Origin of the sequence: Catonella massiliensis, from assembly GCF_016651435.1 — a bacterium.
Classification (GTDB): domain Bacteria; phylum Bacillota; class Clostridia; order Lachnospirales; family Lachnospiraceae; genus Catonella; species Catonella massiliensis.
The window spans coordinates 1-115,343 of the sequence record NZ_JAEPRJ010000001.1 but is presented as its reverse complement, the minus strand read 5'-3'; the positions used below and the strand labels follow the sequence as shown (position 1 = coordinate 115,343).

Here is a 115,343-nt window from a genome sequence, read left to right as displayed (position 1 = left end):
ACTGCCTTTACATCAACTTTTCCCATGATTAAGCCTCCCAACTATTAAGTTATCAACCTAACCCTGATATAATCAGGATATGCAACATACATTTGTATACAAGCACGCTTGTACAACTGCCCCCTAATCATACCATGTTTATAGGTAAAAGTCAAATTAAGCTATTTACTGCTTCTCCCTTATCATATCAGGAAAACTAAACACCGCGTCTTCTCCATCATCTTCGATGTTTATGGTGTAGGTCTGAGTCTCGTAACCGTCCATCTTAAGGGTAATCTCGTGTTCACCCGTCACCTTTGTCATCTCGCAAGGTGCATCTCCTATTACCCTGCCGTCAAAGGAAATGGTTGCCCCTACAGGCTTCCTAAAGAAAATGTTCTTTGTACTGTCAGTTCTTACCTTTATTTCCTTATCCTCATCGTCCTCTGTAGGCGTTTCAGAAATACCGGTCTCCTCAGAGTCATCATCAGTTTTTTCTACATCTGTAGACGGCTCTGCCATTCCGTCATCCTTCTTCTCTTCCTCTGCCTTTTCCTTCTTCATGGCAAGAGCAATACTCATCACAGTTTTAGGCTTTGATATGGTCACTACGCTTTCCCAGCCCACATAGCCATCCGCCTTGACCTTAACCAAATATTCGCCGTAGTTTAGCTCAATCGTCTTACTTACATCCACTTCCTTACCGTCAATGCTTATAGACGCACTGCTCGGCGAGAGGCTAAAAGTCACCTTCGAGGTCTTAGTCATTTCAGCTGTATAGCCCGAGAGCCTCAGTACCTCTGTCCTATCTCTTTTTATATCTACAACCTTATTTACCGTAAGATTGTCTTTCTTTAGAATGACCTTATACTGCCCTTCTTTAAGGACGTACTTCATATTTTCTGCGATATCATCAAATACATCGTAGCCTATTTCAATGCTTCCACCAAGAAAATCGTCATAGTCAGCAAACTCAAGTACTCCATGTCCCCTTGTCACACTTAAAGAGAAGATTTTTTCTCCAAGTCCTCTGACTTCCAGTACATCCTTCGCAGGCTCTATATTCCTAAGACTGACATTATCATTCCCACTTATTACTGTAAGCCCTGCATCATACATAAAGTTGGTTTCTCCAATTGTCATCTTGGAGAGCACCTCATCTATCTGGAGGTTCTTTACTCCCTGATAGTCCCAAGCCTCTTTGTTGACCGCTACCTTACTAAGCATACCTGTGTCTTCATTTACTTCGATATTAATAATACTTCCAAGCGGAAGCTCAGGCATCACAAGCTCCCTGTCATTCTTGCTTTTTACTGAGGTCGCCAAATCATAAGAATAACTGGTCTCTCTCATTTCACCCGCAAGATAGACGCCTATCTTGTTATTTACCCTGTCTATCCCCCTTAGCACAGCTACAGTCCCGCTCTGTGTCTCTTCTTTGACAGCCGCAGGAGATACCTCTACTATCTCATTTGGCTTAGGGCTTATAGGTGGCCTTTTATTCTTGGCATTTATAATGGTGTTTACACCTACAAATATTCCGAGTCCGGTTAAGCATAACATAATGATTATGGGCAATAATCGGCTACTCTTCATTCCTCCTCACCTCCAAAAGCAGACTTTCCCTTGTGTTTAGCTCTGGCTTCTCTATAACAAGCTCCAAAAGTCTCTCAAGCGTACTCCCTATAAGAGCTCCCTTTGGTATGCCTGCATCCATAAGGTCTTTACCGTTGATATTTAGCTCGCTGATACTGGTACAATAGCCGTTGTCAATGACGGTCTGATACAGGTCTTTATTGTCTTTAAGCCCTTTTGCTCTTCTCATTTCCAAAAGGAGAGGCATCATCTTATGCCCTGCCTCCTTAACTGTTCTCCTCATATCGGTTTCGTTATTCTCTACCTCTCTAAGCGAGAGCCCTAGGAGCTTTTTCACTGTATTTATGGTGTCATTGTCTAGCTTTAAGCGTTTAAGAAGGTTTGCAGCCTTATCAGCCCCCAAGCCCTCTAAGAAGATGGCTAGTCTTATCTGATATAACTCTTTCTTTTCAGGAAATGAAGCCTTGCTAAGTGCCTTAATCGAAGCGGATATCTCACCATTTTCAAAAAGCATTGCTACTTCAGGAGCAATGACTGAGAAGATACCCGTCTCATACACAAGAGCTATGTACTCAGGATTACCCGATAGGAGCAGCTTCTCAAGTTCTTTTGCTATCCTTTCTACACTTACCTTGGCAATGTTTGGGGAAAACTCTTTTATAGCGTCAAATGTCTCATCAGCTATCTTAAAGTTTAGCTGACCTGCAAATCTTATGGCACGAAGCATCCTGAGTGCATCCTCAGAGAATCTCTCACAAGCATCACCCACAGCCCTTATGATACCGTCCTCAAGGTCTCTTTCACCGTCAAACTCATCTATAAGTCCTCTTTTTTCACTGTATGCCATAGCATTTATAGTGAAATCCCGCCTCCTTAAGTCTTCCGTCAAAGAAGAGGTAAAGGCAACCCTGTCGGGATGCCTTCCATCTGTATAATCTCCGTCAAGCCTAAAGGTAGTGACCTCAAAGCCCTCTTTTTCTATGACTACAGTCACCGTTCCATGCTGTAAGCCTGTGTCTATGGTAGCACTAAAGAGCCTCTTAACCTCCTCCGGCTTTGCGGAAGTGGTTATATCCCAGTCCTCAGGACTTCTCCCAAGAATAGAGTCCCTCACACAGCCACCGACTGCATAGGCTTCAAAGTCTGCTTTTTCAAGTTTTGATATTATTTGTTTTACCTTTGTAGGTAATGTAATATGCATTAATATGCCTTTCCCCAATAAACGAGCTTCTTAGCAGGCTTACCGCAGCAGATACATTTTCCTTCTGAATTGCCGTCCTCAAAAGGTATACATCTTGCTGTAGCTGAAGTATCTTCCTTAATCTTGTCTTCACATTCTCTGTTCTCACACCAATGTGCCTTTATAAAGCCCGGTTTATTAGCAATAGTCTCCTTAAATTCATCATAGGTATCAGCACTGTAGATATGGCTGTCTCTATGTGCTCTTGCCTTTTCAAGCATGTTCTTCTGAATATCCTCAAGGATAACACTAAGTTTTGCCTCAAGTTCATCAAGAGAAACTTCAAGCTTCTCGTGATTGTCTCTTCTTACCACCACGCATTTATTTGCCTCTATATCCTTAGGCCCAATCTCCACTCTCACAGGGATACCGCGCATTTCCTGGTCAGCGAACTTAAAGCCCGGTGTCTTGTCGCTGTCGTCAAGCTTAACTCTAAAGTCTGCGGACAGCCTTCCCTTAAGCTCATTCGCCTTCTCAAGCACACCTTCCTTGTTCTGCATAATAGGAACTATCATCACCTGTGTAGGCGCAATCCTTGGAGGAAGCACGAGACCGTTGTCATCGCCGTGAACCATGATAAGGGCACCTATCATTCTGGTACTTACTCCCCAGGAGGTCTGGTGGCAGTATTTTATAGTGTTGTCCTTATCTGTAAATGTAACATCATAAGCCCTTGCAAATCCATCACCGAAGTTGTGGCTTGTACCTGACTGAAGAGCCTTACCATCGTGCATCATAGCCTCGATAGTATAGGTAGATACTGCACCGGCAAACTTCTCCTTCTCGGTCTTTTGTCCCTTGATCACAGGGATAGCAAGCTCTTTCTCAAAGAAGTCCACATAGACATTTAGCATCTGGATGGTTCTCTCCTGAGCCTCTTCCTCTGTAGCATGTGCAGTATGTCCTTCCTGCCAGAGGAATTCTCTGGTACGAAGAAATGGCCTGGTCTCCTTTTCCCATCTTACGACTGAGCACCACTGGTTATAAACCTTAGGTAAGTCTCTGTATGAGCGGATATCCTTTGAATAAAAATCACAGAATAAGGTCTCTGAGGTAGGACGCACACAAAGTCGTTCCTGAAGCTCTTCAGAGCCGCCATGTGTTACCCAGGCTGCCTCCGGAGCAAAGCCCTCAACATGGTCTTTTTCTTTATTTATAAGACTTTCGGGAATCAAAAGTGGCATACATACATTTTCTACACCTGTCTCCTTGAACATCTTATCAAGGGTTTTCTGTATATTCTCCCAAATACCAAAGCCATAAGGCTTGAGAACTACAAAGCCCTTCACGCTTGAATAATCTGCAAGCTCAGCCTTTTTAACAACATCGGTGTACCACTGCGCGAAATCTTCGTTCATAGAAGTAATTTCTTCTACCATTTTCTTATCTTTTGCCATTTTCTTCCCTCTTTCTATACATTTTATTTCTCAAATATCTGACTTTTCAGGGTAAATATATCAAAGCCAAATTATTTGCTCCATTTTACAACCCTCTACTCTGCAAATTCACCAGGATAATTTGAAGCAAATTTTACCTGCCTTCTTTGCCTGAAAAGCAAATATTTACAGTTGTTTTCTAACTTTATAATTTTAATACAGCGCCCTCATTTTGTCAAACTCTACCCGAAATATTGACACTTATCTACTTACTCGTTATAATTGAGTGATACATGTGATAATTATATCTTCACATACTCTAATTAAAATTATTATACCTTAAAAGACCTAGTAAAGGGGTTAAGATGAATGAATATGTAATCAGAGGCGGTAGGCCTCTCGTTGGCGAAGTTTCTATAAGTGGAGCTAAAAATGCTGCGCTTGGTATTTTAGCCGCTGCCATTATGTGTAACGAGCCGGTTAAGATAGAGAATCTTCCTTATGTTAGTGATATACAGGTGCTTCTTAGTGCCATTGAAGAAATAGGAGCCATTGTTGAAAGAATAGATAATCATACAGTTAGGATAAATGGTGGAACCATTACTAACTTCTGTGTAGATAATGAGTTTATCAGAAAGATAAGAGCTTCCTACTATCTTCTCGGCGCTCTTCTTGGCAAGAACAAAGATGCCAAGGTGGCATTCCCCGGTGGCTGTAATATTGGCAGCCGTCCTATAGACCAGCATATCAAGGGCTTTGAGGCACTCGGCGCAGAGATTGATATCAAGCACAGCCTTATTGCTGTAAGAGCTGATGAGCTGATTGGAAACCACATTTACTTTGATGTATCAAGCGTAGGTGCTACTATTAATATCATGCTTGCGGCTACCCTTGCGAGGGGCAAGACCATAATGGAAAATGTGGCTAAGGAGCCTCATGTTGTAGATGTAGCCAACTTCCTTAACAGTATGGGTGCCGACATAAAGGGTGCAGGTACTGATGTAATCAGAATAGTTGGAGTTGAGAAGCTTCACGGAAGTGAATATTCTATTATACCTGATATGATAGAGGCAGGAACTTACATGGTGGCCGCTGCTGCAACAAAGGGTGATGTCCTTGTAAAGAATCTGATTCCAAAACACATGGAAGCAATTACTGCAAAACTGCTTGAAATGGGTGCTGAAATACATGAATTTGATGATTCTATCAGAGTCTGTGCCAAAGAGAGACTGACCCATACTCATGTAAAGACTCTGCCTTATCCGGGCTTTCCTACCGATATGCAGCCTCAGATGACTACCCTCCTTTCTATGGCAAGTGGTACCAGTGTTGTCACTGAGAGTATATTTGAGAACCGTTTCAAGTTCACTGATGAGCTTACTAAGATGGGTGCTACCATCAAAGTAGAGGGAAATAATGCCATTATAGACGGTGTTGAGAAGCTCTCAGGCGCAAAGCTTAGTTCTCCTGACCTAAGAGCCGGAGCAGCCCTTGTGATAGCAGGCCTTTGTTCTGAGGAAGTAAGCGAGGTTGACCAGATAGAGTATATCGAGAGAGGATACGAGCATTTTGAAGAAAAGCTAAAAGAACTCGGCGCCGACATTGCTAAAATCCCTGTGGATGATGAAAAAGCCCTGATGAAATTCAAATTAAGGGTTGGATAAAGTATAAAAGTGATGGAAATCTGTAATTGATATTTCCATCACTTTTCTAATTTATCAGTCTATAAATACCTGCTTATTTTCCTTTGAATGATTTTATTCCGATTGCTCCTTGTTTACCACTAAACTCTTTAATATATCCATTATTTCATTCTCGTGTCTGCTTATTATGGATTTGTCATCAAAATAGACATTTGCACCATAGTATCCACCCAACTCATCCACATCGTATAATACCATCCATGAAAAAATATCATTACTTTTATATACTTTTCCCTTTATACCACCCTTAGTAATAAATGTTTCTTTACTATAGCTTTTATCTTCCATGCCATCTTCAGATACTTGACTTACACTTCTAAATATATATATTCTTTGATTCTCATCACTACATTCTTTAGGGTAAATATATAAACCATCACTCACCCAGCTTTCCCCACTTGGGGCATATTCCTCCCTATCTTCTCCATCTGCTTTCCATCCATCCGGAATTGTGACTTTAAAATAAGCATTACCGACTTCTCTCTCTTTTTCAGATCTTATAATATTGAATATAAAAATGCCCATTAGTATTGCCATTATGGTAAAAGCAATAATTATCGCTATGACTATAGCTATTATAGGTTTAATTCTCTTCTTCATAATGCCTCCTCATATATCCCAGGGTACACTTCATTTTTAGGAAAATTCTAAAGCTGGCTTTATATTATCCTAAAATATAGAAAGGTGTCAATTCGATACTACCCTCTAATCGCTATAAATCCAAAGCTAAGAATTAACAAATACATCCTTAGCATATACATTATATCGTGAGAATATTCTTTCATTACTAAAATCAATATTACATGTGGAATGAACAATATTATCATTATTATCCATTCTAGAGTCTGCTTCTTTATGAAAAATCCATATATTATTAACCATACCGACAATCCAAGTGCTCCTACCAACAGCCTTTCTCTTATGCTAAACTCATAATTTCCCATTGCCGTGGATAAGATTCCTGAGTCTACCACTTTTCCTGGCGGGAATAATGCTATCAGTAGCATTATCAAAGAAACTGCAAGCAAAATATAGAATACTGTTCTTTTTGTTATTTTTATGCTTTTCATAATACCCTCACCTCTTTCTCTGTGTAGTTTTTCGCAAAAGAATTCTACAAAATAACTATAGTCACTTTAAATATAACACTTTCAATTATATCGGTCAAGTTATTGTCAGTTTTTTCTATTGCACATATAATATTGTCAGTATATTTATGCTCCTCTTTTCTCCTAATGCTTACATTAATACACAGCTGGTATTTGATTATAAGCGACAAAATGACAGGCTTATTATCCCACTTGACATAAAGTCTTATTTTCACTATACTATTACTACCATGCAGCCGGGGAGATAGCGGTGCCCTGTACCTACAATCCGCTCTAGTAGGGGTGATATTTTGTCTGAGGGACAGTCTTTGCAGAGCCGCCCTAGGCGGAGGATGTTGAAGTCTTGGTCTTACGCAATGAGAGCTTGTGAACCGTGTCAGGTTGGGAACAAAGCAGCACTAAGCAAAATCTTTCATGTGCCGTAAGGGAGCCTGGGCTGAGTTCTTCACTTAGGTACCGTCTGTGAAGCTGTTTCGAAGCAAAATGCATGGCTTTTTTTTCGCCCTAAGCCCTCTAAAGAACTCACTCATCATTTCTGCACACTCATCTTCAAGTATTCCCCTTGTTACCTCTGCCTTATGGTTGAACCTGTCCTCCTCAAGGAGATTATATATAGAGCCTGCGCAGCCTGCCTTCTTATTCATAGCCCCTATGACAACCCTTTTCACTCTAGACTGCACTATGGCTCCTGCACACATCTGGCAGGGCTCAAGAGTTACGTAGAGAGTACATTCCTCAAGCCTCCAGTCACCTATTTTTTTGCAGGCTTTTTTTATTGCCATCATTTCTGCGTGTGCAAGCGAGGTATGGTCAGTATTTCTCCTGTTATATCCCCTTGCAATAATCTTATCATTAAGAACAATAACGCAGCCAATAGGCACCTCTTCCAGTTTTTCCGCCTTTTTAGCCTGCTTTATAGCCTGTCTCATCCATTTCTCATCAGTAGTCATATTTACCTCTTCTATCTTCTGCTTTGTCGCATCCCCATAGCAAACTGGCGGGAATATGATGATATTCATTAAACCACAATTATATCCACTTCGGCATATTGCCAAAAATCACATTATTTCGATTTATATATTGACTATTGTCTAAATATCGGCTAATGTTTAAACATATCATTTTTTGAATGGATTGCGGGAAGTAAGGCTATGCAATCCTGTATCATTTACCATTATAATAAGGATAGGGGATTTTAATGAAAATTGCAATAATATCAGATAGTAATGCAGGAATTTCTATGGAAGAAGCAAAGGAAATGGGTGTATTCATCCAGCCATCTCCTTTTTTTATAAATGACAAAATAGAGTTTGCCGGTGTTACTATGACGCATGAGCAGTTTTATGCTGCCCTTCAGGATGATGCTGTAGATGTAAAGACTTCGATGCCATCACCCGGAGATATGACAGATACTTGGGATGAACTCCTTAAAACTCACGATGAGGTTCTATTTATACCTATATCAAGCGGACTTTCAGGCACAGTTTCAACTGCTGCCATGCTCGCAGAGGACTTTGACGGCAGGGTTCAGGTAGTAGATAACAGAAGAGTGTCTGTCACCCAGTACCGCTCCATGGTTGATGCTCTTGAGCTTGCGAAGATGGGTAAGAATGCAAAAGAAATCAAGGAATACCTTGAAAGAACGGCAGACCGCTCAGCTATCTATGTATCTCTTGATACCCTCAAATACCTCAAAAAAGGCGGGCGAATCACACCTGCTGCCGCAGCTATAGGAACTCTGCTTAACTTAAAGCCCGTGCTTCAGATTCAGGGAGATAAGTTAGATGCTTACGCAAAATGCAGAGGTAAGGCACAGGCTAAGAAAACCATGATAGATGCTATTAGAAAGGATATGGAAGGCCGCTTTAAGGATGCAGCCGCAAAGAAAAATCTTCATCTTTTAATTGCCTACGGGGCTTATCTTGATGATGCTTTAGAATGGAAAAAAGAAGTCGAGGAAGCCTTCCCGGACTATGAGATTGAAATGCAGCCACTTTCACTTTCAGTTGCCTGCCACATAGGTCCCGGAGTGCTTGCCATTGCCTTAGCAGAGGGACTTGATACTTCATTACTATAACAATTTGTAAAATGCCCTTACGAGCCAAAGGTTATACAAGAAAGAATCCTGCTGATATGATGTTTTTAAAGGCTAGTCTTATGCGAAACGAAACTTATAAAAGTCTATAAAGGGGCTGTCACATTTAGAATAAACACATATCCATAGATGTTTTCCACTAAGAATACACTATGTTTTTAAGCGTTTATCAATGTGACAGCCCCGTTTTTATACAGCCATCTCATATATCTTCTTTATATCATCTTCAGTCAGTGTTTTAAGAAGTCCTATATTTCTGCTGTGATTAAAGGTACAAGTCCAAACACCCTTGCTCCATAGTAAACAAATCTCGCTACATCAGTTTCCAATACATATCTCGCCCAGCTTCCCCTACCGTTTTTCTATAGAATATAAAATAATGGTAAGGATGGCCACTTTTTTTCTCTTATAGCTTGATTTTCATCTGAAAATAGCTTAACATTATAAGTTGCAGACATGTACCTTACGGAAAGGAAGTAAAATATATGAAATTTAGTGAAATGCCTTATAAAAGGGCTGATATCGAAGAAGCTAAGGCTGATTTTGCGAGATTGATGGAAGACTTTGATGGCGCCAAGTCAGGAGAAGAACAGTTTGAAGTACATAAACAGTATTATAAAACTGTGAACCGCATATTCACACAGATGACACTTGCCCAGATCCGCCACTCAATAGATGTGACAGATGAGTTCTATAGCAAGGAAAATGATTACTATGACGAGAACGGTCCTGTGCTTCAGTCATTGCTTGTTGAATATGGCAAGAAGCTTTACAACTCAGAGTATAGAAGCTTCTTAGAGAGCAAGATAGGAAAAGTTGCCTTTAAGAACCTGGAGTTAGCTATGAAGTCTGTCGACGACAGGATAGTGCCTCTTATGCAGGAGGAGAATGCCTTAAAGAGCCGCTATGACAAGCTCCTTGCTACTGCCAAGATAGACTGGAACGGTGAGACACTCAATCTTTCACTTATGGCTCCATATCTCAACAACTGTGATAGGAAGATTCGAGTAGAGGCATGGAAAAAATATACCGACTTCTTTACCAACCATAAAGAAGAGCTTGACGACATCTATGACCAGCTTGTGAAGAACAGAACAGCACAGGCTGAAAAGCTTGGCTATGACAACTTCATTCAGCTTGGCTACTATAGGATGAACCGTAACTGCTATGGCAGAGAAGATGTTAAGCGCTTTAGAGAGCAGGTTAAGCGTGACTTCGTACCATTTGCGGAAAAATTACACGACAGACGTAGAATGAGACTCCGCCTTGATAAGCTTCATTTTGAGGATGAGGGCGTGTACTTTAACAACGGAAACCCTGCACCTATCGGCACTCCTGATGATATCCTTGCTGCAGGAAGAAAGATGTATAATGAGCTTTCACCTGAAACAGCTAAGTTCATTAACTTTATGTGTGATAATGAGCTTTTTGATGTGCTTGGAAGAAAGACCAAGCAGACAGGCGGATATATGACCTATCTTCCTGATTATAAGTCTCCTTTTATATTTGCCAACTTTAACGGAACCGCTGATGATGCAGATGTAATGACTCACGAGTGTGGACATGCCTTCCAGGGCTTCTGTATGGTGGATGATCCTATCATTGAGCATAGCGAAATCACCATGGAGACAGCTGAGACACATTCGATGTCTATGGAATTCTTTACCGAGCCTTGGATGGAGCTTTTCTTCGGCAAGAGAAAGCAGGACTATATAGATATGCATCTTGAGTCAGCCGCAGCCTTCATTCCTTATGGAACCATGGTTGATGAATTCCAGGATATTGCTTACACCAATCCGGGACTTTCTCCAAAGCAGCGTAATGAGATGTGGAGAGAGCTTGAGATGCAGTACAAGCCTCATCTTGACTACTCAGGAAACGAGTACTACAGTGCAGGTGGTTTCTGGCAGAAACAGCGCCACATCTATGACAGCCCATTCTACTACATCGACTACGTACTGGCACAGACCAACGCCTTCCAGTACAAGGTAATGATGGATAATGACTATAAGGCTGCCTGGAAGAGCTATCTTAAGCTTTGCAACCTTGGTGCGAAGGACTTCTTTACAGGACTCTTAGCCGAGGTCGGACTTAAGAGCCCATTTGAAGATGGTACTCTTAAAGAGGTAGTGGGCAAATTGCAGAGTGCACTTAAACTATAATGAAACATAAGTACAATTATACTGAGAGGGAGGTGAGCTAATGCATAGCTTCTTAAGAACCGTAGGGTTTTCCAATATCACTTCAAGAAAGGAACTTGACAAGGTGCTTGGGCTGGTCATGACTCACCCAACCCTTGATAAACATGCATTTTCATCAGATGACAGCCACCACAAGATTATAGAAAGAAGTCTTGATTTCTCTGAAAGAATGGGAATTACAATTCGTGGCGAGTATGATGATAAAGGATTCTTCCACCTGGAACATTATTTTCCATACCTCATTGGGAAGAAGTCAGGTGGTTATCAGGAGGTATCCATATTTAAGAGGGTGGATACTGATGCTTATACAGGTATGTGTGATGATTTGCGTTTTGGCTCTTCTATCATATTTTACCTGCAAAACTCAGTAGATTATCTCTCGTCAAAGGAAGAATCGGGTAAGGAAATGCCTCTTACTCTCTCCGGTCTCTCTACGTCAGGAAAGATTCTCCTGCCTATACTAAGGACAGCTGAACATGTGAGAGCACAGGCCGCAGATTCCGAACAGCACGTAAGCCTTTTGCAGGCAGCCAGAGAGGGTGATGAGAATGCAATCAATGCTCTTACGTTACTTGACTTTGACACCTATTCTATGATTACAAGACGAATACAGAATGAGGATGTCTACAGTATAGTTGAGACCAGCTTCATACCTTTTGGTTCTGAGTCCGATAACTATACCATACTTGGAATAATAAAAGAAGTAATTCCACATACCAATACCCTGACAGGGGAGAAGTCAACTGAAATGCTACTGGACTGTAATGGACTTGACTTCTATGTAGCTATCAATGACGAGGATCTGCTTGGCGAACCTCTGGTTGGCAGAAGATTTAGAGGGCAGGTATGGCTGCAAGGAAAAGTGGAATTTGGAAAAAATAAAGTATAGAATTGAGAGGATGTATTACAAATGAATAACGAAAACAATCAGGAAAATAGCCTCGACCCGTTTGGCAGGGATAACGAGAGAAGCTCCTTTTCGGGGAAGCTTGGCTATGTGCTTGCTGTAGCAGGCTCTGCCGTAGGCCTGGGTAATATCTGGCGTTTCCCTTATCTTGCAGCTAAGTACGGTGGAGGCATCTTCCTCCTTGTGTATCTTATCCTTATGCTTACATTTGGATATGTGCTTATTGTATCTGAGACAACCCTTGGAAGGCTTACCAGAAAGAGCCCTGTAGGTGCCTTTAGCGCCTTTGGCAAGTCCCTTCCTTTTAAGATAGGCGGTTGGATAAATGCCGTCATTCCTATGCTCATCATCCCTTACTACAGCGTAATAGGCGGCTGGGTATTTAAGTATTTATTTGAGTATCTTCGTGGAAGCACAGATGCTCTAGCAGAAGACAGCTATTTTACAGGCTTTATTACAGCAGGTGCCAGTGTGGAAGTTTGGTTTCTTATCTTCACGCTTGTAGTACTTCTTATAATTGTTGCAGGTGTTGAACATGGTATAGAGAAAGTTTCAAAAATGATGATGCCTGTCCTTGTTATCCTTGCAGTCGTAGTTTCAATCTACTCAGTAACAAGGCCGGGAGCCCTTGAGGGTGTGAAGTACTTCCTCATACCTAACTTTGACAACTTCTCCTGGATGACCATAGTTGCCGCAATGGGGCAGATGTTCTACTCCCTTTCCATAGCTATGGGTATTCTCTACACCTACGGCTCATACATGAAGAAAGATGTAGACATAGAGCAGTCTACCTCTCAGATAGAGGTTTTTGATACAGCTATAGCCTTCTTGGCAGGTCTTATGATAATACCTGCGGTATTCTCCTTCTTTAACGGAGACCCTGAGAAACTAAAAGCAGGCCCTTCGCTTATGTTTATTACCCTTCCTAAGGTATTTGCAAGCATGGGAATGGGAAGAATCATCGGTGTAGTATTCTTCCTCCTCGTACTTCTTGCAGCCCTTACAAGTGCTATTTCACTTGCTGAGTCCTGTGTATCTACCTTAGAGGATCAGCTTGGCTGGAAGCGTAATATAGCGTGCGTGGTCATAGGAATCATCATAGTGGTACTTGGTTCATTCTCAGCTCTAGGCTTTGGTATGCTTGACTTTGTACAGATACTTGGAATGTCAATCCTTGACTTCTTCGATTTCCTTACAAATTCCCTCATGATGCCTATAGCCGCCCTCTCCACCTGTATTCTCATAGTATATGTAGTTGGAGTGGATAAGATAGTCGAAGAGGTAGAAACATCATCTAAGTTTAAGCGTAAAGGTATTTACAAGTTCTTTATCAAATACCTCGCACTTATCTGTATACTTATCATTCTTGTAAGCTCGATTGCAAGCGTATTTGGACTGATTAAGTTCTAGCTTAACGATGTTACTTCATAGGCATAAGAAACATATGTTAAATGTGTAAAATTAGCAGATTACAAATAAGATTAACTTCCCCGTAGCTTTGGGGATCAAGAAAAAATCCTGCTTCGCAGGATTCACCGCCTGCGGCGGGTCGCGTGAGCGACATCTACATATCCGCCGCAGTGCGATCCCTCGGAGAGTTTTTAATTTGATAGGGAATTTTGGAGAAATTTCCTATCAAATTAAAAAGGCTGTTACCCTAAGAATAAACCGTTCTTATGGTGGCAGCCTCTTTTTATATACTTTTTATAAATTTTTTATATGCTCTACCTATACTCTTCCTACAAGCTATTGTACGTCATAAGTCACTTATCTCTTCATTTTTCTTAATCTTTTCTCCTGATATATCTTATCCCCTTGCTATAGTGTATTTCTTATTCATAAAGAACTTCCATAATACAAGGTTGGCTAGTATCATAACCGCTATCCCGATTAGCTGCAGCCCTAGGGTTTTAAGCCAAAATATATGTACCCAGCCAAATGCAGCAAATACAAAGAGGCTGATAAAAAACATCAATAAATTATTTCCTGCACTCGCAGCATCTGATTCATAAGAAAATGGCAACATCCAGGCACTTATGCGTATTATAAAACCGGTTACGAAGATAAATGACAGATAGGCAAGTATCACATCAGGTATAGCTACAAAGCCATAAACTCCTAATAGAAGGGCTGACAGAGCCACAAATATAGGTGTCAAATAGCGAAACAGCACCACCTTGACTCCGGCTCTTATACATTTGCTTAGATTCTCAATTGGAAGTATTTGGTAAAACATTATGCTTTCTGCATTTTCAGTCTGTCCTATGATCATATAGATAGACGCAGACGTTAACCCTGTAAAATAAAGCAGAGCCAGTCCCCATCTTCCTTCTCTTAAGTTTTCTATAAAGCCTGCAAGCCCCTTTTCCCCTGTAATCTGTGGCAGAACCATTATTATAGGCAGAATAAATACATTGGCGAGCTGTGGGTAGAGCTTAAGCTTCATATCCCTGTTTCTTGATACCTGTATCAGCACCAGCTTCATAAAGGCATTTTCCTGCTCATCCTTTGAAAGGAGCTTACACATAAGCTTTGAAAATGGTGAAAGCGTCTTATTTTCCTTGGCGGTTTCCGTAAGCTTGTCAAGCTCTCCTTCAAACTCAGGCATTACCTTTTTCTTATAAAGCACCTCAAGCAAGATAACTGCAGGCACTGTGATCCCTGCTAGTACATATATGTACCATAGTCCACCTGCACCAAATAAGCTCTCCAGTACAGCGGAGAACCAAGCTGATGGCAGCAAAAAGTAAAATGGCGAGTATGTAATCTGTCCCTTTGAGAAGCCTGCTATACTTATGACTCTTGGCACAATCTGATATGAGAGTACTATCGCTATTGTCATAAATATCTGAAAGCCGCTTAGTATATCCTTTAGCTTCTCTCCTGAAAATATCTTAAGAAGGAGATAGTAAATAACTCCTGCCAGGTGAAGGCAAACGACAACAATCACAATCGAAACTAAGGTAAAAGCCAAGCCATACAGGATTCCCTTAGAAATAAAGCCTACAATCATAGATGGCAGCATCATAGCTGCTGCTATAGTTCCTATATAGTAAGCTATATGTATGTTTTTTGCCGTACTTATCTCATTTTTCCCAATTGGCAGTGCCCCGTAAAATGACTTTTCTGTAGTATCTAGGAGTACCGCTGAATACTCACTGATATAGACAGAAAACAGCATGAATATAAGCATGGCAAAGCTGATTGTATTAGCTCCAAACATATTTGGCATCACCTGCATAGAAGCAATAAAAATTCCTAAACCCATATAAACCAGGCAGGTTAGAAGCATAGATTTTTTAGGCTCTTTCCCTATCTTCTTCCCATTATTTTGCAGAACCAGAGAAACCCTTCTGCTATCCATAATTAGCTTTAGCCTTAGCATTTCCCTAATATGGCTATAGTTTAAGTCCTTGCTTAAAAACGGCTTTACACATTTATCCACCAGCTTTAGCACAAAGGGTTCACTATTTTTCATCTTCAATAGTCTCACCTCCGGTCAGTGTGTCTACAAACTTGGCTGCAAGGTCGTGTCCCTTTGTAAAGCCTGTGAGGTCATTGAAAATATCCTCCATACTGCTGCCCTTACTGTTGTTTTTCAGCTCTTCAACTGTTGAATCTGCGATTACAGCCCCGTCCTTAAGAAGGATAACCCTGCTGCTCATCTGCTCCACCACTTCCATAATATGGGAGGAATAAAATATAGTCTTACCCTGCTTGGTAAGTGTCTTAAGCACCTCCTTAAACACAGCCACGCTATTAGTATCCATACCATTTAGAGGCTCATCTAGGAAGAGGATGTCAGGGTTGTGTATAAGGCTTCCTATTATGGCTATTTTTTGCTTCATACCCTTTGAATAACCTGAGATACGGGTGGTGAGTGCATCATTTATCTGAAATATCTCCGCAAGCTCTTCCATCCTGCCTCTCCAGTTGCTAAGCTCGTAAACAGAGGATAAAAAAGAGATATATTCTTCCCCTGTAAGGCTCTCATAGAGGGATAGAATCTCAGGAACATAGCCTATCTTCCTCTTGTAGCTTACCAGGTCTTCTTCGATATTTTTGCCAAATACCTCAATTGTACCTGTGTAGCCACCAAGAATCCCAAGCATCAGCTTGACAGTTGTGGACTTGCCGCTTCCGTTTGGCCCTATGTAGCCAATAAGCTCTCCCCTTCCTGCTGCAAAGCTCACATCATGGAGAACATGATGCTCTCCAAAGCTCTTATTCACATTCGTAAGTCTAAGTACCTCTTCCATGTAATTACCTCCTATAGCTGTTCTAGTTTGATGATACCATATAATTGTTAATTATTATACAAGAATTTCTAATGTTTTCTTTACATTTTGCTCTTCTTTCTTCTGGTTTGACAAATATTTTAAATTGCTGTATAATCACTGTAGCTAGTTATTTGGAGAATAAGACAAGCTAATTTGAACGACCCCCTAAGTGTCACTACACATCTTAGGGGGTCTTCTCTTTATAGTTGAGTAAACTTAAATATGCTAATTGTCGCCCTTACCTCCGTCTAGCCATTTGCAAATAAGGTAGCTAACCAAATCCGCTGTAACGGAGACAATTATTTGGAGAATAATATCAGACAAGCTATCACCTCCCTTCTGCTGTCAGATTGGGAGTGCGACAACATAAAAATTATATCAGATTACTGTTCCTCTGACAATTATTCTTGCCATCTATTTACTTAATTCCATCTACAATTCTTCTCATACAGCCTTCTACAGAAGTAGTATCAGCGTCAATAACCACATCCGCATATTTTTCGTATAGTGGACAGCGTTCTTCATAGAGGTCTTTAAGTGTCTGACCTTCCTTTAGGGCTACTCCTCTATCCTTCAGATTGCCAAGCCTTTTTTCCACCTTTTCGTAAGGGAGTTTGAGGTAGACTACTGTAGAGATTTCCTTTAAGTGAGCCATTGCATTTTTGCAGTAGACCGCACTTCCACCTGTGGATATAACGGATTTCTCACAGGTTAGGCCTGCATTTATCTCATCTTCCACCTGAAGAAAGCCTTCTGTGCCCTTTTCAGCTATAATCTCAGAAAGCAGCTTCCCTGTTTTTTCCTGTATAACCAGGTCGCTGTCTACAAACCTATATCCCATCACCTTGGCAAGCACAACTCCTACCGTACTCTTACCTGCTCCAGGCATACCTATGAGGGTTATATTGTTTTTCATAATTTCTTCACACCTCCGCTTTCCGTCTACCTTTCACTTTTTTACCTACTGTAGTTTTACTTTTATCTTCTTTCTTTTTAGTATCTCTCCCTCTTCCTTCTGAAGCAGCCTTTGTTCTTAGACCACCCTTTTCTTCAGTGTACGCTTTTTTAGTCTTAGATTTTGTTTTTTTAATTGAGTATCCAAATGAGCCAAGTTCTTTCCCAAGCTCATAGTATCTTCCATGGGAATAGGCAATAAGGTCTGCTGCCTTTAGGTTGAACCTTCCCATCTCGTCCATATATTTCCCATCCACTCTTACATTTACCACATCTGCTATAAAGAGGCTGTGGCTTCCAAGCTCCATTACCTGCCTTAACTTACACTCAATATTCACAGGGCTTTCAGCTATGGCTACAGCCTTTACCTTTTCAGACTCAAGTTTGGTTAGCTTCATTTCCTTGAACTTATCCACATTTCTACCAGATGTTACTCCACAATAGTCTGTTGCTCTTGTAAGTGCTTTGGTTGTGAGATTGACTACAAACTCTCCCGTCTCCTTTATGATGTCATAAGAATATCTCTCAGGCCTTATGGAAACCGATAGCATAGGTGGATTGGTACATATAGTTCCTGCCCAGGCTAAGGTGATGATATTGCTTCTTCCCTCTTTGTCAGTGAGGCTTACCATAACTGCAGGCAGAGGATAGAGCATATTTCCTGCTTTCCAGGATATCTTCTCATTCTCTTCGTTTTTTGCCACCTTATCCGACTTTTTTGTATTTTTATTATAATTTCCTTTTTTTATCATATACTTCCTCTTTATGATGATGCTGTACTTTTTTTCACACAGCTACCGGCTTCTTTATAGCCCCAACATCCATTTGATTGCAGGTTCAAGGTGCTCTGCAAAATAAGTAACTTGTAAATATGCCATTTTATACCTCCATATTGTATATGCTTTAAGCTTTATTTATTAAAAACAGCCTTAAATGATAAGTCCGTTTTCAATGTCTGGTTTTATCATCTAAGGCATTGCTAAATAATATAGATATTAGAACTATGCATCTTATCTCTGCAAATCATTCTTAATCTGAGTTGTAGATATCTCAGGTGTTCTAGGCAGGTAGACTACTTCGCAGTACTCCTTTAGGAAATCAAACTTTCCCTTCCAGTCGTCTCCCATCACAAAGGTGTCCACCTTGTAGAGCTTCACATCCTCTAGCTTCTGCTCCCAGCTCTCCTCAGGAATCACTAGGTCAACATAGCGGATAGACTCAACCAGCTGCTTCCTCTGCTCATAAGAGAAGTAGCATTTTTTCTGCTTTTCATTCCAGTTGAACTCATCTGTAGATATGGCAACTATGAGGTAATCCCCATACTCCTTTGCCCTCCTTAACAGGTTTACGTGGCCGTAGTGCAACAAATCAAAAGTCCCATAAGTAATTACTCTTTTCACTCTTTTACCTCCGTAAGCTTTCTAACTGCTTCATACAGCCTCTTGCCTGAATTTCTGTCGTTTTGAACAAAGAAGCTCTCATATCTGTTTTTGTATTCTTCTTTGATTTTGCAGTCATTTTCAATATATTCACAAAGCACTCCAGCAAGCTCATCTGCCGAGGTGCAGATGTCTCCAAAACCTATCTTTTCATAGTCAAAATTGGTTATTCTCCAGTAAGGAAGCACAGGGTCGTGGTAATATACCACAGGCTTTCTCATATAGGCAAAGTCATACTGAACACTGCTATAATCCGTTACCATAAGGTTGCTTTGCTTCATTATGGTAACATAGTCCATATCTTCTGTAGGGCTAAGCACTTCTACTACATCTGTAGTCTCAAAGTCAACTGTCTGAGCATCAAACTTTGGATGGAAGAAGAGTTTAATCTTGTATCCCCTTCTCCTTGCAGTCTCAAGCAATTTTTCGTCGGTGAGGACTTTGTTGTAGAGCATATAGAAGCTGCTGTCCTTAAACTTAGGGTTATACTCTGTCTTACCATTTGGTGAGGTCTTGCCTACAAGGGCAGGCCTCCAGGTAGGTGCTATCAGTATCTGATTTCTACTGTCGTCTATTAGATCATCATACCTTGGATTACCGGAAGCTATGATTTGATCCTCCCTAAAACAGTTATCTTCATTGGTATATAGCTCTCTCTCGTAGTTAGAAGCTACCAATACCGCAGTAGAATTGCTTCCCATCTGAGCGTAAGATGAACTTCTGGTAATCGGATAACCATGGTACATCCTTATTATCTTAGGCTTTAACAAATCCCTGAAATATACCAGATTTTCCTTTTTGAAGCCAAGCTTGTGGAAAGGAGGTATATGAGTCATAAATATAACCTCAGCAAACAGTGCATAGAGGACACCCTCTTCACTTCCCGGCTCTATTACTTTGTAGCCTTCCTTTATAAGCCTTTCTCCGTCTTTGGATGATTTCTCAATGTAGAATACTTTTTCGATTCCGTCATCTACTGTACTCGCATATCTAAGAGCATATTCTCCGTTGTCCCCCGCCTTATAGCTCTTGTCATAGTATATCCAGATTCGCTTTTTAGAAAACTCATTGTATCTATCAAAATACGCCTTCCTCCACCTAAGGATACCGGTTAACATCTCCCTATCGTCTGATTCAGGCTTCGTTTCCTCAAGCTTATTCTCGATATAGCTTATATATCTCTTCTCTGCTTCTTCCTTAGCCTTTTCATCGGCCTTAGTGACTGTTAGGCTCTTTTTTTCCTTCCTTGCTATATACCCATTAAAATACCAGTATTTAGCCGCATTTCCATTCTCAAGCTTACTCTGCCATACGTCTTCAAAGTGGAGGTTAAGCTCATACTCATCACCTGATATAAGTAAATGAAGGGATATCTCCTGCTTATTAGAATCAATAATTGGCACAAAAGCTTCATAGGCATCCCTTCTAAATATTTCCTTATCAAAGAAGGTAGTAATGGCCGCAAGCTCAGTAGTTCTCTTTACATCCACCTTTACTCTGCCTTCTTCACTGCTTCGTATAAAATAGAAGTCACAATCCTTTGAAGGCATATAGTCAGGGAGGCTGAATTTGATAAACAGCCCTTCTTTGCCCTCTTTATGTCTGTATTCCAAGGTATTAATCAGTGGACGTAACCCGCTTATCTCATTTACTATACCGCCTTCTGAGTCTTTAAGCCTTATTACTCCCTTGTTGTCAAGCTTTTTATACTCAAGCCTGACCTCTTTTTCAGGATATCTAAGCATTGCAAAGTATCTTCTTAGGTTTCTGTCAAGTTTAAGTGCATTTGCCCTCATAAAGAGTATGTCATCACTTACAAGCCTCATTCCGGCACCCACTTCTGCAAGATATTCCTCTCTCTCCTCGTCGCTGTCAAATACAAGCTTAACATACTCGTTTTTATTTGAAAGAAATCTGGTGCAGCTTAGGTATAAAAATCCAAACTGGGCTATTTTAGACAGCTTACCATCCTTTATAAGGTTGTTTAAGTAGCCCTTAGTAGTGGCAAAATACCAGCTTTTGTTGTGGCTTTGCCCCATCTTAGCCGAGCTTTCATCAAGTCCCCTGCCTGTAGTGTAGCTAAGCTTACTTACTATCAGCCCCTTAGATGACTTTTCCATATATTTTGTGGCAAATAGCTCCGCCTTGCAATAAGCCATATCTTCATTGAATCTAATGTTATTATTTTTAATTACATAAGTTCTGCAAAGAGTTCCGATAAGAAGAGGTCCTCCCATCACTTCCTTCTTTACATCATACCTGTATATCTCCTTACTAATACTTCCAAAGTGATTAACAGGCTCGCCGTTTCTAGCAATTAACCTACCTGTGGCATATCCTGTGTCTGGATTCTTCTTCAGTTCATCCCGTAATTCCTTAAAATAATCCTCAGCAAACACAGCATCTGTATCATAAAATGCCACAAACTCTTCCCTTGCCTTACTAAGCTTTCTATTTATCTCATCAGGCTTTAGGTTTAGGTCTATCATTAGAATTTTAGAGTTCTCAAGTAATTTCTTTGTTATTTCCTTCTTCTTTTTTCTATAAATGCTTTTTGAATAGGGTATAAGACCACCTTTTTTAATGGCATCCAGTACTCCATCTATTTTCACTATAGAATCTCCTCCCATCTGCACTCACAAAGCCTCGGGTCATAGCGCTTGCCGCTTTCCGACCTTATAAGTGCAATTATCTCATCATTTGACAGTATTCCTACTATTTCTTTATGAGTTTTTAAGTAGTATATATCATAAATCATCCTAAATACCCTAACCTCAAGAGGAATCTCATCTCCTAACGTATTATACTTCTCCCCGCTTCCGTCCCAGTTTTCATTAAGTAGAAATAGCTCTTCCGTGGTTACAATGTTATTTATAGAGTTGCTGATAATGTTTAAGATAACCGCTGTATTTTCAAGTAACTTCCTAGAGAATCTAAGTGTAGATATATTCTCTCCCTTCATCTCCCACTCAATCCGCGGTGTTATAAGCTTACCAACATTTACATACGTTATCAGATTGTTTATCTTCTTTTCTACAACAGGTTCAAAGCTATACATCTTCCCTATCTTTTCAGCCATGATGCGAAGTTCCTTGTACCTTACTACTTCGTCAGGGCTGATCTCATATAGCTTGTCAAGCATATTATCAAGGAAAATCTTCCTTGTTTGCTCCCTGGACGCAGACTTATTTATATACATCATGGCATCTGCGCTTTTTACTATGCTGTCAAATCCCACACCGTCATCAATACTTTTCTTAACAGCATATCCCATAGACACAGAAGGCTTAACCGAGTCATAATCCTGCCTGTCAAGCTTTTTATTTATTCTGTCAACCAGAGAGGCTGCCATCCCTGCATCAGTATTGGTAAACAATATAGCAAACTCATCCCCGCCTATTCTCGCAACTATATCACTATTTCTACAGCAGCTGCTAAGAACAGAGGCTATCTTTACTATGAGTTCATCTCCCTTAGCGTGTCCAAAGACGTCATTGGTTAGCTTGAGGCCATTGATATCAGCCATAAGATAACAGATAGGATAGCTTTCAGGTATTTGAATCATCTTACTCGTAACTTCATTAAAATACTTCCTGTTTGCTACATTGGTCAGCTCATCATATCTTGACTTCTGAAGTATTTCATTTTCACGTACCTTTCTTATGCTGATATCTCTTGCAGACATATATATAAACTCGTTATTAGGAGTCTTAAGGTCTATCATAAAAGCTTCTATATGTACATTGGTTAGATTCTTCGTCTCAATGCGCATTTCCTTCTTGATAGTTTCTCCCTCGGCAACTCTGGCAAATACCTCATCTATATCATCTTCTGTTCTATCATCCCCGCTGCGCTTTAGTTCCATAACAAAGTCAGAAAACTCCCTGCCTATCACCTCTTCACTGTTATTATATCCAAGCATCTTCAATCCGGACTTGTTGATATCAGCTATTTTGTTGTCTTTAATCAGAAAAATAGCTTCCCCTGAATAATAGAACATGGTCTTAAAATGTGCTTCATTTTCTTTTAGTTCATCTAATCTCTTTTGAAGTTCAGCATTCATGGTCTTAAACTTCTCGTCACTTTTATATAGCTCAAAAACAAGGTTGTTACTTTTTTTGATAGCCTCTATAATCTTGTACACAGATATAGAAAATAAAGGGTATATAAACATAAGCATAAATGCCGAGGTTGCTGCGGTCTTTATATCTTCCCTGATAGTAATGTAAATCCCAATATTACTTATAAGTCCCGTAACAACAGCCATAACAGTAAAATCTACAACACGAAGCTTCTTCCCCTTCTTCTTTAGATAATATAAATAACTTATTTCCATTATGTATGCACACATAATACAGACAACCGGCACCATAGAATTATAAGGATTCCTCATAATTCTTGCAATTATACTTGCAATTGCTGTAATTGTAACTGTTATAGGTCCATAGATAACAGAAAGATTGAGGATGACCTCCCTTGCATCATAAATGATATCCGGCTCTGATAGGCCCTTGAACGATATTGTGCTGTCAATATATATAAGAAACGCAAACAAAGCACCCTGTATAATCTGAGTCAATATCATTACTGAGGTCTTTTTGTACGAAGCTTCATTTCCGTAACCACCGTGAGTTCCCATTCCAAGGGCTGATTTTATATCTTTATTAAAGCTTATATACTCCTCCACGACTACTGAAACAAGTATTAGTACAAGTATTACACAGACCTTCGATATAAGTACAATCATCTGTTCCATAAGGCATCTCCATATTAAAGTATCTTTATAATGACGAGGGTGCCAAAATATTTGGCACCCGCATCATCATGTATTACTGTCTAGTCTGTGTTAAATATTTTCAACTTTTATAAGATTAGTACTTCCTGATACACCATTTGCAATTCCACCTGTGATTACAAGTTTATCGCCCTTGCATAATTGGAGAGTTTCCTCTGCTACCTTCTTTGCAGAATAGAAGAGAACGTCAGTTGACTCAAATCTCTCGCACATCTTAGGTATTACACCCCAGGAAAGAGCAAGCTTACGCCAAGTCTTCTCATCTGTGGTAAGGCCGATTATATCTACAGGTCCTCTAAACCTTGAAACCAGTCTTGCAGTCATACCTGAGATGGTGCAGGCAACGATGGCCTTTGCCTCAATGTCTATAGCCATACCGCAGGTAGCGTGTGAGATTGCATCAGGCTCATTTTTGATGATGAAGTCGCCACTGTAAAATCTCTTTTTGTAGTTGATATTCTGCTCTGTATTCTCAGCAATCTTAGACATAGCTTCAACAGCCTGAATAGGATAATGTCCCGCTGCTGTCTCACCGGATAGCATGATTGCAGAAGTTCCGTCATATACCGCATTGGCCACGTCTGAAGCCTCTGCCCTTGTAGGACGAGGATTATTAATCATAGACTCAAGCATCTCTGTTGCTGTAATAACCCTTCTTCCAAGAAGTCTGCACTTGGTTATAAGGTCTTTCTGGATAGCAGGAAGTCTTTCATAAGGAATCTCTACACCCATATCTCCTCTTGCAACCATGATACCGCTGCAAAGCTCACATATATCCTCAATGTTGTCATAGCCTGACTGATTCTCAATCTTTGCAATAAGGCTGATACCGTTTCCACCGTTTGCATCAAGGAACTCATGAACTGCCTCAAGGTCCTTTTTAACTGAAACAAAGGAGCAGGCAATAAAGTCAAGGTCGTTATCTATGGCAAATAAAAGGTCTTCTTTATCCTTTTCAGATAAGTACTCCTGTTTGATGTGCTTACCGGGGAATGCCATACTTTTTTTATCTGAAAGGATACCTCCTGTAACTACATCACACTCAATTTCTACTGCTGTTGTCTTAACTACTCTAAGCTCAATCAGTCCGTTATTTACAAGGACTGTGTCACCTTTTCTAAGCTCTTTTGCAAGATTTTTATAACTTACGGAAACCTTAGTCTTGTCTCCGATTATGTCATCTGTGGTAAATGTAAACTTGTCACCCTCATGAAGCTCCACCTGATGATCTTCAAATACACCGATTCTGTACTCAGGTCCTTTGGTATCAAGCATAATAGCAATAGGAATGTCTAGCTCTGCCCTTATCTTCTTTATTCTTTCCACTCTTGCCTTGTGCTCTTCGTGACTTCCGTGTGAGAAATTAAGTCTCGCAACGTTCATACCTGCCTTACAAAGTCCTCTTATCATCTCTTCGCTTTCGCTAGCAGGTCCGATAGTGCAAATAATCTTAGTCTTACGCATAAATCTCCTCACTTTCTTATCAAACGTTTATATGAAGTACTGACACTGCAATTGTAAAATATACCGTCAGCGACACTGCATCCACTATGGTTGTAATCAAAGGGCTTGCCATAACTGCAGGGTCAAAGCCGACTTTTTCAGCAACCAGAGGGAGTACACAGCCGATAAATTTTGCAAATATAACAACTACAATAAGGGTTGCACATATTACAAATGCTACCGGAAGGGCTAATTTATCTATAACAAGCAGCTTAATGAAGTTAGCTCCTGCAAGCGTCACCCCACACAGTACTGCAACTCTTATCTCTTTCCAAATGACCTTAAATATTTCACTGAATTCTATCTCTCCTAGTGAAAGACCACGGATAACCGAAACGCTTGCCTGTGAGCCCGCGTTTCCACCCGTATCCATAAGCATAGGGATGTAGGCAGTAAGTATAACATACGAGGCTAGTGCATCTTCATAGCCCGTTATAATAGCTCCGGTAAAGGTAGCAGATATCATAAGGAAGAGCAGCCAAGGCATCCTCTTCTTATAGGTCTCCCAGGTCGTCATCTTGTAATATGGTTTATCTGATGGCAAAATAGCTGCCATCTTCTCAATATCCTCTGTTGCCTCTTCCTGAAGGATGTCTACTACGTCATCCACGGTGATTATACCAACCATTCGGTTTTCATTGTCTACCACAGGCATCGCGGTAAATCCGTACTTCTGTATGGTAAGCGCGGCCTCTTCCTGGTCAGTGTGAGTATTGATACTGATGACCTTGGTATTCATAATGTCGCCAATAAGTTCATCAGGTTCTCTTATGAGAAGGTATCTAAGCGCTACTGTTCCCTTTAGTACACGCTGGTTATCAACTACATAACAGATATTTACTGTTTCAGAGTCAAGTCCTCTTCGCTTTATCTTAAGTATGGCATCTTCAACCGTCATCATTTCTCTTAGGTCTATGAACTCGACAGTCATTATACTTCCCGCGCTATACTCAGGATAGCGAAGAAGGTGGTTTATATCTGCCCTGGTCTCAGGGCTTGCCTTTGCAAGAATCTTCTTAACTACGTTGGCAGGCATTTCCTCAAGAAGGTCAGTCGCATCATCCGCCATGAGGTTATCAATAATATGTGATGCCTCAGTATCAGACATAGAAGCGATTATGTATTGCTGGTCGTCAAGTTCCAGTTCGGCAAATACATCAGCAGCCATATCCTTTGGAAGTATTCTAAAGAGCTTTAATGAGTCCTCATCATCCATCTCATCCATGGCAAAGGCTATATCTACCACGTTCATATCTTCCATCTTTTTTCTGAGTGTTCTATAGTCCTTTGCAAGAAGCAGTTTTTCAAGCTCTTCTCTGTAGTTCTCCTCTAATTTATCTTCCACGCCTGATTCCTCCTTCTTTTATTCATACTTTGTGGATAATACCCGTTACTTCATTCCATATACCACCACAGGATAAGAAATCCGGCATCTGTATACATACTCCGGATTTCACCCCTGTATCTATGATATCATTAGATGATAATTCCTTCAAGGTGGTCACACTCGTGCTCTATAATCTCGGCTATATAACCGCTATAGAGCTTGATATGCTTCTTGAATTCCTCATCATGGTACTCAATTGTGATGTTTCTATGCCTGGTTGTTTTTCTCTCACCATCAAGGCACATACAACCCTCTTCTGTCTCATAAGCTCCGCTTTTCTTGATTATCTTAGGGTTAATCATAACAACCATTTCATCACTGTTTTCAGGCTGAATGGCTATTACAGCTTTATTTACTCCTATCATGTTGGCGGACATACCTACGCACTCATCTGAATAAGCCCTTAAGGTATCCTTCAAATCCTCCACTACAGCCATATCATCCTTAGTCATAGGCTCTGATTTGAGCCTTAAAAAAAACTGATCCTTTACTAACTCTCTTACCATATATTCTCATCCTTTATATCTTAAATTTTGCAACCTCCGCCCTTAGCATATCTGCAATATCTGCCAGCTCTTCCTGGGCTGTTGCGATGTTATTCATAGCCTCAGCCTCTTCGTCTATTGCAGCGTTTACTTCCTCTGTAGAGGCTGCATTTTCCTCTGAAATCGAAGAAAGGCTTTCAACCATTTCTATCAGGTGGCGGTTTTCTTTCTCAAGAACAGCCGCAGAATCTTTAAGTTCATTTGTTACTGTTCTTCCTATTTCTACCTCTTTTGCTATCTCAGCAAACTTACTGTCTGTCTCAGATCTGATAATAGTCTGCTTCTCTATCTCTGAGTTTACCTTCTCCATCATGGCAACTGAGTCTTCAGACTTCTGTCTGAGGCCTTCGATAACCTCTCTGATATCCTTAGTAAAGGATGCAGACTGCTCAGCAAGCTTTCTTATTTCCTCAGCCACAACCGCAAAGCCCTTACCTGACTCACCTGCCCTTGCAGCCTCGATTGCAGCATTAAGCGCAAGAAGGTTGGTCTGATCTGAAATGGACTGAATCATCTCACTTGCCTGTGATATCTTAGCCACACTATCGCTAGTTTCTCCTGTCATCACCTTCATAGCGCCAAAGGCTTCAGAGCTGTTCTTTCCTGCTGCATTTAACTCAGCAAGTAATTTCAAGCCTTCATCTTTCCTGTCATTTATAGAGCTTATTGACTCATCAAGTTTTCCAAGTATCGCGGCAATGGCATTGATAGTATCTCCTGTCTTGCCTGTAGCCTCTGCTGCCTCTGCGGTGTTCTCAGCCTGTTCCGTTGAGCCCTGAGAGATATGCGACATAACAGTAGCTACTTCTTTTGTCATCTTGTTGGTATCATTTACCGTAACAGCCATATTAGCCGCTACATCAGCAACCTTACCTGCATTACCCGATATATTTCTTATCATTTCCTCGAGATTGCCTCTTACAGTACATACCATCTTAAGCAATCCATCAAGCTCATTAGGTCTTCCCCTAAATGACGGAATCTCACACTCTGAGCCTGTAAGGTCAAACTCTGATATCTTCTTTGCAAGCGTCAGCGTCTTATCTACCTTCTTCGATATGATGCTTCTAAATACAAAGCTAAGTGCTACTGTACCAAATAAAAGAATCGCAGAACTTACAAGAATAATGCCCACAACCCCTCCGACTGTCTTAGAAGTTGCTTCCTTTTCTGCTGCCACTACCTTCGCAAATTCATCAACATAATTTCCTGTTCCGATTATCCAGTTAAATGGCTTGTATATCTGAACGTAAGCCCTTTTCTGAGATGGCTCCGTCTCATTAGCCTTTGGAAAATAATAATCTAAAAAGCCTGAACCCTCACCATTTCCTATCTCAAGGAACTTCTCAACAATTTTAAAGCCATTGTGGTCGGTAAGTCCTCTTCTGTCTGTTCCTTCCACAGCACTTCCTAGCAGTACCACGTTTGTTCCCTCTGTGGTGTCTGCCCAAAAATACCCACTCTCAAGGTATTTTGCGCTTCTAATAATGCTTGCAGCTAACTCCTTACCATCTTTTTCGGTAAGTTTGCCTTCCTCTATCTGCTTATTAATCGGATCTAATAAGCTGACTATAGACTGTACCTGGCCTTTAATCATCTCATCATAGTCTTCCCTCATCCTGTCTTCCATAGAGATAATCTGTTTGTCAGATATACTGTAAATATTGGTTACTGAAAGTACTCCAAAAAAAGCTATTAAAACAATTGAAATGCTTAAGCACATAAATAAGACTGTAGTTCCTATCCTCCTATACTTTACCATATGTTAGTCCCCTCCGGTTGTATTTTTATAATATTTTAGGTAAATTTCGCAAGAATGGTTCTCTCAGGGCCTTATAAAGCCATTTTACAATATTTCAATCTACTTAATTACTTCCTTTACAGCCTTTACAACATTGTCAACTGTAAAGCCAAATTCCTTAAAGAGTACATCAGCAGGGGCGGAAGCACCAAATCTGTCAAGGCAGACTGTCTTTCCGTCAAGTCCGACATACTTGCCCCAACCAAACTCTGAGAGGGCTTCAACTGCTACCCTGGCTCTCACGGATTTTGGAAGTACCTTTTCCTTATATTCAAGGGGCTGCTTCTCAAAGATATCCATACAAGGCATGGATACAACTCTTACATCTATGCCTTCCTTTGCTAGGGCTTCCTTAGCTTCGATAGAAAGGCTAACCTCTGAACCGCTTGCAATGATGATTGCATCAGGAGTTTCTTTTGAAGAATCTGCTACTATATAGCCTCCCTTAAGCGCTTCCTTTGAAGAGCCCGCAAGCTGTGGAAGATTCTGTCTTGTAAGTACAAGGGCTGTAGGTGTCTCTTTTGAAGTAACCGCACTATACCAGGCAGCTATTGTCTCAGTTGCATCAGCAGGGCGGAATACATTGAAATTAGGCATGGCTCTAAACTCAGCAAGCTGCTCTATAGGCTCGTGAGTAGGTCCGTCCTCTCCTACACCGATAGAATCGTGTGTAAGTATGAAGGTAAGTGGTATCTCCATAAGTGAGGCAAGTCGTGCCATAGGCTTCACATAGTCACTGAATACAAAGAAGGTGGATACATATGCCTTAAGTCCGTGAAGCACAAGACCATTGCCTATACCTGTCATTGCAAGTTCTCTTACACCAAAATGTACATTTCTTCCGGCATAATTCTCTGCAGAATAGTCTCCTGCGCCGTTAACATAGCTCTTGTTAGACGGAGCGAGGTCTGCTGAACCTCCAAACAGGGTAGGGAGCTTGGCTGAAAGCTTGTTAAGCACCTTTCCCGAAAGGTTTCTGGTTGCATCAGCCTTCTCCTCATAACTCCAGAAGTCTTCATCATCTAAGAGCTTACATGCTTTGGTTTCATCCTTATATTCATCCCAAAGAGTCTTCATCTCTGGGAATTTCTCACAATAATCCTTAAAGAGCTTACTCCACTCTTCTTCCTTCTTCGCTAAGTTCTCTGCCTTTGCCTTATAGTTCTCATATACCTCGTCAGGTACAAAGAAAGGCTCTTCACTTGGCCAGCCGAGAGTTTTTTTCATTGCAATAATATTATCGGCACCAAGTGGCGCTCCGTGAACATCTGCTGAACCTTCTTTTGGAGAACCAAAGCCTATTTTTGTATTTATCTTGATAAATGAAGGGCTTTCCTTATCCTCCTTAGCCTCTTCTATAGCCTTTCCGATTTCAGATATGTCATTGCCATCCTTTACTTCAAGCACCTTAAAGCCCATAGCCTTAAATCTGGCAGGTACATCCTCTGTAAAAGCGATGTCTGTATTCCCCTCAATAGATATCTTGTTTGAATCGTAAAGCACGATAAGCTTGTTTAGCTTAAGTGTGCCTGCAAGCGAAAATGCCTCGTAGTTGATGCCTTCCATCATACAGCCATCGCCACCGAGTACATAGGTGTAGTGGTCAACTACAGGATAGCCTTCCTTGTTGAACTTAGCTGCAAGATGAGTCTCAGCCATAGCCATACCCACAGCCATAGCCATACCTGCACCAAGAGGACCTGTGGATGCTTCTACTCCTGTAGTAACCCCATACTCAGGATGTCCCGGAGTCTTAGAGCCCCACTGACGGAAATTCTTTAAGTCGTCAAGAGTAAGTCCATATCCAAAAAGATGGAGCAATGAGTAAAGAAGAGTCGAGCCATGTCCGCCTGAAAGTACGAATCTGTCTCTATTTTCCCAGCTGGGATTCTTTGGGTTGTGGTTCATGTGATTGGCCCAAAGCTCGTATCCTATCGCAGCCGCACCAAGAGGGAGTCCCGGATGTCCTGAATTCGCCTTCTGTACAGCATCTGCCGACAATACTCTGATTGCATTTACTGATAAGTTATCGATATTACTCATTTTGTCCTCCTAAATATTTTATTGTCTGTTTATTATTAATTCCTCAGCATAAGGCAGTGTCTTGATCCAGTCACAAAGCACGTGCCATTCATCAAGCTTATGAGCCTTTCTCGCATAGTAAATATTCGAAAGGGTCTCATAGTTTAGGGTACAGGTTCTAAGCTGGTTGTAGCTTGAAGGAAGCATCTGGATAAGGTCATACCAGTAGGTCTTATCCTTTGATTCCACGTATTTCTTTCTTACCTCTTCCATATAGTCCACAAAGGAGAAAAAGTGTTTTCTTGATTCCTCTGTCATATGGTCAGTAGAAAAATCCGCTTCTTCAAATGCCTTAGAGTGAATCTTATGCATGGTACTTGTGGAGTTGGCTACTGTACCCACCTTGTAGGTATCATACTCCTTCCACCAGTAAAGCGGTGCAGTTATGTCAACCGACACAAATATCTGTCTGATAAACTTCCTGTGGTCAGGCCCTGCCTTAGCAAGCTTTGTAGCTAGGCCAAGGTCATTTTCGCCTAAAATGTAGTTATTGTTCTCATCATAATAGCTATCCGTTCTATCCCAGGAATTCATAGGGTTTCTAGCGCCCCTCATCGCATTCTCGAGGTTGAGGACAGAAGTTCTCTCAAGTTTTATCATAATCTTTTCACCTTTAATTTAATATTTTGACACTAAAATCCAGTATCAGTTTACCACATTTTCTGCCCACTTATCAATAGTGAAACTAGATATATCAATAATCAGTTTCAGTGATTCTAAAATACCCTTTAAAACATTCAACAATCGAATATTATACTTTTAACCCTTGTATCAGTTTATAATTTTGCAACAAAAAAACTGTTACATCAGAATGAGTATACACCAATAAGTTATCTGGTCCTACAGACCACCTATCAGGTATTTTTCTTTTGTAACAGTCCTTTTTTGTATTGCTATTTTTGTATTACTTTTCTGTATCACCGGCATTTTCAGTAGTGTTTTCGACTACTTTATCTGTACTTTCATCCTTTACGGGATTCTCCGTGACAGCATTATCTGTTTTTATCTCCTCTGTCACAGCCACATCAGCCTTATTGTCATCAGTTTTGTTATCTTCAGCTTTATCCTCCTTTTCATCCTCAGGCTCAGGAAGTCCCTTTATCTCTCTGTACATCTTGATAAATTCCTTACCTGTGATAGTCTCCTTCTCAATGAGGTACTCTGCTATCTTCTCAAGTGCGTCTCTATTTTCCTTGATGATGTTCACAGCCCTGTCATAGTATTCTTTCATACGCCTTGCGACTTCCTTGTCTATCCTGGCCGCCGTCTCATCTGCACAGTTAAGCACTGCCCTTCCGTCAAGATAACGGTTCTCTATGGATTCAAGACCTACCATACCAAATTTGTCTGACATACCATACTGAGTAATCATAGAGCGAAGAATGGCTGTAGCCCGCTCAATATCATTGCTTGCGCCAGTCGTCACCGAGTTAAACACAACATCTTCAGCAGCTCTTCCTCCAAGGAAGGTAACAATATCTGTCTCCAGCTCCTCCTTACTCTGAAGGAATTTTTCCTCTTTAGGAAGCTGCATAGTATAGCCAAGTGAACCCATTGTTCTAGGCACTATCGTTATCTTCTGTACCGGATCAGCGTTCTTCATAGATGCAGTTATAAGAGCATGTCCTACCTCATGGAAGGCAACTATACGCTTTTCTTCCTTGCCAAGTATCCTATCCTTCTTTTCTTTACCGGCTATAACAACTTCAACAGCTTCAAAAAGGTCAGCCTGCCCAACGCTCTTTCTTCCTGCCTTTACCGCCATAATGGCAGCTTCATTTATCATATTTGCAAGGTCTGAACCAACAGCCCCTGCTGTAGCCATCGCAATTGCATCCAAATCTACCGTGTCATCCATAAGTACATCTTTGCTGTGTACCTTAAGTATAGCAATTCTTCCCTTAAGGTCAGGGCGGTCAACTATAACCCTTCTATCAAATCGTCCCGGGCGAAGAAGAGCCTTATCAAGCACGTCAGGACGGTTTGTCGCAGCAAGTATAACTACTCCCTTTGATTTGGCATCGAATCCGTCCATCTCTGCAAGAAGCTGGTTCAATGTCTGCTCACGCTCGTCATTGCCGCCACCATACTTAGAATCCCTGCTCTTACCTATGGCATCTATCTCGTCTATGAATATGATACAAGGCGCCATACTGTGTGCCTGCTTAAATAAATCTCTTACTCTTGAAGCACCTACACCTACGAACATTTCCACAAAGTCAGAGCCTGAAAGTGAGAAGAAAGGTACATTGGCCTCTCCCGCAACTGCTTTTGCAAGCAGGGTCTTACCGGTTCCCGGAGGTCCTACAAGAAGGGCTCCCTTAGGAAGCTTAGCTCCTATCTCAGCGTATTTTCTAGGATTGTGAAGGAAGTCAACCATTTCTCTAAGCGAGTCCTTGGCCTCGTCCTCACCTGCCACATCCGCAAAGGTTATGCCTGTACGCTTCTCAACATATACCTTGGCATTGCTTTTTCCTACTCCCATCATACCGCCTGCATTCTTTGAGAATGAACGGTAAAGGAGATACATAACTACCCAAATCCCCACAAGAGGAAGGATATAGATAGCAAAGAACTCAAGTATGCCCTGAGAAGCATCCGCTACCGGCGAGCTTACCTTCACATTTGCCTTAAGGAGCCTCTCTGCAAGGTCATTATCACCTATATAACCTGTATAATAAGTTGGCGCATATATATCATTGGCTGAACCCTTAGGCGTGATTTCAATCTTGCCCTGCTTAAGCACAACCGACTCCACCTTGCCGTCATCTATCATCTTAACAAACTCATTGTAGGTTATCTCCTTATTGATTCCCTGTTTTATAAGCTGCATTCCATAGATGAAGGTCAAAAATATAATAATTGTCGCTATAATGGTGATTATCCCGGCTTTTTTATTCATTCCTCCGCCCGAGTTGTTATCACCAGGTTTTTTATTCTTATTCTCGTCCATTCAACTTCCTTTCCCTAACTCATTAACACAATTTCATTGTATACAATTATATCTAAGTCGAGCTTTAATTGCAAGCAATACACAATTATTTCACTAATTCTTACCCCTGTTCTTCTCGTAGATAAGTCCAAGCCCCTTTATAAGCAGTGAATCATCCACTACTATCTTCTTCTTACAATACGGCACGACCAGTTTTGCAAGCCCTCCCGTTGCTATAGTCAGGAGTTCTCTCCCCATCTCTTCTTCTATTCGCTCTATCATACCGTCTATCATAGCTGCATTTCCATATATGGTACCGCTCTTCATGCTGTCTATGGTGTTGCTTCCTATCACCTTCTTTGGTGCTTCAAGGCTGATTCTTATAAGCTGTGAAGTGCCGCTTACAAGGGAATTAAGAGCTGTCACAACTCCCGGCATAATGGCACCGCCCATAAACTGCTTCTTTTCATTTATGTAGCTAAATGTTGTAGCAGTACCCATATCAATAATAATAAAAGGAGGCTTATACTCGTAAATGGCAGCAACTGCGCCTGCTATGAGGTCAGCGCCAAGCTGTGCAGGGTTGTCTATCACTATGTTGATTCCGCTTTTTACCCCGGGACCTACTATGAGGGGAAACTTCCCACATACTTTGTTTACAGCCTCCGCTATGGTATCTGTAAGCTGTGGAACTACAGAAGATATGATACTTCCTTCTACATCAGTGGGAGTTTTCCCATAGAGTTCAAAGAGGTTCTTAAACATAATAGCATATTCAAGACTGGTTTTACCCAGGTTGGTGGCAAGCCTCTCTTCAAATATCAGCTCTTTCCCGCCAAGGCAGCCAAGAACAATGTTGCTGTTTCCCATGTCTACTGCAAATATCATAAGTCTCTCCAATACATAATAATGAGGACAGGAACGCTCCTTCCGGCACGAACCTGCCCCATAGATTTTGGGTTTAGTTTTCTTCTATAATGCTTTTTGCCTTGTCAGGGTCTCCTGATACTGAAAGGTAAACATAGTTTCCTTTGCGGATAACAAGAGCATTCTCAAGGCGTTTAAGCTCCTCAGGCACATAGTTCTTAAAGCTTGTCTTCTGAGCCTCAACTCTTTCCTTAAGCTTTGTCTCGATTTCCTTAGCTGTTTCTTCGTCACCCGCTTCAAATGCAGCTATCTCTTCTGAAGTACCTCCTGAGCTTGATACATATATTTTCATAGCTTTTATCTTATCCTTTGGAAGCCCCGGATAAATGACATCAAGACTTTCTTTTTCTGCCTCAGCAAGCTTATCATCATACTTTATTTCATTTAGAAGTCTGTCAGCTACTTTTGTTACATCAACCGCAGCAGCCTGACTGCTCTTTGCTGAAGCCGCAGCAGAACTTGTAGTAGTGCTGGTCTTCTTTGTATCACCACTTCCTCCACAGCCGTAGAGTACAGTACTCGCTGTAAGAGTAAGTACTGAAAGTGCCGCTAACATTTTGATTTTGCCTGTTGTTTTTTTCATCTTCTTAACCTCATTCTTAATAATTCATATTTACGATATAAGCAAGTATTCTCTTGCAATATTCCCTATTCATATGTATTCCGTCAGGAGTTACATCACCCGGAAGGTATCCTTTGTCGTTGGCTACGGCAGGAGAATTGTCCACATAGGTTTCTCCGTTATCTTCAGCCATCTTTTTGATTACCTTATTAAACTTCTTCACATTCTTCATATTGAATATCTTATCTGACTTAGACTTCTTCTCAGTTACAGGTAAGATACCCTGAACCACAACCTCAGCATTTGGCTGGATTTTCTTAATGGCATCTATAGTCTTTTGATACTCATCAGCAAAGATATTGGTGTATGGCCATCCCAGTTCATTTATACCAAAACAAATGTATACCTTTTTGTACTGCTTATCCTTTAAGGCATCAACCACTGTCACTGCCTTACCTGCTGCATTCTTTACAACCTTTTCCGTACGTGCATTCTTAACATTTAAGCCTCTTCCTGCAAAGAAGTCAGGGCTTGTAAGGCCTGCATTTATCTGAAGCCCCTGTGTCCTTGAGTCGCCGATGAAAACTGTATCCTTGTAGTAAGCTTCCTCTGCTTCCTTAGACGCAGTAACAAGCTTTTTGATGTCATCCTTTTCTTTTTCTTTGGCATCCTTCTTTTTATCGGTCTTAGAGGCTACAGTCTTGGTATCTTCTTTGCTTACATCACCGCTTGAAGCCTCCTCAGTCTCGCTCGAAGCTGTCTTACTATCAGAAGCAGTACTTGAGGAGGAAGTCACATTTGTGGCTGTATTTACCGCAGAACCTGTAGAAGCTACACTTTTTGTATTGCTTCCATTATCACCCATAAAAAGACTTATAAATCCGTACGCTCCCATTATACCTGCGGCCATAATCGTAACAACAACTACGGCAACCAGGCCTCTGTTCTCGTTTCTTCTTTTTCTTCTATATGCATTTCTGTTGTTTCTGTATGAATTACCGCTCATTCCTACCTCATTTCAAATCACATTTTATCTGCAACAGCTAAGCACTTTTATCACTCAGCAAAATGAGTATAAGTTTGTCAATATCAATTGTCAAGCGTATTTCACTTAATTTTTGTTTTTTAAGATTTTTGTAAAATATAATTAACCATTTTTGATATATATTCGTAATCTTCTTTGTCTGCATTGGCTACAATACCTATAATCATTTCTTCTTTGGTGCTAGCGGCCTCGCTTAAAAGCTTACTTTTCTTAAAGCTTATTCCATAGCCGTTTGATGTAAGCCTATCCTTATATGAAGTGTCATCCTTTATCACCTCAGATATCTTGAGGAAGGTCCCATTTGAGGCAAAGTCATCAAATTTGGCCTTGTCTGCTATGATTACATTTATGTCGCCTGCGGCAATCTTTGCTACAAGTTTCTGGGTATTGGCAACTGCATTGCCCATGCCTGACTCATCAAGGTAGTAGCTGTCATCGATAAGAATCTCCTGCTTACCCTCTCTAAGCCCCAGTATATCCGTAAGTTGCTTTTGAAGCTCATTAACCTTATTCTCATCCCAGTAATCGTTTACTACAGCAACAGAAACGACAACATCTGCCTTTGGCGAAAGAACGGTGTACAAAAATGACGCAATAAAGCCGATTACAATTATGCCTATAATTACCTTATTTCTGTAATAGTCATTAAAATAAGCTAGCTTTTCCTTTCTGCTCATTTTCTTCCACTTTTCGCCTTCACTTTCTTCAGGATGGCGCCTGTAGATGTAGGCTTCTTCATCCAAAACACTGTTTTTCTTCATATCTACTCTTCTATAAGCTTGAACTTCTTAAGCATAGCCTCAAGCTTATCCTGGTTAATAGGCTTCCCGGCGTAAGCAGTACAGCCATTTTCAAATGCCTTGGTCACATGTCTCGTCTCGCTAAGGGCAGTAGTCATAACTATCTTAACTCTCTCATCCTCAGCAATACCGCTCTCTTCTTCTATCTTTCTGATAGTTTTAAGCGCCTGATGTCCGTCCATCTCGGGCATCATTATGTCCAAACAAATAAGATCATAAGGCTCACCGCACTCAATGGCCATCTTATACGCTTCAACAGCCTCTTTGCCGTCTACTGTTACATCACATTCCCCATATTTCTCAAAAAATCTAAGCATGAACTTCCTACTCGCAAAATCATCCTCCGCTATAAGTACCTTCATTTTTACCTCCAAGAATAAATATTTGTATGTTAAGAAATAATGTGTACCTTTTGAAATTTTATGTTATCATAATGATAGATTAGTGTCAAATGTGAAAGTGTGGTTTTTTAGTGAAATCCTATGTAAATGTTGTAAAATTTTATGAAAGTGAGGTACTTATGGTTTCAGATAAGATGAAAGGTTTACTCGCAGGAAGCTCTGTTATCAGGGCTATGTTTGAAGATGGCAAAAGACTGGCTAAGGAGTATGGAAGTGAAAATGTATATGACTTCAGCCTTGGCAACCCCTTCTCCTACCCTCCTGAAAAACTAAAGACCGTAATCAAGTCCTTAGTGGATGATCTGAATCCTACCTTTCTTCACGGATATATGAATAATTCAGGATATGAGGCTGTCCGTGAAAAGATAGCCTCCTCACTTAATAAGAGGTTTGGAACGGACTTTTCATTTATGAATATAATAATGACTGTAGGCGCCGCGGGAGGTCTCAACGTGGCTTTTAAGACCTTATTAAACCCTGGCGATGAGGTCATTACCTTTTCGCCCTATTTTAGTGAATACAGGCATTACGCTGATAACTTTGGCGGAAAGCTTGTAGCCCTTAAGCCAAATACAGGAGGTGGCTTTAGGCCCGATGCAGAGGAACTAAAAAAGGCTATCACCACCAATACCAAGGCTGTAATAATAAATTCTCCTAACAATCCTACAGGTGTAGTATATTCTGAGGAGGATATTAGAAACATAGTGAATGTACTTAGAGAAAAGAGCGCAGAAATAGGACATGCTATCTTTCTTATCTCCGATGAGCCTTACAGGGAGCTGGTCTACGGCGGTGTAACTGTGCCTTATCTTACTAAATACTATGAAAACACCATGGTCTGCTACTCTTACAGCAAGTCCCTCTCCCTCCCCGGCGAGCGTATAGGCTACCTCGTCATCCCTACTGAGATTGAAGATTTTTCTGACATGGTCTCTGCCACGAATACTGCCACAAGAATACTCGGCTTTGTAAATGCTCCGTCCCTTATGCAGCTTGCTATAGCAGAGTGTCTGGATGAATGTGCTGATATAAGTGTGTATGAAGAAAACAGGAATAAACTTATGAAGATGTTTGACGAAATCGGCTTTTCCTACATAAAGCCTGAGGGTGCTTTTTATCTTTTTATGAAAACGCCTGAGGATGATAAGGCCTTCGCTGAGCAGGCTAAGAAGGAAAGAATCCTCTTAGTTCCGGGATCTGCCTTTGGCTGCCCGGGATATGCAAGGATAGCTTATTGTGTGGATACTAAGGTGATAGAGAGGTCTTATGAGGGGTTTAGGAGGCTTGCTGAGAGATATAGGGATTAGTTCAACCAACCTAAGTTGTGCTCCCACCTCTTTATATTGCTCATAGGCTTAGCTGCTTTGCAATGCGATAGCTGGTAATTTCTCTCTACTTTCCACAGTCGCCCTCTCCAAAATATCCCTCCACATTTTTGTAGAATATTCTGCATTTTTCTTTTGTAAATGTCTGAATAATACCATCTGTAGCCCATAAAAGAGGGCTTTGATAATTTTTTTCCTCAAATTCAATATCACTGCGATAAAAGGTATTTTGTTCTAATTTTCCCTCATCTTCTACGATCATTCTATATGGGAATGGGTAATGATGGCCAAAACTTCTTTGACAAATTGCGCACTTCCCATTATCTAAGACTCCATATGACACTTTACCTTGATATTCTATTCGTATTGATTTTGATTGTTCAACATCAAATTTCATGATATTAACAAACTTACAGACATAGTATCCTTCAGATCTTTCAAGCGGAATAAATTCAATTCCTTTCATATTGTATTGATGATATATCTCAAAAAAACGCCTGCTTGCTATCGATACTCCATCTAAGCTAGTAAAGAAAAATTTCTTTTTCCGTATTTTAACTATCTTTACTGCCTGCATAATTGCTTCTTTACGATTTAATACCATTTTACAGGTTGGACAGTAGTCTACTTTTATTTTGTCACTTACATCCAAATACAGATTTTTCTCATCACTGTCTCCATATATATAGCAATAGTTTATCATTAACTTTCCCTCCTGGAGTACCTCATTTTGTTTGAGAAAACAAATTATAGCTCTAATGTTTTAATTGTGTTTAAATCCTTTGTAACTATAGCTGTATCAAATCTTACTTCAAATAATATCAAGGATTCCCCTGCATATTCAATAGTATCTTTGTAGGCTGGAATTTTAGCAATAAATCGCTCTGCAACATCAAAAATTGTTTTAGAACTTTTTTTGACCATCCCCTTAGCTTTTACATGTTCATTTCCTGAGTGAGGAATTGTAGTAAATGCCACATAAGGATTTGAATTAATTTCCTTGATTTTATCGTTTCCTTCAAAAGAAGAGAAGTAAAGTATATTTTCAGCTGGCTCAAAATAAAAATTTACTATTCTCACATTAGGAATATTATCTACAGATGTTGCTAAGGCTATTTCTGTTTGTTCTGCCATGATTTTTAAAAATTCTGTTTTTACGTTCATTTAAGAAGTCCTCCTTTTTTGTTATTGTCAATTATAATCATACACTAACTATAACAACCGGTCTTGGCATACCGCCTACCTACATATACCGCTTATTTTTTGATTATGCGCAGTTATCTTATGCTATACCCTTATTACTGAGGCAGATTATGAGCTGATTTCCTCTGACTACCATTAAACCGGATAGTAATGTTCTATTTTATCTTACAAAGTCTCACCCCGATTTTGCATTATAATAATCCACTTACCAGCTTTATTGCCACCCCTACGTTCTATGACATTCTTTTCTTTTAATGATTTAAGCATTTTTCTAATGTATCCATCAGAGTATCCACTTATCGCAACCAATTCTCTTATCGTAATACTGGAATTTTTGCTTATATAATTGATAACACGTTGTTCCGCCTCATTAATACTGATTTCATTATCAACATCTATTCCTATAATACTCTTTTTTTCATAGTTAAAAGGAATAGTGACATTAATATAATTATCCATGATATCAAAAGCCTGTTTTCCATAATTATTGATTATGATAGGTACGCCATGTCCGGTTTGTTCCACATACCCTAATTGCCCAAATATCTTTTGAAGTTTGGAATTCACCGGTTTACTTATCCCTTTGTAAAACTCCTCCTTATTCAAATCTACCGGTAGTCCTCCCGTAGATATTATTTCTATTCTGTCAGAAAAAATATAAACTGCCGGTGGATTCCCTTTGTCCCATTTAGTATGAATACAGGCATTTTGCCAGGCCTCTTTAAAGCTGGGCATGTCAAATAATTTTTCTTCTGTCCGCCTATGATTTCCCATCGTAACCTTAGTTTCATTAATAGATTCCATATAATCCAACACTTTGTCTATTGCTGTAACAAGGGATGTTCCTCCATACTCATTTCTCTTTATAAGATCCATTTTATCTTTTCCCGCAAATGTAACAACTTTTATCGAAATATCATTTTCGTCAGCAAGTAAGAATGCCATCATGTTATATTTTCCGTCTCCATTCTTCAGCCCTGTATTATCTTCAAAGGTTGCCTGTTCAACTGTCAGACCAGCTGTTACATATGCAATTTTAAGTTTATTAAATGTAAGCGCCTGTACCGGTGACGGAATCAACGTCAAAATATCTGATGAGGATTGCCTGTCCATCAACTCTTTCAGTGCAGTTGGGCTTAATTCTCTATCTTCATCTGCAGATCGCATATAGTAACGTCCGTATGCCGAGTATGGTTTTTCTGAACCACGCACTTCGATTTTTATTACGTTTTTGTCATCAACTAATTCATGTTCTATGGTTGGTATAACCTGTGGCTTAATAAAATTTGCTATTGACTGGGATATTTCTCTAAGTGTTCTGTCTCCAATTTGCTGACCAACAACCTCCCCATTGTCCTTAACTCCAAAATACAAAACTCCATAGCCGTTCTTATTGAGCATAGAAGCCAATGAAGTTATTCCTTCTCTGAGTTCACCAGTCGTTTTCTTAAATTCTATTTTTTCTGTCTCTACTCCTATATTCATAGCTTCACATCTCCTAAGCACGTTATTCTCATTGCAAAAGTTTTTCTCATTTGCTATGTTACTCTCTACTACAATTAATTATACTCTATTGTTTTCTTTTTTGCTACTTTATTTGCTACTTTATTTGCTACTTTATTTGCTACTTTGTGATTCATCTTAAAAGGCATAAATGGCGTGGAGATACCATCAGTTTACTTGCCAACTTGTAAACCTGTTTTATCTCTTTACTTTCTAATTTCCAGCTATCAAGCTCAAGTTTAATCAACTCTGGAAATTTCTTACTAATATCCCTTAAAGCATTTCCAACTGATTTCCTAACATATTCGCTTGCATCTTCTTTTAAGTTTGCAATTCTTTCTATAGCTTCATTCGGATTTTCCTTGAAATATGGTCTGCTCGTCCATATTCTTAGTCCTTCTGTAACTGCTCTCCTTGTATTTGGATTATTGTTTTTTAACCATTCATCAATTGTTGGAAGTGCTTTTTCATATCCTATTTTCTTGCAAAATTCATCAAATGCCTTTGCCAATACTTCCTGAACTCTCCAATTGTCATCTTTGGAAACTTCGTCTCTCATATATGCTAAAATATCATCTTGTTCTGATAAATATCCAAAAAGAAATACACCATACATCCTTACTTGATATGTGTCAGACTTATAAGCTAAAAATGCCAACTTCTTGATATATTCATTATCATTAGAATTATAATCGGTTAAGGCTCTTTTCTCTTCTTCTTTGAAGCCATTTTCTATCAAAGAAAATTCTTTTTCTAAACCCACAATATATTCTTCCAAGTACGATTACCTCCTTTTCGTGCATATACTCACAATTACTTCTTATCTAGTTTTGATGTCCTCTAACCCAATCAAGCAGGTCTTCATATTCCTGCTTACCTGCTGCCACATCTAAAATCACCACATATAATTCTTTTTGCGTATACGAAAGCTCAATACCATTTAGAGCAAGAAGCACTAACATAGCATGGGCTCCTATTCTTTTATTTCCATCAACCATGCAATGGTTTTTAATGAGTCCATATCCTAATCTTACCGCCTTCTCCTGAATTGATGGGTACAGCTCTATACCTCCAAAAGACTGAAAAGGAGTCTCTATCGCTGATTCTAGAAGATTATTGTCCCTAACTCCATCACTTCCTCCCGTCTCTTTTATCAGATGAGAGTGTAAGATAAGAATTTGCTCTTTACTTAATCTTATCATTTAGCAAGTACCTCATACGCTTCTTTGTTTTGAGCTATCAGTTTCTTTGAGATACTAAGCACATCATCATCAGATGCGACAATATCCGCATTAGCCTTACTAAAATCGATAACAAGATATCTTGGAACATTATTTTTTAAGATTACAGCCGAACCTTTCTCATCTACCAGTCTTGCTACCTTAGAAAAATTCTGATTTGCTTCAGAAATTGACACCATTGTATTTGTATCTATAGTCATATGAATATCCTGCATAATGATTTCCTAAGAGGTTCATTACGCATTTTCCTTTCTTGTTTGTTTTCAATTAGTATATATAAATTATAGGATATTTTCAACCTATTTTTAAGTTCAAATTATATGGCATTGTCATAAGATTATTCTTCGTGATTCTGAAGCTAATAAATTTACTAAGTCTCAAACATAATGAACTATTATATTTTACAGCTTCCTAATTGCGAAAAAATCAGGTGGAATTCCACCTGATTTTTACTATTCTTCTTTTTCATCATAGCCCTTAGTAGTATGTGATGATTAATTATACCAAATTAAGCAGTTTATTTCATTAGCTATTTTTCTTCTTTAATTAACGGAATGACATAACAAGCGATTTTAGCATGCCACCTACCTACATATACTGCTTAATTTCTTTGATTATGCGCAGTTATCTTCTACTATACCCTTACTACTAAGACCGATTAGGAGCTGATGTCTTCTGACTACCATTAAGCCGGTTAGTAATGTGCTATTTTATCTTACAAAGTCTCATCCCGATTTTGCATTATAATAATCCACTTACCAGCCTTACTGCCACCCCTACGTTCTATGACATTCTTTTCTTATTTGCTACTTTATTTGCTACTTTATTTGCTACTTTATTTACAGAATTTATGATATTAGCTCCGAATTAGAAATTCTAAGTCGTCGAGTTATATAAACTGACTAAGACTTCCCACACCAATACGGTATTTTAAACCTTGAAAATTCAATATTTCAGCCAATAAAGAATGGCATAAACCTGCCCAGTTTGGTATAATGGAATTGACAAGAAACCATTGTACAAATTAGATTTATGCCATGTCCAGTATAACACAAAATCATTTCGATGAGAATATCTTAATTGACTGTGTTCGAAGATTTTTTCCAGAGTATTTTTTCAACTTAAATGCAACATGGTGTTGCATTTACTCTGACAGGTACCTCTGGTGCATTTACATTGAACGATATCGTTGCAAGAAACATTGCTGATTTCCTCGAGAAATACCCTTCTACCATTTCAAGAGAAATACAAAAGCATTCACTTGTCAAAATACCTAATTCCTGTGACTGCAATGACTATAATGGATGCAATGTTAAGCATGTGTGTGGTTCCACCTCTTCTTGCAACGGCTACCGCAGCTCCCGGTTTAAACTGGAATGCTGTATATACTTCATCCTTTCCATTACAGTAAAATACTCTGTCAAGAAATGAAAAAACTTAATTCGGTGTTTTATCTTTTCTCTTTCGAACGACATCCATGATAGTTCCGTCTCTTGATTCGATTACCGCCACTACTCTATCCTCGTATTCCAACGGTTCTGGTTCTCCTGCCATTCCATACGCAATATCTCTCAATTCTTCAATAGTTTTCAGCGAAATGTGTGAATCTTTCACCGCTTCAAGAAGATCGGTACGTTTCGGATTAATTGCAATTCCATAGTCAGTTACAATAACATCAACCGTTTCACCTGGCGTTGTGACAGTAGTTACCTGGTTACGCACAGCTGGAATTCTTCCCTGCAAAAGAGGTGTAATGACAATAGTACACTTTGCCCCAGCAGCTGTATCCGGATGTCCTCCCTGCGCTCCCATCAGCTTTCCTTCTGAGCTCACAACTACATTACAGTTGAAATTTATATCTGCCTCTAAAGTTCCTAAAATTACAAAGTCCAGTTTGTTGACAACAGCCCCTTTACAAAACGGATCTGCATATTCCTTGGTCGTAATGGAAAAATGCTTTGGGTTAGAAATCAAACTATCAATAGAGGGCAAATCAAAATTCTGAGTGTCAAGGAGGCAATTTACCAGACCTTCTTCTAACAAATCGCACATTGGTTTTGACATCCCTCCGGCACCAAAACCCATATGAATGTTGTATTCACGCATTTTATCTGCCAAGTAATGTGCAGTTGCAATGGCAGCACCACCAATTCCCGTTTGAAATGAAAAACCATCTTTAAAATAAGGTGTACAAGCTATAAAATCAGCACAGCTTTGTGCCATCATTAATTTTCTCATATCTGTCACAGGCTTGGCTGCACCTGTTGCTATTTTTTCTGCGTCACCGACTGCATCAACCTTGACCACATAATCTACCTGTGTCATGCTAATATCAGCAGGAAAATTTGGAAATGGTACAATACAATCTGTCAAAGCAACTACATATTCTGCATATTCTGCATCTATGGCAGCATAGGAAAGCACTCCACAATTACTGTTGCCACCTACTCCACGACAATTACCGTATTCATCACAGCTTGGCGCTCCTATAAATGCGATATCAATTTTGGTTTCACCTGTCTCAATGGCTCTCACTCTCCCACCATGAGAATGCAAAATGGCTATACCTTTTAATTTTCCGTCAGTGATTGCTTCTCCAATTTGTCCTCTAACTCCCGAGGTTTCTATACGTGTGACAGTCCCATCTTCAATCATATCCACAAGTTCATCCTGTGCTCCGTCAAGAGAACTGGCACAAATCTTAATATCCTTATATCCCATCTTGTGAATAGTATTCATTACTTGCATAACAACAAGGTCACCTTCACGGAAATGATGGTGGAAGCTAATTGTCATTCCGTCATGGACACCACATTTTTTTAGTATTTCTTCAATACTGCCTTCTATTTTACTTACGTTTCCGCCAATACGTGCCCTTGACTTTACCGCGGTTTTCTTATATTCATATCTATCATACTTATATGTACCCTGAAAGACTTTTTTACCAGTCTCTGATAACACTTCCTGCGGAATCTCTCGTCCTACCGCATTAATCATTTTCCACCTCCTGATAAACTCCTGCCGCTTTCGCAAGTGCTATTGTCCTTTTAGCACCGTCATAGAAAGCAACGTCTATCATTTTCCCATCTACTGTAAACACTCCAATCCCCTGTGCTCTTTTTTCATCGATTTCCTTCACAACTTTATCTGCAAAGATAATATCTTTTCTGCTTGGTGTGTAAACTGAATGAACAATTGGAATTTGTCTGGGGTTGATAATTGACTTTCCATCAAATCCCATATCATGTATTAGCTGTGTTTCTTTTCTTAATCCATCCATGTCATCTAAATCCGTATATACGGTGTCGAAACACTGTACATTCATTGCTCTGGCGGTTATAATCATCTGCTGCCTTGCACCGTTTAACTCTACTCCTGTACCGGTAATCACAGTGTGCAAATCCTTTGTATAATCTCCTGCCGATAAGGCAACTCCAAATAATCTCGGTGAAGCACCACATATTTCCTGTAAGTTTAACACACCCAGCGCTGATTCAATGGCTGCCATAAGTAAGGTACTGCCTAATTCAACCCCAGCTTCCTGTTCAGCCTTTATTATCTCTGCTTCAACCTCCTTTACGCCCTCTGCAGATTCTGTTTTTGGAATACGAATACTGTCACAGCCGGCAAAGACAGCACAACGAATATCTTCTTTCCAATATGGAGTATCAATTCCATTAATACGAACCACTTTTTCACAATTATGGTAATCAACTTTTTTAAGTGCATGAGCAAGAACAAATCGAGCCGCGTCTTTTTCTTCCGGCGCAACAGCATCTTCTAAGTCAAAGATAAGTGAATCCGGTCCATAAATAAAAGGATCTTTTAGCAAAGTTGGCTTCTGTGCATTCAAAAACATCATCGTTCTTCGTAAACGATTTTTTTTATTCATAAAACAATCCTCCCCATGGAATCTGATCTGTTTGCTTTATGCCGCGATAGATTGCAGCTTCAAGGCGAGCTATAATCACATAATCAAATGCTCCCCTATCTTCAACATCAACCGTAATATCATTAATATCTAATCTTTCTAATGTCTTATGAATAATATCTACAATTTGATTTCCATACTCATATAACACATTGGAGATTAAATGAACAGTTACCTTGCCCTCTCCTTTGGAAACTGTAATTAAACAGTCGCTTTTGTCTTCTGTTCCAGCGCAAGCTTTCTCAATAATTTCCACAATTGACTCCTTTTATAAAATAGTTAGATAACATCCTTTCCTTTCACTGTAAACTCAAATTTATAACTCGTTATCATCAAGACACTTACTTATTTATTATCAAAGCTTCCTCCTTTTGCGAAGAATTTAATGTCCCAGTGGGGTTGCATCTTTAGTAATTACCGGTAGGCCACTGCTTGTTATATCATCTAACAAAGACTTCACACACCCATATAGTGTGGGAAGTCTTCGCAAATAAATCAGCTCTAGTCTTTCGCTAAACTAATCATCATCCCCTACTATCTCACCAAGCACCGATATCACAGCACCAAGGATAATCACCAAATCAGAAAGATTAAATACTATCTTAGGTATGCCCTTGATTACAAAATAATCAGTGACACCGCCCTTTGTGATTCTGTCATAGAGATTGGAGGCTGCTGCACCTACCATAAGGGCTAAACCAAGTCTCTTTATCTTTCTATGCTTCTTGCCAAGGGTAAGCAGATATATATAAGCAGTCATACCAAACATTGCAGACACCCAGGAAAGCACCCATCTTGGTTTTTCTTCAAGGTTGTTCATAATGAGTCCCTTATTTACTGACTTCTTGATAGTAATAAGGTCTCCAAAATACTGCTTTCCTGTCTCTATCTTATCCTTTTCAACCTGTCCCTTTAAGAACTGATCTACTAAAAATGCCCCTACTCCCGAAATTATTGAAAACATACCACACCTCCTGTGACTAGATTTACATTATTGCTCTTACTTATACTATAAGCAATTTCAGGCTAATTTTCAAGGTTTATGCTGATTATTTTAATGAAATTCGCTAAGTCTTAGCTATTTGCCTGAATCCACGGTCATAGACCATACTTTTATTAAAACACATACAGTATCTTGGCTTATTAAAGTTCTATATTTTGTTTCCCTCAGATACAGCCCAAGCCTTCATACCGTTTATCATTATTAATTTATCGTTTTTCAATAAATTTCTATTGACATTCAATACCCACCCTGATATAATCCGCTTATAACAATTATCCATAAGGAGGCAGTATGAAAGATTCACTTATAAGCAGTAAGAAGAGCATAATTCTAACCAAGTTTTGCATAATTGTACTTATGTTTATTTCAGTGGTAATGATGTTCTTTGGCAACTATCTTATAACAAGATTTTTAGCTATGACTGGCGGAGCAAGGATAAATATAAGCAAAGAATTGTCATTTTATATCATCACCTTTATAAGCTATGTTTTGGGCATAATTGCTCTATGTACGCTATTTTGTATGTTCAGGCTGGTTAGCAACCTCGAAAAAGACCGGGTATTTACCGCCGAGAACATAAAGTGGCTAAGGTACATTAGCTTTGGCTGTCTTGCAGCAGGTTCACTTCTAATTATTGTAACTGTACTCTACGACAAGTATTTCCTTGTGCTTACTTTAGCAGCCCTCTTTATGATGCTCATTGTGAGGGTGATTAAAAATGCCTTTGAACAGGCTCTCGCAATGAAGGAAGAACTTGACTTAACCATATAAGAAAGGACGATTATGGGAATTCATATTAACTTAAATGTGATGATGGCAAAGCGTAATATAGGCCTTTCTGAGCTTGCTGAAAAGGTAGACATTACCAACGCCAATCTCTCGATACTTAAAAACAACAAGGCAAAGGCAATCCGCTTTTCTACTCTTGAGGCGCTTTGCAAGGCACTTTCCTGCCAACCGGGCGACATAATAGAATACAGGGAGGATGAAGAAAATGAATGAGAAAAAATTTGTATATAGACCATTTTTACTGCTGTTAACCTTTGTTACCTACGTTCTTGCCTATTTTTATCCTGATATCATGGGCGAGCGCTCCATCATTCTTCATGTTGGCGGCTTTGACTTTAACCTAAGGTTTTTTATATTTACACTTGTCTTCATTGGAATTACGGAGTTTACCGCTGTAAAATACAATAAAGCAAGAAATAGAGAGAGCATTTTCTGGCTTATTACCCTTATACTGCTTTCCATCCTATGGTGTATGAGAACATTTGAAAGCGAAAGCTCCTTCTCGCCATTTTTGCTCCTCTTTCTTCACTGCAATGCAGCCTACTATGTAATTATGAGGATGGGTGTGACAGCAGAGGCTAAGACCGGTCCTATGGTATTCTTTGACTTCCTCTCCGCCTTTATCATTATACCTTTTTCTAATTTAGGTTTAAGAGTGATTGTCTTTGTAAATGCCATAAAGAACCGCACCTTTAAGTTTAACAAGAAGAAGCATCTGCCTATAATTCTTACAATAATTGCAACATTGTTGCTTGTATTATTTGCTTCCTCCCTGCTTTCTGATGTAGACAGCGGATTTGCTCATTTAATGAGCGGAATTGCCCGCTTGCTGCCGGGATTTGATACTTTGTTTAACAACTATTTCTTTATGACTATGCTGCCAAGAATCATTATTACCATACCTGTAGGAGCCTTTCTTATGGGGCTTATTGGTGGTTCAGCCATCAAAAATGAGCCTGAATTTAAGAAAGAAAATATAGTTAACGGGCTTACAGACTACAGGCACATACCAAAGTTTGCCGTAATTACTGTGTTTGCTGCCCTAAGTACCATTTACATAATATTTTTTATCTTCCAGATTCGTACAATGATTCCGGTTATAAGCTCTGATTCTTTTACCGCTCCCGAGGCCTCAAGGCTTGCAGTAAAAGGCTTTTATGAACTTATTCAGATACTTATGCTTAATTTCTCGGTTTTCGGTGTATTTTTCTTCTTCGCACCTGATAGCCTCATAGAATTTAAGGACAAGCGGGTGAAGTTTTTTGCCACTCTTTTTGCCGCCACAGGTATCTGCTTTGCCATCCTTGATTATTTCAAGCTTTACTTATATGTGGCAAGCTATGGCTTTACATCTAGGAGACTGGTAGCAGCCTGGTTTCTTCTGGTTATGTTCACCGCCGCCATACTTATGCTTATAAGACTGTATAAGAGGTTTGAGGGAATCAGATATATAGCTGTCTTATTCATAGTAAGCTTCATCCTGTTTGCTTTTTCGGAAGGAACTATAGTAGAGATTACTCCTGTTATGGGGCAGATTTTCCCTTGATAAGGATGAGAAAAGGTTGAAAAGGCTTGACTACCATTGCTACATTTGCAAAAAGAGTGTAGAACCATTAATTCGTAGGCTCTACACTCTTTTTCCGTCTAAATATTGTTATCTTTAAGTTTTACCAAATTCACATTGGAACTAAACATAGTTACGTTGTCTACTTTCTTTTCAAGGAGAAGGCCTTTGCCGGCTAATCTCGATATTACATTTTTTCTAAAAAAGGTTGACGGCTTTACACCTACATAACTTGCTATTTCAGATACCTTTCGATATTTCCCAAAACAAAAAGATAATATTTTAAGGTCATTTTTCCCTTCTAAAACAGTTTCTACATAAACTTCAGGATTATCTCTTGACTCACTTACAACTCCACTCGAGAAAGTTAAATCAGGCAAGGTCAATGTAAATGATTGTGCATCTGCAGAAACATATGGCCTATATTCTTCTCCTCTCCCTTTATAATCGGCTTCTATTTTGTCAAAACCCGACCCTTTTTTTTCCATATATTTACAAAGTTCCAAAACTTCACATATTATTTCATTTCTTCTTCTAGGTATAATACTCGATATGTTTTTTTCTCTATGTAGCTCTCTAACTCCAAGAAGTGCCCCCGGTGATGTTATTTCAAGTCTGTCCTTAAAAATATTTACCTCTATCTGGCTCCCCTGAATATAATAGTTCCTGTGCCCAACAGCATTTACTACCCCTTCAGTAACAGCTCTACCCGGAAACGATATGTATTCTATCCTCGTATCAATTTCCTTTTTATATCCATTTACTGAATGATTTTTTATAAATTCTATTGTCTTTTTTATAACTTCTAAAAGATTGCCTGTATACACTTCACTTGCAATAACAACAGAACTGCCCTTTGTGATTCCCGGCCACTGAGTTGCCACAAGTTTAGTTCTGATATCATTACAATTATCCTTAAATAACAACATTCCTCTAGATAGTTTCTTCTCTGCGGAAATTATGTTCTTTGATATCAACTCCTTATCTTCTACACTATCTCCATTATCTGATATTAGTTTAAACATTTTTGAAAAATCTTTTTTATGATATATTTCATCTGTAAGCATTGTATCAAATGGTGTATTGTCGCTCATAAGAACCATATCTCTTATCTGCTCTTGTGAGGCAATATCAGTTCTCCCGTAATTTCTCACGTATATTCCCAACAACCCGTTATCGTGTAGTGCTACAGGTAAATTTTTGTTAGCATTCACCTGTACACATAGCACAAATCTTATTGGAACAGTATCATTTACCGGTATACTCGTTATTTCATAGTCTATAATGGGATCTATTTTTTCACGTATGAGTCTATGTAACATCAGTACAATATTATCTGCTTTATTCCTATCTAATGCTACAACCTTGTGAGTTTTATTTTCAACGCCAATTATTAGTTTTCCCCCATCTGTATTGGCAAATGCTACTAGAGTCTTTAGCCAGCCTACTTCTAGAGCCTTCCCATTCTTATCCTTACCTTCGGCAATAATTCCCTTATATTCTATTGTTTTATCTTCTAAATAAGCCTTATCTATTAACTCTTCTATATACATAGTTCCACCTTTCCCTTGGTATTATGATTATAGTATATAGTATATTGATGAAGTTGTAAACAAAAACTTCACACCACTTCACACAAAACTTCACTCTACTTCACACGAAACTTTACTCTACTTCGCATAAAACTTCACACCACTTCACACAAAACTTCACACCACTTCACACCAAACTTCATTCACTTCACTCTTTACCTTCCTGCAAAAAAGCACTATAATATCTTAAAACACTTTGGGGAGGGATTATGAAGCCTAAGAAATTTTCGCCTTTTTACATAAAACTGATAGCAGGTGCCATCATCCTTATATTTGCAGGCTATATGTATTATAAGGGTAACAACAATCAGTACGCAGCCTTCATAGGTATAGGCGGCATCTTAATACTAAATGCCTATTCAATGGGGAATAAAAAGAAGAAATAAATGTTAAATTTTCTCTAAAAAGTACACTCCGTAAACCTTATGCTATTATATAAGATTTACGGAGTTTATGTTTTAAAACTTATTAATTATATGATGTAGGTGCCAAGAGATAATAAATTCTCTTGCAAACAAGCACCAATCGAATTTTTATACTTTTGACACTTGTATATTAAATTAAATCAAGAACCTGGCTTATATCCTTTTTACCAAAATTAGGCTTGCCGTCATTTATCACCATACAAGGCACACTCATAATCTGGTATTTGTCACGAAGGTCTGGGAAGTGGTTGAGGTCATATACCTCTGTACTTACCTTAGGATTAAGAGAAGCAATTCTCTGAGCCGCAACAACAAGGTCAGGACACATTGTACAGGTAAGGCTGACCATGAGCCTAATCTTTATCTCCTTGTCAACTGCCTCTATCTTAGACTTGATGTCATCCTCTATCTGCTGTCCCGGTCCCGCCACATTGTAAAGACCTAATATGAAGGAGGTAAACTCATGTCCTCCCGGTATACCGTGGAATGCAAGTCCTGAGTAGCTTCCATCCTCCCTGCATACCTTCACATAAGGGGCTTCTTTTTCATCTACATTTTCCTCAAGCCTTACGCTTAGCTTATCTGTAAGTTTTGCAAGCTCTTCCATATAGTGTTTCAGCTCATTTGATGAATCTCTGTTATCAAGCCCGAGACTAAGCACAAGTTTACTCTCCATTTTGCCAAATACAGCATTTAGCTGAGCCAGCATATCTGATGTAAAGAGTGCATTGCCATTATCCTCTGTGGCCGGCTTTACGCTTGCAGGAGTGATATTGTGGCTGGTTGCACTTCCTTCTCTTACAGGCTGTTCAGGAACAAGTCCTGTCTTCTTGTGCATCTTAACTACATATTTTTCAAGCTCGGTAGCCGCAAGAGCTCCATCGCCAACTGCAGTTACTACCTGTCTAAGAGGCTTGATACACACATCTCCCGCTGCAAAAAGTCCCTCTCTTGTCGTCATCTGAGATTTATCTGTAATTATGTAGCCTCTTTCATCAATCTCTGCAAGTCCCTTTACAAGGCTTGTTTCAGGTTCATAGCCTGCAAATACAAACACACCGAAGGTATCATCTTCTACCTTGTGGGTGGTCTCTTCTCCTGAAACCAAATCCTTCCAGGTAATGCTTCTAAGTACTCCGTCACCCTCAACTCTTACAACCTCTTTGTTGTAAAGTACTGTTATATCCTTATTGGCCTTAGTCTCATCTGCTGTAGCCTTGGCACAGGTAAAGTCCTCTTCTCTTACGAGAATGGTTACATGCTTTGCGTACTTTGTAAGGAATACACTTTCCTCCGCAGCAGCAAATCCACCGCCTATTACAAAGATGTCCTTTCCTGTAAAGAACTCACCATCACAGGTAGCACAATAAGCCACGCCATGGCCCTTGTACTCTGCCTCTCCCTCAAAGCCAATCATTCTAGGGTGTGCACCTGTAGCAAGAAGTACACCAAGGCAGTGAATCTTACCCTTGGTGGTCTCTATCTCCTTTACATCATTATCCATATTTATAGATGTTACCTCGGCAAGCTTAAACTCCGCTCCAAAGTTCTGTGCCTGTACACGCATTTTCTCGGTAAGTGTCTTTCCATCTGTGATTTCAATACCTGGATAGTTTACCACCTCAGAAGTAATAGTAATCTGTCCACCAAATTTCTCCTTTTCAAGCACTATTACCCTGTAGCAGGCTCTTGCAAGGTAAAGAGCCGCAGTAAGTCCTGCAGGACCTCCTCCAATGATAGCAACATCATATAAGTTCTTGTTATCCATGTATCCTCCTCTGTATATATAAATCTGGTTAGTTATCTCTATCTACTCTATTCTAACCTTTTTATCTAAAAATCTCAATATCAAAATCCGGTTTTTGTAATGCAATTAGCAAAAGCACAAAACACGCGTATTCAGCTATTTTTCTCAAATATAAACGGATTACGAATATTTTTGCACAACCCGGATAAACCAAACAAATGTATATTATGCTCTAAAAAGGCTGTCGTATCTCGCCACCACATCTCGCAGTGTACGCTTAATACGACAGCCTGATTATTACCATTTATTACACTCGTATGCGAAAAATAATATGTCACACACTAGAATGGGATTGGAGCTTACTTATCACAATCCTCAGAGTCTATGCTTAGAATTAAAGCTGTCCTACGAGGTCAAGACTTGGCTTCAATGTCTCAGCGCCTGGAGTCCACTTAGCTGGGCAAACTTCATCGCCGTGCTCGTGTACGAACTGAAGAGCCTGAACTTTTCTGAAAAGCTCCTCAGCATTACGTCCTACGTTACCTGCGTTTACTTCGTAAGCAACAATCTTTCCTTCAGGATTAACTACGAAGGTACCTCTCTCAGCGAGACCGTTCTCCTCGATATATACCTCAAAATCCTTTGAAAGTACGTGTGTAGGATCTGCAAGCATTGTATATGTAAGCTTTGAGATTCTCTCTGAGCTGTCGTGCCATGCCTTGTGTACGAAGTGTGTATCTGTAGATACGCTGTAGATATCGCAGCCAACTTCCTTGAACTTTGGATAAAGGTTCTGAAGATCCTCAAGCTCTGTAGGGCAAACAAATGTAAAATCAGCTGGGTAGAAGAAGAATACGCTCCACTTTCCTAAGATGTCCTTCTTGCTTACCTCTTTAAAGTTATTATTCTCAAAAGCCTGTACTGTAAAATCTGATACTTCTTTGTTAATTAATGACATGTTCAAAATCTCCTTTCAAATGTAAGTTAATTATAGTGTACGACTTCTTTCTGTGATTTGATTGCGTACAATATTATGTTATACAATATACCATAAGCTTGAACAATTGTCAAATGGATTTTTAAAACTTTTTAAGGTCTTATTGAGAATTATTCTCTTTATCTTCCAAGGAACTCTACATTTATCTTACCGGTGTCTACATTTGCCGTTACCTGCCTGCTTCCTCTCTTTTCTCTGAAGCTGTTGTTAAATATTCCTCTTCCGTTATTGAAGCCGTCTACAACTATCACACCAAGGTCATTGGTAAGGTCAAGACTGTAATCATCCCTGCTTCCTACAAGCTGTAGGTTTACACTGCCTGTATCACTTCCTGCATCTATATAGTCCGCATCTACCTTTTTTAGCTTAACCAGTCCTGTATCTGTCTTGGCAGTAATTCTTTCTGCACAAACATTTTTAGACTTGACATAGCCTGTCTCGGATTTGAGCCTTAGGTCATTGCTCTTTACATCTTCCAGAGAGATATAGCCTGTCTCTGTCGAAATATCTGTAAACTCAGCTTCTAAGCTATTTACATTGACAGCTCCTGTAGAACTCTCTACAATAAACCTCTTTATTTCACTGTCTCTAACAGCAACATGTCCCATATCTGCTTTTATCTTTGCTTCCGGAGTGCTTACTCCAACCACTTCAACGGAGCCCATGTCTGCCTCTAATTCCAGGTATCCTGCTGATATAGCAAAGAGGGATAGCTTGCCCATATCTGTCTCACCACGCACTTCAAGAAGTTTCTTTCCTCTTGGGATAACAATTTCAACAAACTCCTTGCTCTTATTAAATATATTAAAGTTAAAATTAAAATCAAATATTTTTGACTTACGCTTGTCCCTTATTATCAGTCTGCTTCCCTCTTTTTTGATAACAGGCTCATTTTCTTTGCAGTTAACATATATACCGAACTCGTCTCCCGTCCTTATGATTATATCTAAGGAGGATACGTCTATATCTATGCTGTCAAAGGCATCGGGCGTTATATCCTTATAAAGTTCAAGTGCAGTACATTCAAATATGGCTTTTCTATCGCCTTCTGAGGCTTTGTCTGAGGCTTTGTCTGAGTATTTTTCAGTCTCTACACTATCATTTCCCGTATTAGATGATTTGTTATCTTCACTGTCATTACAAGGAGCGTGTGTATTGCAAACCTCCTCCTTTGTTTCTGTTGAATTATCTTCTGCACGTGTTTCATTCACATATGCAGATGCCCCTATAATCTTCGCTGCCACATCTTCCGGGTTGCCTACACTTTTAGTTACGTCACTTTCCTCTCCAAAGCCTGCCTCTTCAAAATATTCCCAATAGTAATTGATGGCATCCTCCCTATCCTCCGGATTAAGTTCCGAGAGCTTTGCTTTCAGGCTTTCCATAAATTCATTCTTATTCATTACTCTTTATCCCCCTTGCCATTATTGATATTTACTGAAAATGAAAAATCAACATTAAGCTTTCCTCTTAGAAGTCTGTCTATCCCGTCTTTATAGGACTTCCACTCCTTCTTGTAGAACTTAAGCTTTTCCTTCCCCTCCGGTGTTATCCTATAGTATCTGCGGTTTCTTCCCTGTACAGGGCTGTCATAAGTTGCAAGTTCTCCTTCTTTCTGAAGCCTTCTAAGTACCGGGTAAAGAGTGGATTCAGATATATCTATTACTTCCTGTACCTTCTGTGTCAGTGTGTATCCATAAAAGTCTTCCTTTTCCAATATACCCAGCACACAGGCGTCCAGCAGTGGAGCAGTTACCTGAAAAGTCATAGTTATCTCCTTTCTATAAATAATTGTCTTCTTATTTATTGGTTATAATAGTATATTATATAATATATAATATCGTTTGTCAATTAAAATTAACTTTCTATAAGCTACAGTTCGTTACTTAGGAAAGTTTTATTAGAAAAGATTTTAAATATTTTCCGATAGCAGAATTTTTATTTGATAGAGAATTTTGGAGCAATTTCCTATCAAAAAAACTTCCTTCAGAGTTTCATTCTCCAAAGGAAGTTTTAGCATACAAATCTGATATTAAATGATGTGGGTGTCAAAAGTATTTGACACCAATATCTTCTTAACCAATAAAGTTACTCATTCTTCATAGCCTCTATAGCAGATATCTTAGTAGCCCTGCTTGCAGGATAATATCCTGATATGATACCTATTAAAATAGCAAAACCTGAAGCAAGTAATGGCAACCAGAGTGGGATAACAGAGAGTTTTCCACCCGCGCCTTCATCACCGCCACCCATCATGTTAAGTGCACTGCCTAAGGCTCCGCCAAAGGTATTTAACAGGTAAGAAGCTCCGTAGCTAAGCGTTATTCCAATCACGCCTCCGATTAGTCCCATCATGGCAGCCTCAAAAAGGAAAAGCTTTTTGATGTCAACTATTTGGCAGCCAAGTACCTTCATTACACCGATTTCCTTGGTACGCTCATAGATGGACATTATCATGGTATTAGCAATAGATATCGCCGCAACAAGCATAGATATGGCTCCTACACCGCCCAGTACCATCTGAATGGTCTTTGAGAAGTTTTCAATCTGTTGGGTATAGTCTGACATACTGCTTGACTTATAGCCCATTTTCTTAATGGTATCCTGAATATCCTGAACATTCTCTACACTGTCTGCATTTATCTTAATACCGCCATACTCTTTAAGCTTCTTTTCAGCTATCCTTCTCTTATCAGCAGGGAGCTGTTTTACAAAATCCTTATATATCTCTAAGAACTGCCCCATATCCATATATACACCGAAAGAATATTCACTGTAGCCTTCCGTGTCAAATACCGCAAGGTCTGTAGCATAGTCCTTAAGCTGAATCTTTAGGTTTCCTTTGTCATCACGAGGAAGAGACTCCTCCTCATTTATAGTAAGAGTAACCCTGTCCTTTAGAGGATCAACTGTCTTTGGCTGGAATGACGTTGAATTGGGATTGTAAAATCCCTGGAAGCCTTCTGCTCCTACCCAAAGCTTGATTTTAGCTCTATTGGTACTTTTCTTATATGTCTTGTTGTCTTTTAGCTTAGGAAATTCAAGGGCTTCAAAAGAGTCCGAATCCATTACATTAACCTGAACAGTGTTTTCATATACTCCATACTTTAGCTTTGCTGCAAAAGTAATAACAGGCGACACTGTCTTTACATGAGGAATCTCTCTTAGCTTTGCTATCAGCTTATCATCTAACTTCTGCTTCTTTTCAGAGTAGTTTCCTTTATCATCAATGCTTACCTGGTTCTTTTCCATATTTATAACGGTAAAGCTTCCATACTGCATAAGATTCTCTCTAAAGCTCTGGTTCATGCCTATACCGATGGATATCATTACAACTATAGATATGGTTCCTATGACAATGCCGACAACTGTAAGTGCAGTTCTGGCCTTTCTTCTTCCCAGATTCCTAAGGCCCATCTTCATAAGATCACTAATCTTCATATAAATTAATACCCTTTTTTATCTTTAACTTAGCAAGGACTATTCCCGCTAATATAGAAAGTGCAAGCACTCCCGCAGTTATACCTATCATGGCAGGCACACTCCCTGTCACGGAGAAGGAGGCTCCTGTTTCAGTGCCCATGCCCTCCATACCGCCTGCACCGTCCATGGCAGCATCTCCACCACCGGTCATACCGGCTTCTCCAGTCATATTGCCAACGTCTCCGCCCTCCATACCGGCATCGGCTCCTGTTGCCTCATTACCGCTTTCAACCGCTGTATTTCCGGAAGTCTGTGGAGCCGCGGAGCCGGCTGTTTCAGTTTCTGTCCCTGAAGTCATCCCTGTCTGTGAAGTGCTTGCAGAACCTCCTGCTGAAGTTGTTGTATCACCTGCCTTGGTTCCTGCGTCTGTCTGAGTATTGTCAGTTGCAGATGTAGCATTACCTGTTCCCCCAGGCTGCACAACTGTAACCTTGCCGTTTGCATCCACATTTGCTTCAGGAAGTGGCTCAGCTGTAGCTGCGCTACCGGCAGTAGCTGTAAGCACTCCGTTTAATATAAATAAATTCTCGCTCAATGTAATCACCTCAATTTCCTTTATTATAGCTCTTCATCTTCACGCATTGCTTCATCTATCTTTTTCTTCTTGTACTTCTTTATTGCAACATTTCTTGCTACCAATGCACCTACGATGAATATAACCACATTCCCGCATATGAAAGCCCAAAGAGGAATTATATCCTTTGGCCCTTCGTCAACCGGCAACTGATCAGTAGGAGTATCAGGAGTTTCGTCAGGGTTTGTGGCACTTACCATACTTTCAAAATCTGTATCATAGGAGTTTACATTGCCATTACTATCCTCGTAAGATATTGTAAGCACTCCTTTTCCCATTCCATCCACCTGAGGGGTTACATCCATAGACCATGATCTTCCCTCGCCGGCATTTACATTACCGATAATGAGGACCTCGTTAGTAGACTTAAAATCACCCTTAACCTTAGCTGTTACGTTGTAGAGTACAGACTTACCCATGTTGTTGAAATCAAATGAAAGTGAGGTTGCTTCGTTAAGCACAGGCGTATCTCCCGCACCAACTGAGATATTAGCAACCATCGGCCTGTCATCTGAGTATACCTGAAGCTTTAACTTCTCTTCTATCTTGTTCTGCTTCTTTACAAGTGCGTTTTTATTGGCAACATCCTTGGTTAAGTATTCATAATCAAAGGTAATTGTAAGGTCATATCCGTTTGTTGCTATATCTCCCTTTGCTTTAAGAGGTATGCTTAATGTCTCACTCTGTCCAGCCTTAAGGGAATTGATGAACATACTCGCGCTTCCCTCAACTATGGCAAAGCTGTTGTCCGCCGAGGATATGGTAACAACTATGTTGTCTGCTGATGCTGTAGGATGTGGATTCTTCACATCAAAGGTGAAAACAAATTCTTTTCCCGCCTTTATCTTACCCTTACCCGTACTATACTTGGATACGGTAAGTCTAGGCATACTGTTGTCTACTTCACCTGAATCTTCCTTCCCCTTAGTGTCGATGTAGATACTCATTGTATCGGTAATCTGGGTAGCAAGTGTCTTATCCTTAACTGAATAATATGAGTAGTTTACGGTAATAGGCTTCATTCCGTCAGTAATGGTCTCTATAGCGGTAAAGCTTCTTCTTATTCTAAATACTCCACCCGACTTAAGTGAAGCAAGTCTGTATTTATCATAGGCTGTAGCAGGCTTGAATCCTGCCTCTGAATATCCTGTTGTATCCACAACTATATTCTTGGCGTCCACCTTACCGATATTCTTAAACTCATAAACCACATCAAAATGGTCGCCCACCTTTACAGTATAATGAGGATAGTTAACACTTGTTACCTGAAGCACAGGCCTTACCTCAAGTTTCTCAGCCTCAGTCTTCTTAGGGATAGTCTGCATAGAAAGGGTAAAGGTCTGTGGGTCCGCCGCCGTGCCGTCTGAGTTATCGTATTTAACGGTTACGTCTATCTTGGTAACTCCTGCGGCCAGGTTCTCTATTGCATCAAAATCAAAATCAACGCTTCCATCCTCACCACCCTTAATGGTCCCTATATTAGCTGTAGGCTGGTCATTTGGTATAAGAGTGCTCTCATATCCTGAAAGACTTACAGTTACATTGTCAGCATTAAGTTCACCGTCATTGTGGAAGGTAAGCTTGATATTTACATCATCATTGTCCCTAACATTCCTTGGATAGTCTGAGTCAAAAAGGGAAAGCTTAGCATTCTTCTTCTGGCTGTCAACAACGAAGGTAAGCTTACTTGACTGCTCTAGAGCCACCTCCTGATAGTTGTCATAGCTATCTGTAGTAATAAAGGTAACAGGGATATCGTTATATCTACCCTTCTTTGCATTAAGCGGAATCTTTACCGCAAACTTAACATAGGCAGTATTACTTACAAATATGCTTTCAACCTTATTGCCCTTATCATCTGTTATTGTTACATCTGAAGCAAGGGAAAAGCCCGGAGTCTTGCTCAGGTCAACATTTACCACAGGCTTTCTTATATTGTAGTTTGAAGCCTTGACAGGTATTGTAACATTTACCACATCACCGGGCTTTACATTGTAAGGCCTAAGCACATCTGCGAGTACCGCCTTTGGCACTAAAGGCTTTAGGTTGTTAAAATCAATCTCTGATGCCTTTGCAACACTCATACCTCCGGGAAAACCTGTTGCCCCGGTAAATATCATGGCTGCCGCAAGAACAAGTGCTGCACCTTTTTTAATTATCTTTGTTGGCTTCATCTTTTATTTCCTCCGTCTTTTTACCCATTAGTTTAGCAAGCTTTTCTTCCCTTGCCTTCTTTTGCTCCTTTTGAAGCTCTTTAAACTTCTCAATCTCTATCCTGCTCTCTTCTTCAATCTGTTCAGCAGTTTTTATCACTTCAACATTTTGAATGTTTCCATCTAAAATGTGGATTATCTTATCGCCATAGCTCGCAAGCCTCGGATCATGAGTTACCATAACAATGGTCTGCCTGTTTCTTCTTGCCATTGCGTGTATAAGCTCCATAACCTCCATAGTAGTCTTGGTATCAAGGTTTCCTGTGGGCTCGTCCGCAAACACAATCTCGGGCTTTGCAACAAAGGCTCTTGCTATACCTACTCTCTGCTGCTGGCCACCACTCATTTCCTTTGGTTTGTGAGTAAGCCTGCTTCCAAGTCCTACCTGCTTTAGCATCTGCTCTGCAAGCCTCCTCCTGGTCTTTGCATCCACCCTCTTAAATACAAGAGGCAATTCCACATTTTCTACAGCATTCATAGAGCCAATGAGGTTATAAGCCTGAAATACAAACCCCAGATAATGCTGCCTGAAGTCGGCAAGATTCTTCTCGCTCATATGCCTTATATCATAGCCTTTTAAGAGGATTTCACCGGATGAAGCCTTTTCTATGCCCGCCATCAGGTTAAGCAGCGTGGATTTTCCTGAGCCTGAGGTACCAAGGAGACAACAAAATTCTCCTTTATTTATCTCAAAGCTGACTCCATTTACCGCCTTAATCCTCTCATTTCCCATGTGATATATTTTCTTCACATTTTTCAATTCGATGATTTTTCCCATAATTTTACCAGATTTTCTTATTCCTATACTTTTAATACGTGTATCAAACTCGCTTGATACCTATATTTAACTACTTTGCTACATATACCCGTAGTATAACACCCATTTTTTAAGCCATGAGTATCTTTTTTATTAAATTATCCTTACAATTGGTTCTAAAAAAGGGGCTTCTAATGCAACTAGAGAAACCCCTTTTTTAAATCACCTGTAACATTATGTTAGTCAAGGCTGTTGATAAACTGCTTGATAACCTCAACTGTCTTGTCCACACCTCTAAAATCATTCTGAATTGATAAATGATAATTGGTAACTACGCCCCACTTCTCGATGGCGTGGTAGTTGTAGTAGTTTGCCCTGCGCTTATCCATCCTGGTTATTGTCTCTTCTGCCTTATCCGGCTCGACTCCATCTCTTTCGATTGCTCTCTTGATTCTAAACGGCATAGAAGACCAGATGAAAATATTAACTGTATCTTTTCTCTCTCTAAGCACATAGTCGGCACAGCGTCCCACTATGATACAAGGCCCTTCATCAGCCACCTTTCTTATAATATCAGACTGTGCTATGTATATCCTGTCATCAAGGGAGAGGTGGGTGTACCCAAGATCAGGGCTTCCGTAGGCATTCATTCCCATTGCTATGGAATAGAGGAGACTGTTGGTAGCCTTCATCTCTACATTATCAAAGGCAGCCTCTGCAAATCCGCTTTCCTTCGCTGCTTTGGCTATAAGAGCCCTGTCATAAAACGGAACACCGTACTCCTTAGCCAACTTCTCCGCAACCTCGCGTCCTCCGCTTGCATACTGTCTGCTTATAGTTACTACTTTGTTCATAACCTTCCTCCTTTTCCCGCGTTAGTTAACCTGCCTTTATTATTACCTTCAGTATACTTCTTTTAAGCATCTTTTACAATAAGCTTGTACCAAACTTTTCCTTAAGTTTATCCTCAACCACCTTAGGTACCCAGTTAGATACATCTTTCCCAAAGGAAGCGATTTCTTTTACTATAGTAGAGCTTAAAAATGCGTATTCAAGCGAGGTTATAAGAAACAGCGTCTCGATTTCTTCGCAAATCTGCCTGTTTGTCTGTGCTATCTGCATTTCATTCTCATAGTCGGTAACCGCCCTTAACCCCCTTACTATTATCCTTGCATTGTTTGCCTTTGCAAAGTCTACAGTAGTACCCTCAAATGTCTTTACCGTGACATTCGGTATATCCGCTACCGCCTTCCTTAGCATCTCAAATCTTTCTTCCATAGTGAAAAAAGGAGACTTCTTTTTGTTTACAAGCACACCTATAATGACTTCATCTACTATTGCCGCCGCCCTGGTGATTACATCTATATGCCCGTTTGTTACCGGGTCAAAACTGCCGGGATAAACTGCCTTTACCATATTGTCCTCCTATATTAATAAAAAAGTGTGTGCTCGCACACACTTCGCGCGCGAGCGGTGCCGTAAGGCAAATTCCCCTTCCGCGAGCTGTGCATCCCTCGGAGAGATTTTTATGTGACAGGTAATTTCGGAGAAATTTCCTGTCACATAAAAAAACTGTTACAATAAAGATAACCTAAGTTAAGCCTTATTGCAACAGTTTTTGATTAGTGCGGATGATGAGATTTGAACTCACACAAGATTGCTCTCACTAGAACCTGAATCTAGCGCGTCTACCGTTCCGCCACATCCGCAGATAAATCGGTATGGGCAAAAAAATAGTGCGGAAGATGGGACTTGAACCCACACGACTGCAATAGCCACAAGATCCTTAGTCTTGCTTGTCTACCAATTTCAACACTTCCGCATTTCTTTATTCAATTTTCTCAATCGAACGAAAGCAAGTATAACATGTTTTTAAGTATATTGCAAGAGGTTTTTAAAATTTTATTTTCCCTCCTCTCTCACACAAGTCCAAAAATATTGTAAATATTTATAGCTATCATCACAGCCATAAGTCCTATAAAGAGCTTGTCTACGGTCTTATCAGCAATCTTCTTATTCACTATTCTTCCTACAACCCCACCAAGGATGCCTCCAGCCACCATAACAACGAGTACCTTTACAGGAAATTCCGGTACGGTGTTAGTAATGATAGATGTAGCGAGACTTGCTATCTGGGAGATGAAAATGATGTAAAGCGAGGTAATTACAGCCTCTTTCGTGGTCATTGAAAAGAGATAAAATAAAACCACCAGATTGATAGGCCCACCGCCAATGCCAAGGAAGGATGACATGATGCCAAGGAGTAAGCCCACAAGTATGAGGATAGGAAGACCTCTTAGCTTCTTTGTAGTTATTCTATCCTTAAATACAGTGTAAACCAGAGTAAATACAGTTACTATAAGGAGGCAGGCAGCCTGTACCACTCCCACCTTGTTGGGGTTGTCGCTAAGGCTTTTTATAAATGAAAACAGCCATTTCCCGGCTATCCCTCCTATAGCACCTCCTATACCCACAGGTAAGACCGTAGCTATGTCTACCTCTTTCTTACCGCTAAGCTTAGATTTAATCACAGAGTAAGTTGACATAGACAAAACCGTACAGCCTGATAAAAAACTTATCTGACTTACATCCAGGAATTGAAGCGCATCAAGGAGAGGTTTAATAATAACCCCTCCGCCTATACCACAGATTGCCCCAACTATTGATGCCAAAAAACAAACTACAAAAAATAATATTTCCATCACTATTTTGCCCCAATTATTCTACACTTGTATTATAAAACCGATGTCACTTAAAAAGCTGACAAATCCTCAGAAAATAAGCCACAATCAGCCTTTATACTTCAAACACCTATGCCATTAAAACAGATGACCTATCTTAAGCTCCTCGATAAGGCTTACCACTTCCTTGCTTCTGGCACAGCCAAACTTCCTAAGCAGGCTTTTAATCTGTGTCTTTACTGTACTGTTTTCAACCTTTCTTATATCAGCAATCTCAGAGACCTTACACCCCTGAAGCAATAGCTTAACAAGCTCCCTCTCTGCTCCTGTAAGGTTTGATATACAATGGATAAAAAAGAGCAGGCTTCTCTCGCTTTTTTGAAGCCTCTCATATTCCTGCATAACAGTATCCCTGACCCTGCTTTGCATAATAGGATTCCCCTCGTAGGCACTTCTTATATGAGTTAAAAGAACCTCATCATCAAGTCCCTTTACCACATAGTCAACTGCCCCCGCACCCATAGCAGTTAGTATCATTTCCTTGGTTTCGTGCGCTGTAAGGAAGATAATCATCGAGTCAGGATTGTCATCCCTAATGGCTTCGGCCGCAAGTATCCCTGCATTGGTCTGCTCCATTTCAATATCCATAAGTATGATGTCATGGTCTGTTTTCTCAGCAAGTTCAATGATTTCACTTCCACTTTCGGCAGTTCCCACCACTTCCATATCTTCCTGTTTATTTATAAGCTCCGTCAAGTCTTCTCTCAAATACACGAAATCATCCGCAATTAAAACTCTTATTTTTCTTTCCAATTCTTATTCCACCTGTCAATCTATCATAGGCACCAAGCGCTTTTGACACCCACATCATTTATACCTTGGCAGCATTATATAGAAGCTGCTTCCTCTTCCCTCCACACTTTCTATATTTATTTGTCCAAGGTGGCTTTTCACTATTTCCCTTACATAATACAGTCCCATACCCCAGTTATGATTGGAATTCTTACTTGAGAAAAAGGGGTCAAAGACCTTCTTCTTTAGCTTCTTGTTCATCCCCTTACCATAGTCTTTTATCTCAATCACACTGTAGAGCCTCTCATTGTAGCACCTAATCTCAATGTCTCTCTCTTTAGCTGTGCCTGCCTCAAGCATCGATTCATAGCCATTTGCAATTATATTGCAGACAGCCTCTGATAAATGTGACTTGTCAGCCAGTATCTGCATTTCTTCGTTAAACGACTTAACCACCTTTGCGTCCGGATATTTTTCATGAAACCTGTCAACAGCAGATTCCACTATTTCTTCCATGGAAACCGGCACCATATATATTTCATTAGCCTTTACATGCCTGTATAGCTCTTCCACCCTGTTTAACATGTTTGTATTAGCATTTTCAAGGGCAGATATATACTCCTTTAATTTTACCATGTCAGGGGGCTCATTTTCAAACAAATTCGATATTCTTTTGTATATTACCTTGTTTGACAGAATCTGGTTCTTCATACTGTGCACAAACATAGATGCGCCGATTCTTGCGGTGTCAAACTTCCTCCTTATGATGGCATCATCTTTACTCTCAGTGTAGTTGTCGCTGGTGAAGCTAAACAGGCTGTAAAAGCCCATCACACAGCACACCACACTTACCGTAATCAGCGTAATATAGCTAATAAGCGTAGGATTGCCCTGAAGATATCCTATTCCCTTGTTCCAGGCAAAGGGAGAGCTGTAAAACTTATATACCTGCCCGGGATCCTGCCTGCAATAGAGCAGATAAATTCCTGTAAGAGCAAGGAGACTTATAATAATTTTTCTAAACTGTACCTTGCATAGCTTCATCGTTATAGAGGCATACTCTACCAGAAGTAAAACCGTAGCTATGATAAGATAGCCCACTATCCATATCATGCTTCCCTCAGCCATATATATCTGCCAGGATTCCCTTGTATCGACCAGCTTGTGGTAGATACTTGGATAGTATAATACAGTGGTGAGTACCGGCAGAATCAGGGTAATTGTCTTCAGCCTGTTATTCCGCCTTATTGCCTCAATCATGGAGTAGCTTAGGGCAAGGTTTAACAAAAAATAAGGAAAGAAAAGACGCCCCAATGTAATCAAAAATCCAAGCTGCCCGAGGCTGATGTATAAGTATCGAAACTTATCCCTTAAGGCATCTGTAAAATAAAAAAACTGCATTACATTGTAGGATATACCGCCCTTTTTGGCTATGTATATCATAACTCCGGCTATTTCCATCATAAGGCAGATGCAAAGTCCCAAAAGCAATAGCATCTCCCTGTTCTTTTTTAGAAATACCATGATTACGGTTGATATAACCAAAAAAATAGTCAGTATAATAAGCATCTTTCTCTCCTAATCCAAATCCTGTTCTTACTTTCTCTCCTGCTTCTTTCCCATAACAAAGACCTCTGATATCTTAGCATCTTCATCAAGTAAAACCAGGTCAGCATCCTTGCCGTCAGCTATAGAGCCTTTTCTGTCATATATTCCTACAAGCTTTGCAGGATTCTTAGTAAGTATAGGTAAAATCTCTTCAAGAGGCCTTCCTGTAAATTTAAGCAGGTTAAGCAGGGCGACGTTCTGTGTAAGAGTACTTCCTGCCCTTACTCCGTTTTCTGCAAGCTTTGCATCTCCGTCTTCAACAACCACATCATTTACACCAAGCTTGTACTTTCCATCAGGCAGGCCTGCCGCCATAATTGAGTCCGTAACTGCAACCACCTTGTCTAGCCCCTTAACCTTGATAAGAAGCCTTACTACTCCAGGATGAAGATGCCTTCCGTCACAAATGGCCTCACAGTACACATCTGTCTCTAGGACAGCGCCCATGATGCTTGGAAAATGCTGGTGTAAAAGCTTCATTGCATTAAAGGTATGGGTGCAGGCAGTGGCTCCATTTTCAATTGCCTTCATCGTGGTTTCATAGTCTGCGCCTGAATGTCCCAAGGAAACAGCTATGCCAAGCTTAGTTATCTCTTTTACTCCGCCCGCTATTCCGTCAACCTCAGGGGCAACCGTCAGATAGCGGACATTTCCTCCCGACTTTTCCTGATATTCCCTAAGTAAATCTATGTCAAACCTTCTAAGGAGGTACTCGGGCATTGCTCCCTTATACTCTTTTGCAAGAAAAGGTCCCTCAAGGTGTATGCCTACAAGGTCCGCACCCTTTCTCTCTGATTTTTTGTATTCATTAAACTGCTCTATGCACCACTCGGTCTGTTCTTTGGTGTCTGTAAGTATAGAGCAAAGCCAGGAAGTAGTACCGTTTGATGCAAAGAACTCTCCTATTTTTTCAAGTTCATCTGCTGTAGCAGAGTTCACATCAACTCCCACTCCTCCGTGAGTATGGATGTCTATGAAGCCGGGTACAAGCCTTTTACCCTCGGCATCCACCAAAGTGGCATCACTTGGGAGTGGATAGTCCTCCTCATGTATCTTTATTTTAGAACCTTCTATTTCTATAGTTTTCCTTGTAAATGCCTTGTCAATATATACTTCTGCTCCTTTAATAAATGTATTTCCCATATCTTCTCCTATTTTATCTCTGCGACCAACCTCGGAAACTTGATATTTATATCCTTGTGTGACTGCAATAGGCTAACCGGGAACTCTGTCGTCATCTCCCCATAGGCAGCCCTTCTTACCACAGCCCTGTGCCAGTCTCTAAAGCAGCCAAGTCTTATTTTCTTCGCCTCCGATATTTCCTTAAAGCCTATGGTTATACAGTACCTTGGCATATCTTCAATGGCACCGTTTAGCGCGCCTACTGCGTTGATTGCCCTGGTTTCAGGCTTTATCTCAAGCACCCTTGTTTGAAGATTTCTAAATTCATCGACACTTAGTCCTTCCTCAGGCTCGTTAAATGCCACATGACCATTTATCCCAATTCCTCCAAAGCAGATATCCACACCGCCCAGCTCATTTATAAGCTCAGGTATGCGGCCTAGCCTCTTAGGATCAGGAAACACTCTTTGACTTTCAGGCATTACTAAGTCCTTATCTATTTTATCATATACTTCGCTGTACATAAATCCCCTAAAGCTTAAAGGATCATCTTTACTTATCCATTCCTTTTCATCTGTAAGGTACTCATCCATATTTATAAACCATACGTTTTTGAGGCTTATCCTTCCCTTGTTTACAGCCTCTACAAAATACTTATACTGCCCAACAGGGCCTACAGGGCATATAAATACTGTATTTTCTCCCATTTCATTGTTTTTTTCTATCTCAGCCACCATTTCCTCAGCCATTGACTGAAATACCTTCTCACCGTCTTCCATAGAAATAAGCTCTATCTTAGGATTCTTAAGAAGCTCTTCCTTTGAATAATTATAATATCCGTGTCTCATAATTCCTCCTTTAAACCTGATAAAGCTGTCAGAAGCAAGTATCAACCCGCTTCCGACAGCCATATAGTATACAGTTTACTTGCCTGCTTCAATCATTACATCAAACAATACATAGTCCTTAACCGCAGGATCTCCTTCTACAGCACCTGCTGCAATGAAGTCCTTCTTCTGAAGTTCATAGTACTTCTCTACAGTTCCGTCTGCTGCACCTGCTGAAACTTCCTTACCGGTAAGCCAGTCAGCATCGCCTCTCTGTGCATATACTGTATCCTTGTCGCTTGCAATACGCTTTGCTATAAGCTCTGCCGTCTCTTCCTGGTGGTCTTTTGCCGCATAGTCCATAGCCTTAAACAAAGCTTTTGTAAATCTAACAAGCACGTCCTTCTTCTCTTTAGCAAAATTAGGCATTACAATCCAGCTTGCAAGAGAAACTGTGGTATCCTTAAATGTAAGGTTGTCTGTAAGCTTGGTTGCATCCTTCATTTCATCAAGTATCTTAAGTGTATTTGGCGACCAGGTTGCACAAGCGTCTACACCACCTGAAAGCATAGCTGTTACTATTGCTGAAGCATCCATGTCTACTGCTTCTACGTCACTAAGCTTCATTCCTTCTTTAGCAAGTGTCTTAAGTAAGATATCCTCACTTGAAGTACCTGAGGAATAAGCAACCTTCTTTCCCTTAAGGTCTGCTATCTTCTTGATATCCTTTCCTCCGATAACAGCGTCACCATTTGAGATGTGTGAAAGTGCAAATATTGAAGCTTTTCCATTGATACAGAGCTTATGAGCACCCTGTCCGATGTATCCGATATCGATACTTCCAGACTCCATAGCCGCTATGATTGTAGGTCCGTCCTGGAACTCAGTAAGGTTAACTGTAATTCCCTCTTCCTCAAGATATCCCTGTGCTATAGCATTTTCAATTGCCCAAAGGCTTCCGTAGTTAGGCATATATGCCACATTCAGGGTAACTGCCTCCGGCTTTGTACTGGCAGGGGTTTCACTCTTGGCCTCTGACTTGGTTGAGGCTGTGCTTGCAGCCTGTGAGGTGCTTGCTGTGCTTGCCTTTGTGTCTGATGTGGTCTTTGTGGTATTGCCTCCACAACCTACTAAAGCACTCGCAAGAAGTGTAGCACAAAGTGCCAGTCCCATTATTCTTTTCTTCATATCTTTCTCCTCCTTTTATTGTAAATATCCTGCACGCAGGTATTACTTCTTTACTTCCAGATATTCCTTGTATACCTGGCTCCAAATATGGTTCTTAAGCTCCAAAAATCTAGGTGACATCTTGGTTTCCTGATCTCTAGGATAAGGAATGTCTATCTCTACTATCTCCTTGATTCTTCCAGGTCTTGCACTCATTATGATAACCCTTTGAGCAAGGATGATAGCTTCATCCACGTCATGTGTGATGAAAAAGCAGGTCTTTCTCTCCTTCTCCCAGGTCTCCAAAAGCTCCTGCTGAAGCTGGGTTCTGGTCTGTGCATCAAGGGCTCCGAAAGGCTCATCCATAAGCAAAATTGAAGGATTTACCGCATAGGCTCTGGCAATTGCAACCCTCTGCTTCATACCACCCGAAAGCTCCTTAGGATAATGGTCAGCAAACTCTTCAAGCTGAACCATTTTGATGTATTTCATGGCTCTTTCTTCGGCTTCTTTTCCCTTGATTCCCTCAAGTTCAAGTCCGAACATTACATTCTTTTTTACCGTAAGCCAAGGAAATAGGGCATACTGCTGAAATACCACTCCTCTTTCAGTGCCTGTTCCCTTGACAAGCTTGCCATCGCAGTATACCTCTCCTGATGTTGGCTCCGAGAGTCCTGCAATTATATTCAGTAAGGTAGATTTACCACAGCCTGATGGTCCTACAACACAGATGAATTCATTTTCCCTTATATCCAGGTCCACCCCGTTTAGGGCTATCATTTCACCGTTTCTTGTGTTAAATACCTTTCTTAACTTGTTTATCTGAAGCTTTACATTACCGCTTACACTTCTCTCTTCTCCTGCCATGATGTAAACCTCCTCTCTAAGAACTTAACCAGCTTTTCTACCAGCATACCGATGATACCGATAATAATGATGTACATAAGCATAGGCGCCGACTCAAAGCTGTTATTTAGCGAACGGATTCTCATACCCAGTCCTGCAACCGCTCCTGTTGATTCTGCCGCAATCAGCGTGGTTAGAGCTGTCGAGCTTCCAAGCCTTATGGCTGTTATTATAAAAGGCAGAGTCGCAGGAGCAATAACTCTAAAGAATATATCCTTATCAGTTGCACCAAGTACCCTGGCAGCCTTTATAAGGGTTTCATCCACATTTACAACACCCTGATATATAGTAACCGTCATTATAAGAAAGGTCGCAATAGTAATTACTATAATCTGTGGCCTCCTGCCCACACCTGCTGAAATAACTACAAGTGGAACATAAGCAAGAGGTGGAATATTTCTGATAAACTGTATCCAAGGCTCGATAATATTTCTTACCGGGGCATACCAAGCCATAAGTATAGCAGTAGGTAAGGATAATACAAAGCCCAGTAAAAATCCTACACTCACCGATATCAAACTGCTGCTAATGTCTGTAAAGAAAACCCCCCTGTTAATCATCGTTTTCACAGATTCTACTGTTAAGACTACATTTGGAAAACTTCTTGCAGTCTGTGGGTTTATGGATAAGAGGTACCATACCACCATGGCTGCCAAAAAAGAAAACAATAGCCATAACTGCTTAGGGATTGTTTGGAGTTTACTTTTTTTCTTCATGTAACCATCTCCCTTCATCAAGTTAAGGCTATTGTACCACTGTGCCTGTCTGATTATAAGTATGATTTTTTATCATCCTTTTTCTTTCTACATTTTTATCTGTAAACATTTCTCCTTTATCTTCATTTTTCTGAAATATTCATTCTCCTTGGGTATCCATTCATTTATAAATCTTTGAAGCATTACCTCCCCATTTCTCTTTCTAATCCTTTCAATCTGTAGCTCATAATCAGCCTCTACGAAGATTTGAAGCTTGTAGGGAGAGTTAAAATAGGGATGACAGGAATAAGAGCCTTCTATGATGTTAAGCCTCTTAAATTCGAGTGTTTTTCTGTATTCTAAAACGAAATCAGGGTGAATGCAGGCATATACCCCTACTGCTTCACCCTTTTTAAGAGGCTCAATCACCTCTTTTTTAAATCTTTCATAGTCTACGTTACCGCCTGTTTCCCTTAACCTCTCCCTTGTCCTTTGGTAGCTCTGCAGATAATAATCATCCATATGAAACACATTGCCGCCAAGGTCGCTTTGTAGCCTTGCCGCAAGCGTTGTCTTGCCTGCGGCACAGTTTCCGTCAATTGCAATTAAAACAGGGCTTTCATCTTCATCCTGCATATATTTTTCTACAAGTTTTTTTATTTCCTCATAAGAATATTTCATTTCATACCTATATAGTTTCTACTGATGCAGCCCTGTGCTTTGCAAGATAATACATAAGCGCAGGGATGATGATTAGCTGTCCTACTATTCCCGGTACCGCATTTGTAAATGCTCCTGCAATGAACATTTGGAGTGTAAGTGTCTTGCCCATCATTCTAAATAATATAAAGCTTACCACTCCCCAAACTGCCCTGCCTGATAGCATTGATATAATGAGTGCAGGATAAACCGAACCTTTGCTCTTTTGAATAACCACATAAACAAGTCCTGCTACAGCGCCGTATACAGCAAGTTCAAATGCCATAGCTGCCGCAATCGGAAAAAGAGGAGGCATACCAAAGATAAAGCTTCTTAACAGTGGTGTTATCGCACCTGCCAGAGCACCATAACCCGCTCCACATATAAGACCGCAGATAATAACAGGGAAATGCATAGGAAGCAGCATATTGCCTATCATTGGTACGTTGGCGGTTATCATAGGCAAGGTCAGTCCAAGTGCTATAAATAATGCTGTTAAAACTATTTTTTTGTTCTTAATCATCTTTTGACCTCTTTTACTTTTTTTGCAGACTCCCTCTCAATCAACTTGAAAGGAATCATCATTATTACATTTATGTCATTTCCATTAAGTATCCTGTCCACTATGAACTTAGCTGCCTTTTTACCGAGCTGTTCTTTGGGAATGCTTACTGTAGTGAGCATTGGGGTTGAAAAGCCTGCCATTGCAATATCATCAATCCCTATAACCGATATGTCTTTTGGCACCTTAATTCCTTCTTCGGTTAGGGCCTTAAGTGCACCAAGTGCTGCCAGATCATTGCCACAAAACAGCCCTTCGGGAAGCTCCCCCTTCTTTAAGAAGTGCTTCATCTTATCGTAGGCCGCATGAAGTCTAAAAGGTGATTCTATGGTATAGTCAGCAGGCTCCTTTGCCAGTCCATGCTGCCTCATAAAGTCCTTAAATGCCTTATACCTTGCTTCACTTTTTGTCTCACCAAGATAAAATATTTTTCTTATCCCTGCCTTTTGTAAGTGCTTCAATGCAGCCATTCCCGCTTCATAGCCGTCACAGATAACCTGGTCTATGTCTCCCTCAATCTTGTTAAGTCCTACATAGACTACATATTTGTTGTACTTACACACTAACTCGATTATCTTCTTATCAGGTCTTCCAAGTATGATGACTCCATCCACCCTTTCAGTCTTAAGAAAGGTCTCAAGTACCGCCTGTGGCAGTCCCTTATTGTAAATGGAATACTTCATAATGAAGCCCTGTCTTAGAAGCTCAGTCTCAAGCGCCCTGGATATTTCTGAAAAAAACGGATCGCTTTGGTCTGTGTCAGCCCTTGCAAATACACAGGCTATCGTTCTAAGGCTTTCCCTGTCTGTCTCCCTGCTCCTCTTTAGAAGCTGAGCTGCGGTATTGGGAACATAGTTTAGCTCCTTGGCAGTCCTCCAGATATCATCCTGAAGCTTTTTGTTCGCTGCCTTTACCGAATTGCCATTTATTACTCTTGAAACAGTTGATACTGATATTCCAAGCTTGTCAGCTATATCTTTAAGGGTTGTATTCTTTTCCATGCTTTTCCCCTTTGCCTTATAAGGTAAGGATATTGTACCATAAATTTAGGCAAATCAATACACAAATTTAGGCAAACGATTGCATAACAGGAGTAAAAAATCAGGATGTCAAAACTCACTGACACCCTGATTTCTGGTTTTCTTATTTTAAGTATCTGTCTGCTAAAGGCATCACATCGTCCTTCATCATAAGGTGGACTGCAGCTGTGGTAAAGGTTCTTGGGAGGGCAAGGATGTTAGGCTCCTTTGGAAGATATTTAAGCCTTGCATCCTTAAGTGCCTCTTCAAAAGTCTCCCTGGTTTTTAAGCCCATAGCCCTTGCATATCCCGGCTTTTCGGCACCCACAAGGTAGATTGCTGATGTATGTTTTTCAGCCAGATGGCCACAGGATATCATACTAAAGCCATGGAAAGGATGGAAAGCATTAGCGAAACGGTATTTTCTTATATACTCCTCATTTGTTGCAAAGTACTCCCCGTATCTGTTTAGATCAACCAGGGTATTTCCCTCTTCCTTGAACAGCTCAAAGAGTTCAGGGAGATAAGGCCACAGCCTTTCGTTGAAATATCCGTTACAGGTGCTTGAGCAGATGAAGACACAGTTATCACTCATTATTCTCTTGTGGCGGATAACCTGAGCAGATAAGGCCTGCATAAGCATGATAGGGTTGGTACCCATGCCGTCTCCGTAGTGGAAAAACTGAGGCATACCAAAAACTATCACATCGTATTTTTTCTCTGCAAATGGCACGTAGGTTCTCTGATTTCCCATTACCCATGCCTTTTCCTGTACTCCGTCAGCACTGCCTGAGTTTATCTCTATCTGCCTTGACTTGGTATCAAGGACAGCATCACAACAGAAGAATTTCTTGCCCATGCATTTTTCCATATATGAGCCTATTTCATCGAACTTGTGGCGCATAGCGGAGCTGTTATTGACAGGAACAAAGTCTTCTCTGTGCATCACCTTTGGCACATGGTGGCTTGCTATTGAACGCCAGTGGGTAATACCTGTTGCACAGTGTTTGTATCCTCCTGAATATCCACCATAAGGGTTGCCCTGAGTATGTCCGATAAGTACTGCAAAGTCCGCATCATAGACATATTTATTCATGATTACAGGGTCGCCCTGAGGAGTCTTCCCTAGGTCTACAAGATGCTCGTAGTCCTCGCTGTCGTGGTTTATTATCTGTCCAGTGTGGATGAATTCAAAGAAGAGCTCATCTCCTAGTACCCCTCTTATTTCTTTTTCAGTATTTTTTCTATGAAGCCCGTTTGAGCAGATAAGGAGGATATCCTCTTTCTTAACTCCTGCATCGTATAGCTCCTGCAATATTAGCTTTATGGAGATTTTTCTGTGAGATGTAGGCTGTTCTCCACCCTTCACCCTGTCAGGGAAGATGATGGTAACCTTGCTTCCTGCCTTAACCTGCTTGCTTATAGGCTCCATCCCTATAGGATGCCTGATAGAATACAGGGTCTTCTCCACAAGGAGCTCCTCCGGTATGTGAGGTGGGTCTGCAACTGTCTCTCCCGGTATAAATATATCTGTATTATCAGGCAATTCCGCCTTCATGAAGCCATGTCCATACTCAAAATTTAAGTTCATGTTTACCTCCGAATGAAATGTTTATATTCTGCTTATATCTTTTAGCAGATTTAATATTCTCCCGCCTTGATCATATTGTCAAATAGCACATAATCTGAAACAGGAGGGTCTGCTTCTACTGCACCTGACTCTATAAATTGTTTTTTCTGTAATTCATAGTATTTTTCAATGCTTCCATCAGCTGCGCCTTTCGCTACTTCTTTTCCTGTAAGCCACTTGGCATCTGATCTCTGTGCAAAAACAACATCATAATCCTGGGCTGTCTGCGCTGCAATATATTTTGATGTTTCGTCAAAATGCTCATTTGCAGCATAATCCATTGCCTTAAATAACGCCCTTGTAAACCTCAATATTATATCAGGATTTTTTTCTGCATAAGAAGGAATAACCACCCAGCTGTCAAGTGAAACCGTTTTATCAGCAAATGTCATATTATCAGTCAGTTTTACTGAGCCCTTCATTTCCTCCAGTATCTTAATTGTATTAGGCGACCAGGTTGCACAGGCATCTACAGAACCGGATAACATAGAAGTAACTATAGTAGCAGCATCCATATCTATAGCCTCAATATCACTCATTTTCATGCCTACTTTGCCTAGCGAATTGACAAGAATATCCTCACTTGAGCTTCCAGATGAATATGCGACTTTCTTTCCCTTTAGTTCTTCAATCTTGCTTATTCCGTTTGCTGCTATAACTGCGTCACTATTTGAAATGTGTGAGAGAGCAAATATTTTAGCCTTACCATTTATACAGAGTTTATGCGCCCCCTGACCTATGAATCCTATGTCAATACTACCTGATTCCATAGCCGCTATGATTGTAGGTCCATCCTGAAATTCCACAAGATTTACTTTCAATCCTTCCTCTTCCAAATATTTCTTATTAATTGCATTTTCAACTCCCCATAGGCTGCAATAGTTCGGCATGTAAGCCACATTTAATTCTACTGTTTCAGTCTTTTTTTCAGAAGCCTCCTGTTTCTTTTCTGATACTGTACTAGCCTTAATATCCGACTTTTTTTCTGCATTACCTCCACAAGCAGTAAGCATTACTGCTGCCATACATACTAAGGCTGCTGTAAGTTTAACCAAGTTTTTCATAAATACCTCCTCGTGTGAATTGTTCACTGTTTAATTTATTATTAAAATCATAAGGCTTTAACTCCCTATAATTAAAATAACCCCCATTAAAATCCTTTTATCACCCCAAATACAGCCTAATTATCTCCAAATACTCCTCAGGGTAAAATCCTATATCCCCGGTAAATCTGGTTAGTGCTATGAGACCGCCATCCACCCCTTCTATCTGTGAAATGGAAGCAGCATTATCACTCTTAAGGCCGCCGCCGTAAAGTACGGGCACATCAACAATTGACTTGATAAAGTCTGCCACCTCCTTAATCTCATTAGCTGTAGCCGGAGTCTTGCCCGGTCCTATAGCCCAAAGCGGCTCATAGGCAATCTTTACCTTGCCCAAGTCTATCCCCTTTAAGCCCTCCTCTATCTGTAGTTTAAGAACTTCTTTCCAGGAAGTCTGTCTCTCTTCAAGGCTCTCCCCAATACAGTATAATGGAGTAATGCCAGCCTCTATGGCAAGGGCAAGCTCTTTGTTTAATATCCTGTTCACCAAGGCCTTGTCCTCAGTCCCCGCCATTGATAAGAGATTGTTCTTATCTTTTCTCTCTTCAAAATGGCCTATAATCACATCCTTTACCCCTATCTGCTTCATTGCCGCAGCTACCCTGTGAGTTGTAAATGCTCCAAAGTTGCCTCCCTTACTCACATTTTCATAGAAGATGCCCTGACAGCCGACAGATATAGTTTCATCAGCAGCCTCTAAGGCATTAAATAAATGAAGCTCCGGAAGATACATTACAAATTCGACATCTGACTTAGCCTTAATCTCCTTTAATGGCTCGGTTATCTTTTTGATAATGTTAACAGACCAGTTTTTAAGGTCTAAGTTCCCATTAACGCCGCCAAATTCTCTCAGTACATCAAATCTTTTTAAGTTAAGAAATAAATACTTTTTCATCCTTCCTCCTTACTTTCTACTCTTGTAGTAATCAGCCATTTCATCAAGCGTATGAGGCACTACAAGGGGCATTTTGCCTACACTGCCAAACTTGACTATCAGAGTTCCGACAGTTTCCTTGACTGCAAGTTCTACCTCTCTTACTATCTCAGCCACTCCTTCATTTGGAATATTTCCATACATAAGAGTATCCATTATAGGGTGTAAGTAGGCTCTAGGATCTGACACCTTAGGGTTTGCTTCAAGGAGCTTAAATATCTCACCGCAGTACTGCACATTTTTAAGCTCAGGCTTGTTCTTAAACAATTCCCTCATATTCCTTGTGGTAGCAAGCCTAATGTCTGTATCTACATTTACCTTGTTGATTCCGCTCTTTGTGACCTCTACCAGCTGGTTTACGTCTATGCCGTAGGCATTGGTAATGTCGCCGCCAAGCTCGTTTATCTCCTTAACTATGTACTGAGGAACAGTAGAGGAGCCATGGCTTACAAGAAATCCGTCAATTCCCTCGTGCCTCATTATCTCCTTGATAGCGATAGCAATCTCCTTTCTAATCACTGCATTCTTACCCTTGTTAGGTCCATGCATGGTTCCATAGCTTATAGCGAGGGCATCTACCTCTGTCTTCTTAAAGAAATCCAAAGCTTGCAAAGGATTGGTATAGCTGCTCTTTTCGCTGAATACATCATCCTCTACTCCTGCAAGTACTCCCAGCTCGCCTTCAACAGATACTCCTCTTTCGTGAGCATACTTTACCACCTCTCTGGTAAGCTCCACATTTTTCTCGTAAGGAAGGCTGCTGCCATCTATCATAACACTGGTGTAGCCCCCATCTATGGCAGCCTTGCAGGCATCAAAGTCATTGCCGTGGTCAAGGTGCAGTACAACAGAAATCTTGCTGTTTTCAGCGTATTTTCTAACCGCATCCCCTATGTTCTTAGCACCTTTTTTCTTGTCTTCAAGTGTGCATTTTGGAAAATCAATGCAGCCTCCCATAAAGCCATTGGCGAGATTGGCTCCCTGAATAATGGCAGGACTTCTAAGCTCTTCGTGTATCTCGACAAGAGCCTTTATCTGTGCTACGGAATTGGCATTAAACGCACCCTGTCCGTATAAATTGTCATCTGCAGCCCTTAATACATCCCTCATATTTACTAACATATTCTCACCTCGTTATTTTAAATTTTATATATACTACTTAAAACTCACCATTTCATTCCCTATTTTCCCTACCAAAGGCTCGCACCATTTTATGAAATCCTCAGTCACTCCGTTTTTAGATTCATTTATAAAATTCTCAGGAAGCTTCTTTTCAAACATCATTACATCCTTTATGTCTACTGCTGTAGTATGAACTCCGTACTCATTTCCTTCATTTCTTGATAAGGCTATCATCTTGCCGTTTTCTCCGTTAAGTACAGCCTTTACAGCTTCAATGCCTACAAGTATGGCTTCTTCGACATCTATCTCACTTTGCAAGGTAATGGATGCCCTGCCAAGAAGTCCCGGCTTCTCACCCCTTGCCTTGTAGCCAAGCTCCTTAATCACAAGATTTGCAAGGTGGGAGCTTATATCTCCAAAGTAAGTCGCCCTGCCAACCTGAAATATGGGCTTAACTATAGGCTTTCCCTCTTTATCGCTAAGTCCTTCGCTGACAACCACCACTATGCCCTTCTTGGTTTTAAGCTTCTCCCTCACATCTTCGAGGAATCTTTCTTCTGAAAATGGAACTTCAGGCAAATATATCAAGTCAGGCGCATATCTGCCTTCTTTGTCAGCAAGAGCACTTGCTGCGGTTATCCAGCCGGCATTCCTGCCAGATGCTTCAACCACCACCACATGGATAGGCAGGCTTTCAACATCGAAGCATAGCTCCCTAACGCTTGTTGCTATATACCTTGCAGCACTTCCAAATCCCGGACTGTGGTCTGTGATTGCAAGGTCATTGTCCATAGTTTTTGGTATCCCCATCACATATATGTCCTTACCGAGCTTCTTGCATGCCTCGCACAGCTTGCCACAGGTATCCATGGTGCCGTTGCCGCCATTAAAGAGTACGTACTTTATCCCATGCTTTAAGAGGATGTCTATCATCTTTTCATAATCCTCTTTTTCAAGTGGATCTCTAGATGTGCCTATGGCAGTACCCGGAGTCTGTTTAAGCAGCTCCAGTCTTTCATCAGAGACATCTGTAAGGTCTATAAAGTCTTCCTTTAAGAGTCCTCCCGTACCGTTTTTTGCAGCATAGATTTTCCCTACTCTTTCATCCTTCTTTGCAAATGTTAATACCCCATAGAGGGAGGAATTTATCACCGCAGTCGGCCCTCCCCCGTGTATAACTATAAGATTATCTGCCATAAGTTTCTCCTGTTTTTATGTAAATATACAAATGACCCAGCTACAAATATTTTCGCAAGATTCCTAAAAATCAAAGCTATAATAGTCCTTGAAAAGAGCAAGTCTAAGTAACTTTACTATTATAATAGCATCTACACAAACATTTTCCATAAATATTTATGCAATCGTTATCATTGGGTTCCAAACGCTTTCAGCACTCACATCTCAGATATAATTATAGCTAATATATTATCCAGTTATTGACATTTAAGCCTATTTTGGATAATATATTAGCTATGATTAATTTAACACAGAAAACTCCTCCTGAGATTTCAAACAACATAGCACATAACCTCATCAGTATACGAAAGAGGCGAAAACTCTCACAGGAAAAGCTTTCCATAAAGTCAGGTGTAAGCCTTGGCTCTCTTAAGCGGTTTGAACACACAGGCGAAATTTCGCTAACATCACTAATTAAACTTTCCATAGCTCTTGAATTGGAGGAAGAGCTTAATAATCTGTTTAGCGAAGTACCATATAAATCAATTCAGGAGTTAATAGATGAAAATACAAAGCTTGAAAGTAAATTACGGAGATAGAGAGGTTGGAACTCTAGCCCTGTACAAGGATTATTTTGCAGCCTTCCAATACTCTAAGGACTGGCTTAAGACAGGATTTTCAATAAGTCCGTTTTCCCTCCCTCTAAAAGAAGACTTATTCATACCTAAGATGGAGCCTTTTGACGGGCTTTTCGGGGTATTTAATGACAGCCTGCCTGATGGCTGGGGAAGACTATTAGTTGACAGGCTTATGCTGAAAAATAAAATAAACCCTGCTAAACTCGGCAACCTTGAAAGGCTTTCTATTGTAGGCGATTCAGGCATGGGCGCGCTAAACTATAAGCCTATGGCAGATATTGAAAATAATGTGATAAACCTTGATTTGGATGAGCTTTGCATAGAGTGCAGCAATTTGTTGAATACCGAATATTCGTCTGAACTGGATGAACTTTTTATTCTGGGAGGTTCTTCAGGAGGCGCCAGGCCAAAGATTCTTACTACTATAGAGGATAAAGATTACATCATCAAGTTCCATTCTAAAGAAGATAATAAAAATATAGGTAAACTTGAATATGATTACTCTCTTTGTGCGAAGGCGTGTGGTATAGAAATGCCTGAAACAAGGCTTTTTCCTTCAAGGCTATGCTCGGGGTATTTTGGAGTGGAAAGATTTGACAGACTTCAAACTCCGCCATACAAAATGCATATGGTATCTGTGTCCGGACTTCTTGAAACATCGCACAGACTGCCTAATTTGGATTATAACCTCCTTATGAGGCTTACATTGGAACTGACTAAGGATATAAGTGAATGTAAAAAGCTATACAGGCTTATGTGCTTCAATGTTTTTGCTCACAACAGGGACGATCACTCCAAGAATTTTTCGTATATTTACCTTGAAGATGAAAAACGCTGGATTCTTTCTCCCGCCTACGACCTAACCTATAGCAATTCACTTGGAGGTGAACACGCTACCACAGTAGATGGAGAAGGTGCTAACCCCGATATAACGCATCTGATAAATGTCGCTAAGAATATCGGAATCAGCATCGGTTATGCTAAGGCGGCCGCTAATGAGATAAGGGAGGTTGTTAATGAGATGCTGGGGGAGTATTTATAGTGTCCTTCAACATTATCATTAGATTATATTGGTTCTCAATCTTATAAGCTTATTGATTATTAACGAAATTTTTTTTACATGAATAATGCTAATAGTTGTCATATTTACAACCAAACTTCTTTAGATAAATCTTGTTGATTTGTCTCATAACATCCATATAATACAGATATGGGCAGAGCCTAAAATTGATTCTGCCCATTAGCAACTCATTGAAACTATTATTTCTTTTTAAGTATACATATTGCTTTAACAATCAACTAAATTGATTCCATATTCCTCTATTTGAAAATTTATCTCAAAAGAAGTGTCTGTTCTATATCCTCCGATATCTTATCTTTACACTCTGCCCAAATAACATATCTATCCAATCCTTCATTATCAGTTTGCCAAATTGTATGTCCTAATTCATCAAAATTAACCCTACCATACTCGGACAGCACATAATGTTTACTTTCATTTTCGATTGCAAATTCTACTGTCATTAAGTCCCAACTATATCTTAGCCCATGTTCAGTATATAACTCATATGCTAATTTTACTGGATTTTCAGCATTTTCCTTTTTCTTCAAACTTAACCCTGTCTCAATTAGCCCAGCTTCAAATCCTAAATATATCTTTGGGGTACGCCAATTAATAGCTACATTCCGTGCAGCCTCTATGTCACAAGCCACATTATACTCAACAAACTCCGATATATCTTCTCCAATTAACTTCTTAAATGCTTCGTTAGTTTCAGCACTTGGCGAGTTAAATACTCCTGCCATTGCCACAAGACGCTTAACTTTTTGGTGTACAAGTTCTACTCCTGTCATTTCAGAATATTCATCCGCTCCTGAGTTTAAAAGTTCTGATAAATTGTTGAGTGGACCAATAGCTATAATCTCAACACTTTTGTCTGGTTGTTCACTTAATATTCTTCTATACATTTTCAATGAACTTTCTGGTTGAGCTGTTTTATATCGATTATCAAAATTCTCTGTTATGTATTTATTGTAAATTTTACATTTATCATCGTTAAGAAAATTTTCCTTGGGATATGTAGAAATAACAATGTTGTCATTTCCGTAGTACCTACATATCGCATCTATCGTCCCAGCTCCATAGGGATTTGAAGTACAGTGTGCAATTCCTAAGATTTCGCACTTTCCCTGATTAGAATAAATATTTAACATAGCTATAGCCGCCGTATCATCGCAGTCAGGACCAATATCGGTATCAACTAAAATTTTCGTTATATTCATATTCAACTTCCTCTCTTGTAGGCATCGATCTCTGTGCCCCTGGTCGCATCACTTCGATTCCTGATGCAATATTCGCAAAGTTTGCTGCATATTCTATCGGTTTCCTTTCTGATATTGCAGTTACAAATGCTCCTAAAAAAGTATCTCCCGCACCGGTAGTATCTATCGCTTCTCTTTCTTTTGTTTTAATGAACACAGTCTCGTTAACGTTATCAAATATCTTACAGCCCAAGCTTCCCAGTGTAACAACCAAAGTACCTATTTCATTTTCTTTTAGAAATTTAATACAGTCATAATCACATAAGGAATCCGATTTTTTACCCATTATTTCGGATAATTCAATCTCATTAGGAATTAAATAATCCACTCCTTGTATCAATCTAACATCGAATTCACTTAATGGTGATGGATTGAAGATAATTTTAACATTATAAGTTCTACACAGTTTTATCACGCACTTGATAGTCTCAACAGGAATTTCCATTTGCAATATACAATACTTAGCATCTGCAAATAAAAATTTATTTTTTTCTATGTAGTCTACTGTAACAAAGCGGTTTGCTGAAGAATCAACCACAATTGAATTATCTCCCTTTTTCGAGATACAAATATACGCAGAGGAGGATGCAACGGGCACCTTCATTACATATTCTGTTTTGACTCCTGACATTTCGAGAGAGTGTAGTAGGCTATCTCCGTTTTCATCCTCCCCAACACACCCTAGCATAATTACTTCAGCACCAAGTCTTGCAGCCGCGACAGCTTGGTTTGCTCCTTTTCCTCCACAATTTTTTGACACTTTTTCAGCCATTACTGTTTCTCCAGGAACGGGTATCTTATCAACATTTAGACAAACATCCATATTAATACTACCAACTACTATAATCATCCATTTCCTCCTTTAAAGTAATTAGCCTTTGATTCCTCCAGATGTGATTCCTTCAACATAATATTTTTGGAATGGCAAAAACAATACCAATGGTATAAGTGCTGATACAACAGAAGCAGCATATAAACTTGACCACAACGTAACATGCTCTGCCGTAAAATCTGAAAGTGCTACTTGTATCAGTCTAATATTGCGACCATGTGCGACCAAAAGTGGCCATAGGAATGAGTTCCACTGGTTTATAAAAACCATTAATGCCGCAGTTATTATTACTGCTTTTGAAATAGGCAATAGAATTTTTAAATATATCTGCCACCAACTAGCTCCATCAATCCTTGCCGCTTCAAACAGTCCACTTGGAACACTCGAGAAAAATTGCACAAATAAAAATAAAACAAGTCCGTCAGCTAACCCTGGAACTATTATTCCACAGAATGTATTTATCCAGTTAAGTTGATAAACAACTTTGTATAACGGAATCGCAATCGATTCAAATGGCACCATAAATGACACCAGGACAAGCGCATACAAAATTTTTCTTCCCTTGAATCTAAAAAACGTAAATCCAAATGCAGCAACAGAGTTAACAGCACAACTTAATATAACTGTCACAAATGATGCCACTAATGTATTCCAAATAGGTTTCTGAAATTGAAATTTTGTAAATAATAACTTATACGAATCAAAAGTAAATTTGACCGGAATAAAAGTATGCCACTGAAACGGTAATGCATACTTGTATATTTCCGTATCAGGTCTTAGCGACGATGTGATTGCCCATAAAAGAGGAAATATGGCAATGAATGTCAGTGAAATAAGTAAAATTATACAAATTATTCTTGTAGAGTTCTTTTCTCTCAAGTTAGTCACCTCTCTTCAAAAAAGCAAATTGTATTGCTACAATTACTCCGACAATCAAGAGCAAGACTGTCATTAATGCTGCTGACCTAGCTTGATCACCGTATATAAATGCTGATTTATATGCCTCATACATCAATACATTGGTTGAATCTTGTGGACCACCTTTGGTTATCATATACATAGGTGCAAATAATAATAAATTAGATGTTGTGTCTGCAATCAATACAAACGCAAACGTCTTCTTTAGTGCAGGAATTATAACGTAAAATACCGTTTTCCAATATGAGGCCCCATCCATCTTAGCTGCATCGTATAAAGAAACATCAATATCTTTTATTCCTGCCATTAAAAACATCATCCAATATCCACAACCCTTCCAACTTGATAATGCCATGATGCTGGCCAGTGCTTGGGTATTTCCAGTGAAAAAAGGCTGTGCGTTTATTCCGATTTTTAGTAAAATGCTGTTTACTATTCCATTTTGCGGATTAAGCATCATGTTCCACATTATACAAGCTACCGTTATAGAGATAGTAACCGGTAAATAGTAGATAGTTCTAAAAAAACCAATACCTTTGATCTTTCTGCTTACCAGTAACGCCATACCTAAAGATATTACTATCTGAAGCGGAGTCAAAATCAAGTTGAATTTCAGCGTTATCCATAGTGATTTCCAAAATGCATTGTCCGTAATGATATTGAAATAATTAATTATAGAAAATGAATCTTTCCAGCGAAGGCTTACCCAAATATTTAAAACTATTGGATACATTTTAAATATGATAATAAGGGCAAGTGCGGGAAGAACCAGTAAATAAGGAAATATTTTGACATTCTTTATATTTGTACTCACCCTCATTATGCCTCCTTCATCTTATACCTACCTCCACCTTTTACTAACAGCAAAGGTAGGTACAATATTTTCATTACTAACTATTTATACTTTTTCATAATACTATCCGTTTTTTCTACACAGCTCTTTATTGCCTCTGTAGGATCTGCTCCATTTGATATATCGCTAAGCATCGCATTTATCAGTGACTCATACTCAGAATAAGCAGGTGTAATCGGACGTGGAACCGCTGTATTTGCTGCTTCAAATGCAGCAATCCTTTGTATACTAAGTGGATATTCTGCATATTTTTTATCATTCATATAGCTTTCTACGACTGAGACTCTTGCTGGAATATCCCCGTTTGCCTTTAGCCACATGTCATTTCCTTCACCAAGAGTTAGGAACTTAACAAATTCTGCTGCTTCCTTCTTATGCTCGCTAAATGCCGAAACTCCAAGATGCCAAGAGCCTGTACAGGTAGCAACTTTGTTCTCATATCCTTTAAATGCAGGTGTGTATGTGTAGTCCCAATTTACTCCGTCTGCATAATCTAAGCTGGCACACCAAATTCCACCAACAAAAAACAATGTCTTTCCAGATGTAAATGTTCCTTGATTTTCCATAGAGCTTAAACCTCGTGGTGAAAGTCCATCTTCATAAAGATCATGGAAAAACGTCATTGCTTTTATCCATCCTGGTGTATTAATGACACCATCAACAGTATAACCATCTTTCCCTATGGCAGCTTCTCCTAAACTTTCTGGTAATGCCAACATTTGATATGCGGTATTAGACTGTTCGAATACTATTCCATTAATACCCTTCGTTTTTTCGGGATCCAGTACTTTCAAAGCCTTGTTTGACATCTCTACAACTTCTTCCCAAGTAAGCCTGTTGCTTGGATCTGGTTCAGGTATTTTAATTCCAGCCTGCTCGAGCAAACCTTTATTGTAGTACAAAGCCTGTGCGGAGTTATTCATAGGTGGGGCATAGAATTTTCCTTTCCAGGATCCTGCTAATATTGCAGCTGGAACAAATTCCTTAATTTCGTCATCTGTTAAATAATCGTTAAGTGGTGTAATGTATCCTGATTCAACATATCCAGACGTCATAGGAGCATCTACACCAATTATATCTACATCAGAGCTTTTCGTGCTCATGATTGCTTCAAGTGCTGGGAAATAATTAGTATGTTCATAACATTCAAATTCAACTTTCACGCCTGTTTTCTCTTGATATTTATCAACTATAGGCTGAAGCTTATCCTCCCACACACCTGCACCGGTTAACATTAGCTTGAGTTTTAAACCATTAGAGCTTGACGTTGTTGACTTTTCTTGGTTCTCGACTTTCATATCTTGTTTTTTACTACTAGAACTTTCTGCATTCCCATTTGAACTATTACTTCCACAGGCAGCTATTGATAGAGAAATAATAGTTGTTAGAATTAAAATACTCTTCCTTTTCATCGTTTTCCCTCCTGATTTTCTCATCGTTTATATTAAACAGATAATCTGCCTAATTACATTTGTTTGTACTTACCGACTCTCTTATGATGAGATTTCTCTCAACTATAATTTCACGCGGTTCTCCTTCGTAAGTGTTTTCTATTCGTTCAAAAAGCATAGAAAATGCGCTTCTTGCAAAAACATTGCTATCATTTGAGACAGAGGTTAAAGGAGGTCTTGATATTCTTGAGTAAATAATGTCATCCATGCCAACTATAGAAATATCATCAGGAACAACAATACCTTCCTCATATAGTGCAGTTAGTACTCCCATAGCGACGATATCATTAGCACAACATATAGCAGTTGGCTTTTTCTTTAATGTCGAGAAATATTTTCCCGCTTTGTATCCTGCATCTTCTGAGAATCCCATTTCAAAGGATAGCTTTTCATCTACATTTAATCCTGCATTTTGAAGTGCAGTTATGTATCCTTGCTTCCTACTTTTTCCAACTGTTGTATCTGCTGGTGCTCCAGCAAAACCTATAACTTTATGCCCGTTTTCTATCAAATAATTAGTTGATAAATATGTCCCTGCATTTATTTCTCCATGAACAGTATCAAATTCGCATTTTAAATAAGAATTTAGCAGTACTGCCGGAATATCGGCTTCAAGTAATTTGTCAATAACTTCTCTGCTCTCGTTAATAGACGCAAAGACTATTCCACCAGCACAGACTTCACAAGCGGTCTCAATTGCCCTTAGTTCTTCTTTAAGTGATTCATTAGTATTATATAGAGTAATGTTATAGTTCTTTTCTCTGCTTAATAACTGCAGCTCTTTAGCCAGGCTAGCGTAGAACGGATTAGTTATGTCCGGTACTACAAAAAATATATTTCTCGTGCGTCCTGTTTTCATACTTTGTGCAGCAGAGTTAGGATGGTATCCAAACTCTTCAATAACCTTATTGATTTTTTCTCTTGTCTTGCTCCCTATGCGTCCTGTTTTATTTATTACTCTGGATACTGTGGTTACGGATACCCCGGCTTCTCTGGCAATATCTTTAATTGTAATTTTTTTGCTCAATTCATAACACCTCTTTTGATAAAACGTTTTCTCATTTATTTCAAAATACACCAAACTCAACTAAATGTCAATAATTAGTTTTTAAAATAATGATTTATCAGCGTTTTTACTAATTATCATCTATTTAATTTGTGCATATTTGACATTGATTTTCTTTCTATTATGGTGTATTTTGAAATTATCAATAGTTTAATATTATTGTTTTAAGAGATAACGATAACCCAAACGAAATGGAGGTATTATTTATGTGCAAAATCAAATCACAATTTAGTTTCTTTATTTTAATTACTTGTATATTTTACTTGAATTTTACATGTGTGTTGTATTCTTATCAAGAACCTCAAATAAGTGCAGAAATGTCTTCCCGAATGTTGCCACTTTTTGAAAAAAATATTGGAGAATATTATAATTACGCCCCTTGCATGATTCAAACTGACACTAATACGCGTTACATTTATTACTGCAGCAACAAGGAATCATCAAAAATAATAGATTACATATGTTGGAGAAAATGTACATTTTCGAATGGCATATGGTCTTGTGGGCGTGAAAACATTGCTTTTGGTCCTTCCTCATCAGGTTGGGATACCTGTCATGTATGTGATCCAGATGTTATTCATGGAAAATTTACATATAATAACCATGTCTATTCTTGGGCATTGACTTATTTGGGTGTGGCTCAGTGGGATTGTAATAGGAATCAAATTGGTATTGCATTTTCAGATTCTATTGAGGGCCCTTGGATAAAATATGATAATAATCCTGTCATTCATGCTCCTGACACAGATTCTTGGGGAGTTGGACAGGATAGTATGATTTCATTGGATAAAAAGGGATTAGTCCGAATTATATATCGTTATAGCGATGGTATTGATGATTATTGTAAGTATAGAGATCTTGATTTTTCTAATGTTAATAGTTATTATATGGGACAAGAGCACGATGTAACCAGAAACGGTTTAGTCGATGGTATTTCTCATACTTGCGCCTCACATGTTGCATTTGATGAGACTAGACAAGTATATTTTATGGCTGCTGAACATATATGGGACGAAAGCAAGAGGAGCTGTCGAGAAACTTTGATTGCAACTCTTTCTAAAAAGGATTTTGAAAATTCTACAGGAAAATGGAATGTAATATATAAATATAACCAAGGATGCACAGGATATATAAGTAACCATAACTCAGCTATTGCTAGAGATGATTATGGAAAAGTATTTGATAGAGATAGGTTGATTATTGCTCTTTCCTCTTCAGACGAAGCAGGTTTATGGAGTTTCAAAATTAATACTGCAGAATTAAACATAACGTCCGGAGAGAATTCTATCAATCTGAAAAATGGGCATTCCTATAAAATAACAAACAAAGCAAACAATTTAGTACTTGATAATTGGAACCATAATAATGGCACCACATGTTACCAGTACGAATGGACTGGCGTCCATAATCAGCAATGGTGTGTTACATCTCTGGGCATAAATAACTATAAACTAATTAATCGATGGAGCCATAAAGCCCTAGATAATTATGACAATAACACTCCAAATATAGTCTATATTTGGGATGATGTATTTGCACCAGATCAACACTGGGAAATTACAAAGGTGTATGAGAACTATTGCAAAATTAAAAATATCAAAACAGGAAAAGTTTTAGCTTCGAGTGGTAATTTCAACGGTTCTCCCACAGAGGCAAACTTATACACCGGTGACGACTCACAGTTATGGACCTTTACAGATTTAGGTCCAGTAGATATCTCTGCAAAACATATAACATCAGGGCAAAAATATAAAATAGTTAATTGCGCCACAGAAGACGTTCTCGATAATTGGAATTCTAAAAACGGAGAGACTTGTTATTCCTATTCGTGGACAGCTTCAGACAGTCAACAATGGGTAGTCGAAAAAGGTAAGAACAATAATTATAAAATCTTAAATGATAGAACTAAAAAGGCTCTAGACTGCTATGATACTAAAAACGGCTCCATTGTTTATGTTTGGGATTATGTTGGAAATTCTGACCAACACTGGACTTTTGTACCAATTTCAAACGGCTGCTACTATATTAAAAATCAAAAGAGCGGATTGGTACTGACTCAGTCGATACAAGGAAATGGAAATTCTATCTTCTGTTGGAGTTACGTCGGTGGTCTTGCCCAGCAGTGGAAGCTTATTCCCATTGGATAAGCCCTTTAATTCCAATTTATAGCTTAAAACTTTTCTTTACTGACGGGAAAGTCTAATATTAAAACATGTGAAATGAGTAATTGGTAAGTTTCAGGAACAATGATAATTAAAGATTATTTTTCAAATTATCAAGTAGGGGGTTAGCAGATTAGTCTCAAAAAGGCTTCTCTGCTAACCATATGATTTATCCCTTCTAACAATCGCGAATTGTAATTAAGTACTATCTCTCCCTTATCACCTCAATCTTATTATCAACCAGCTCATACTTTCCACCTGACATATTTTTTCTTAAAAATGGTGTGCCTTCCCTTACATAAAACTCATTTTCTGCAATATAGGCATCAGGGTTGCCGGCAGGACTTATGGTTCCGCCAAGGTCGTCTACACTTAGGTTGTACCTGAATGTATTGTTCACTGCTTCCTCAAGGCAGAACATCACACAGCCGCCCTCATTCAGCCTGCTGTAGTTATACTCATAAACCGTTCCATCTCCCGAGTCAGCATCATAGGCCATTCCATCCTGATTTAACTTAGTGTCAGTCACCTCATTGTATCTAAATAGGGCATCCTTGCACTTCCAAGGCCAGATGCCTGCTGCCACCTTGCCACTTCTCTTTTCAGGGTATTTATAACCTCTGTCATTCATCTTGGCTGCTACGCTATCACCAGTATTATGCTCTACGAGAGGTGTTAGTGCATACATAACAGTGATGGCATCTCCTCCTGCTTCGCAGACATAATTGTTTTTAATGACAACATTTTCGTGCCCATACTTTCTAAAAGGCTCTTTTTCAAGATAAGCTCCAAGGAATTTATCATGCTCATAGGTATAGCCCATAGCTATTCCCCACCTGCTTACCCTTCTCACGGTGCAGCCCTCTATCGTAAAGCCGTCATATCTTGCTACACCTGTAGTCTGCTCATCATCAGGTGTAAGTGCAGTCGCATAAATCCCGCCATTGTTCATATGCTTGTCATAGACATTGCCCTCTACATCGTGAATATATAGGTTTTTAAGGGAAATATCATGGAGGGTTCCGCAGTTTTTCGCTATTGCAGCCACCCCTGTCCTATTCATCTTGTCTGCCTGATTGTAGGACTCTCCAAAGAAATTCACAGGCTTATTGCTTATTTCAAGCCCCTCAACCTCAATATATTCGCAGTCATACAGTAAAACCGCAGAGGACACATAGCCCTTGAAAGTATGAGTCTTTGAGTCAAGCTCCCTTCCATAATCCTGATACCAGATGCCACAACCACCGCATTTTATAATAGGCAGACTCCCTTCACCATACGAAGACACTAATATATGGCTCTCTTTACTTCCTCTGGCGCTTATATGGAGATACTGATGTTCAAATATCGAGTCCTTTTCAAGCAAAACCTTATCCCCAGCTTTTAGCTTAAGAGAATTTATCTTAAATAAGCTTCCAAATGCAGAGCTCTCGCTAAGTCCATCATTTGCATCGTTTCCGTTAAAGCTGCTCACATAATAAGTTGACATTTTTTTCATACTCCAATTCTCTGATTTTCTTTTTTACTATAAGCCTGACCTCGTCAAATGCAAAGCTCTCACCGTTAGCTCTTGTATATAAATCTCTGTTTTTCTCATAGAAGCCGGTTGCGGCTTTTTCGGATATATCCGTATATTGATAGTTTACAGCTGGAGCCTCACTTATAAAGTCAAGCCTGAATCTTGTAAGCTCATATCTTATATATGCCTGCCTGGAGTATGAACTTAGTCCATAGACGATTTTGTTTTCACCTAAGGCGGAAATGGTTTCCGCTTCCTTGGCAAGCCTTCTGCTTTCTACACCTTGTAAGCTATCATCCATTATCAAGCCTAGATTAACAGCAAATTTTAACTCTGCCCTTACCTTTTTTACTTCTTCTTCATCCACTCCGAAGTCCCTAAAAGTCAAGTTTCCCACCATTTTACCTTTCATAGTTATTTTATATTTTGATACAACAATCTTGTTAGCTTCTCAAAATAGCTGTCTTCCTCGTTTTCTATCTCTTCCTTTACCATATCAGGATAATCAGTAATGATGCCCGCAACATCCTTATGTAGGTATTTTACTATATTTTCACTGTCATCTATGGTCCATACAAAAATGTCCTTACCCTTTTTCTTGGCGTCAGCACTTAATATGTCATTAAATGAAAAGTCTTCCAGTACAAAGAAATCTACCTTTTCATCTGAGAAATTGCCAAACTGCAGGGCAATAATGTGACCTGTCTCTATCTCAGGATCTTTTTTTTCGATTTGCTCCATTATATCAAGATTTCCGGACATAGTTTTGTAAGTCTTCTCTACACCAAGCCTCTTCATTTCATTTATAAAAAGATCGGCGTAGTTATCAGGCTCCCCTCCATGAGGCTTTAACTCCACCAAAAGCTTGATATTAAGCTCCTTTGCACGATTAACAAATTCCTCAAAGGATGGGATATGGCTCTTAAAATTTCCCTGACTTATGGTAAGCTTTTCTATCTCGTCAAAGGTCAAGTCCTTTACCATCTTATCAACCCCCGCCAGCCTTTTGAGATTGAAATCATGCATTACCACAAATTTATTATCCTTTGTTAACTGTATATCAAGCTCTACGTAATCCGCACCTACCTTTTTAGCACCCGCAAGGGACTCCAGAGAGTTCTCAACTCCCATCTCACTATAGCCTCTGTGTGCTATAATCAGCACATTTTTATTTATCTCTGTAGAAAACATCTGGTAGCCCATATGACCAAATATAATTATCATTATTACACTCGTTACAGCCGCAAGCTTTTTACGCTTTCTTATCTCATTATCCACCCTGGGAGCTGTTTTAAAAAAGAGCTTTTCTCCCCTGTCACTTATTATCTTCACTATTGAAGATATAAGAATCAGCTTAGATACTATTATAAAGAAGAATAAAATGATGCGCGAAATGATATAAAATAAATTATTATATACTATTTCTTTTCCAGATGAATCAAGAAGCTCAAACACCAAAGTGTTAACCCAGAGTAAAATACCTCCGATTAAGACCAGGGCAGCTTCAAGCCTGAACCACATAAACAGCAGTCTAATCTTTCCCTTTTTGGTAATTTCAAGACTTTTTTTCATGTTGGTTGAAAAAGGCTGGTTATTAATGACAGTTAGAGGGATGGTAAAAATCAGTCTGATGTTGATGTACCCACATATCACAAGAAATGCTATGTATACAACCACACCGTTCTTCATCTTCATAAGCTCCTCAGTGATAAACGTAGGTATGAAGAATTTTTCCGAAAATGCAGAGCTTAGCCCGAGGTTTGACATAGGTATCATCAGTATGAAATATATGACAAACAAAAATAACTGCTTTGGGCTAAAGTTCTTCCATTTTATAAATTCCTTGGTAAGACTATCCCGCCAAAGAATCTTTTCATTTTTGTATGAACTGTAAACCATCAGCGTAAGTACAGAAAATTCAAATAATGTAAGCATACTTAGAAGGATTACAAAGACAAATAAAAGGGGTATGCTAAGCGGTGCACTGAGTATAGATATCACGTTGTGAGTGGTAAAATTATCCTGCCCGGCACTCATAAGTATGAGTTTGAATATAAACCTCAGTGAATAGCTCCCAACAGTTGCCAAAAAAAGCTGCAATATGACAGCCTTTGTATAATATCCGAATTTATTTTGATATATATTTTTTACTACTTCCCTGCTTATTGTTTTAATATCCAGCTTCACGTCTAACACCATCCTTTGCCTTGTTGTTATGCTACTAAAACTCCTATGTAATTTTATACGAAAACAGTGGGAAATGTAAAGAGGAAGTGATTCGGAAAAATGTGTAATTTTGTTCTAAAAAAGTCGAAAAAATGTTTTTGATTGGCATTGAAAAGGTCAGAAAAATGTTTTTGATTGCTGTTTAAAGTGTGGAAAAATGCGCAAACATACGATATTAGTATATCACTCAAAAATCCTTGTAAGATCTTGATACCTGTTTAACACGCGATAGATTTCTACATAGCCTTCATTAACCTTATAAATAATTACATAGTCTTCCCATACCACATATTTGTAATCCGTCTTAAAACGTACCCTCTTTGAAAGATTTGTCCCCATCTCAGGGAATAACTGAAGATTTTCAAATTTTCCATATATTTCTTCTATTGTTTTAGCTGCATACTTTTCATTGTCTTCTGCTATATAATCACGAATATTCCTTAAGTCCTCTACAACAAGAGGATTAATCCTTAGTTTTAGCATTTTCTTACCCCATTATCTTTTTTAGTTCTGCGAGATTAAGCCAACCCTCTCCGTCTTTCACAGCCTCTTCAGCTTCATGAAGTTTCATCAAAAGCTTCTTTTCCGCTTGTTCACGTTCATAATCTTCAATATCCAAAACCACATAGCGTCCCCTGCCATTCTTGGTTAAGTATACTGGTTCTCCCTTGTGACAATTCTTCAATACCTCATTATAATTTCTCAAATCAGATACAGGTAGTATATTTGCCATATTATGCAACTCCTCTCTTAATCCTTAATATCATCAAGCTTTAGCCCGGCTGACCAACACAAAATAACCTTATGAGATAGGCAAAATATAGTTAGTCATCCTTATTATATTATACAATAAATGTTGTTAAATTCAACTTAAAATTTTACTCATTTTATATAGCACCAAAATCATATTTCAAATATATCTTAGGTTATTGTAGTCCCCGCGTTTTAATGCTACAATTAAGATATACCAAAAAGGAGGAACTATGAAAAAATTAAGTATACTTTCCATATTAACTATAGCAATGCTTTTGATGACAGGACTTCTTTGGACCGCTCCGGTGCAGGCCGCTAAACCTAAGCTAAATAAATCATCCATAAATCTTCACATAGAACAGGGATACAGCTTAAAAATAAAAGGTCTTGATAAGAAACTTACTGTTAAATGGTCAGCAGGAAACAAGAAAATAGCCACTGTGTCATTAAAAGGTGTTGTAAAAGGAAATTCCAGCGGAAAGACTGTTGTTTACGCTAAAGTCTACAACAAGAACAAGCTTAAATACACTCTTAAAGCAAATGTTAAGGTAGATAATAAGGGCTATGCCACTACACAGGCCTTACTTGTAGCCTTGCTTAAAAATAAAAAGGTAAATGATATCATTGTACAGGGCAAGGCTAAGTTTACCATACCAAAGGGGAATTTCGGTAAGAATCTTGAAAGTGTAGGAGATGGCCTATCACTTAAGGTATCAGAGGGCAGTTCCCTTAATTCAGTGATAATAACAGGCTCTAAGGCAGTGAAAATCGGTGTCGCAGGACAGTTGTCTTACCTCTATGCGCGAAAAGACAATGCTAAAATATCCCTTAAATCTTCAGGAAAGAAAGCTATTGTACATACTGTCTTCCTTGAAAATCCTGCTAAGCTTGATTTTGTATCAGATAGCAAAAAAGAACCTTGCAATATCTACGTACTTGCAAAGTCAGATATTAGGATAAGCGGTAAAAATAAAAAGAAAGATGTAGTTGCCATAAATGATTCTGCAGAAGAGACAAAGGTCACGGCAAATAAAAGCATCACTCTTTTTGCCGATGCCCGTACTACTCTTGTAGTAAATAGCGGAGCTAAGGACTCTAAAATAACAACCCTTGACTACAAGACACCTATAACAGTCACAAACAATACAGGTACCAGCCTCTTAGTCTCCACCCCATCTGGCAAAAAAACAGTGGAGGCAGGTAAAACTCATACAGTTACAGGTAAAAATTAGGCAGAAATGATTTTAGGGAACTTTTCGGTTCTTCATCTGCGAAAAGTTCCCTATGGGATAATCTAAATCTAAAGTTTCGTATGTTAAAAATCTAAAGTTTGGCTTAAAACTCCTTCACATCATCAAAAATATCAATCATCCTATTCTTATCAAGTCCTAATTCATCGGGAATCAGGCATAAGATGTCTGAAAGAGCGTCAAATACCTCATCTCTTTCGATAGTTGTGATAAAGTATTTTCGCTTATCCATCTTGTTAAAGCCCTCTGCATAGGTTCTTACTAAGGCTTCGATATCCTGCTCAAAGTCTGATGTAGGTCCCTCTATGAGTTTTACCACCTGAGCCCTTGTCTTTCTGTAGATGTCAGCAGCCTTTTTGGCATTTGAAGGAGTGATGCCCTCTCTGCCATCCCATGAGCGGAATGGGTTGTCTAGGTTTTGTGCCAGCCATTCAGGTTTTCTTGCCTTCGTAATCCAAAGGTGTAGTCCCTCTTTAGCACGGTTTTTATAAAGTTTCTTCACCATCTTAGCTGCGTCCTCAGGCAGGCTGTCCATCCACAGGCTGCAAAGATTAGGGAAACACTCAGGCTCCGGAATATCCTTCTCAGAGAAACCAAACAATTCCATAGTGGAAAAGAACCTCAGCTTGCTAAATCCTGATAGCTTATCAAAGTTAATCAGATTGCCGGGCTTCCCCCAAAGCCTTAATTCCAAAAGGTCAGGATACTGAGACAAAACCTCCTCTATATCAAGTTCCATTATACTTCTAATATGCAAGCTCCCTAAGTTATCAAGACCTGACAGCCTTGGAAGCTTTCCGTCAACATATAGAATCAGGGTCCTCCCATTATCCTCAGTCCTTATCTTGCAGTTGTCTGAAACTTCGCCGAACAAAATAAGATGCTCCATACCGTCATTTAATACAAGCTCTTCTACCCCTGTCATATCAACGGAAAGCCTGTCTATATAGCTTTTTGAGAAATCAAGCTCCTTCTGCCCATGATTATTAAGCTCCAACTCTCTTAAGAAGGGATAGCCCTCTAAATATTCATATAGGTTTTTATACCATTTATGTAAGGTGAGGTGGCTTAAACAAGGAAAAACCCTAAGACTAAGCACATCTTCAAAGTGAATCCACTCATCACTCATATTTCTCCTTGATATTCTACATTCCTCTCCCTCAAACATCACCTTTTCTTCGCTTTTATCTGCTGCCTTAAAGGCATCTCTCTTCGCCTTCGGGATATCCTGCCATCTTAACTGTCTGTATACTATGTCGCCACTACCCCAGCCATATGAATACGAATCTGAGCTCTCATCCATTATAGGAGCCACATTTCCTACAAAAATATATTTTTCCGGAACATCTACTTCCACATTATTCATGTCTAGGCTATTGTCCCAATACATATAATCAACATAAAGCGGCTTTAACTCCGACAGTTCTGCCTCTTTAAGCGGCTCCTCTCCAGACCAGTCAAGAGACAGCTTTACTGCCATCTGTTTTCCATCTTTATCTTCTACCTTGGTTATCTGACAAGCCGTATATTTTTTTAATTTCTCATTGTAAACACAGTACACATCCCCTGCTTTTGCCTTCATAATGTTATTCTCCTTTTACTTAAATGATATGGATATATGAAATATCTGTCCCCTGCAGTACAGATTTGTTTTCCCACTCTTGCAATAATATAAACATCACTACAAGTATATAATATTTTAATCTCTATTCCAACATCATCTTCAACGCTTACATCACATTTTCACCTTTCACTCCATATAATTCATCCACCAGACAGTTTATTTTTCCGTAAAAATATGTTATTCTTCTTATTTGTAGACTTATATAAAAATGGGGGATAAGCAATGAATTACATAGGTTCAAAGTACTCACTTCTGGATTTTATTGAAAATGTCATTGAAAATGTCAGCGGATATAAAACAGGGGATAATTATGTCTTTGCCGATATATTTGCAGGTACAGGAGTGGTAGGAAGTGCATATAAGGGAAAGGGTGCCTATGTGATTGCAAATGATATACAGTACTACAGCTATGTCCTAAACAAGCATTTTATCGAAAATGTCCCTCCGTTAAATAATGAATTAGGAGTAGTGCTTAATTCTCTTAAGCCCCTTAAAGGCTTCATTTACAATAATTACTGCGAGGGTTCAGGATCTGGGAGGAATTATTTTACAGACAGTAACGGAAAAAAATGTGATGCTATCAGAACTTTTTTGGAAGAAGCACATAGCTCAGGGGAAATGGGTGATGCAGAGTATTTTTACTATCTTGCAAGCCTTATCAATTCAATAGATAAATATGCAAATACGGCTTCTGTCTACGCAGCCTTTTTAAAACACATCAAAAAATCAGCAGCAAAGGATTTCACACTATCCCTGCTGCCCGTCATTTCCGGGCAAGCCGGCAAAGTATATAACGAAGATGTAAATGTTCTAATAAAGAAAATAAGTGGCGACATCCTCTACCTTGATCCGCCATATAATACAAGGCAGTATTCTGCCAATTACCACATCCTTGAAACCATAGCAAAGTACGACAATCCTGCTCTTCGTGGCATAACCGGTCTTCGTGACTATGAGCAGCAAAAGAGCAGCTTCTGCTCGAAGCGTACAGCCTCTGCCGTCCTTGATACACTTATTAAAAATGCTGATTTTGGCTATATTTTCCTAAGCTACAACAACGAAGGCCTTATGTCTGCTGACACCATAAGAGATATTATGTCTGCTTACGGAGATTATAGCGTGTTTACCAGGGAATACAAGAGGTTTAAGGCTGACAAAGACGAAAATAGGAGGATAGCAGGCAGCGAGGTCGTGGAGTATATACATTGCTTGAAGAAGTAGGTAAAAGTCCTTACTCCAACACATAGACCTCTTTCCCCTCAATGATTCCCGCTTTTTTCTTTATTTTTGCTAAAGAATCGACACAAAAGGCTGGGCGGATTCCATGTTTACCAAAAGAATTGCCAAGACTAAGTTTTCCATCAAAACTTACTTCACACACTGCAGAAAGATATGATGTCACAGGGGTTCTTAGCAACCATCCCATCGGAGTCCCATCTAAATAACTAAGTCTGTTATCCGGATTTCTAAAATACCTCAGTGCTTTACCTTCTATTCCATAACCATATGATAGTTCCTTATCTGAGAGCAAAAATATATTCCTGTTTATATTTTCAGTCTCGTCACCTGAACATCCAATTGAAGCATCTGAGTAAATTTCAACCGCAGTACTCTCTATAAGGGAGTGAATTTCTTTAAGATTCTCATAATATGAACCATTCAAGAACCTGTCTATTTCGCTGTCTTTGTAGTACGAGCTATACTCATTCATCCTTTTTGTTTCAGCTAGGATTTCCTCCCGTAAAAGAAGGGTACTTCCTTTCTCATATCCATTGTCAATAACCAAGAACGGCACATACTTACCATCTTCCTTGATATAAACTCTATAATCATCTTTGCTTTTTAAGCTGGAATATGCTATGGAGCTGATTGTATCCTGCCTTATGAGCAGCCTATAACAGAATACTACAATTACAAAAGTCAGAGCTACAAGCATTATTATAATGAGTTTGCACTGACTTTTTTTAATCAACTTGTCCATTCCGACCTCTCAGTCTTCATAGTGCCCTCGGCATGTAACGATATAAATTATACTATCTTTCTCGTAATAGACAATTCTATTAGTATCATCAATGCGCCTGCTCCACATACCGCTCAAGTTATCCTTTAAAGGTTCAGGCTTGCCTACACCCTCAAAAGTGCTTCTCTGAATGTCTTTAATCAATGCATTTATCTTTTTCAGCGTTTTCTTATCCTGTGTCTGCCAATACAAATAATCGTTCCATGCTCTATCTTCCCATAATAGTCGCATTAGTCTACCTCTATCAAATCATGTTCAGCAAAATTTGCCTTTCCTTCTTTTATATCTCGTACGATATTTTCAAGATAGCGGATATTATTTTCAGAATAGAATGGATCCAGTGACACCTCAAACGGTATGCGCTTTTCTCTGCTGACTTTCTTTGCAAAAATGGTAAACGCAGCACTCATAGAAAGTCCAAGTTCAGAACAAGTCTGCTCCATACTCCTTTTTACATCTTCGTCTAATCTAAAATTCACATTTACTGCATGTGCCATATCTAACACTCCTTCCTATTGTCCTTATTATATGCTGATAACTAAAATTTTGCAAGTGTTATCATTACATTTTCTTTGATTTGTAATGATATTATGTTAAGAGTATCGGATTGTCCTCACATTGAGTATATTTCATTATGCCATAATAACTCTTTTATCTTTCAGCACAACGCATTCCCCTGTGAAATCTCAATATAAGCAGATGTTTATTTAGTACTTTTAGCCCTGTCAACGGAGTCGAGAGTTTTTTATTTTAAATTCGTCACGCAGTGCGTGACAAATTTTATACACGAGATAAAACTGATACAATTCCATCTGTTTTATTAATTCAGATGTGAGTATCTTCCTATTACCCTTAGTAGAAGAATCATTAGTACCAATAAGAATATATTAAAATAAAAAATTTTTTTAGATAATTTCACTCTCTCCTCCTCTTCCTCACCCAAACAACCACCAGTACGACTACAGTCACTACACCCACGATAATGGGCAAAATTTGTAACAAGCCAAACATCAACATTCCAAGAATATAAAATGTGCCTATATTACTTTTTCTTTCAGGTTTTTCGACTGCACTTAGAGAGAACCTGAGCTCTCCTTCAGGAAGTCCGCTAGACTTAAAATTATAGCCCGTTTTGGTTTTGGTAAATCCATCTTGACTGTTATCAATCAGGTAGAACGGCGTATTTATATCTACATTCAAATTCCCAAACTTCGCCCAGGTTGATGCAGGGGAAAGAAGATAGTTGTATCTATAAATGTCGGGATCATATTCTTCGTCTATTGTTGGATACATTGGCGCTTCTATCGTATTAGTTATCTTTTCTCCGGGAGCCAGGGTTATTTCATACTCATACCAACGAAGAAGAGATTTTAGTCTTTCTCCGGTATCATACACAGATATAAATATAGCACCTGAATTTTCTACTGTAGCCTGCTTATATAATTCAACAATAATATTGTACCAATCAGACTCTAATATCTGTCCGCCCTTGTCATAGCTAGTTAAAGCAAATTCCTTAAATGTCATCTTAGAAGTGGATTTAAGCTGCATTTCTCCCTTTATTTCTTTGCTTTCATTACTACTGCTTTCATAAAATTTCCACTCCGGCATCTCTTTGGTAGGCTCACCTATTACATACAACTCTACCTCTTTCCCATTTTCTGCAGTTATACCTATCCTGGCTCCTCCTTTATCATCAGTAGTAAAACCATAGGATTGTTCAAGATAGTATTTCCTTTTACCATCAAAGGAAGGAACCTCTATACCGGCTGTCGCTAATTTATAGAGCTCTTTATCTACTCCACCTATCTCATAGACATATTTTGTTACGGGAAGTTCAGGAGAATAAAAATCATCCTTTATATAGCCATCAATAAGAAAGCTCATTTCCTTATGAATATCAAAATCAAAGTCGCTATAATAAAGACTATGCCTCAGATTTTTTTTGATTTCCTTATCATTTATTTTTATATCAAACTTTGCAGTATCGTCTATTCTTTTGTACACCTGATTTTCTTCATCGTATTCTTCAGGTCCATATTCCGGATAATATCCAAACGGAAACACAAGCTTTGCAGTTACCTTATAATCTGCAGGATTGTAAAATGTATATTTTGCAGTTACCTTGCCATTATATTTTAAAAAATCTCCTTTTTTTCATAGTAGCTATTAGGAAATTCTGATATATCAAAGGTTAGCTGCTCATCTTCCACTTCTATCGGACAGTTTTCACCCTTTACCACAGTCCCCGTCATATCTACTCCATACCAGATTCTCCTTGCAGAATTAGCAAGAGCCGTCAGCTTAAATATATCACTTGCTAAAAACAGTATCATACAAAGCGCTATAAACCCCTTATTTTTCATAGCCAGCCTCCTTTTGTGGTACCTAATATTCTCCTTTACCCTAGTATAGCATTTTTTGCGGTTAGAAGGTAGGAATATTTTGGCATTATCAGAATGAAAGGACAATGTTAAACTAATATAACTATTTTGTACTTATTCAACATTGACTAAATATATAAGGACTGCCAAAGTCGGCAGTCCTTATATGTTATCTCTATTTAATTATCAGTATCTCTACGATTACCACCACTTTATCAAGTCAGTTACCTCATTACGAAGTTTAACAAAGTCAGGTGAGGCTATGTCTCGTGGGCGAGGCAAATCATTGATGATTTCTTCCTTTATCTTGGTAGGCTTATTGGTTAGCACTAGTATCCTCTCTCCAAGATAAACAGCTTCTTCAATGTTGTGTGTAATGAAAATTACTGTAGTACCTGTTCTCTGCCATAGATTAAGCAGCTCATCCTCAAGCTTGAAGCGAAGCTCAATATCAAGCTGTCCGTATGGCTCATCCATAAGCAGCAGTTCCGGTTCTGTTGCAAATGCCCTTGCAATAACTACTCTCTGCAGCATACTTGCTGAAAGCTGTTCAGGATAGTATTTACGGAATTTTGTTAACCCCACTATTTCAAGGTATTCATCAACAAGCTTATTCGCCTTTTCCCTTGCAACATGCTTAATTTCAAGTCCAAATCGAACATTCTCTTCAACTGTAAGCCAAGGCATGGTCGAATATTCCTGAAATATATAAGCTACATTATGTTTATCTAAGTCTACAGGCTCATTGTTAACAAGGATTTCTCCTGAAGTAGGCTTGTATAGTTTTGTTATACTATTCAAAAAAGTCGTTTTGCCACATCCTGTTGGCCCCACAATACATAGAAATTCACCCTTTTTTACTTCAAAAGAAATGTCATCTAATACCAGGAGGTCATCAAACTTTTTTGTAAGATTTATTACTTTAACCTTAGCTTCTCTATCACCCTGCATCTCGTTCCCTCCTAAAAAGATTTATCCATATTTTCCGTAATTTCCTTTCTTAATTCCAAGAACTTTGGATCAACATAATCTCTTGGAAAAGGCAGGTCAATTTTGTATTCTTTTTTGATTTTTGACGGACAGTTTGTTAGGAGTATGATTCGGTCAGCCAAATACACAGCTTCTTCTATGTTATTGGTTACAAATACTACCGTTCTCTTCTCTTTCTGCCATATCCTCTGCAGTTCTTCCTCCATCATGTAGCGAGTCTGGGCATCCAGATGTCCAAATGGCTCGTCTAGCAATAGTATATCCGGGTTATTGCAATAAGCCCTTGCTATACCCACGCGCTGACGCATACCACCGGAAAGCTGTGATGGATAACTCTTTTCAAAGCCCTTTAATCCTACCAGATCTATATAGTGGTCTGCCAGCTCCTTACGCTTCTTCTTTTCAAACCCACGTACACTTGGCCCAAATTCGACATTTCCCATAACCGTAAGCCACGGAAACAATGCAGTTTTTTGATAAACCACTCCCCTTTCAGGGCTAGGCGCTTTTACCTCTTTGTTGTTGGATAATACTTTACCCGAAGTGGGAAGTTCAAGCCCCGCTAGTATATTCAGTAGTGTTGTTTTACCGCACTGTCCCGGTCCAAACAATACCAAAAATTCATTTTTTTCTACCTGAAAACTAATATCTTTTAGTACCTCATTTTTACCACTTCCATCGTAGCTGTTAAACTCTTTCGATACATTATCACAAATCAAAGGTACATTGTTTAAAGTCCCTGCTGTTGATTCCATAGACACAATCTCCTTTCCAAGGCAGACATTAAGGTTGCAAGTATGAATCCGATTGCACCTATGGCAACAATGCCCACCATAATCTGTATCGTATTTCCTGTTGACATTCCCATTACGATGAGCCAGCCTACTCCCTCGTCTGAACGAATCATTTCCGCCGCAACTACCGCTGACCAGCCTGCAGTAATGGCAATTTGAAGCCCCGCAAATATATAAGGAACTGCTGATGGCAATACAACTCTTGTAAACACCTGTCTTTCACTTGCGCCAAGCATTCTGGCTGCACCCATTAAGGTCTTGTCTACATTTTTGGTGCCATCATAGGTATTTACGGTTATAAATGTAAAACTGCCTAAGAAGATGATAAACCACTTACTTTCATCACCAATTCCAAACCAAAGAATAGACATGGGTATCCAAGCCAAAGGCGGAATAGGTCTCACAAATTCAAAAAGCGGTTTAAAAATAGCCTCAAAAGTCTTGGAATAACCCATAAATACTCCAAGAAAAACTCCGGTTACTGTTGCTATTGAAAATGCCACCAGCACACGATAAAGGCTGATTGCAATATGCATCTGCATGGTGTATTTTCCTATAGGGACTGCAAAACTTGTAAGAAATGCACTTATGATAACCGATGCAGGTGGTAAGAACATCTTTGCACTTGTAAATCTGGCAACCAGCTCCCATACTGCCAAAAATCCCACTACTGCAATGAAGGCGGCCAAAAATGTCTGCATTTTTATATTACGAGCTAATTTAGATTTCCCCATCATTTTCTACCCCTTCCTATGTATTTTCTCTGCAATTTTTCCAGTCCATAGCTCATAATTAAGCCGATTCCACCAATAGTAATCATACCTACGATAATAATGTCAGGTCGTCCAAGCATTCTTCCGACATAAATCATATAGCCTACACCTCTTGTAGCCGCCAGCATTTCAGCAGCAATGAGGGCCACCCAAGAAGAGCCTAACGCCAGTCTAAGTCCTGTAAAAATCATAGGCAGGGCTGTTGGAATTGCAACCTTAAATAGCATTTGTCTATTCGTTGCACCGAATGTTCTTGCAACCCAAAGATGAACCTGGTTTGTTTTTTTGATACCTGTATAGGAATTAATAGTTGCACTGATAAATGCTGCAAAGAATATAATTCCCACCTTTGACAGATAACCTATACCTAACCACAGTATCATAAGCGGAATCCAAGCCAGTGCAGGAACAGGTCTTATAAGATTGAATAGCGGCATCGCAAACATTTCAAATTTACGACTCCAAGCCATAGCTATTCCTAAAGGAACTCCTATAAATACTCCTACTGCATATCCACCTAAAGCTATTTTTAAGCTCGCCAGAATATGCTGAATCAGATTGGCTCCGTCCGGAGTAGTTCCTCCTGTAAGTTTATAGATAAAGGTATTCAGTACTTTAAGCGGACTTGGTAACATAAAAGGAGATACTATTTTAAGAACATCTGTTACAAGCTCCCATATCGTAATAACAATAACAACCGTAAATATTGAAATGAGTTTGTATTTTAAATCCCCTGATTTTTTCTTCATTTTAGCACTCATTCCTTTCTACTTATATTCATAGACTTTGGTTTTAAATGATTAAAAATCTCCGGAAACAACAGAGATTTTTAATCAGATTCGCATATTATCTTAATTAGTTTTAACCTGTGCTGTGTCAATAGCATCAACATAAGTTTTGATGATATTAGTATTGAACTTATCCATTAAGCTTGCATCAAGCTGCCCAAGTCCAATATAGAATTCACCCAGTTCCTTAGCAAAGCTTCCAAGCTCTCTGTTTTTCCAATCTGATGCTTCGATAAATTTAACTCTGCCCAAATCTCCTCTAACGCTTTCCTCTGATGTTTCAGCTCCGGCTTCTTTCAAATAATCCATCATCAGCTTTGTAGCCATATCCTGGTCAGCATTAAGTGCTGCTCCCGCTACAGCAAGAAGATCTATGTACTTCTGGATAATTTCAGATTTTGTTTCTAATGACTTTTTGTTACCTGTAACCATGTCCACATATTTTGTTCCCATATCAGCAAGGTTACCTACCTGCACCATACCATCATTTTTTGCATCAAAGAATGTAGGAATATTGAGTGCAACTGCATCAGCCTGATCTGCTTTAAGTGCCTGATATGCCTGAGCAGTTTCCATGTTAACGATGTTTACATCCTCTGCCTTAACACCAATCTTTTCAAGCCATTTTAATGTTGTAAAATGCTGTGCAGTTCCAATTGGCAACAGGATTTTAGCACCCTTTACCGTATCAGGATCTCCATATACATTTGGAAATGATGGATTGTATCCCTTTACAGTTGCTATTTTGCTCTCAGGCTTTACAAATACTCCAAGACCATCCTGAGACTCAAGTACCTCGCCTATAATGGTCATATCATAGTTTGCCACACCTGTAACCGCTGCGGCGCCCATTGCTCCAACATCCCACAAGTCAGCAGCCAAGGCTTCATTCATTGGGGCGCCTGTCGCATACATTGTGGTCTCCATTCTAAATCCGTTCTTTTCATCCAGCTTGTTTACCTTAATGTATCTGGCTGGCAAGCTTGTGATGAAAGGCATCATTGCAACACGCAAAACCGGTAAATCACTACCAGCTGACCCTGTCTGCTTTGATGCGGTGGAAGTAGCCGTATTGCCCCCTGAACTTGAACATCCCACCAACGCTAATGCCATAGACAATGCTGCAATTCTTTTTAAAATCTTTTTCATAAATACTCTCCTCCTTTATAAGCCATGAGGACTATCCCATATAATCCTTTGTGTCTTGCTTATTTATTATTATAATAGAATATCTCCATATTTTATTTGCAATTATTTTACTTTTCTTTCAAATTATTATGTTTCAAAATCTTAATTGAATTTTATTATATAAATTATTTGACATTTCTTTTAATAATTTGCGTTTTTTCACACAGTATTGACATTGAAGATGGGCTATTATATGATAATTTAGCATGGATACGGTTTGCCATTTTGTGACAAATTCATTCATTACAGTTCATTATCTATACATTACAGGAGACTGATATGAATACTAAAAAGCCTAATATTATTTTTATTTTATCTGACGACCAGGGAATGTGGTCTATGGGATGTGCAGGTAATAAGGAAATCATTACCCCAAACCTCGATAGACTGGCAAGTGAGGGAATGTTATTTGACAATTTCTTCTGTGCCTCCCCTGTATGCTCTCCAGCGAGGGCTTCACTTCTAACAGGTAGAATCCCTTCTCAGCATGGCGTTCACGACTGGCTAAGAAATGACAACAAAAAGCAGGAGGATATCGAATATCTTAGTGGCATGAAAGCCTATACAGATGTACTTGCTGAAAACGGCTATATATGCGGTCTTTCCGGTAAATGGCATCTTGGAAACAGTGCCAAGCCTCAAAAGAGTTTTTCCCACTGGTTTGCTCACAAGTCCGGCGGTGGACCTTACTATAATGCACCATTGTATAAAGACGGAGTACTATATAATGAACCTCGGTATGTGACTGATGTGATAACCGATGATGCCTTAGAATTTATCGATGAAAATGCCGGAAAACAGCCATTTTACCTTACTGCCTGCTATACTGCTCCACATTCTCCCTGGGTTAATAACCATCCTAAAGAATACACTGACTTGTACAAGGACTGCCCTTTTGACTCTATTCCAAAGGAGAAGGAGCATCCTGACAGTATTTATCTTACTAAAGAGGTGGCAAAAGACCTGCGTTCTAACCTCATAGGTTATTTTGCTGCTGTTACTGCTATGGACGCCAATATAGGCAGAATAATAGACAAGGTCGAAAGCCTTGGAATCAGAGAGGATACACTTATTGTGTTTACCAGTGATAACGGTTTTAGCTGCGGTCATCATGGCTTTTGGGGTAAGGGAAATGGTACCTTTCCAATCAATATGTATGACAGCTCAGTTAAAGTGCCTTTCATTGCTTCACAGCCAGGCATTATTCCTGAAAATAAGGTCTGTGATGCACTTGTTTCAGCCTATGATTTTATGCCGACACTCTTAAACTATGTAGGAATAGAAGATTACGAGGATGAAACCCTCCCGGGAAGAAGCTTTGCAGCCGCCTTAAAGGGACTGGACTTTGAGCAGGATGATAAAATCATTGTTCTTGATGAATATGGTCCAAATCGAATGATTAGAAACAAGGAGTTTAAGTACATAAAACGCTATCCTTATGGACCTGATGAAATGTATGATTTAATAAATGATCCTGATGAAAAAAACAATCTCCTGCTAAAAGATAGCCATGATGAGCTTGCCGCCGAGCTTAGATATGAGCTTGAAGCTTGGTTTAGCAAATATGTTAATCCTGAGATTGACGGTGCAAAAGAAGCAGTATACGGCTCAGGACAAATCAACTTAGCAGGACTTTGGTCAAAGGGCGAAGTGTCACACAGCTGTGATGATTACATTAAAGAATCCCCTAATTACAAGCCTTTTAAGGTAAAATAGATGGCTGCCCACAACGGGCAGCCATTAACTTTCCTCTTACCTTTCCAAAAACGCTTTTACTCTCTTTTCCTACCCTTCCTTTGCAGCCTCCCCGTATTTCTCTCCCAGAATACGCCATCTGCATAGCCTTGTATTGTCTTATCCTCTTCAGCCATTTCCAGTCTTTTCTCAGCCCAGATACAGTATTGCACATTCTGCTCAATACCTATAAAGTGTCTGCCTAACTTCTTTGCAGTTACCGAGGTAGAGCCTGAGCCTAAAAAAGGATCCAGAATCACATCTCCCTCGTTGGAGCTTGCAAGAATGAGCTTCGCTAAGAGCTTCTCCGGCTTTTGGGTAGGATGAGCAGTATTCTCAGACATAGACCAATAAGGGATGGAAATATCATCCCAAAAGTTGGAAGGATAGGTATTTCTAAAGTTGCCATTCTCTGTTTCCTCCCAGTCTTTTGGCTTCCCATCCACCTTATATGGCGCAATCACACTTCTTCTCATCTTAACAGCTTCTACATTGAAGGTATACTTAGCAGAATTCGTCACAAACCAGATATCCTCCATACCATTCTTCCAGTTACTAAGAGCCCCTCTGCCCTTTTCTCTCTGCCAGGTTATGCGGTTTTGCACATGAAAATTCTCCTTAAGCACCATAAATATAGAAGGGCTTGAAATCCAATCACAGCAGACATAGACTGTCGCATCCGCCTTTAGGAGGGGCTTTACAAGCTCTACCCATTTCTCCGTATATTCCAAGTAGGCTTCGTCACTGGTTTTCTTAAATTTATTTCCATGGAAATCCTTATCGAGGTTGTAAGGTGGGTCCACTATTAGCAAATCCACACTTTCTTTAGGCAACAGCCTAAGTACTTCAAAAGTATCCCCGAGTATAGTCTTATCCAAAACATCCGGTAATTCTGCCTTTTTATCCAGCATTAGGCACTTTTTCAGATATTCATTTCCTTCTTCCACAGATAAATCTATTGTTTTATTTCTACCTGCCTTCATCTCATTTTCCTTTAATTATATGATGTGGGTGTCAAAAATATTTGTAATTCGCTCATTTTTTACAAAAAAACCAGTCAGTTGCAACGCCGACCGGTTATCCATAACACTATTTATCTTTACTGCAAAGGCCTGTTCTTAGCCCTGCGCTTTTCCATCTGCTTCTCATTTACATATTTGCTAAGCTCCTGATTAATAGCTAAGAACTTACATCCTATGGTTTTCCTGTTGATTGTATCTACAACCCTTACTATCTTAGCTTTTATAACAAACTCGATTTTTTGGTTAACTTTTTCCGACTTTTCGGCACTGCCTCCACCGTTCATAGCCTCAATAAGGGAAATCTGCTTCTTAAACCTTGCGATGTCCTTCTCTATCTTTGTTTCAGGCTGACGCGCAGGACTCTTTACCTTAAACATCTTCATATAGTCTGAAAATGTTACGAGAATATCCTCTCCCGCCTCGACAAACAAAAACTTAGGCACAACTATTCCAATACCTACTGAACTAAGGTCCTTCAAATTAGCCTTATTAAGCGTATCATCGCTCCCAAGCTTTATGTAGCATTCATTGGCAAGAGGAACTCTAAAGCTGTTTCTCCTATTGAAGGACTCAGCATCATCCTCTGAGATAATAAGGTGTGCAGGCCCGTAGTTGTCAAGATTAATCCTATAAACCCTAACATTGTGCCATTCATAAGGCTTTGAATCCAAAATGCCGATAAAATCACAGGATATCTCATTGTTGTCAAAGCTTAAAGGGTGTCCGTTAAAGGTAAACATCTCTGCCACCACATAAGGAAAAAGACCGCCTTCATGTCTTTCAATAAAGCCGGATATCTCCTTCTTGTCCTTCGGACTGGTTATCTCTACTGCCTTAGAGCTAAAACTTGCGGTCTTAGAACCAAAGCGCGCTGTGAGCGTTAACTCACAGCCCTCTATTAATTCATCAATAAACATCTAATCCCTCAAAATGTAAAACTTATTACTCTGCGTCTTCATCAGTCTCAACTGTGAGCATAGGAATTACAACACTATCCGCATCATAGTCATAAAGATCCTCAAGCTTGTTAAGAACTTCTTCACACTCTGATTCGGACTTTCCTGTCTCCTGCATAGCCTTCATACAGTATGCGGAAATAACGTTGTTAAATGCTCCTGTATCTACAAGTGTAAGTAAGTCTGAAAGGCTCTTGCCATTTAATGACTTACAAGCCTCAAGAAGCTCACCAAGACGCTTCTTGCCTTCTTCTGTATCCTCAGCACTAAGCTTCTTCTCATACTCTCCTATAAGAAATTCAAGATCTAATGCAAAGCTTTCTGCTCCTAATTCTTTAGCCATAATAAATTTTCCTCCTAAAACTGTTTAATATTATTATTCTAATATATACATGTGTCAAATATATTTCAAGTTAAAAATTATTTTTCATTTATACACAGTTGTCAAAATATAAGATGCCGGGTAAACCAAAATGACGCAGTTACTATCCTTAGTTGTGAAATAGCTTCTTAGTCTGATACTTTGGCTCACAGGTGAGGTTGATACCAAGCTTTGCAAGTGTACGCTGGTCTTCACTTGAAAGGATAACTGAGGAATGTGCCTCACAGCCCTTAAGCTCATCAAGCTTTGCAACCACCTTTGCTGCATTTTCATCGGTTCCTGCACAAATGGTGAGCGCAATCAGCATCTCAGCAATATGCAGATTTGGATTGTGGTTGCCAAGGTGCTTTATCTTTAACTGCTGAATAGGTTCTATTACACTTGGAGAAATGAGACGAAGCTCATCAGGAAGCCCCGCTAACTTCTTAAGCGCATTAAGAAGCATAGCAGATGTAGCTCCCATAAGCTCTGAAGTCTTGCCTGTCACCACGCTGCCGTCAGCCAGCTCGATGGCACTGGCAGGCTCTCCTGTCACCTCAGCATTGGTGTTGGCTGCGGCAACACATTTTCTATCCTGTACTCCGGTTCCTGCCTTCTTCATAAGGAGTTCAAGCTTCTCTACCACCTCTTCCTTGCTGTTACCCTTTCTTAGCTCACATCTTTCCTTAAAGTAACGCCTTATTATCTCTTGGCTTGCTGCTGCCCTTACAGCCTCATCATCAAATATACAGTTACCAGCCATATTTACTCCCATATCTGTAGGCGATTTGTATGGAGATGAACCGTATATCTTTTCAAACATTGCGTTAAGCACAGGGAAGATTGCTACATCCCTATTGTAATTAACTGTAGTAAGACCATAAGCCTCAAGGTGGTAAGGATCTATCATGTTTACATCATTTAAGTCTGCTGTAGCCGCCTCATAGGCAAGGTTTACAGGGTGTGACAGGGATAGATTCCATACAGGGAAGGTCTCAAACTTGGCATAGCCAGCCTTGATACCGTGCTTATGCTCGTGGTAGAGCTGTGAGAGGCATACTGCCATCTTGCCGCTTCCAGGTCCCGGTGCTGTAACGACTACTAGGGAGTGCTTTGTCTCTATATAATCATTTTTACCATAGCCTTCATCACTTATGATTGTAGGCACATCGTTTGGATAACCTGCTATTGGGTAGTGTCTGTACACCTTTATACCCAGTGCTTCAAGCTTTTTCTGATACTGGATGGCACATTCCTGACCTTCAAATCTTGTAAGCACTACGCTTCCAACATATAGGCCATAGCTTCTAAATGCATCTATAAGCCTCAGTACATCCAGGTCATAGGTTATGCCAAGGTCACCACGTACCTTATTCTTCTCTATATCGGCAGAGTTGATGACTACTACTACCTCTACGTCTTCCCTAATCTGTGTAAGCATCCTTATCTTACTGTCAGGCTTGAATCCCGGCAGCACTCTTGAGGCGTGGTGATCGTCAAAGAGCTTGCCTCCAAATTCCATATAGAGCTTTCCACCGAAACTCTTAATTCGCTCCATTATCCTTTCTGACTGCATTTTCAGATACTTGTCGTTGTCAAATCCTGTCTTAAACATAATTTCCCTTTCTAGTCTACCTGACTACACTGTTCATCACAAGCATATCGCCTTCATTTAACACTATATTTCCATTAGGGATAATGACATCATCCCCTCTTTTAATTAGTATTATCAATGTGTCATCATCAGTAGGTATCTCGGAGATTGCCTTGCCAATGTAGCTGCTTGTCTTGTTGATATGTATTTCACTTAGCATTGTGCCCGTCATGTGCTCCGGAACAACAGCTGAGAGTATGACCTTGTCTCCTATATTTAGAACTGTCTGACCGTTTGGGACCTTTGTCCCCGACTCATTTTGTACTGAAACTATGATGGTTTCGGGAGGTGTTTCTATATCCATAAGTGTCCTACCCGCCCAGGAATGGCCTTCAGGTATGGTAAACTGAATAAACTGAACAGGAACCTCCTCAGTATAGTCAGTAAATGTCTTCATAACGTCTCCCTGGTGGTCTATCATGTCAAGGTGCTTTGCTATCTTCGGCAGGGATGCCCCTTGAAATATGATTGAAAGCAGTACTATAAAAAATGTAATGTGGAAGAGATTTTCGTCAAGTTCGGAGCCAAGTACAGCCATTATGGCAAACACAATGGAGGCCGCTCCTCTAAGCCCTGCAAAAGACACAAGAGCTATCTGATTTACCTTACTCTTAAAAGGGCCGAGTATCGCTATTACTGCAAGCGGTCTTGCCACAAATGTCATAAATAAAAATATGAATATAGCCGGAGCCGCTACCCCAGGGAGCTTTGAAGGGCTTGACAGGAGTCCTAAAAGGAAGAAGATAACCATCTGCATAAGGCTTGTAGTTCCGTCAAAGAAATGCACCAGGTTCTTCTTATCCCTGATACGGCTGTTACCCATTATTATTCCTGTGATATATGCACTTAAATACCCGTTTCCACCTATTGCACCCGCTCCTGCATAAGACAGTAGGGCTACGCCAAATACAAAGATGGTATCAAAGCCGTCTGCCTCTGTAAGTATGTTGTGTAGAACCCAAATAGCGATAAGAGCTGCAAATACTCCCACTACTACGCCAAAGCCCAACTGCCCTAGTATCAAAAGAACCGGATTTGATGCATTCTCACTACTTTGTAACAGCTGAATAAAGAGTATGGTAAGCATATATGCGATAGGGTCGTTACTTCCGCTCTCAAGCTCAAGCATTGACGCTGTATTGTATTTTAGGTTTAGTTTTCTGGAACGAAGTATGGAGAAGACCGAGGCTGCATCTGTGGAGCCTAATATAGAGCCTAGTATCAGAGATACTGTCCAGCTAAATTCCAGCACATAGTGGCAAAATACCGCAGTTATAAATGCTGTGAGAGCTACCCCAAATGTGGATAAGAGCCCTGACTTAAGGGCTACGGGCTTTGCCTGCTCCCAGTCCGTACCAAAGCCTCCGTAAAATATAATAAATATAAGAGCTATGGAACAGATATTCTCCGCAAATTTATAGTCTTCAAAAGGAATCCTTAAGATTCCATCAGATCCAAGCAGCATACCCAGGAAAATAAATGCAAGAAGAACTGGCATGCCTATCTTGGCTGATATTCTGTCAAGAAGGACACAGGCAAAAATGATTATAGAAAACATCAACAACAGATTACCCATATGTCCTCCTTCCTACAGAAAACCGACACAGGCTGCCCTGCATCGGTTAGATTTGTATTTTACTTATTCTTCGTTTTCTTATTGCCGTTTATAGCTGATTCGGTAGCAGGCTTTTTATGACTGCCAAATACAAAGTTAGCCAGTTCATCCTTATTCTTAGGAATGTCAAAGGTTACAACAGCCGCTCCATTTATCAAAGCACCCTGATATGTTCCTTCTGCTGGAAGCCTGAAAGTATCGAGAGGTACACCATCTAAGCTAAGCTCCATCACCTCTGCGAGGTACGAACTTGCGTTGCTCTTCTTAATGTCAGTCTGTACCTGAGAGAATACGGTATCAAGCAGCTTTACAAGAGTAATAGGATTACTCTTTTTCACTTCCTTAAATATAGCCGCCATAACCCTTCTATGCCTTGAGGTTCTTCCCTGGTCGTTGTTGGAGCCATCCAAAGTAGCTACCTTCCTTACCCTTGAGTACCCAAGAGCCTGATTGCCGTTCATGTGGTTCATTCCCGGCTTTAAGGTACGGTTAGACCTCTTTGAAATGTAGTTCGTAGTATTTAAGTACTGAGCCTCACCCGGAGTGATTTCTATATCAACTCCTCCAAGGTCATCAATAATTTTCTGAAATGTCTTAAAGCTAACTATGATAGAGCCGTCAAGCCTTAGTCCGTAGTTATAAGCTATGGTCTCATACATAAGAGGAACTCCGCCGTGGTTAAATGCAGCATTGATTCTGGTATTGTAAAAGCCCGGTATAGTCACATAGCTGTCTCTCATAATAGAGGTGAGGCCGAGGGTCTTCTGCTTTGTGTTTAATGTGGCTATCATGATGGAATCAGTACGTCCTGAAGCTGTGCTGTTGTTGCCTATAGCCTCTACACCAAGGAGTAAGATGTTATATACTCCGTCCTCGTGAAGTGCGTTTCTAAATGTAGCGGACATCTTGGATGGGTCTATGTTCTCCGTGATCTCACCCACCTTTAGTCCTTCTTCCTCTTCTTCCTCCTTGGTCTCAACCGCCGAGCCCGAAGCGTTCTTAGCAGGCTTATCATCAGTTTTTGCATTCTTACCCATCCTCCAGTAAGCCCACTCTACCGCAAGATTTGACATGATTTTCCTGCCCGGTCTTGTAAATACAAGAAACGAGCCGCCTGCCAGTATGATAACTAAGAGGACTATGAGTACCTTAATAAAAATGTTTAGTTTCTTTTTCTTTTTCCTTGGTTTTCTTTTATCATTCATATTATGTCTTTCACCCTTTTGTTTAGCGTCCATTTCCTTTTTTACCTGCTCTGCCAGAGAGCTTCGTATTTCTTTTAAAAATTCATCTTCATTGCTCATCCTGTTTCTTCCTTTACCACATAAAGTTAAATCCAAAAAATATACATTTCATTATATAACAAGATAAGTGTCAATTACAAGTGGCTTAAGTTTAATC

106 protein-coding genes, 2 tRNA genes, 1 other RNA gene and 1 pseudogene (1 of these 110 running past the window's edge) are annotated in these 115,343 nt (G+C 39.6%); 17 read left to right on the top strand and 93 right to left on the bottom strand.

Annotation, left to right across the window (positions count from 1 at the left end):
* The 4 genes from JJN12_RS00550 to proS form a co-directional block, all read right to left on the bottom strand.
* On the bottom strand, positions 1–26 hold the start of the coding sequence (locus JJN12_RS00550; RefSeq protein WP_208427864.1) for a Veg family protein. The gene continues 220 nt to the left of window position 1, outside the view; only the first 26 of its 246 coding nucleotides appear in the window; it begins with the start codon at positions 24–26; its stop codon lies beyond the left edge, outside the window.
* Positions 27–165: 139 nt separating this feature from the next.
* Positions 166–1,575, bottom strand: coding sequence for a PEGA domain-containing protein (locus JJN12_RS00545; RefSeq protein ID WP_208427863.1), 1,410 nt, complete (start codon positions 1,573–1,575; stop codon positions 166–168).
* Positions 1,565–2,776 carry a CCA tRNA nucleotidyltransferase gene (locus JJN12_RS00540; RefSeq protein WP_208427862.1) on the bottom strand — a complete coding sequence of 404 codons (1,212 nt, stop codon included), beginning with the start codon at positions 2,774–2,776 and terminating at the stop codon, positions 1,565–1,567. Before JJN12_RS00540 ends, JJN12_RS00545 begins: the two co-directional genes overlap by 11 nt.
* On the bottom strand, positions 2,776–4,212 hold the full coding sequence (gene proS / locus JJN12_RS00535; RefSeq protein WP_208427861.1) for a proline--tRNA ligase: 1,437 nt from the start codon (positions 4,210–4,212) through the stop codon (positions 2,776–2,778). Before proS ends, JJN12_RS00540 begins: the two co-directional genes overlap by 1 nt.
* A 344-nt stretch (positions 4,213–4,556) precedes the next feature.
* On the opposite strand from proS, the gene JJN12_RS00530 reads away from it, so the two are divergent.
* Complete coding sequence (locus JJN12_RS00530; protein WP_208427860.1) at positions 4,557–5,855, top strand: UDP-N-acetylglucosamine 1-carboxyvinyltransferase; 1,299 nt, start codon at positions 4,557–4,559, stop codon at positions 5,853–5,855.
* Positions 5,856–5,948: 93 nt separating this feature from the next.
* Here the strand turns inward: JJN12_RS00530 and JJN12_RS00525 are convergent, their stop codons facing one another.
* Complete coding sequence (locus tag JJN12_RS00525; RefSeq protein ID WP_208427859.1) at positions 5,949–6,494, bottom strand: hypothetical protein; 546 nt, start codon at positions 6,492–6,494, stop codon at positions 5,949–5,951.
* Between the two features lie 98 nt (positions 6,495–6,592).
* Entirely contained in the window at positions 6,593–6,964 is a 372-nt protein-coding gene (locus JJN12_RS00520) for a hypothetical protein (protein WP_208427858.1), read from the bottom strand.
* Positions 6,965–7,231: 267 nt separating this feature from the next.
* On the opposite strand from JJN12_RS00520, the gene ffs reads away from it, so the two are divergent.
* Positions 7,232–7,494, top strand: an RNA gene (ffs, locus tag JJN12_RS00515) — signal recognition particle sRNA large type.
* Here the strand turns inward: ffs and tadA are convergent.
* A pseudogene (gene tadA, locus JJN12_RS00510) lies at positions 7,495–7,953 on the bottom strand (tRNA adenosine(34) deaminase TadA); the annotation flags it as partial.
* Between the two features lie 248 nt (positions 7,954–8,201).
* On the opposite strand from tadA, the gene JJN12_RS00505 reads away from it, so the two are divergent.
* The 4 genes from JJN12_RS00505 to JJN12_RS00490 all read left to right on the top strand — a co-directional run bounded on the left by JJN12_RS00505 (position 8,202) and on the right by JJN12_RS00490 (position 13,616).
* On the top strand, positions 8,202–9,080 hold the full coding sequence (locus JJN12_RS00505; RefSeq protein ID WP_208427857.1) for a DegV family protein: 879 nt from the start codon (positions 8,202–8,204) through the stop codon (positions 9,078–9,080).
* 503 nt (positions 9,081–9,583) lie between these two features.
* Positions 9,584–11,260 (top strand): M3 family oligoendopeptidase, encoded by a 1,677-nt coding sequence (locus JJN12_RS00500; protein ID WP_208427856.1) that lies wholly within the window; start codon positions 9,584–9,586, stop codon positions 11,258–11,260.
* A gap of 40 nt (positions 11,261–11,300) precedes the next feature.
* Complete coding sequence (locus JJN12_RS00495; protein ID WP_208427855.1) at positions 11,301–12,188, top strand: DUF3881 family protein; 888 nt, start codon at positions 11,301–11,303, stop codon at positions 12,186–12,188.
* Positions 12,189–12,209: 21 nt separating this feature from the next.
* Positions 12,210–13,616 (top strand): sodium-dependent transporter, encoded by a 1,407-nt coding sequence (locus JJN12_RS00490; protein ID WP_208427854.1) that lies wholly within the window; start codon positions 12,210–12,212, stop codon positions 13,614–13,616.
* Between the two features lie 397 nt (positions 13,617–14,013).
* Here the strand turns inward: JJN12_RS00490 and JJN12_RS00485 are convergent, their stop codons facing one another.
* The 19 genes from JJN12_RS00485 to JJN12_RS00395 all read right to left on the bottom strand — a co-directional run bounded on the left by JJN12_RS00485 (position 14,014) and on the right by JJN12_RS00395 (position 37,620).
* Positions 14,014–15,684, bottom strand: coding sequence for a hypothetical protein (locus tag JJN12_RS00485; RefSeq protein WP_236013817.1), 1,671 nt, complete (start codon positions 15,682–15,684; stop codon positions 14,014–14,016).
* Positions 15,674–16,465, bottom strand: a complete 792-nt coding sequence (locus JJN12_RS00480; RefSeq protein WP_208427852.1) for an ABC transporter ATP-binding protein — start codon at positions 16,463–16,465, stop codon at positions 15,674–15,676. Before JJN12_RS00480 ends, JJN12_RS00485 begins: the two co-directional genes overlap by 11 nt.
* A gap of 439 nt (positions 16,466–16,904) precedes the next feature.
* Positions 16,905–17,402: a shikimate kinase gene (locus tag JJN12_RS00475; RefSeq protein WP_208427851.1), complete on the bottom strand. Its 498-nt coding sequence runs from the start codon at positions 17,400–17,402 to the stop codon at positions 16,905–16,907.
* Between the two features lie 7 nt (positions 17,403–17,409).
* Positions 17,410–18,096: a flavin reductase family protein gene (locus JJN12_RS00470; protein WP_208430269.1), complete on the bottom strand. Its 687-nt coding sequence runs from the start codon at positions 18,094–18,096 to the stop codon at positions 17,410–17,412.
* Between the two features lie 354 nt (positions 18,097–18,450).
* Positions 18,451–18,840, bottom strand: coding sequence for a glycerol-3-phosphate cytidylyltransferase (gene tagD, locus JJN12_RS00465; protein WP_208427850.1), 390 nt, complete (start codon positions 18,838–18,840; stop codon positions 18,451–18,453).
* Positions 18,837–21,491: a CDP-glycerol glycerophosphotransferase family protein gene (locus JJN12_RS14425; protein WP_208427849.1), complete on the bottom strand. Its 2,655-nt coding sequence runs from the start codon at positions 21,489–21,491 to the stop codon at positions 18,837–18,839. Before JJN12_RS14425 ends, tagD begins: the two co-directional genes overlap by 4 nt.
* Complete coding sequence (locus JJN12_RS00455) at positions 21,491–23,635, bottom strand: sensor domain-containing diguanylate cyclase (protein WP_208427848.1); 2,145 nt, start codon at positions 23,633–23,635, stop codon at positions 21,491–21,493. Before JJN12_RS00455 ends, JJN12_RS14425 begins: the two co-directional genes overlap by 1 nt.
* A 90-nt stretch (positions 23,636–23,725) precedes the next feature.
* Complete coding sequence (pyk, locus tag JJN12_RS00450; RefSeq protein ID WP_208427847.1) at positions 23,726–25,138, bottom strand: pyruvate kinase; 1,413 nt, start codon at positions 25,136–25,138, stop codon at positions 23,726–23,728.
* 19 nt (positions 25,139–25,157) lie between these two features.
* Positions 25,158–26,522 (bottom strand): magnesium transporter, encoded by a 1,365-nt coding sequence (mgtE, locus tag JJN12_RS00445; RefSeq protein ID WP_208427846.1) that lies wholly within the window; start codon positions 26,520–26,522, stop codon positions 25,158–25,160.
* Positions 26,523–26,653: 131 nt separating this feature from the next.
* Entirely contained in the window at positions 26,654–27,070 is a 417-nt protein-coding gene (locus JJN12_RS00440; protein ID WP_208427845.1) for a peptide deformylase, read from the bottom strand.
* 13 nt (positions 27,071–27,083) lie between these two features.
* Positions 27,084–28,871: a methyl-accepting chemotaxis protein gene (locus JJN12_RS00435; RefSeq protein ID WP_208427844.1), complete on the bottom strand. Its 1,788-nt coding sequence runs from the start codon at positions 28,869–28,871 to the stop codon at positions 27,084–27,086.
* A gap of 99 nt (positions 28,872–28,970) precedes the next feature.
* Entirely contained in the window at positions 28,971–30,953 is a 1,983-nt protein-coding gene (gene tkt / locus JJN12_RS00430) for a transketolase (protein ID WP_208427843.1), read from the bottom strand.
* Positions 30,954–30,971: 18 nt separating this feature from the next.
* Positions 30,972–31,592: a hypothetical protein gene (locus tag JJN12_RS00425; RefSeq protein WP_208427842.1), complete on the bottom strand. Its 621-nt coding sequence runs from the start codon at positions 31,590–31,592 to the stop codon at positions 30,972–30,974.
* A 304-nt stretch (positions 31,593–31,896) separates the two neighbouring features.
* A complete protein-coding gene (gene ftsH / locus JJN12_RS00420; protein WP_208427841.1) occupies positions 31,897–33,945 on the bottom strand; it encodes an ATP-dependent zinc metalloprotease FtsH in 2,049 nt (682 codons plus the stop codon).
* 93 nt (positions 33,946–34,038) lie between these two features.
* Positions 34,039–34,812, bottom strand: coding sequence for a type III pantothenate kinase (locus JJN12_RS00415; protein ID WP_208427840.1), 774 nt, complete (start codon positions 34,810–34,812; stop codon positions 34,039–34,041).
* 73 nt (positions 34,813–34,885) lie between these two features.
* Positions 34,886–35,434, bottom strand: coding sequence for a DUF4358 domain-containing protein (locus JJN12_RS00410; protein ID WP_208427839.1), 549 nt, complete (start codon positions 35,432–35,434; stop codon positions 34,886–34,888).
* Between the two features lie 16 nt (positions 35,435–35,450).
* Positions 35,451–36,419 (bottom strand): GDSL-type esterase/lipase family protein, encoded by a 969-nt coding sequence (locus tag JJN12_RS00405; RefSeq protein WP_208427838.1) that lies wholly within the window; start codon positions 36,417–36,419, stop codon positions 35,451–35,453.
* Positions 36,420–36,538: 119 nt separating this feature from the next.
* The gene (locus JJN12_RS00400; RefSeq protein WP_208427837.1) at positions 36,539–37,219 is read right to left on the bottom strand and encodes a hypothetical protein; all 681 of its coding nucleotides are present in this window, start codon (positions 37,217–37,219) and stop codon (positions 36,539–36,541) included.
* 2 nt (positions 37,220–37,221) lie between these two features.
* The gene (locus tag JJN12_RS00395; RefSeq protein WP_208427836.1) at positions 37,222–37,620 is read right to left on the bottom strand and encodes a response regulator; all 399 of its coding nucleotides are present in this window, start codon (positions 37,618–37,620) and stop codon (positions 37,222–37,224) included.
* Between the two features lie 158 nt (positions 37,621–37,778).
* Between JJN12_RS00395 and JJN12_RS00390 the strand changes: the two genes are divergently transcribed.
* The gene (locus JJN12_RS00390; protein WP_208427835.1) at positions 37,779–38,966 is read left to right on the top strand and encodes a pyridoxal phosphate-dependent aminotransferase; all 1,188 of its coding nucleotides are present in this window, start codon (positions 37,779–37,781) and stop codon (positions 38,964–38,966) included.
* A gap of 85 nt (positions 38,967–39,051) precedes the next feature.
* On the opposite strand, the gene JJN12_RS00385 is transcribed toward JJN12_RS00390, so the two are convergent.
* The 10 genes from JJN12_RS00385 to JJN12_RS00340 form a co-directional block, all read right to left on the bottom strand.
* Positions 39,052–39,687, bottom strand: coding sequence for a hypothetical protein (locus tag JJN12_RS00385; RefSeq protein WP_208427834.1), 636 nt, complete (start codon positions 39,685–39,687; stop codon positions 39,052–39,054).
* Between the two features lie 44 nt (positions 39,688–39,731).
* The gene (locus JJN12_RS00380; protein ID WP_208427833.1) at positions 39,732–40,148 is read right to left on the bottom strand and encodes a pyridoxamine 5'-phosphate oxidase family protein; all 417 of its coding nucleotides are present in this window, start codon (positions 40,146–40,148) and stop codon (positions 39,732–39,734) included.
* 204 nt (positions 40,149–40,352) lie between these two features.
* Positions 40,353–41,672 (bottom strand): RNA-binding domain-containing protein, encoded by a 1,320-nt coding sequence (locus tag JJN12_RS00375; RefSeq protein WP_208427832.1) that lies wholly within the window; start codon positions 41,670–41,672, stop codon positions 40,353–40,355.
* Between the two features lie 151 nt (positions 41,673–41,823).
* Positions 41,824–42,468: a DNA alkylation repair protein gene (locus JJN12_RS00370; RefSeq protein ID WP_208427831.1), complete on the bottom strand. Its 645-nt coding sequence runs from the start codon at positions 42,466–42,468 to the stop codon at positions 41,824–41,826.
* A gap of 46 nt (positions 42,469–42,514) precedes the next feature.
* Entirely contained in the window at positions 42,515–42,892 is a 378-nt protein-coding gene (locus JJN12_RS00365) for a type II toxin-antitoxin system death-on-curing family toxin (RefSeq protein WP_208427830.1), read from the bottom strand.
* The gene (locus tag JJN12_RS00360; protein WP_208430268.1) at positions 42,889–43,131 is read right to left on the bottom strand and encodes a type II toxin-antitoxin system Phd/YefM family antitoxin; all 243 of its coding nucleotides are present in this window, start codon (positions 43,129–43,131) and stop codon (positions 42,889–42,891) included. The genes JJN12_RS00365 and JJN12_RS00360 overlap by 4 nt, the downstream gene beginning before the upstream one ends.
* 1,237 nt (positions 43,132–44,368) lie before the next feature.
* On the bottom strand, positions 44,369–45,928 hold the full coding sequence (gene citF / locus JJN12_RS00355) for a citrate lyase subunit alpha (protein WP_208427829.1): 1,560 nt from the start codon (positions 45,926–45,928) through the stop codon (positions 44,369–44,371).
* A complete protein-coding gene (locus JJN12_RS00350; protein ID WP_208427828.1) occupies positions 45,921–46,823 on the bottom strand; it encodes an aldolase/citrate lyase family protein in 903 nt (300 codons plus the stop codon). Before JJN12_RS00350 ends, citF begins: the two co-directional genes overlap by 8 nt.
* Entirely contained in the window at positions 46,816–47,118 is a 303-nt protein-coding gene (gene citD, locus JJN12_RS00345) for a citrate lyase acyl carrier protein (RefSeq protein WP_208427827.1), read from the bottom strand. Before citD ends, JJN12_RS00350 begins: the two co-directional genes overlap by 8 nt.
* Before the next feature lie 261 nt (positions 47,119–47,379).
* A complete protein-coding gene (locus JJN12_RS00340; RefSeq protein ID WP_208427826.1) occupies positions 47,380–47,826 on the bottom strand; it encodes a signal peptidase II in 447 nt (148 codons plus the stop codon).
* Positions 47,827–48,156: 330 nt separating this feature from the next.
* Between JJN12_RS00340 and JJN12_RS00335 the strand changes: the two genes are divergently transcribed.
* Genes JJN12_RS00335 through JJN12_RS00325 form a run of 3 tightly spaced genes read left to right on the top strand, consistent with a single transcriptional unit; the run spans position 48,157 to position 50,200 of the window.
* A complete protein-coding gene (locus JJN12_RS00335) occupies positions 48,157–48,636 on the top strand; it encodes a DUF2975 domain-containing protein (RefSeq protein ID WP_208427825.1) in 480 nt (159 codons plus the stop codon).
* A gap of 12 nt (positions 48,637–48,648) precedes the next feature.
* A complete protein-coding gene (locus JJN12_RS00330; RefSeq protein WP_208427824.1) occupies positions 48,649–48,867 on the top strand; it encodes a helix-turn-helix domain-containing protein in 219 nt (72 codons plus the stop codon).
* Positions 48,860–50,200 (top strand): DUF4153 domain-containing protein, encoded by a 1,341-nt coding sequence (locus JJN12_RS00325; protein ID WP_208427823.1) that lies wholly within the window; start codon positions 48,860–48,862, stop codon positions 50,198–50,200. Before JJN12_RS00330 ends, JJN12_RS00325 begins: the two co-directional genes overlap by 8 nt.
* Before the next feature lie 98 nt (positions 50,201–50,298).
* Here the strand turns inward: JJN12_RS00325 and JJN12_RS00320 are convergent, their stop codons facing one another.
* Positions 50,299–51,771 (bottom strand): ATP-binding protein, encoded by a 1,473-nt coding sequence (locus JJN12_RS00320; RefSeq protein ID WP_208427822.1) that lies wholly within the window; start codon positions 51,769–51,771, stop codon positions 50,299–50,301.
* Positions 51,772–52,019: 248 nt separating this feature from the next.
* On the opposite strand from JJN12_RS00320, the gene JJN12_RS00315 reads away from it, so the two are divergent.
* Entirely contained in the window at positions 52,020–52,196 is a 177-nt protein-coding gene (locus JJN12_RS00315; protein ID WP_208427821.1) for a hypothetical protein, read from the top strand.
* A 169-nt stretch (positions 52,197–52,365) separates the two neighbouring features.
* Here the strand turns inward: JJN12_RS00315 and JJN12_RS00310 are convergent, their stop codons facing one another.
* The 28 genes from JJN12_RS00310 to JJN12_RS00175 form a co-directional block, all read right to left on the bottom strand.
* Positions 52,366–54,003: an FAD-dependent oxidoreductase gene (locus JJN12_RS00310; RefSeq protein ID WP_208427820.1), complete on the bottom strand. Its 1,638-nt coding sequence runs from the start codon at positions 54,001–54,003 to the stop codon at positions 52,366–52,368.
* A gap of 373 nt (positions 54,004–54,376) precedes the next feature.
* Positions 54,377–54,940 carry an alkyl hydroperoxide reductase subunit C gene (gene ahpC, locus JJN12_RS00305; protein WP_208427819.1) on the bottom strand — a complete coding sequence of 188 codons (564 nt, stop codon included), beginning with the start codon at positions 54,938–54,940 and terminating at the stop codon, positions 54,377–54,379.
* Between the two features lie 158 nt (positions 54,941–55,098).
* Positions 55,099–56,382 (bottom strand): DUF4097 family beta strand repeat-containing protein, encoded by a 1,284-nt coding sequence (locus tag JJN12_RS00300; protein WP_208427818.1) that lies wholly within the window; start codon positions 56,380–56,382, stop codon positions 55,099–55,101.
* Positions 56,382–56,747 carry a PadR family transcriptional regulator gene (locus JJN12_RS00295; protein ID WP_208427817.1) on the bottom strand — a complete coding sequence of 122 codons (366 nt, stop codon included), beginning with the start codon at positions 56,745–56,747 and terminating at the stop codon, positions 56,382–56,384. The genes JJN12_RS00300 and JJN12_RS00295 overlap by 1 nt, the downstream gene beginning before the upstream one ends.
* A gap of 320 nt (positions 56,748–57,067) precedes the next feature.
* The gene (locus JJN12_RS00290) at positions 57,068–58,420 is read right to left on the bottom strand and encodes an ABC transporter permease (protein ID WP_208427816.1); all 1,353 of its coding nucleotides are present in this window, start codon (positions 58,418–58,420) and stop codon (positions 57,068–57,070) included.
* Positions 58,410–58,997, bottom strand: a complete 588-nt coding sequence (locus JJN12_RS00285; RefSeq protein WP_208427815.1) for a hypothetical protein — start codon at positions 58,995–58,997, stop codon at positions 58,410–58,412. The genes JJN12_RS00290 and JJN12_RS00285 overlap by 11 nt, the downstream gene beginning before the upstream one ends.
* 23 nt (positions 58,998–59,020) lie before the next feature.
* Entirely contained in the window at positions 59,021–61,210 is a 2,190-nt protein-coding gene (locus JJN12_RS00280) for a COG1361 S-layer family protein (RefSeq protein WP_208427814.1), read from the bottom strand.
* Positions 61,188–62,027, bottom strand: coding sequence for an ABC transporter ATP-binding protein (locus tag JJN12_RS00275; RefSeq protein ID WP_208427813.1), 840 nt, complete (start codon positions 62,025–62,027; stop codon positions 61,188–61,190). The genes JJN12_RS00280 and JJN12_RS00275 overlap by 23 nt, the downstream gene beginning before the upstream one ends.
* Positions 62,028–62,245: 218 nt before the next feature.
* Positions 62,246–62,860: a cytidylate kinase-like family protein gene (locus JJN12_RS00270; RefSeq protein WP_208427812.1), complete on the bottom strand. Its 615-nt coding sequence runs from the start codon at positions 62,858–62,860 to the stop codon at positions 62,246–62,248.
* A 73-nt stretch (positions 62,861–62,933) separates the two neighbouring features.
* Entirely contained in the window at positions 62,934–63,422 is a 489-nt protein-coding gene (gene coaD, locus JJN12_RS00265) for a pantetheine-phosphate adenylyltransferase (RefSeq protein WP_208427811.1), read from the bottom strand.
* Between the two features lie 210 nt (positions 63,423–63,632).
* Positions 63,633–63,715 (bottom strand) — tRNA-Leu (locus JJN12_RS00260).
* Positions 63,716–63,743: 28 nt separating this feature from the next.
* A tRNA-Leu gene (locus JJN12_RS00255) sits at positions 63,744–63,828 on the bottom strand.
* A gap of 97 nt (positions 63,829–63,925) precedes the next feature.
* Positions 63,926–64,708 (bottom strand): sulfite exporter TauE/SafE family protein, encoded by a 783-nt coding sequence (locus JJN12_RS00250; RefSeq protein ID WP_208427810.1) that lies wholly within the window; start codon positions 64,706–64,708, stop codon positions 63,926–63,928.
* Between the two features lie 117 nt (positions 64,709–64,825).
* On the bottom strand, positions 64,826–65,500 hold the full coding sequence (locus JJN12_RS00245) for a response regulator transcription factor (RefSeq protein WP_208427809.1): 675 nt from the start codon (positions 65,498–65,500) through the stop codon (positions 64,826–64,828).
* Between the two features lie 54 nt (positions 65,501–65,554).
* Complete coding sequence (locus JJN12_RS00240) at positions 65,555–67,048, bottom strand: sensor histidine kinase (protein WP_208427808.1); 1,494 nt, start codon at positions 67,046–67,048, stop codon at positions 65,555–65,557.
* A 27-nt stretch (positions 67,049–67,075) separates the two neighbouring features.
* Positions 67,076–68,230, bottom strand: coding sequence for an N-acetylglucosamine-6-phosphate deacetylase (gene nagA, locus JJN12_RS00235; RefSeq protein WP_208427807.1), 1,155 nt, complete (start codon positions 68,228–68,230; stop codon positions 67,076–67,078).
* Between the two features lie 8 nt (positions 68,231–68,238).
* On the bottom strand, positions 68,239–69,057 hold the full coding sequence (locus JJN12_RS00230) for a sugar phosphate isomerase family (RefSeq protein ID WP_208427806.1): 819 nt from the start codon (positions 69,055–69,057) through the stop codon (positions 68,239–68,241).
* Between the two features lie 75 nt (positions 69,058–69,132).
* Entirely contained in the window at positions 69,133–70,224 is a 1,092-nt protein-coding gene (locus JJN12_RS00225) for an ABC transporter substrate-binding protein (RefSeq protein ID WP_208427805.1), read from the bottom strand.
* A 42-nt stretch (positions 70,225–70,266) separates the two neighbouring features.
* Positions 70,267–71,070 (bottom strand): ABC transporter ATP-binding protein, encoded by an 804-nt coding sequence (locus JJN12_RS00220; RefSeq protein ID WP_208427804.1) that lies wholly within the window; start codon positions 71,068–71,070, stop codon positions 70,267–70,269.
* On the bottom strand, positions 71,046–71,825 hold the full coding sequence (locus tag JJN12_RS00215) for an ABC transporter permease (RefSeq protein ID WP_208427803.1): 780 nt from the start codon (positions 71,823–71,825) through the stop codon (positions 71,046–71,048). Before JJN12_RS00215 ends, JJN12_RS00220 begins: the two co-directional genes overlap by 25 nt.
* 87 nt (positions 71,826–71,912) lie before the next feature.
* Entirely contained in the window at positions 71,913–72,485 is a 573-nt protein-coding gene (locus JJN12_RS00210; RefSeq protein WP_208427802.1) for a uridine kinase family protein, read from the bottom strand.
* A 7-nt stretch (positions 72,486–72,492) separates the two neighbouring features.
* Positions 72,493–73,026: an ECF transporter S component gene (locus JJN12_RS00205; protein ID WP_208427801.1), complete on the bottom strand. Its 534-nt coding sequence runs from the start codon at positions 73,024–73,026 to the stop codon at positions 72,493–72,495.
* On the bottom strand, positions 73,023–74,066 hold the full coding sequence (locus JJN12_RS00200) for a LacI family DNA-binding transcriptional regulator (RefSeq protein WP_208427800.1): 1,044 nt from the start codon (positions 74,064–74,066) through the stop codon (positions 73,023–73,025). The genes JJN12_RS00205 and JJN12_RS00200 overlap by 4 nt, the downstream gene beginning before the upstream one ends.
* Before the next feature lie 142 nt (positions 74,067–74,208).
* The gene (locus JJN12_RS00195; RefSeq protein ID WP_208427799.1) at positions 74,209–75,675 is read right to left on the bottom strand and encodes a lactate racemase domain-containing protein; all 1,467 of its coding nucleotides are present in this window, start codon (positions 75,673–75,675) and stop codon (positions 74,209–74,211) included.
* 50 nt (positions 75,676–75,725) lie between these two features.
* The gene (locus tag JJN12_RS00190) at positions 75,726–76,778 is read right to left on the bottom strand and encodes an ABC transporter substrate-binding protein (RefSeq protein WP_208427798.1); all 1,053 of its coding nucleotides are present in this window, start codon (positions 76,776–76,778) and stop codon (positions 75,726–75,728) included.
* 100 nt (positions 76,779–76,878) lie between these two features.
* A complete protein-coding gene (locus JJN12_RS00185) occupies positions 76,879–77,712 on the bottom strand; it encodes a triose-phosphate isomerase family protein (protein WP_208427797.1) in 834 nt (277 codons plus the stop codon).
* A gap of 9 nt (positions 77,713–77,721) precedes the next feature.
* Positions 77,722–78,873, bottom strand: coding sequence for a class II fructose-bisphosphate aldolase (locus tag JJN12_RS00180; protein ID WP_208427796.1), 1,152 nt, complete (start codon positions 78,871–78,873; stop codon positions 77,722–77,724).
* Positions 78,874–78,906: 33 nt separating this feature from the next.
* Positions 78,907–80,070, bottom strand: coding sequence for a diphosphate--fructose-6-phosphate 1-phosphotransferase (locus JJN12_RS00175; protein ID WP_208427795.1), 1,164 nt, complete (start codon positions 80,068–80,070; stop codon positions 78,907–78,909).
* Positions 80,071–80,345: 275 nt separating this feature from the next.
* Here JJN12_RS00175 and JJN12_RS00170 point away from each other — a divergent pair, with 275 nt between their 5' ends.
* The gene (locus tag JJN12_RS00170) at positions 80,346–80,648 is read left to right on the top strand and encodes a helix-turn-helix domain-containing protein (RefSeq protein WP_208427794.1); all 303 of its coding nucleotides are present in this window, start codon (positions 80,346–80,348) and stop codon (positions 80,646–80,648) included.
* Entirely contained in the window at positions 80,611–81,729 is a 1,119-nt protein-coding gene (locus JJN12_RS00165; RefSeq protein ID WP_208427793.1) for a type II toxin-antitoxin system HipA family toxin, read from the top strand. Before JJN12_RS00170 ends, JJN12_RS00165 begins: the two co-directional genes overlap by 38 nt.
* A 290-nt stretch (positions 81,730–82,019) precedes the next feature.
* On the opposite strand, the gene JJN12_RS00160 is transcribed toward JJN12_RS00165, so the two are convergent.
* The 6 genes from JJN12_RS00160 to JJN12_RS00135 all read right to left on the bottom strand — a co-directional run bounded on the left by JJN12_RS00160 (position 82,020) and on the right by JJN12_RS00135 (position 88,090).
* A complete protein-coding gene (locus JJN12_RS00160; protein ID WP_208427792.1) occupies positions 82,020–82,970 on the bottom strand; it encodes a nucleoside hydrolase in 951 nt (316 codons plus the stop codon).
* Positions 82,945–83,859, bottom strand: a complete 915-nt coding sequence (gene rbsK / locus JJN12_RS00155) for a ribokinase (RefSeq protein ID WP_208427791.1) — start codon at positions 83,857–83,859, stop codon at positions 82,945–82,947. The genes JJN12_RS00160 and rbsK overlap by 26 nt, the downstream gene beginning before the upstream one ends.
* Positions 83,860–83,880: 21 nt before the next feature.
* Complete coding sequence (locus JJN12_RS00150; RefSeq protein WP_328706777.1) at positions 83,881–84,729, bottom strand: carbohydrate ABC transporter permease; 849 nt, start codon at positions 84,727–84,729, stop codon at positions 83,881–83,883.
* Positions 84,722–85,573: a carbohydrate ABC transporter permease gene (locus tag JJN12_RS00145; RefSeq protein ID WP_328706776.1), complete on the bottom strand. Its 852-nt coding sequence runs from the start codon at positions 85,571–85,573 to the stop codon at positions 84,722–84,724. Before JJN12_RS00145 ends, JJN12_RS00150 begins: the two co-directional genes overlap by 8 nt.
* Positions 85,574–85,653: 80 nt before the next feature.
* Positions 85,654–87,024: a sugar ABC transporter substrate-binding protein gene (locus JJN12_RS00140; RefSeq protein WP_208427788.1), complete on the bottom strand. Its 1,371-nt coding sequence runs from the start codon at positions 87,022–87,024 to the stop codon at positions 85,654–85,656.
* A 49-nt stretch (positions 87,025–87,073) separates the two neighbouring features.
* Positions 87,074–88,090, bottom strand: coding sequence for a LacI family DNA-binding transcriptional regulator (locus tag JJN12_RS00135; RefSeq protein ID WP_208427787.1), 1,017 nt, complete (start codon positions 88,088–88,090; stop codon positions 87,074–87,076).
* 245 nt (positions 88,091–88,335) lie between these two features.
* Between JJN12_RS00135 and JJN12_RS00130 the strand changes: the two genes are divergently transcribed.
* Entirely contained in the window at positions 88,336–90,276 is a 1,941-nt protein-coding gene (locus JJN12_RS00130) for an RICIN domain-containing protein (protein WP_208427786.1), read from the top strand.
* Between the two features lie 220 nt (positions 90,277–90,496).
* On the opposite strand, the gene JJN12_RS00125 is transcribed toward JJN12_RS00130, so the two are convergent.
* The 5 genes from JJN12_RS00125 to JJN12_RS00105 form a co-directional block, all read right to left on the bottom strand.
* On the bottom strand, positions 90,497–91,789 hold the full coding sequence (locus JJN12_RS00125; RefSeq protein ID WP_208427785.1) for a polyhydroxyalkanoate depolymerase: 1,293 nt from the start codon (positions 91,787–91,789) through the stop codon (positions 90,497–90,499).
* Complete coding sequence (locus JJN12_RS00120) at positions 91,752–92,210, bottom strand: hypothetical protein (protein WP_208427784.1); 459 nt, start codon at positions 92,208–92,210, stop codon at positions 91,752–91,754. The genes JJN12_RS00125 and JJN12_RS00120 overlap by 38 nt, the downstream gene beginning before the upstream one ends.
* A gap of 14 nt (positions 92,211–92,224) precedes the next feature.
* Complete coding sequence (locus JJN12_RS00115; protein ID WP_208427783.1) at positions 92,225–93,997, bottom strand: glycerophosphoryl diester phosphodiesterase membrane domain-containing protein; 1,773 nt, start codon at positions 93,995–93,997, stop codon at positions 92,225–92,227.
* Positions 93,998–94,219: 222 nt separating this feature from the next.
* Positions 94,220–94,519 (bottom strand): type II toxin-antitoxin system RelE/ParE family toxin, encoded by a 300-nt coding sequence (locus JJN12_RS00110; protein WP_208427782.1) that lies wholly within the window; start codon positions 94,517–94,519, stop codon positions 94,220–94,222.
* Between the two features lie 4 nt (positions 94,520–94,523).
* A complete protein-coding gene (locus JJN12_RS00105; RefSeq protein ID WP_208427781.1) occupies positions 94,524–94,769 on the bottom strand; it encodes a type II toxin-antitoxin system prevent-host-death family antitoxin in 246 nt (81 codons plus the stop codon).
* Positions 94,770–95,019: 250 nt separating this feature from the next.
* Here JJN12_RS00105 and JJN12_RS00100 point away from each other — a divergent pair, with 250 nt between their 5' ends.
* The gene (locus JJN12_RS00100) at positions 95,020–96,021 is read left to right on the top strand and encodes a hypothetical protein (protein WP_208427780.1); all 1,002 of its coding nucleotides are present in this window, start codon (positions 95,020–95,022) and stop codon (positions 96,019–96,021) included.
* A 103-nt stretch (positions 96,022–96,124) separates the two neighbouring features.
* On the opposite strand, the gene JJN12_RS00095 is transcribed toward JJN12_RS00100, so the two are convergent.
* Positions 96,125–97,621 carry a gliding motility protein gene (locus tag JJN12_RS00095; RefSeq protein WP_208427779.1) on the bottom strand — a complete coding sequence of 499 codons (1,497 nt, stop codon included), beginning with the start codon at positions 97,619–97,621 and terminating at the stop codon, positions 96,125–96,127.
* A gap of 264 nt (positions 97,622–97,885) precedes the next feature.
* Between JJN12_RS00095 and JJN12_RS00090 the strand changes: the two genes are divergently transcribed.
* Complete coding sequence (locus JJN12_RS00090; protein WP_208427778.1) at positions 97,886–98,884, top strand: DNA adenine methylase; 999 nt, start codon at positions 97,886–97,888, stop codon at positions 98,882–98,884.
* Positions 98,885–98,894: 10 nt separating this feature from the next.
* On the opposite strand, the gene JJN12_RS00085 is transcribed toward JJN12_RS00090, so the two are convergent.
* The 10 genes from JJN12_RS00085 to JJN12_RS00040 form a co-directional block, all read right to left on the bottom strand.
* Positions 98,895–99,644: a DUF6273 domain-containing protein gene (locus JJN12_RS00085; RefSeq protein WP_208427777.1), complete on the bottom strand. Its 750-nt coding sequence runs from the start codon at positions 99,642–99,644 to the stop codon at positions 98,895–98,897.
* 9 nt (positions 99,645–99,653) lie between these two features.
* Positions 99,654–99,914, bottom strand: a complete 261-nt coding sequence (locus tag JJN12_RS00080) for a Txe/YoeB family addiction module toxin (RefSeq protein WP_208427776.1) — start codon at positions 99,912–99,914, stop codon at positions 99,654–99,656.
* Complete coding sequence (locus tag JJN12_RS00075) at positions 99,914–100,180, bottom strand: type II toxin-antitoxin system RelB/DinJ family antitoxin (RefSeq protein ID WP_208427775.1); 267 nt, start codon at positions 100,178–100,180, stop codon at positions 99,914–99,916. The genes JJN12_RS00080 and JJN12_RS00075 overlap by 1 nt, the downstream gene beginning before the upstream one ends.
* Before the next feature lie 418 nt (positions 100,181–100,598).
* Positions 100,599–101,750: a hypothetical protein gene (locus JJN12_RS00070; protein ID WP_208427774.1), complete on the bottom strand. Its 1,152-nt coding sequence runs from the start codon at positions 101,748–101,750 to the stop codon at positions 100,599–100,601.
* A 71-nt stretch (positions 101,751–101,821) separates the two neighbouring features.
* Complete coding sequence (locus JJN12_RS00065) at positions 101,822–102,049, bottom strand: hypothetical protein (protein ID WP_208427773.1); 228 nt, start codon at positions 102,047–102,049, stop codon at positions 101,822–101,824.
* Between the two features lie 219 nt (positions 102,050–102,268).
* A complete protein-coding gene (locus tag JJN12_RS00060) occupies positions 102,269–103,018 on the bottom strand; it encodes an ABC transporter ATP-binding protein (protein WP_208427772.1) in 750 nt (249 codons plus the stop codon).
* An 11-nt stretch (positions 103,019–103,029) separates the two neighbouring features.
* Entirely contained in the window at positions 103,030–103,812 is a 783-nt protein-coding gene (locus JJN12_RS00055; protein WP_208427771.1) for an ABC transporter ATP-binding protein, read from the bottom strand.
* Positions 103,788–104,588, bottom strand: a complete 801-nt coding sequence (locus tag JJN12_RS00050) for an ABC transporter permease (protein ID WP_208427770.1) — start codon at positions 104,586–104,588, stop codon at positions 103,788–103,790. The genes JJN12_RS00055 and JJN12_RS00050 overlap by 25 nt, the downstream gene beginning before the upstream one ends.
* Complete coding sequence (locus JJN12_RS00045) at positions 104,585–105,373, bottom strand: ABC transporter permease (RefSeq protein WP_208427769.1); 789 nt, start codon at positions 105,371–105,373, stop codon at positions 104,585–104,587. The genes JJN12_RS00050 and JJN12_RS00045 overlap by 4 nt, the downstream gene beginning before the upstream one ends.
* A gap of 102 nt (positions 105,374–105,475) precedes the next feature.
* A complete protein-coding gene (locus JJN12_RS00040) occupies positions 105,476–106,561 on the bottom strand; it encodes an ABC transporter substrate-binding protein (protein WP_208427768.1) in 1,086 nt (361 codons plus the stop codon).
* Between the two features lie 318 nt (positions 106,562–106,879).
* Here JJN12_RS00040 and JJN12_RS00035 point away from each other — a divergent pair, with 318 nt between their 5' ends.
* Positions 106,880–108,316, top strand: a complete 1,437-nt coding sequence (locus JJN12_RS00035) for a sulfatase-like hydrolase/transferase (RefSeq protein ID WP_208427767.1) — start codon at positions 106,880–106,882, stop codon at positions 108,314–108,316.
* A gap of 56 nt (positions 108,317–108,372) precedes the next feature.
* Here the strand turns inward: JJN12_RS00035 and JJN12_RS00030 are convergent, their stop codons facing one another.
* The 6 genes from JJN12_RS00030 to JJN12_RS00005 all read right to left on the bottom strand — a co-directional run bounded on the left by JJN12_RS00030 (position 108,373) and on the right by JJN12_RS00005 (position 115,246).
* Positions 108,373–109,317: a DNA-methyltransferase gene (locus JJN12_RS00030; protein ID WP_208427766.1), complete on the bottom strand. Its 945-nt coding sequence runs from the start codon at positions 109,315–109,317 to the stop codon at positions 108,373–108,375.
* Between the two features lie 116 nt (positions 109,318–109,433).
* The gene (locus JJN12_RS00025; protein ID WP_208427765.1) at positions 109,434–110,273 is read right to left on the bottom strand and encodes a PilZ domain-containing protein; all 840 of its coding nucleotides are present in this window, start codon (positions 110,271–110,273) and stop codon (positions 109,434–109,436) included.
* 25 nt (positions 110,274–110,298) lie between these two features.
* On the bottom strand, positions 110,299–110,655 hold the full coding sequence (locus tag JJN12_RS00020; protein ID WP_208427764.1) for a hypothetical protein: 357 nt from the start codon (positions 110,653–110,655) through the stop codon (positions 110,299–110,301).
* 148 nt (positions 110,656–110,803) lie between these two features.
* On the bottom strand, positions 110,804–112,288 hold the full coding sequence (locus tag JJN12_RS00015; protein ID WP_208427763.1) for a DUF1846 domain-containing protein: 1,485 nt from the start codon (positions 112,286–112,288) through the stop codon (positions 110,804–110,806).
* A 16-nt stretch (positions 112,289–112,304) separates the two neighbouring features.
* On the bottom strand, positions 112,305–113,903 hold the full coding sequence (locus tag JJN12_RS00010; RefSeq protein ID WP_208427762.1) for a potassium/proton antiporter: 1,599 nt from the start codon (positions 113,901–113,903) through the stop codon (positions 112,305–112,307).
* 59 nt (positions 113,904–113,962) lie between these two features.
* Positions 113,963–115,246 carry an LCP family protein gene (locus JJN12_RS00005; RefSeq protein WP_208427761.1) on the bottom strand — a complete coding sequence of 428 codons (1,284 nt, stop codon included), beginning with the start codon at positions 115,244–115,246 and terminating at the stop codon, positions 113,963–113,965.
* Positions 115,247–115,343 lie beyond the last annotated feature (97 nt).

What these genes read in the sequence shown, in the direction of transcription:
- JJN12_RS00545 (WP_208427863.1), bottom strand. Translation starts at nt 1,575, where the DNA reads ATGAAGAGTAGCCGATTATTGCCCATAATCATTATGTTATGCTTAACC.
- JJN12_RS00540 (WP_208427862.1), bottom strand. Translation starts at nt 2,776, where the DNA reads ATGCATATTACATTACCTACAAAGGTAAAACAAATAATATCAAAACTT.
- proS (WP_208427861.1), bottom strand. Translation starts at nt 4,212, where the DNA reads ATGGCAAAAGATAAGAAAATGGTAGAAGAAATTACTTCTATGAACGAA.
- JJN12_RS00530 (WP_208427860.1), top strand. Translation starts at nt 4,557, where the DNA reads ATGAATGAATATGTAATCAGAGGCGGTAGGCCTCTCGTTGGCGAAGTT.
- JJN12_RS00525 (WP_208427859.1), bottom strand. Translation starts at nt 6,494, where the DNA reads ATGAAGAAGAGAATTAAACCTATAATAGCTATAGTCATAGCGATAATT.
- JJN12_RS00520 (WP_208427858.1), bottom strand. Translation starts at nt 6,964, where the DNA reads ATGAAAAGCATAAAAATAACAAAAAGAACAGTATTCTATATTTTGCTT.
- JJN12_RS00505 (WP_208427857.1), top strand. Translation starts at nt 8,202, where the DNA reads ATGAAAATTGCAATAATATCAGATAGTAATGCAGGAATTTCTATGGAA.
- JJN12_RS00500 (WP_208427856.1), top strand. Translation starts at nt 9,584, where the DNA reads ATGAAATTTAGTGAAATGCCTTATAAAAGGGCTGATATCGAAGAAGCT.
- JJN12_RS00495 (WP_208427855.1), top strand. Translation starts at nt 11,301, where the DNA reads ATGCATAGCTTCTTAAGAACCGTAGGGTTTTCCAATATCACTTCAAGA.
- JJN12_RS00490 (WP_208427854.1), top strand. Translation starts at nt 12,210, where the DNA reads ATGAATAACGAAAACAATCAGGAAAATAGCCTCGACCCGTTTGGCAGG.
- JJN12_RS00485 (WP_236013817.1), bottom strand. Translation starts at nt 15,684, where the DNA reads ATGAAAAATAGTGAACCCTTTGTGCTAAAGCTGGTGGATAAATGTGTA.
- JJN12_RS00480 (WP_208427852.1), bottom strand. Translation starts at nt 16,465, where the DNA reads ATGGAAGAGGTACTTAGACTTACGAATGTGAATAAGAGCTTTGGAGAG.
- JJN12_RS00475 (WP_208427851.1), bottom strand. Translation starts at nt 17,402, where the DNA reads ATGAAAAACAATATAACCCTCATAGGTATGCCTGGAGCAGGTAAGAGT.
- JJN12_RS00470 (WP_208430269.1), bottom strand. Translation starts at nt 18,096, where the DNA reads ATGCTCTATCCTCTGCCTGCAGTTATGGTAAGCCTCACTGACAAAGAG.
- JJN12_RS00455 (WP_208427848.1), bottom strand. Translation starts at nt 23,635, where the DNA reads ATGGAACAGATGATTGTACTTATATCGAAGGTCTGTGTAATACTTGTA.
- pyk (WP_208427847.1), bottom strand. Translation starts at nt 25,138, where the DNA reads ATGCGTAAGACTAAGATTATTTGCACTATCGGACCTGCTAGCGAAAGC.
- JJN12_RS00440 (WP_208427845.1), bottom strand. Translation starts at nt 27,070, where the DNA reads ATGGTAAGAGAGTTAGTAAAGGATCAGTTTTTTTTAAGGCTCAAATCA.
- JJN12_RS00435 (WP_208427844.1), bottom strand. Translation starts at nt 28,871, where the DNA reads ATGGTAAAGTATAGGAGGATAGGAACTACAGTCTTATTTATGTGCTTA.
- tkt (WP_208427843.1), bottom strand. Translation starts at nt 30,953, where the DNA reads ATGAGTAATATCGATAACTTATCAGTAAATGCAATCAGAGTATTGTCG.
- JJN12_RS00425 (WP_208427842.1), bottom strand. Translation starts at nt 31,592, where the DNA reads ATGATAAAACTTGAGAGAACTTCTGTCCTCAACCTCGAGAATGCGATG.
- ftsH (WP_208427841.1), bottom strand. Translation starts at nt 33,945, where the DNA reads ATGGACGAGAATAAGAATAAAAAACCTGGTGATAACAACTCGGGCGGA.
- JJN12_RS00415 (WP_208427840.1), bottom strand. Translation starts at nt 34,812, where the DNA reads ATGATATTTGCAGTAGACATGGGAAACAGCAACATTGTTCTTGGCTGC.
- JJN12_RS00410 (WP_208427839.1), bottom strand. Translation starts at nt 35,434, where the DNA reads ATGAAAAAAACAACAGGCAAAATCAAAATGTTAGCGGCACTTTCAGTA.
- JJN12_RS00405 (WP_208427838.1), bottom strand. Translation starts at nt 36,419, where the DNA reads ATGAGCGGTAATTCATACAGAAACAACAGAAATGCATATAGAAGAAAA.
- JJN12_RS00400 (WP_208427837.1), bottom strand. Translation starts at nt 37,219, where the DNA reads ATGAAGAAAAACAGTGTTTTGGATGAAGAAGCCTACATCTACAGGCGC.
- JJN12_RS00395 (WP_208427836.1), bottom strand. Translation starts at nt 37,620, where the DNA reads ATGAAGGTACTTATAGCGGAGGATGATTTTGCGAGTAGGAAGTTCATG.
- JJN12_RS00390 (WP_208427835.1), top strand. Translation starts at nt 37,779, where the DNA reads ATGGTTTCAGATAAGATGAAAGGTTTACTCGCAGGAAGCTCTGTTATC.
- JJN12_RS00385 (WP_208427834.1), bottom strand. Translation starts at nt 39,687, where the DNA reads ATGATAAACTATTGCTATATATATGGAGACAGTGATGAGAAAAATCTG.
- JJN12_RS00380 (WP_208427833.1), bottom strand. Translation starts at nt 40,148, where the DNA reads ATGAACGTAAAAACAGAATTTTTAAAAATCATGGCAGAACAAACAGAA.
- JJN12_RS00375 (WP_208427832.1), bottom strand. Translation starts at nt 41,672, where the DNA reads ATGAATATAGGAGTAGAGACAGAAAAAATAGAATTTAAGAAAACGACT.
- JJN12_RS00365 (WP_208427830.1), bottom strand. Translation starts at nt 42,892, where the DNA reads ATGATAAGATTAAGTAAAGAGCAAATTCTTATCTTACACTCTCATCTG.
- JJN12_RS00360 (WP_208430268.1), bottom strand. Translation starts at nt 43,131, where the DNA reads ATGACTATAGATACAAATACAATGGTGTCAATTTCTGAAGCAAATCAG.
- citF (WP_208427829.1), bottom strand. Translation starts at nt 45,928, where the DNA reads ATGATTAATGCGGTAGGACGAGAGATTCCGCAGGAAGTGTTATCAGAG.
- JJN12_RS00350 (WP_208427828.1), bottom strand. Translation starts at nt 46,823, where the DNA reads ATGAATAAAAAAAATCGTTTACGAAGAACGATGATGTTTTTGAATGCA.
- JJN12_RS00340 (WP_208427826.1), bottom strand. Translation starts at nt 47,826, where the DNA reads ATGTTTTCAATAATTTCGGGAGTAGGGGCATTTTTAGTAGATCAGTTC.
- JJN12_RS00335 (WP_208427825.1), top strand. Translation starts at nt 48,157, where the DNA reads ATGAAAGATTCACTTATAAGCAGTAAGAAGAGCATAATTCTAACCAAG.
- JJN12_RS00330 (WP_208427824.1), top strand. Translation starts at nt 48,649, where the DNA reads ATGGGAATTCATATTAACTTAAATGTGATGATGGCAAAGCGTAATATA.
- JJN12_RS00325 (WP_208427823.1), top strand. Translation starts at nt 48,860, where the DNA reads ATGAATGAGAAAAAATTTGTATATAGACCATTTTTACTGCTGTTAACC.
- JJN12_RS00320 (WP_208427822.1), bottom strand. Translation starts at nt 51,771, where the DNA reads ATGTATATAGAAGAGTTAATAGATAAGGCTTATTTAGAAGATAAAACA.
- JJN12_RS00315 (WP_208427821.1), top strand. Translation starts at nt 52,020, where the DNA reads ATGAAGCCTAAGAAATTTTCGCCTTTTTACATAAAACTGATAGCAGGT.
- JJN12_RS00310 (WP_208427820.1), bottom strand. Translation starts at nt 54,003, where the DNA reads ATGGATAACAAGAACTTATATGATGTTGCTATCATTGGAGGAGGTCCT.
- ahpC (WP_208427819.1), bottom strand. Translation starts at nt 54,940, where the DNA reads ATGTCATTAATTAACAAAGAAGTATCAGATTTTACAGTACAGGCTTTT.
- JJN12_RS00300 (WP_208427818.1), bottom strand. Translation starts at nt 56,382, where the DNA reads ATGAATAAGAATGAATTTATGGAAAGCCTGAAAGCAAAGCTCTCGGAA.
- JJN12_RS00295 (WP_208427817.1), bottom strand. Translation starts at nt 56,747, where the DNA reads ATGACTTTTCAGGTAACTGCTCCACTGCTGGACGCCTGTGTGCTGGGT.
- JJN12_RS00290 (WP_208427816.1), bottom strand. Translation starts at nt 58,420, where the DNA reads ATGAAGATTAGTGATCTTATGAAGATGGGCCTTAGGAATCTGGGAAGA.
- JJN12_RS00280 (WP_208427814.1), bottom strand. Translation starts at nt 61,210, where the DNA reads ATGAAGCCAACAAAGATAATTAAAAAAGGTGCAGCACTTGTTCTTGCG.
- JJN12_RS00275 (WP_208427813.1), bottom strand. Translation starts at nt 62,027, where the DNA reads ATGGGAAAAATCATCGAATTGAAAAATGTGAAGAAAATATATCACATG.
- JJN12_RS00270 (WP_208427812.1), bottom strand. Translation starts at nt 62,860, where the DNA reads ATGAACAAAGTAGTAACTATAAGCAGACAGTATGCAAGCGGAGGACGC.
- coaD (WP_208427811.1), bottom strand. Translation starts at nt 63,422, where the DNA reads ATGGTAAAGGCAGTTTATCCCGGCAGTTTTGACCCGGTAACAAACGGG.
- JJN12_RS00250 (WP_208427810.1), bottom strand. Translation starts at nt 64,708, where the DNA reads ATGGAAATATTATTTTTTGTAGTTTGTTTTTTGGCATCAATAGTTGGG.
- JJN12_RS00240 (WP_208427808.1), bottom strand. Translation starts at nt 67,048, where the DNA reads ATGCTTATTATACTGACTATTTTTTTGGTTATATCAACCGTAATCATG.
- nagA (WP_208427807.1), bottom strand. Translation starts at nt 68,230, where the DNA reads ATGGGAAATACATTTATTAAAGGAGCAGAAGTATATATTGACAAGGCA.
- JJN12_RS00230 (WP_208427806.1), bottom strand. Translation starts at nt 69,057, where the DNA reads ATGAGACACGGATATTATAATTATTCAAAGGAAGAGCTTCTTAAGAAT.
- JJN12_RS00225 (WP_208427805.1), bottom strand. Translation starts at nt 70,224, where the DNA reads ATGAAGAAAAGAATAATGGGACTGGCACTTTGTGCTACACTTCTTGCG.
- JJN12_RS00220 (WP_208427804.1), bottom strand. Translation starts at nt 71,070, where the DNA reads ATGGCAGGAGAAGAGAGAAGTGTAAGCGGTAATGTAAAGCTTCAGATA.
- JJN12_RS00215 (WP_208427803.1), bottom strand. Translation starts at nt 71,825, where the DNA reads ATGAAGAAAAAAAGTAAACTCCAAACAATCCCTAAGCAGTTATGGCTA.
- JJN12_RS00210 (WP_208427802.1), bottom strand. Translation starts at nt 72,485, where the DNA reads ATGAAATATTCTTATGAGGAAATAAAAAAACTTGTAGAAAAATATATG.
- JJN12_RS00205 (WP_208427801.1), bottom strand. Translation starts at nt 73,026, where the DNA reads ATGATTAAGAACAAAAAAATAGTTTTAACAGCATTATTTATAGCACTT.
- JJN12_RS00200 (WP_208427800.1), bottom strand. Translation starts at nt 74,066, where the DNA reads ATGGAAAAGAATACAACCCTTAAAGATATAGCTGACAAGCTTGGAATA.
- JJN12_RS00195 (WP_208427799.1), bottom strand. Translation starts at nt 75,675, where the DNA reads ATGAACTTAAATTTTGAGTATGGACATGGCTTCATGAAGGCGGAATTG.
- JJN12_RS00190 (WP_208427798.1), bottom strand. Translation starts at nt 76,778, where the DNA reads ATGAAAAACTTGGTTAAACTTACAGCAGCCTTAGTATGTATGGCAGCA.
- JJN12_RS00185 (WP_208427797.1), bottom strand. Translation starts at nt 77,712, where the DNA reads ATGAAAAAGTATTTATTTCTTAACTTAAAAAGATTTGATGTACTGAGA.
- JJN12_RS00180 (WP_208427796.1), bottom strand. Translation starts at nt 78,873, where the DNA reads ATGTTAGTAAATATGAGGGATGTATTAAGGGCTGCAGATGACAATTTA.
- JJN12_RS00175 (WP_208427795.1), bottom strand. Translation starts at nt 80,070, where the DNA reads ATGGCAGATAATCTTATAGTTATACACGGGGGAGGGCCGACTGCGGTG.
- JJN12_RS00170 (WP_208427794.1), top strand. Translation starts at nt 80,346, where the DNA reads ATGATTAATTTAACACAGAAAACTCCTCCTGAGATTTCAAACAACATA.
- JJN12_RS00165 (WP_208427793.1), top strand. Translation starts at nt 80,611, where the DNA reads ATGAAAATACAAAGCTTGAAAGTAAATTACGGAGATAGAGAGGTTGGA.
- JJN12_RS00160 (WP_208427792.1), bottom strand. Translation starts at nt 82,970, where the DNA reads ATGAATATAACGAAAATTTTAGTTGATACCGATATTGGTCCTGACTGC.
- rbsK (WP_208427791.1), bottom strand. Translation starts at nt 83,859, where the DNA reads ATGATTATAGTAGTTGGTAGTATTAATATGGATGTTTGTCTAAATGTT.
- JJN12_RS00140 (WP_208427788.1), bottom strand. Translation starts at nt 87,024, where the DNA reads ATGAAAAGGAAGAGTATTTTAATTCTAACAACTATTATTTCTCTATCA.
- JJN12_RS00130 (WP_208427786.1), top strand. Translation starts at nt 88,336, where the DNA reads ATGTGCAAAATCAAATCACAATTTAGTTTCTTTATTTTAATTACTTGT.
- JJN12_RS00125 (WP_208427785.1), bottom strand. Translation starts at nt 91,789, where the DNA reads ATGAAAAAAATGTCAACTTATTATGTGAGCAGCTTTAACGGAAACGAT.
- JJN12_RS00120 (WP_208427784.1), bottom strand. Translation starts at nt 92,210, where the DNA reads ATGGTGGGAAACTTGACTTTTAGGGACTTCGGAGTGGATGAAGAAGAA.
- JJN12_RS00110 (WP_208427782.1), bottom strand. Translation starts at nt 94,519, where the DNA reads ATGCTAAAACTAAGGATTAATCCTCTTGTTGTAGAGGACTTAAGGAAT.
- JJN12_RS00105 (WP_208427781.1), bottom strand. Translation starts at nt 94,769, where the DNA reads ATGGCAAATATACTACCTGTATCTGATTTGAGAAATTATAATGAGGTA.
- JJN12_RS00100 (WP_208427780.1), top strand. Translation starts at nt 95,020, where the DNA reads ATGAAAAAATTAAGTATACTTTCCATATTAACTATAGCAATGCTTTTG.
- JJN12_RS00095 (WP_208427779.1), bottom strand. Translation starts at nt 97,621, where the DNA reads ATGAAGGCAAAAGCAGGGGATGTGTACTGTGTTTACAATGAGAAATTA.
- JJN12_RS00090 (WP_208427778.1), top strand. Translation starts at nt 97,886, where the DNA reads ATGAATTACATAGGTTCAAAGTACTCACTTCTGGATTTTATTGAAAAT.
- JJN12_RS00085 (WP_208427777.1), bottom strand. Translation starts at nt 99,644, where the DNA reads ATGGACAAGTTGATTAAAAAAAGTCAGTGCAAACTCATTATAATAATG.
- JJN12_RS00080 (WP_208427776.1), bottom strand. Translation starts at nt 99,914, where the DNA reads ATGCGACTATTATGGGAAGATAGAGCATGGAACGATTATTTGTATTGG.
- JJN12_RS00075 (WP_208427775.1), bottom strand. Translation starts at nt 100,180, where the DNA reads ATGGCACATGCAGTAAATGTGAATTTTAGATTAGACGAAGATGTAAAA.
- JJN12_RS00065 (WP_208427773.1), bottom strand. Translation starts at nt 102,049, where the DNA reads ATGAAAAATAAGGGGTTTATAGCGCTTTGTATGATACTGTTTTTAGCA.
- JJN12_RS00060 (WP_208427772.1), bottom strand. Translation starts at nt 103,018, where the DNA reads ATGCAGGGTGATAGAGAAGCTAAGGTTAAAGTAATAAATCTTACAAAA.
- JJN12_RS00055 (WP_208427771.1), bottom strand. Translation starts at nt 103,812, where the DNA reads ATGGAATCAACAGCAGGGACTTTAAACAATGTACCTTTGATTTGTGAT.
- JJN12_RS00050 (WP_208427770.1), bottom strand. Translation starts at nt 104,588, where the DNA reads ATGATGGGGAAATCTAAATTAGCTCGTAATATAAAAATGCAGACATTT.
- JJN12_RS00045 (WP_208427769.1), bottom strand. Translation starts at nt 105,373, where the DNA reads ATGAAGAAAAAATCAGGGGATTTAAAATACAAACTCATTTCAATATTT.
- JJN12_RS00040 (WP_208427768.1), bottom strand. Translation starts at nt 106,561, where the DNA reads ATGAAAAAGATTTTAAAAAGAATTGCAGCATTGTCTATGGCATTAGCG.
- JJN12_RS00035 (WP_208427767.1), top strand. Translation starts at nt 106,880, where the DNA reads ATGAATACTAAAAAGCCTAATATTATTTTTATTTTATCTGACGACCAG.
- JJN12_RS00030 (WP_208427766.1), bottom strand. Translation starts at nt 109,317, where the DNA reads ATGAAGGCAGGTAGAAATAAAACAATAGATTTATCTGTGGAAGAAGGA.
- JJN12_RS00025 (WP_208427765.1), bottom strand. Translation starts at nt 110,273, where the DNA reads ATGTTTATTGATGAATTAATAGAGGGCTGTGAGTTAACGCTCACAGCG.
- JJN12_RS00020 (WP_208427764.1), bottom strand. Translation starts at nt 110,655, where the DNA reads ATGGCTAAAGAATTAGGAGCAGAAAGCTTTGCATTAGATCTTGAATTT.
- JJN12_RS00015 (WP_208427763.1), bottom strand. Translation starts at nt 112,288, where the DNA reads ATGTTTAAGACAGGATTTGACAACGACAAGTATCTGAAAATGCAGTCA.
- JJN12_RS00010 (WP_208427762.1), bottom strand. Translation starts at nt 113,903, where the DNA reads ATGGGTAATCTGTTGTTGATGTTTTCTATAATCATTTTTGCCTGTGTC.
- JJN12_RS00005 (WP_208427761.1), bottom strand. Translation starts at nt 115,246, where the DNA reads ATGAGCAATGAAGATGAATTTTTAAAAGAAATACGAAGCTCTCTGGCA.